Annotated in this window: 110 protein-coding genes, 4 tRNA genes and 2 pseudogenes; 65 read left to right on the top strand and 51 right to left on the bottom strand. The window is 56.1% G+C overall.

The features are described from left to right. Positions 1 to 26: 26 nt before the first annotated feature. Positions 27 to 103: transfer RNA gene (locus ACR0JB_RS12800), tRNA-Met, on the top strand. Between the two features lie 177 nt (positions 104 to 280). Here ACR0JB_RS12800 and ACR0JB_RS12805 read toward each other — a convergent pair. The 4 genes from ACR0JB_RS12805 to pdxR all read right to left on the bottom strand — a co-directional run bounded on the left by ACR0JB_RS12805 (position 281) and on the right by pdxR (position 5723). After that, the gene (locus ACR0JB_RS12805) at positions 281 to 1282 is read right to left on the bottom strand and encodes a HupE/UreJ family protein (protein ID WP_480789965.1); all 1002 of its coding nucleotides are present in this window, start codon (positions 1280 to 1282) and stop codon (positions 281 to 283) included. Beyond that, positions 1279 to 2100, bottom strand: coding sequence for a peptidyl-prolyl cis-trans isomerase (locus tag ACR0JB_RS12810; protein WP_170400032.1), 822 nt, complete (start codon positions 2098 to 2100; stop codon positions 1279 to 1281). Before ACR0JB_RS12810 ends, ACR0JB_RS12805 begins: the two co-directional genes overlap by 4 nt. 126 nt (positions 2101 to 2226) lie before the next feature. Then, positions 2227 to 4146 carry a DUF3604 domain-containing protein gene (locus ACR0JB_RS12815; protein WP_170400030.1) on the bottom strand — a complete coding sequence of 640 codons (1920 nt, stop codon included), beginning with the start codon at positions 4144 to 4146 and terminating at the stop codon, positions 2227 to 2229. Between the two features lie 140 nt (positions 4147 to 4286). Beyond that, positions 4287 to 5723 (bottom strand): MocR-like pyridoxine biosynthesis transcription factor PdxR, encoded by a 1437-nt coding sequence (gene pdxR / locus ACR0JB_RS12820; protein ID WP_170400028.1) that lies wholly within the window; start codon positions 5721 to 5723, stop codon positions 4287 to 4289. Between the two features lie 60 nt (positions 5724 to 5783). On the opposite strand from pdxR, the gene ACR0JB_RS12825 reads away from it, so the two are divergent. From ACR0JB_RS12825 to ACR0JB_RS12835, 3 genes are all read left to right on the top strand, one after another. Continuing rightward, positions 5784 to 6434, top strand: coding sequence for a pyridoxamine 5'-phosphate oxidase family protein (locus ACR0JB_RS12825; RefSeq protein WP_170400026.1), 651 nt, complete (start codon positions 5784 to 5786; stop codon positions 6432 to 6434). Positions 6435 to 6443: 9 nt separating this feature from the next. Next, positions 6444 to 7214, top strand: coding sequence for a pyridoxine 5'-phosphate synthase (locus ACR0JB_RS12830; RefSeq protein ID WP_174821563.1), 771 nt, complete (start codon positions 6444 to 6446; stop codon positions 7212 to 7214). A gap of 136 nt (positions 7215 to 7350) precedes the next feature. Beyond that, positions 7351 to 10536 carry an ATP-binding protein gene (locus tag ACR0JB_RS12835; protein WP_480789966.1) on the top strand — a complete coding sequence of 1062 codons (3186 nt, stop codon included), beginning with the start codon at positions 7351 to 7353 and terminating at the stop codon, positions 10534 to 10536. Positions 10537 to 10554: 18 nt separating this feature from the next. On the opposite strand, the gene ACR0JB_RS12840 is transcribed toward ACR0JB_RS12835, so the two are convergent. Together ACR0JB_RS12840 and ACR0JB_RS12845 are read right to left on the bottom strand one after the other, a co-directional pair. After that, positions 10555 to 12789, bottom strand: coding sequence for a CHASE2 domain-containing protein (locus ACR0JB_RS12840; protein WP_170400020.1), 2235 nt, complete (start codon positions 12787 to 12789; stop codon positions 10555 to 10557). A 106-nt stretch (positions 12790 to 12895) separates the two neighbouring features. Beyond that, entirely contained in the window at positions 12896 to 13765 is an 870-nt protein-coding gene (locus tag ACR0JB_RS12845; RefSeq protein WP_170400018.1) for a FecR family protein, read from the bottom strand. 474 nt (positions 13766 to 14239) lie between these two features. Here ACR0JB_RS12845 and ACR0JB_RS12850 point away from each other — a divergent pair. Next, positions 14240 to 14329: transfer RNA gene (locus ACR0JB_RS12850), tRNA-Ser, on the top strand. A gap of 121 nt (positions 14330 to 14450) precedes the next feature. Here the strand turns inward: ACR0JB_RS12850 and ACR0JB_RS12855 are convergent. The 20 genes from ACR0JB_RS12855 to ACR0JB_RS12950 all read right to left on the bottom strand — a co-directional run bounded on the left by ACR0JB_RS12855 (position 14451) and on the right by ACR0JB_RS12950 (position 34842). Continuing rightward, a complete protein-coding gene (locus tag ACR0JB_RS12855; RefSeq protein ID WP_170400016.1) occupies positions 14451 to 15353 on the bottom strand; it encodes an FAD:protein FMN transferase in 903 nt (300 codons plus the stop codon). Then, the gene (locus ACR0JB_RS12860) at positions 15350 to 15865 is read right to left on the bottom strand and encodes a nitrous oxide reductase accessory protein NosL (RefSeq protein WP_480789967.1); all 516 of its coding nucleotides are present in this window, start codon (positions 15863 to 15865) and stop codon (positions 15350 to 15352) included. Before ACR0JB_RS12860 ends, ACR0JB_RS12855 begins: the two co-directional genes overlap by 4 nt. Next, positions 15862 to 16683, bottom strand: coding sequence for an ABC transporter permease (locus ACR0JB_RS12865; RefSeq protein WP_480789968.1), 822 nt, complete (start codon positions 16681 to 16683; stop codon positions 15862 to 15864). Before ACR0JB_RS12865 ends, ACR0JB_RS12860 begins: the two co-directional genes overlap by 4 nt. Then, positions 16680 to 17573: an ABC transporter ATP-binding protein gene (locus ACR0JB_RS12870; RefSeq protein ID WP_480789969.1), complete on the bottom strand. Its 894-nt coding sequence runs from the start codon at positions 17571 to 17573 to the stop codon at positions 16680 to 16682. Before ACR0JB_RS12870 ends, ACR0JB_RS12865 begins: the two co-directional genes overlap by 4 nt. Next, the gene (locus tag ACR0JB_RS12875; RefSeq protein WP_480789970.1) at positions 17563 to 18819 is read right to left on the bottom strand and encodes a nitrous oxide reductase family maturation protein NosD; all 1257 of its coding nucleotides are present in this window, start codon (positions 18817 to 18819) and stop codon (positions 17563 to 17565) included. Before ACR0JB_RS12875 ends, ACR0JB_RS12870 begins: the two co-directional genes overlap by 11 nt. Before the next feature lie 3 nt (positions 18820 to 18822). Then, positions 18823 to 20730, bottom strand: a complete 1908-nt coding sequence (gene nosZ / locus ACR0JB_RS12880; protein WP_170359395.1) for a TAT-dependent nitrous-oxide reductase — start codon at positions 20728 to 20730, stop codon at positions 18823 to 18825. 16 nt (positions 20731 to 20746) lie between these two features. Then, positions 20747 to 22870, bottom strand: a complete 2124-nt coding sequence (locus ACR0JB_RS12885; protein WP_174821517.1) for a NosR/NirI family protein — start codon at positions 22868 to 22870, stop codon at positions 20747 to 20749. Positions 22871 to 22914: 44 nt separating this feature from the next. After that, entirely contained in the window at positions 22915 to 23319 is a 405-nt protein-coding gene (locus tag ACR0JB_RS12890; protein WP_480789971.1) for a DUF2946 family protein, read from the bottom strand. Between the two features lie 148 nt (positions 23320 to 23467). After that, a complete protein-coding gene (locus ACR0JB_RS12895) occupies positions 23468 to 23731 on the bottom strand; it encodes a hypothetical protein (protein WP_170350160.1) in 264 nt (87 codons plus the stop codon). Beyond that, positions 23688 to 25241, bottom strand: coding sequence for a nitrite reductase (locus ACR0JB_RS12900; RefSeq protein WP_170400008.1), 1554 nt, complete (start codon positions 25239 to 25241; stop codon positions 23688 to 23690). The genes ACR0JB_RS12895 and ACR0JB_RS12900 overlap by 44 nt, the downstream gene beginning before the upstream one ends. Beyond that, positions 25216 to 26430 carry a heme d1 biosynthesis radical SAM protein NirJ gene (gene nirJ / locus ACR0JB_RS12905; RefSeq protein ID WP_170359403.1) on the bottom strand — a complete coding sequence of 405 codons (1215 nt, stop codon included), beginning with the start codon at positions 26428 to 26430 and terminating at the stop codon, positions 25216 to 25218. Before nirJ ends, ACR0JB_RS12900 begins: the two co-directional genes overlap by 26 nt. Positions 26431 to 26433: 3 nt before the next feature. Further along, entirely contained in the window at positions 26434 to 26916 is a 483-nt protein-coding gene (gene ahbB, locus ACR0JB_RS12910) for a siroheme decarboxylase subunit beta (protein WP_170400006.1), read from the bottom strand. Continuing rightward, the gene (locus ACR0JB_RS12915) at positions 26913 to 27362 is read right to left on the bottom strand and encodes an Lrp/AsnC family transcriptional regulator (RefSeq protein WP_170377198.1); all 450 of its coding nucleotides are present in this window, start codon (positions 27360 to 27362) and stop codon (positions 26913 to 26915) included. The genes ahbB (ACR0JB_RS12910) and ACR0JB_RS12915 overlap by 4 nt, the downstream gene beginning before the upstream one ends. Continuing rightward, entirely contained in the window at positions 27359 to 28348 is a 990-nt protein-coding gene (ahbB, locus tag ACR0JB_RS12920) for a siroheme decarboxylase subunit beta (RefSeq protein ID WP_170400004.1), read from the bottom strand. Before ahbB (ACR0JB_RS12920) ends, ACR0JB_RS12915 begins: the two co-directional genes overlap by 4 nt. 4 nt (positions 28349 to 28352) lie before the next feature. Further along, positions 28353 to 29498, bottom strand: coding sequence for a cytochrome D1 domain-containing protein (locus tag ACR0JB_RS12925; RefSeq protein ID WP_170400002.1), 1146 nt, complete (start codon positions 29496 to 29498; stop codon positions 28353 to 28355). After that, positions 29495 to 29803 carry a c-type cytochrome gene (locus ACR0JB_RS12930; RefSeq protein WP_254440561.1) on the bottom strand — a complete coding sequence of 103 codons (309 nt, stop codon included), beginning with the start codon at positions 29801 to 29803 and terminating at the stop codon, positions 29495 to 29497. Before ACR0JB_RS12930 ends, ACR0JB_RS12925 begins: the two co-directional genes overlap by 4 nt. Before the next feature lie 46 nt (positions 29804 to 29849). Beyond that, positions 29850 to 30611, bottom strand: a complete 762-nt coding sequence (gene cobA, locus ACR0JB_RS12935) for a uroporphyrinogen-III C-methyltransferase (protein ID WP_170399998.1) — start codon at positions 30609 to 30611, stop codon at positions 29850 to 29852. Positions 30612 to 30799: 188 nt separating this feature from the next. Continuing rightward, positions 30800 to 31201, bottom strand: a complete 402-nt coding sequence (locus ACR0JB_RS12940) for a cupredoxin domain-containing protein (RefSeq protein ID WP_170350168.1) — start codon at positions 31199 to 31201, stop codon at positions 30800 to 30802. A gap of 56 nt (positions 31202 to 31257) precedes the next feature. Continuing rightward, a complete protein-coding gene (locus ACR0JB_RS12945; RefSeq protein WP_170399996.1) occupies positions 31258 to 33042 on the bottom strand; it encodes a NapC/NirT family cytochrome c in 1785 nt (594 codons plus the stop codon). Between the two features lie 123 nt (positions 33043 to 33165). Next, positions 33166 to 34842 carry a cytochrome D1 domain-containing protein gene (locus ACR0JB_RS12950; protein ID WP_170399993.1) on the bottom strand — a complete coding sequence of 559 codons (1677 nt, stop codon included), beginning with the start codon at positions 34840 to 34842 and terminating at the stop codon, positions 33166 to 33168. Between the two features lie 237 nt (positions 34843 to 35079). On the opposite strand from ACR0JB_RS12950, the gene ACR0JB_RS12955 reads away from it, so the two are divergent. From ACR0JB_RS12955 to ACR0JB_RS12985, 7 genes are all read left to right on the top strand, one after another. Continuing rightward, positions 35080 to 36261, top strand: coding sequence for an NnrS family protein (locus ACR0JB_RS12955; protein ID WP_170399991.1), 1182 nt, complete (start codon positions 35080 to 35082; stop codon positions 36259 to 36261). A 99-nt stretch (positions 36262 to 36360) separates the two neighbouring features. After that, complete coding sequence (locus tag ACR0JB_RS12960) at positions 36361 to 36810, top strand: c-type cytochrome (RefSeq protein ID WP_170350172.1); 450 nt, start codon at positions 36361 to 36363, stop codon at positions 36808 to 36810. 16 nt (positions 36811 to 36826) lie between these two features. After that, a complete protein-coding gene (locus ACR0JB_RS12965) occupies positions 36827 to 38194 on the top strand; it encodes a cbb3-type cytochrome c oxidase subunit I (RefSeq protein WP_170350173.1) in 1368 nt (455 codons plus the stop codon). A gap of 5 nt (positions 38195 to 38199) precedes the next feature. Then, positions 38200 to 39009, top strand: coding sequence for a CbbQ/NirQ/NorQ/GpvN family protein (locus ACR0JB_RS12970; RefSeq protein ID WP_170377217.1), 810 nt, complete (start codon positions 38200 to 38202; stop codon positions 39007 to 39009). A gap of 9 nt (positions 39010 to 39018) precedes the next feature. Beyond that, positions 39019 to 40941, top strand: coding sequence for a nitric oxide reductase activation protein NorD (locus ACR0JB_RS12975; RefSeq protein ID WP_480789972.1), 1923 nt, complete (start codon positions 39019 to 39021; stop codon positions 40939 to 40941). After that, complete coding sequence (locus ACR0JB_RS12980) at positions 40938 to 41486, top strand: cytochrome c oxidase subunit 3 (protein WP_170399987.1); 549 nt, start codon at positions 40938 to 40940, stop codon at positions 41484 to 41486. The genes ACR0JB_RS12975 and ACR0JB_RS12980 overlap by 4 nt, the downstream gene beginning before the upstream one ends. Positions 41487 to 41491: 5 nt before the next feature. Continuing rightward, complete coding sequence (locus ACR0JB_RS12985) at positions 41492 to 41740, top strand: cytochrome C oxidase subunit IV family protein (RefSeq protein ID WP_480789973.1); 249 nt, start codon at positions 41492 to 41494, stop codon at positions 41738 to 41740. A gap of 56 nt (positions 41741 to 41796) precedes the next feature. On the opposite strand, the gene hemA is transcribed toward ACR0JB_RS12985, so the two are convergent. Continuing rightward, the gene (hemA, locus tag ACR0JB_RS12990; RefSeq protein ID WP_170399985.1) at positions 41797 to 43020 is read right to left on the bottom strand and encodes a 5-aminolevulinate synthase; all 1224 of its coding nucleotides are present in this window, start codon (positions 43018 to 43020) and stop codon (positions 41797 to 41799) included. A gap of 178 nt (positions 43021 to 43198) precedes the next feature. Between hemA and ACR0JB_RS12995 the strand changes: the two genes are divergently transcribed. From ACR0JB_RS12995 to ACR0JB_RS13005, 3 genes and pseudogenes are all read left to right on the top strand, one after another. Next, on the top strand, positions 43199 to 43891 hold the full coding sequence (locus ACR0JB_RS12995; RefSeq protein WP_170350179.1) for a Crp/Fnr family transcriptional regulator: 693 nt from the start codon (positions 43199 to 43201) through the stop codon (positions 43889 to 43891). 460 nt (positions 43892 to 44351) lie between these two features. Continuing rightward, entirely contained in the window at positions 44352 to 44513 is a 162-nt protein-coding gene (locus tag ACR0JB_RS13000) for an Arm DNA-binding domain-containing protein (protein ID WP_367648229.1), read from the top strand. Between the two features lie 31 nt (positions 44514 to 44544). Further along, positions 44545 to 45252 (top strand): annotated as a pseudogene (locus ACR0JB_RS13005) (IS6 family transposase). Positions 45253 to 45406: 154 nt separating this feature from the next. On the opposite strand, the gene ACR0JB_RS13010 reads toward ACR0JB_RS13005, so the two are convergent. After that, positions 45407 to 46939 carry a phospholipase D family protein gene (locus ACR0JB_RS13010; RefSeq protein WP_480789974.1) on the bottom strand — a complete coding sequence of 511 codons (1533 nt, stop codon included), beginning with the start codon at positions 46937 to 46939 and terminating at the stop codon, positions 45407 to 45409. A gap of 194 nt (positions 46940 to 47133) precedes the next feature. On the opposite strand from ACR0JB_RS13010, the gene ACR0JB_RS13015 reads away from it, so the two are divergent. Next, positions 47134 to 48315 carry an adenylate/guanylate cyclase domain-containing protein gene (locus tag ACR0JB_RS13015; protein ID WP_170395820.1) on the top strand — a complete coding sequence of 394 codons (1182 nt, stop codon included), beginning with the start codon at positions 47134 to 47136 and terminating at the stop codon, positions 48313 to 48315. A gap of 164 nt (positions 48316 to 48479) precedes the next feature. Here ACR0JB_RS13015 and ACR0JB_RS13020 read toward each other — a convergent pair whose 3' ends face one another. Continuing rightward, a complete protein-coding gene (locus tag ACR0JB_RS13020; RefSeq protein WP_170395821.1) occupies positions 48480 to 49379 on the bottom strand; it encodes a LysR family transcriptional regulator in 900 nt (299 codons plus the stop codon). Positions 49380 to 49475: 96 nt separating this feature from the next. On the opposite strand from ACR0JB_RS13020, the gene ACR0JB_RS13025 reads away from it, so the two are divergent. Next, positions 49476 to 50123 carry a class I SAM-dependent methyltransferase gene (locus ACR0JB_RS13025; protein ID WP_170395822.1) on the top strand — a complete coding sequence of 216 codons (648 nt, stop codon included), beginning with the start codon at positions 49476 to 49478 and terminating at the stop codon, positions 50121 to 50123. A gap of 54 nt (positions 50124 to 50177) precedes the next feature. Further along, the gene (locus ACR0JB_RS13030; protein ID WP_254437377.1) at positions 50178 to 50663 is read left to right on the top strand and encodes a GNAT family N-acetyltransferase; all 486 of its coding nucleotides are present in this window, start codon (positions 50178 to 50180) and stop codon (positions 50661 to 50663) included. Here the strand turns inward: ACR0JB_RS13030 and ACR0JB_RS13035 are convergent. After that, positions 50630 to 50788 carry a helix-turn-helix domain-containing protein gene (locus ACR0JB_RS13035; protein ID WP_217354375.1) on the bottom strand — a complete coding sequence of 53 codons (159 nt, stop codon included), beginning with the start codon at positions 50786 to 50788 and terminating at the stop codon, positions 50630 to 50632. The genes ACR0JB_RS13030 and ACR0JB_RS13035 overlap by 34 nt on opposite strands. Before the next feature lie 5 nt (positions 50789 to 50793). Here ACR0JB_RS13035 and ACR0JB_RS13040 point away from each other — a divergent pair, with 5 nt between their 5' ends. Next, positions 50794 to 50982 (top strand): DUF4345 family protein, encoded by a 189-nt coding sequence (locus ACR0JB_RS13040; RefSeq protein ID WP_170395823.1) that lies wholly within the window; start codon positions 50794 to 50796, stop codon positions 50980 to 50982. Positions 50983 to 51370: 388 nt separating this feature from the next. Here ACR0JB_RS13040 and ACR0JB_RS13045 read toward each other — a convergent pair whose 3' ends face one another. The 4 genes from ACR0JB_RS13045 to ACR0JB_RS13060 all read right to left on the bottom strand — a co-directional run bounded on the left by ACR0JB_RS13045 (position 51371) and on the right by ACR0JB_RS13060 (position 56787). After that, positions 51371 to 52786: an FAD-binding oxidoreductase gene (locus ACR0JB_RS13045; protein ID WP_170397579.1), complete on the bottom strand. Its 1416-nt coding sequence runs from the start codon at positions 52784 to 52786 to the stop codon at positions 51371 to 51373. A gap of 117 nt (positions 52787 to 52903) precedes the next feature. Next, entirely contained in the window at positions 52904 to 53161 is a 258-nt protein-coding gene (locus tag ACR0JB_RS13050; protein ID WP_010443373.1) for a DUF4242 domain-containing protein, read from the bottom strand. A gap of 26 nt (positions 53162 to 53187) precedes the next feature. After that, a complete protein-coding gene (locus ACR0JB_RS13055; RefSeq protein WP_480789975.1) occupies positions 53188 to 54882 on the bottom strand; it encodes a hypothetical protein in 1695 nt (564 codons plus the stop codon). Positions 54883 to 54948: 66 nt separating this feature from the next. Then, positions 54949 to 56787: an adenylate/guanylate cyclase domain-containing protein gene (locus ACR0JB_RS13060; protein WP_480789976.1), complete on the bottom strand. Its 1839-nt coding sequence runs from the start codon at positions 56785 to 56787 to the stop codon at positions 54949 to 54951. A 482-nt stretch (positions 56788 to 57269) separates the two neighbouring features. Between ACR0JB_RS13060 and ACR0JB_RS13065 the strand changes: the two genes are divergently transcribed. The 7 genes from ACR0JB_RS13065 (at position 57270) to ACR0JB_RS13095 (ending at position 65515) form a co-directional block, all read left to right on the top strand. After that, positions 57270 to 59000 carry a sensor histidine kinase gene (locus ACR0JB_RS13065; RefSeq protein ID WP_170395827.1) on the top strand — a complete coding sequence of 577 codons (1731 nt, stop codon included), beginning with the start codon at positions 57270 to 57272 and terminating at the stop codon, positions 58998 to 59000. Continuing rightward, complete coding sequence (locus tag ACR0JB_RS13070) at positions 58997 to 60337, top strand: sigma-54-dependent transcriptional regulator (RefSeq protein ID WP_170395829.1); 1341 nt, start codon at positions 58997 to 58999, stop codon at positions 60335 to 60337. Before ACR0JB_RS13065 ends, ACR0JB_RS13070 begins: the two co-directional genes overlap by 4 nt. 125 nt (positions 60338 to 60462) lie before the next feature. Next, a complete protein-coding gene (gene dctP, locus ACR0JB_RS13075; protein WP_170350191.1) occupies positions 60463 to 61473 on the top strand; it encodes a TRAP transporter substrate-binding protein DctP in 1011 nt (336 codons plus the stop codon). A 68-nt stretch (positions 61474 to 61541) separates the two neighbouring features. Further along, a complete protein-coding gene (locus ACR0JB_RS13080) occupies positions 61542 to 62174 on the top strand; it encodes a TRAP transporter small permease subunit (RefSeq protein WP_170395831.1) in 633 nt (210 codons plus the stop codon). 11 nt (positions 62175 to 62185) lie between these two features. Then, entirely contained in the window at positions 62186 to 63586 is a 1401-nt protein-coding gene (locus tag ACR0JB_RS13085) for a TRAP transporter large permease (RefSeq protein ID WP_170377243.1), read from the top strand. Between the two features lie 360 nt (positions 63587 to 63946). Continuing rightward, positions 63947 to 64300 carry a hypothetical protein gene (locus ACR0JB_RS13090; RefSeq protein ID WP_170395833.1) on the top strand — a complete coding sequence of 118 codons (354 nt, stop codon included), beginning with the start codon at positions 63947 to 63949 and terminating at the stop codon, positions 64298 to 64300. Between the two features lie 168 nt (positions 64301 to 64468). After that, positions 64469 to 65515: a linear amide C-N hydrolase gene (locus tag ACR0JB_RS13095; RefSeq protein ID WP_170395836.1), complete on the top strand. Its 1047-nt coding sequence runs from the start codon at positions 64469 to 64471 to the stop codon at positions 65513 to 65515. A gap of 350 nt (positions 65516 to 65865) precedes the next feature. Here the strand turns inward: ACR0JB_RS13095 and ACR0JB_RS13100 are convergent, their stop codons facing one another. Beyond that, entirely contained in the window at positions 65866 to 66819 is a 954-nt protein-coding gene (locus ACR0JB_RS13100; RefSeq protein ID WP_480644779.1) for an SDR family oxidoreductase, read from the bottom strand. Positions 66820 to 66979: 160 nt separating this feature from the next. Between ACR0JB_RS13100 and ACR0JB_RS13105 the strand changes: the two genes are divergently transcribed. Together ACR0JB_RS13105 and ACR0JB_RS13110 are read left to right on the top strand one after the other, a co-directional pair. After that, on the top strand, positions 66980 to 67870 hold the full coding sequence (locus ACR0JB_RS13105) for an AraC family transcriptional regulator (protein ID WP_480789977.1): 891 nt from the start codon (positions 66980 to 66982) through the stop codon (positions 67868 to 67870). Positions 67871 to 67932: 62 nt separating this feature from the next. After that, entirely contained in the window at positions 67933 to 68373 is a 441-nt protein-coding gene (locus ACR0JB_RS13110) for a hypothetical protein (RefSeq protein WP_480644775.1), read from the top strand. Between the two features lie 270 nt (positions 68374 to 68643). On the opposite strand, the gene ACR0JB_RS13115 is transcribed toward ACR0JB_RS13110, so the two are convergent. Continuing rightward, positions 68644 to 69765 (bottom strand): aminotransferase class V-fold PLP-dependent enzyme, encoded by a 1122-nt coding sequence (locus ACR0JB_RS13115; RefSeq protein ID WP_480789978.1) that lies wholly within the window; start codon positions 69763 to 69765, stop codon positions 68644 to 68646. A gap of 596 nt (positions 69766 to 70361) precedes the next feature. Between ACR0JB_RS13115 and ACR0JB_RS13120 the strand changes: the two genes are divergently transcribed. The 6 genes from ACR0JB_RS13120 to ACR0JB_RS13145 all read left to right on the top strand — a co-directional run bounded on the left by ACR0JB_RS13120 (position 70362) and on the right by ACR0JB_RS13145 (position 73911). Continuing rightward, positions 70362 to 71549, top strand: coding sequence for a tyrosine-type recombinase/integrase (locus ACR0JB_RS13120; protein WP_480644772.1), 1188 nt, complete (start codon positions 70362 to 70364; stop codon positions 71547 to 71549). Beyond that, entirely contained in the window at positions 71546 to 72193 is a 648-nt protein-coding gene (locus tag ACR0JB_RS13125; protein WP_480789979.1) for a hypothetical protein, read from the top strand. The genes ACR0JB_RS13120 and ACR0JB_RS13125 overlap by 4 nt, the downstream gene beginning before the upstream one ends. Positions 72194 to 72291: 98 nt before the next feature. After that, positions 72292 to 72501, top strand: coding sequence for a helix-turn-helix transcriptional regulator (locus ACR0JB_RS13130; RefSeq protein ID WP_170411714.1), 210 nt, complete (start codon positions 72292 to 72294; stop codon positions 72499 to 72501). Positions 72502 to 72626: 125 nt separating this feature from the next. Continuing rightward, positions 72627 to 73058, top strand: a complete 432-nt coding sequence (locus tag ACR0JB_RS13135) for a hypothetical protein (RefSeq protein ID WP_170395838.1) — start codon at positions 72627 to 72629, stop codon at positions 73056 to 73058. Beyond that, positions 73043 to 73357 (top strand): hypothetical protein, encoded by a 315-nt coding sequence (locus ACR0JB_RS13140; RefSeq protein ID WP_170395840.1) that lies wholly within the window; start codon positions 73043 to 73045, stop codon positions 73355 to 73357. Before ACR0JB_RS13135 ends, ACR0JB_RS13140 begins: the two co-directional genes overlap by 16 nt. Before the next feature lie 179 nt (positions 73358 to 73536). Next, complete coding sequence (locus tag ACR0JB_RS13145; protein ID WP_302478769.1) at positions 73537 to 73911, top strand: HGGxSTG domain-containing protein; 375 nt, start codon at positions 73537 to 73539, stop codon at positions 73909 to 73911. A 459-nt stretch (positions 73912 to 74370) separates the two neighbouring features. Here the strand turns inward: ACR0JB_RS13145 and ACR0JB_RS13150 are convergent, their stop codons facing one another. From ACR0JB_RS13150 to ACR0JB_RS13175, 6 genes are all read right to left on the bottom strand, one after another. Further along, entirely contained in the window at positions 74371 to 75180 is an 810-nt protein-coding gene (locus ACR0JB_RS13150; RefSeq protein WP_480789980.1) for an NAD-dependent epimerase/dehydratase family protein, read from the bottom strand. Next, entirely contained in the window at positions 75168 to 76070 is a 903-nt protein-coding gene (locus ACR0JB_RS13155) for a hypothetical protein (protein ID WP_170507744.1), read from the bottom strand. Before ACR0JB_RS13155 ends, ACR0JB_RS13150 begins: the two co-directional genes overlap by 13 nt. A 52-nt stretch (positions 76071 to 76122) precedes the next feature. After that, positions 76123 to 77118, bottom strand: coding sequence for a substrate-binding domain-containing protein (locus ACR0JB_RS13160; RefSeq protein ID WP_170395846.1), 996 nt, complete (start codon positions 77116 to 77118; stop codon positions 76123 to 76125). Between the two features lie 56 nt (positions 77119 to 77174). Then, complete coding sequence (locus ACR0JB_RS13165; RefSeq protein WP_174818509.1) at positions 77175 to 78161, bottom strand: ABC transporter permease; 987 nt, start codon at positions 78159 to 78161, stop codon at positions 77175 to 77177. 2 nt (positions 78162 to 78163) lie between these two features. Then, positions 78164 to 79717, bottom strand: coding sequence for a sugar ABC transporter ATP-binding protein (locus tag ACR0JB_RS13170; RefSeq protein WP_254437378.1), 1554 nt, complete (start codon positions 79715 to 79717; stop codon positions 78164 to 78166). A gap of 147 nt (positions 79718 to 79864) precedes the next feature. Beyond that, positions 79865 to 80536 (bottom strand): GntR family transcriptional regulator, encoded by a 672-nt coding sequence (locus ACR0JB_RS13175; RefSeq protein ID WP_010437239.1) that lies wholly within the window; start codon positions 80534 to 80536, stop codon positions 79865 to 79867. Positions 80537 to 80642: 106 nt separating this feature from the next. Between ACR0JB_RS13175 and ACR0JB_RS13180 the strand changes: the two genes are divergently transcribed. The 13 genes from ACR0JB_RS13180 (at position 80643) to ACR0JB_RS13240 (ending at position 91356) form a co-directional block, all read left to right on the top strand. Further along, positions 80643 to 81512, top strand: coding sequence for an SMP-30/gluconolactonase/LRE family protein (locus tag ACR0JB_RS13180; protein WP_170395850.1), 870 nt, complete (start codon positions 80643 to 80645; stop codon positions 81510 to 81512). Between the two features lie 26 nt (positions 81513 to 81538). Further along, positions 81539 to 82573, top strand: coding sequence for a sugar ABC transporter substrate-binding protein (locus ACR0JB_RS13185; protein ID WP_170395852.1), 1035 nt, complete (start codon positions 81539 to 81541; stop codon positions 82571 to 82573). Positions 82574 to 82657: 84 nt separating this feature from the next. Further along, positions 82658 to 84181 (top strand): sugar ABC transporter ATP-binding protein, encoded by a 1524-nt coding sequence (locus ACR0JB_RS13190; protein ID WP_170395854.1) that lies wholly within the window; start codon positions 82658 to 82660, stop codon positions 84179 to 84181. Continuing rightward, a complete protein-coding gene (locus ACR0JB_RS13195) occupies positions 84178 to 85179 on the top strand; it encodes an ABC transporter permease (RefSeq protein ID WP_170395856.1) in 1002 nt (333 codons plus the stop codon). Before ACR0JB_RS13190 ends, ACR0JB_RS13195 begins: the two co-directional genes overlap by 4 nt. A gap of 1 nt (position 85180) precedes the next feature. Further along, positions 85181 to 85969 (top strand): SDR family NAD(P)-dependent oxidoreductase, encoded by a 789-nt coding sequence (locus ACR0JB_RS13200; RefSeq protein ID WP_170378463.1) that lies wholly within the window; start codon positions 85181 to 85183, stop codon positions 85967 to 85969. A 22-nt stretch (positions 85970 to 85991) separates the two neighbouring features. Continuing rightward, a complete protein-coding gene (locus ACR0JB_RS13205; protein WP_108861949.1) occupies positions 85992 to 86486 on the top strand; it encodes a lactoylglutathione lyase family protein in 495 nt (164 codons plus the stop codon). Further along, positions 86479 to 87510: a C-terminal binding protein gene (locus ACR0JB_RS13210; RefSeq protein ID WP_170395858.1), complete on the top strand. Its 1032-nt coding sequence runs from the start codon at positions 86479 to 86481 to the stop codon at positions 87508 to 87510. The genes ACR0JB_RS13205 and ACR0JB_RS13210 overlap by 8 nt, the downstream gene beginning before the upstream one ends. A 12-nt stretch (positions 87511 to 87522) precedes the next feature. Further along, a complete protein-coding gene (locus tag ACR0JB_RS13215) occupies positions 87523 to 88212 on the top strand; it encodes an RraA family protein (protein WP_480789981.1) in 690 nt (229 codons plus the stop codon). Further along, positions 88193 to 89113, top strand: a complete 921-nt coding sequence (locus ACR0JB_RS13220) for a 2-dehydro-3-deoxygalactonokinase (RefSeq protein ID WP_170411675.1) — start codon at positions 88193 to 88195, stop codon at positions 89111 to 89113. Before ACR0JB_RS13215 ends, ACR0JB_RS13220 begins: the two co-directional genes overlap by 20 nt. Then, positions 89110 to 89736 carry a 2-dehydro-3-deoxy-6-phosphogalactonate aldolase gene (locus ACR0JB_RS13225; RefSeq protein WP_170411673.1) on the top strand — a complete coding sequence of 209 codons (627 nt, stop codon included), beginning with the start codon at positions 89110 to 89112 and terminating at the stop codon, positions 89734 to 89736. The genes ACR0JB_RS13220 and ACR0JB_RS13225 overlap by 4 nt, the downstream gene beginning before the upstream one ends. After that, positions 89733 to 90434: an SDR family NAD(P)-dependent oxidoreductase gene (locus ACR0JB_RS13230; RefSeq protein WP_480789982.1), complete on the top strand. Its 702-nt coding sequence runs from the start codon at positions 89733 to 89735 to the stop codon at positions 90432 to 90434. Before ACR0JB_RS13225 ends, ACR0JB_RS13230 begins: the two co-directional genes overlap by 4 nt. A 9-nt stretch (positions 90435 to 90443) precedes the next feature. Beyond that, positions 90444 to 90962 carry a 2,4'-dihydroxyacetophenone dioxygenase family protein gene (locus tag ACR0JB_RS13235; protein WP_480789983.1) on the top strand — a complete coding sequence of 173 codons (519 nt, stop codon included), beginning with the start codon at positions 90444 to 90446 and terminating at the stop codon, positions 90960 to 90962. After that, positions 90943 to 91356, top strand: a complete 414-nt coding sequence (locus tag ACR0JB_RS13240; protein ID WP_480789984.1) for a methylglyoxal synthase — start codon at positions 90943 to 90945, stop codon at positions 91354 to 91356. The genes ACR0JB_RS13235 and ACR0JB_RS13240 overlap by 20 nt, the downstream gene beginning before the upstream one ends. Positions 91357 to 91380: 24 nt before the next feature. Here ACR0JB_RS13240 and ACR0JB_RS13245 read toward each other — a convergent pair whose 3' ends face one another. From ACR0JB_RS13245 to ACR0JB_RS13260, 4 genes are all read right to left on the bottom strand, one after another. Further along, positions 91381 to 92526: an alpha-hydroxy acid oxidase gene (locus ACR0JB_RS13245; protein ID WP_480789985.1), complete on the bottom strand. Its 1146-nt coding sequence runs from the start codon at positions 92524 to 92526 to the stop codon at positions 91381 to 91383. Positions 92527 to 92571: 45 nt separating this feature from the next. Further along, the gene (locus ACR0JB_RS13250) at positions 92572 to 93855 is read right to left on the bottom strand and encodes a TRAP transporter large permease (RefSeq protein WP_170395870.1); all 1284 of its coding nucleotides are present in this window, start codon (positions 93853 to 93855) and stop codon (positions 92572 to 92574) included. Positions 93856 to 93865: 10 nt separating this feature from the next. After that, complete coding sequence (locus tag ACR0JB_RS13255; RefSeq protein ID WP_170395873.1) at positions 93866 to 94351, bottom strand: TRAP transporter small permease; 486 nt, start codon at positions 94349 to 94351, stop codon at positions 93866 to 93868. 77 nt (positions 94352 to 94428) lie between these two features. Next, positions 94429 to 95427, bottom strand: a complete 999-nt coding sequence (locus ACR0JB_RS13260) for a TRAP transporter substrate-binding protein (RefSeq protein ID WP_480789986.1) — start codon at positions 95425 to 95427, stop codon at positions 94429 to 94431. Between the two features lie 117 nt (positions 95428 to 95544). Between ACR0JB_RS13260 and ACR0JB_RS13265 the strand changes: the two genes are divergently transcribed. The 3 genes and pseudogenes from ACR0JB_RS13265 to ACR0JB_RS13275 all read left to right on the top strand — a co-directional run bounded on the left by ACR0JB_RS13265 (position 95545) and on the right by ACR0JB_RS13275 (position 98465). Continuing rightward, the gene (locus ACR0JB_RS13265; protein ID WP_170395877.1) at positions 95545 to 96216 is read left to right on the top strand and encodes a GntR family transcriptional regulator; all 672 of its coding nucleotides are present in this window, start codon (positions 95545 to 95547) and stop codon (positions 96214 to 96216) included. Positions 96217 to 96288: 72 nt separating this feature from the next. Beyond that, positions 96289 to 96399: pseudogene (locus ACR0JB_RS13270) on the top strand (IS6 family transposase); the annotation flags it as partial. A gap of 497 nt (positions 96400 to 96896) precedes the next feature. Beyond that, on the top strand, positions 96897 to 98465 hold the full coding sequence (locus ACR0JB_RS13275) for an acetolactate synthase large subunit (RefSeq protein WP_254440564.1): 1569 nt from the start codon (positions 96897 to 96899) through the stop codon (positions 98463 to 98465). A 1366-nt stretch (positions 98466 to 99831) separates the two neighbouring features. Here ACR0JB_RS13275 and ACR0JB_RS13280 read toward each other — a convergent pair. Continuing rightward, positions 99832 to 99906, bottom strand: a tRNA-Thr gene (locus ACR0JB_RS13280). 83 nt (positions 99907 to 99989) lie between these two features. Here ACR0JB_RS13280 and ACR0JB_RS13285 point away from each other — a divergent pair. The 9 genes from ACR0JB_RS13285 (at position 99990) to ACR0JB_RS13325 (ending at position 105786) form a co-directional block, all read left to right on the top strand. Continuing rightward, a complete protein-coding gene (locus tag ACR0JB_RS13285) occupies positions 99990 to 100145 on the top strand; it encodes a hypothetical protein (RefSeq protein ID WP_170350212.1) in 156 nt (51 codons plus the stop codon). A 6-nt stretch (positions 100146 to 100151) separates the two neighbouring features. Continuing rightward, positions 100152 to 101420 carry a UDP-N-acetylglucosamine 1-carboxyvinyltransferase gene (gene murA, locus ACR0JB_RS13290; protein ID WP_170350213.1) on the top strand — a complete coding sequence of 423 codons (1269 nt, stop codon included), beginning with the start codon at positions 100152 to 100154 and terminating at the stop codon, positions 101418 to 101420. Further along, a complete protein-coding gene (locus tag ACR0JB_RS13295; RefSeq protein WP_170395879.1) occupies positions 101417 to 101893 on the top strand; it encodes a DUF2948 family protein in 477 nt (158 codons plus the stop codon). The genes murA and ACR0JB_RS13295 overlap by 4 nt, the downstream gene beginning before the upstream one ends. Further along, complete coding sequence (locus ACR0JB_RS13300; RefSeq protein ID WP_170395881.1) at positions 101894 to 102412, top strand: GNAT family N-acetyltransferase; 519 nt, start codon at positions 101894 to 101896, stop codon at positions 102410 to 102412. Between the two features lie 60 nt (positions 102413 to 102472). After that, positions 102473 to 103771, top strand: coding sequence for a histidinol dehydrogenase (gene hisD / locus ACR0JB_RS13305; protein WP_170395883.1), 1299 nt, complete (start codon positions 102473 to 102475; stop codon positions 103769 to 103771). Between the two features lie 92 nt (positions 103772 to 103863). Next, positions 103864 to 104343, top strand: a complete 480-nt coding sequence (locus ACR0JB_RS13310; RefSeq protein ID WP_170350217.1) for a UPF0262 family protein — start codon at positions 103864 to 103866, stop codon at positions 104341 to 104343. A gap of 3 nt (positions 104344 to 104346) precedes the next feature. Next, positions 104347 to 104799 (top strand): arsenate-mycothiol transferase ArsC, encoded by a 453-nt coding sequence (locus tag ACR0JB_RS13315; protein ID WP_170350218.1) that lies wholly within the window; start codon positions 104347 to 104349, stop codon positions 104797 to 104799. 2 nt (positions 104800 to 104801) lie between these two features. Beyond that, on the top strand, positions 104802 to 105200 hold the full coding sequence (locus ACR0JB_RS13320) for a ketosteroid isomerase-related protein (protein WP_170395885.1): 399 nt from the start codon (positions 104802 to 104804) through the stop codon (positions 105198 to 105200). Continuing rightward, positions 105193 to 105786 carry a GNAT family N-acetyltransferase gene (locus ACR0JB_RS13325; RefSeq protein ID WP_367647926.1) on the top strand — a complete coding sequence of 198 codons (594 nt, stop codon included), beginning with the start codon at positions 105193 to 105195 and terminating at the stop codon, positions 105784 to 105786. The genes ACR0JB_RS13320 and ACR0JB_RS13325 overlap by 8 nt, the downstream gene beginning before the upstream one ends. Before the next feature lie 93 nt (positions 105787 to 105879). Here the strand turns inward: ACR0JB_RS13325 and ACR0JB_RS13330 are convergent, their stop codons facing one another. After that, a complete protein-coding gene (locus ACR0JB_RS13330; RefSeq protein WP_170350221.1) occupies positions 105880 to 106200 on the bottom strand; it encodes a hypothetical protein in 321 nt (106 codons plus the stop codon). A 306-nt stretch (positions 106201 to 106506) separates the two neighbouring features. On the opposite strand from ACR0JB_RS13330, the gene ACR0JB_RS13335 reads away from it, so the two are divergent. The 6 genes from ACR0JB_RS13335 (at position 106507) to ACR0JB_RS13360 (ending at position 109634) form a co-directional block, all read left to right on the top strand. Further along, entirely contained in the window at positions 106507 to 107382 is an 876-nt protein-coding gene (locus ACR0JB_RS13335) for a carbon-nitrogen hydrolase family protein (protein ID WP_170411636.1), read from the top strand. 91 nt (positions 107383 to 107473) lie between these two features. Then, positions 107474 to 107692, top strand: coding sequence for a translation initiation factor IF-1 (gene infA, locus ACR0JB_RS13340; protein ID WP_005978431.1), 219 nt, complete (start codon positions 107474 to 107476; stop codon positions 107690 to 107692). Between the two features lie 11 nt (positions 107693 to 107703). Further along, positions 107704 to 108282 carry a Maf family protein gene (locus ACR0JB_RS13345; protein ID WP_170507762.1) on the top strand — a complete coding sequence of 193 codons (579 nt, stop codon included), beginning with the start codon at positions 107704 to 107706 and terminating at the stop codon, positions 108280 to 108282. Next, complete coding sequence (locus tag ACR0JB_RS13350; protein ID WP_170359528.1) at positions 108279 to 109301, top strand: ribonuclease E/G; 1023 nt, start codon at positions 108279 to 108281, stop codon at positions 109299 to 109301. The genes ACR0JB_RS13345 and ACR0JB_RS13350 overlap by 4 nt, the downstream gene beginning before the upstream one ends. After that, on the top strand, positions 109298 to 109480 hold the full coding sequence (locus ACR0JB_RS13355; protein WP_170350225.1) for a DNA gyrase inhibitor YacG: 183 nt from the start codon (positions 109298 to 109300) through the stop codon (positions 109478 to 109480). The genes ACR0JB_RS13350 and ACR0JB_RS13355 overlap by 4 nt, the downstream gene beginning before the upstream one ends. 79 nt (positions 109481 to 109559) lie before the next feature. Continuing rightward, positions 109560 to 109634: transfer RNA gene (locus tag ACR0JB_RS13360), tRNA-Phe, on the top strand. Between the two features lie 253 nt (positions 109635 to 109887). Here ACR0JB_RS13360 and ACR0JB_RS13365 read toward each other — a convergent pair. From ACR0JB_RS13365 to ACR0JB_RS13375, 3 genes are all read right to left on the bottom strand, one after another. Beyond that, a complete protein-coding gene (locus ACR0JB_RS13365) occupies positions 109888 to 110352 on the bottom strand; it encodes an SRPBCC domain-containing protein (RefSeq protein ID WP_421597053.1) in 465 nt (154 codons plus the stop codon). Positions 110353 to 110355: 3 nt separating this feature from the next. After that, positions 110356 to 110679, bottom strand: a complete 324-nt coding sequence (locus ACR0JB_RS13370) for an ArsR/SmtB family transcription factor (protein WP_421597052.1) — start codon at positions 110677 to 110679, stop codon at positions 110356 to 110358. 340 nt (positions 110680 to 111019) lie between these two features. After that, entirely contained in the window at positions 111020 to 112543 is a 1524-nt protein-coding gene (locus tag ACR0JB_RS13375; RefSeq protein WP_171676758.1) for a winged helix-turn-helix domain-containing tetratricopeptide repeat protein, read from the bottom strand. Positions 112544 to 112657 lie beyond the last annotated feature (114 nt).

Consider the following 112657-nt stretch of genomic DNA (forward strand, 5'->3'; position numbering starts at 1 on the left):
TAACGATGATACAAATCTGACACTGACGCGGGATGGAGCAGCCCGGTAGCTCGTCAGGCTCATAACCTGAAGGTCGTAGGTTCAAATCCTACTCCCGCAACCAGCGTCAGAAAATCTCAGAACAGCCCGGTCACACTACAATTGATCCCCAAGATCAATCGCTTAACACCCTCAACCCGTCAGAACCATAAAACAATGGGGTGAGAGGCAATAACCCCATCCAAAACAAAGCTTCAATGCCGGAAAACCAAATTGACCTCAGCGATGCGAGGCCAATAACCTAAAACCCACTGACACGCTCGACCAGCCAATAGACCGACACGCTGCCGATGACATAGCCAGTGATTGGTCGGGTAACCCCGCTCAGCCGTGATAGATTAAAGCGCGCCACCTGACGCCACAGAAACATTCCTACTGACAGGCCCACAATAAAGGTAAGTTGTCCGGCCTCAACCCCAAGGTTAAAGGCCAGAAGAGCAGCTGGGATATCCTGAGAGGGCAGGCCGATCTCGGACAGGGCACCGGCGAAACCCAGCCCGTGTAGCAGGCCAAAACAAAAGCAAACAATCCATGGGTATTGCTCGGACAGTCTGATCTGCCCTTCTTTGTGTTTGAGAATTTCCAGGGCCAGGAAAACGATCGAAAGGGCAATCACCGCTTCGACCGGGGCGGCAGGAACGCGCAGCACCCCCAGCGTTGCCAATGCCAGCGTGATCGAATGCGCGACTGTAAAGGCTGTCACTGCGCCGACCAGCCGCCAAGGATCACGCACCAGAATGAACAAGGCGAAAACAAACAGAAGGTGGTCCCACCCTTCCAGGATATGCTCGAAGCCAAGCCAGAAATAGCTGATGAAAACGGACCATGTGGTCGGATCTATTGGCAAAGTCAGGGCGGGCTCTTCAGGTGTGAACCGGAGGGTGGCAATCGCAGATCCCAGTGGCTGAACGCGCAGAAGGACATCGTTGTTTTGTCGTTCGAGGCCCCGGATTGTGACTGTGTGTCCTTCGATCTCAGCCCCGCATTCTGCAACCCAAGAGGACACCCAAGCAACCGAGTCGAAGATCGGCGGTGGACCGTGCGATGGGGCGCAAGCTTCGGGCAGGATCGCGTCAATCCTCATGGGTTGGCCGTTCACATCCGGTATGCGCCACATCACTTGCCAGGTGCCTGGCGTCAATTGGCGAAGGTCCAGATATCCGGGGTCAAGCGCGTGTGCATTGCCGGTCTTTGGGGTGCAGGCCAACCAGATCGCTATTATCAAGCAAAACAGGGCCCTCATTCACCGGACTCCGGTGTTTCAACCCGGTACTGCGCGGCAAGGGTTTCGTATTGCGCCTGCGCCAGTTCCTCGGCCGTGTCCCGACGCCATGCTATCAGAACCGCATCGCGAATGTCCGTAAGTGGCGGCAGATATTCAGGGCGCGTTTCGGTGATACGGACCAGATGCATCCCATATCCCGATTGAATCGGCCCAGCCCAGACGCCCGGTTCTAAAGGGGCCAGCGCAGCCGAAAACCCCAGGCCAAATGCGGCATCGACGGCGCCGGGGGGCGACAGCGGCATTGATCGAGGCATCAGGGATCGTACACCAAACTCTGACCATTCCCTGCCCGCTGTTAGTGCGGTAAGCGCGGTGTCCACATCCTCGGGCACCGGCTGATCGCCCAGATACACCTGATCGAATGCCTTCTGCCAAGGTTTAGTGAAACGTGCCGGGTTTGCTGCGACATAAGCTTCAAGCACAGCATCTTCGGGGTCTACCGAGGCGGCGATTGCATCCGACAGGAATTCCATCTTTTGTGCCAACCGTGCCCGGATTACCTGATCCCCGCGATCCAACCCCAGGTTGCGCGCCTCGCGCACCAGGATTTCCTCGCGCACTAGGGCGTCGATCAGCACCTGCAACTCTACGTCATTGGGCGGGCGTTTCCAGGTTGTTTCAAAGCGGGTGACCAAAAGCGTGACATCAGCGTCGTCGATAACAATTGCATCACCCCGTTCAGCGTTTTCGTCCTTTGGGCCCACTATGGCAAACCAGCCAAAGATGGCGACTCCGATCAGAATAAAGTGGAGCAGGGGTTCTTTCAAAATATGCATGCTTAGTTCCGAAGACGCTTTCAGACCCGCCTTAATAGTAGTGGCGGGTCCTTTGATAAGTCAAACAGACTGCAGAATAATTACGCTTATATTCCAACACAGTGGTGGTTCTTCGAAAAAGGCCATTCACCCCGGAGTGTACCAAATCGGTGAGGAATAGGCGCGTTCCTGATGTATCAGTTGTGCGTCTTCCGGCAGATCAATGCCAAACCGCAACTTGTCGTATAGCAACCAACGCGGGGTGGGGATTTCCAGAACCCTGACGTAATAAAAGGCCCGTTCATTCGGGTCGAAATCCGGGTCGGACCAAACAGTGATCAACTCGGACGCGCCGATGGTATTGCTCCAGCTCGCGGTTTCCACATCCACAGTATTACCAACCTCGGGTAGGTTGCCATCTGCATCCTGTGACCGATCATCAGACCAGGCGACATTATAAACCTTTTCCTGCATCGCCCCGTCTGCATCCAGCCATCCTTTGACGACCTGAACCCGATCCAGATTTGCACCGATCGGGTCGCGCAAGGCACCAATCAGGAAGTTCGGTGCGCCATCCCCTTCGCGCGGGCGCAGGTCACCACCCATGGGTACGCCTTTCGTGTAACCGACATCCGCCAGAAAGCGCGTCTCAAGGTCGCCCTCGTCAAACGCCCAGCCTCCAAAGAAACGCAAACCGATCCGAGGGCCGGTGGTCGCATAGGTTTCGCGGCGCTTGAACGCATCGAAAATGGCTGAGCGTGTGTTGTCGGTGGCCCAAACGGCAGTGTAGCCCGAAGCGACCAGCAGATCGCCCGGTATCTCGCCCAGCTCATTGGCAATAAAGGGATGTTGTATCCGGGTAGGCGACGGTTCCACACTTACAGATTTGCCAAAAAAGTTGTCTTCTTCGGCGGTTGCCAGCGAAGTATGGCTGTCAGTCGCGCCGCCCATGCCGAATTTATAGGGGTTCACGCCGAACTTTTCTTCAAGCATCAGGCCGCGCTTGAGGGCTTCGCGCGCATACTCGCCCGCCAGCATGTCCTCGGTTTTCAATTCGGTGATATCGAGGTTGCCAATATCCCAGTTCTCATAGTCGGCAAAGGGATCATCCGGGCTGAGATACGGGTGGGCCTCGCCGTCTCCTTTGATTTGCGTGACCTCGTAGTGAGGCTCCCACCTTGCGCGGTTCTGGACGTATTCTTCGTCAACCTTGCCACCGTGATACGTGTCTTCGGTTGGGAACATCCAGCCGTTCGACAGGTTGCCGTTGTGGGCGAAAGCCACCGCCCGGCCGCCGGTTTTGGCTTCGTAATCCTCCAGCCAAGAGTAAAGCGCCTTGGGATCGGTGTTGCCGTAGGGTGGCTGTGTTACCGGAGGAACAACCTGCAACGCGCGGATTGGTCCGTCGCGCAACATAACATTCCGGTGCAGGTTGAAGCCCTTGGGCACCGAGGTCCATTCGAAACCGATAAACGCGGTGAATTGACCGGGATCGTTGTGCCGTTCCGCGGCCAGGACGATATGTTCCCAGGTGAACGCAAAAGCATCGGCCCCCGGGCTGTAGGACTCCAGCAAAATCTCCGGCAACGTCATCTGAGAAAAATTTGTGATGATATCGAAGGCTGCTTTACCAGCTTCTTCGCCACCGGCCTTGTATCCTTCGTACCATTCCAACCCCTTCGGGTCTGAGATCACACCGGGTTTGCCCGCCTGCAGATCGGGCGCGAAACCCATCAGGTCAGTATGATCGGTCAGCACCATCCAATCCAGCGGTCTGGCCAATCTGACTGGTTGCCCGGTGGAGGAAATCACCTGCTCGCCTTTGGCAAATCGCCATGCGTCGTCAGGCAGCAGCGTGTTGCCGAATGCGCCCGCATCTAGTGACAGCCCCGTATGCAGATGCGTGTCGCCCCAAAGCGGGCGCTCTGGGAAAGTGCGGTTGGCGTAGGGTGAAAAGGGACGCTCGGCAAAGGTTCCCTCGGCGGCTTCCTTGGTGGGAACGGCGTCGGCAATAGCGCTTGCCGGGACAGAGACCAAAGTAAGTAAGCAGACAGACAGTCGAAGCATGTGAACCTCCCCATTCACAGAGTTCGCGGATTCAGCTTGTGAAATACTGAGAATATATATTCTTATTTGACGATATCATGTTGTGTGCTTCACGTGTGAAAAACTTTTTGACCATTATCCAGTAGGCAGCATGGCTTGCTTCAAAGTGGCAGCTGTATAAGAGAAACCAACTGATCCGCCGCGTCCGAAAGTGTATCTTCGTCAAACGCCGCGTACCCCAGCAGTAAGCCCTGCATCTTTTGCGGCAACACACATTGGTCAGACAGTGCGCTGATGCGCAGTCCGTTTTCCCCGGCCCGCTGGCTGATTTCAATGTCGGACATTCTGTCTGCAAGTGCCGCTCGAAGTGCAACGCAAAGATGCATGCCCGACGAGTCCGGCTGAAGCTCCAGTAGGTCACAGGCGGGGGCGAGCGCGGTGAGCAGATGGCTCTGACGTCGCGCATAAACGCGTCGCATGCGTCGTAAATGCATAGCGAATTCACCGCTGTTCATGAATGTCGCCAAGGCGGGTTGCGGGATCAGCGAGGCGCGTGGTCCCACACGATCAAGATAGGTCCGCGTGCTTTGCAGCATGCGTTTGGGCACAACCAGATACCCGATCCTCAGTGCCGGGCTGACGAGTTTTGAAAAGCTGCCAAGGTAGATCGTGTTATTGAGGCCATCCAACCCCGAAAGCGATGGCAGAGGTTGCCCCCGATAGCGGAATTCGCTGTCGTAGTCGTCCTCGATCACCACCGCACCGGTCTGTCTGGCCCAATCCAGCAAGGCGACCCGGCGGGGCAAGGGCAGGCTGACCCCTGTTGGATAATGCCGCGAAGGCGTGACGATAGTGGCATGGGCCTTGTCTGGAAGGCGTGTCACATCCAGCCCGTCCTGATCGATACGTACTGGGCAGGCTAAGTTTCCTGTATCCCTCAGAATCGTGTGAAGTTTCGGCCAGCATGGGTCTTCGATCGCCACCTGTTTGCCCGCACCAAGCAGCCCGTGGAATATAACCTCGAAGGCTTCGCGCGCGCCCGAGGTGATCACAATCTGCCCCGGGTCACAGGACAAGTGTCGCCACGCGGCAACGTGGTCCGAGATGGCCGCGCGCAGCGGATACCAACCCAAAGGGTCCGCTCGCGCCAAAAGCTCGGGTGTTGGGTTGCGCCATGCGCGTTCAAGGTGGCGTGCCCATTGTTTGTGCGGCAGCAGGGATTGATCCGGCAGACCGGTTTGAAAGGGCAGCCATTTCTGGGTCTTTGGACCTGCCGGGCGGGGGATGGGCTGCGGTTGCGACAGGTGGGTGATCTCGCTGGCCACAAATGTGCCGCTGCCTTGCCGGGTGACCAGATACCCTTCGCTGATCATCTGGTCATAAACCGCCTGAACCGTTGTTCTGGATATCGACAACTCGGATGCCAGTGCGCGGCTGGCTGGCAGCCGCGTCCCGACCAGGTCAGGGGACGTAGATATGAGACCGCGCAGCGCCTCAAGCAGTTGCGCCTGAAGCGAGGTCTTCAGCGATGCATCCACCGAGATCGCAAAAAGATCTCGATTCAAATTGGCCTTAGGAAAAGTTTTAAAATTGGACATTTGAAAACATCCAATATCCGGGCACTACAGTCATAGCAAGATCAAACCCGAGCTATGACCATGAACGAGACTTTGAACATCACCGACAGATCCCGCCTGCGTCGATCCCATGAGCGGGGGCATTTCGACCGTGCCACCATCAACAGTATCCTGGACGCGCAACCCATGTGCAGCGTGGGTTATGTGATTGATGGCAAGCCCTTTGTCACTCCGACGTTGCAATGGCGAGAGGGCAATCGCATCTATTGGCACGGGTCCTCGGCCAGTCGTGCGCTGCGCAATTCTCGCGATGCGCAGGTTTGTCTGTCGGTCGCAATTCTTGACGGGTTTGTCCTGGCTCGGTCCGGTATGCATCATTCCGTTAACTCGCGGTCGGTCACGTTGTTTGGCACCGCGGTCAAGGTTGAAGACCCGGCAGAAAAGCTGGACAAGCTAGGCAGGTTCGTGAACGGCCTGTTCCCGGGGCGATATGAAAGCCTGCGGCCCGATCACGCGCAGGATCTGAAGGCAACAATGGTGCTGGGCATGGATATATCGGAAGGTAGCGCCAAGGTCCGCACGGGCGGTCCAAATGACGAGGAAGAGGATTATGATCTGCCCATCTGGGCCGGGGTCATTCCCGTTCGCACGTCGGTTGGTGATCCTATTCCTGATCCCCGAAACATCGATGGCGTGCCGACGCCCGAACATGTGCAATCCTTTCGGCTGTAGGGCAGGGTGATGACGGACCTTTCGGTAAATCTGAATGTTGCCGCCCTGCTGCGCAACAGGCGTGAGCACCCCTGGCCGGATTTGATAGGTCTAGCAAGGATCGCCTTGAACGCGGGCGCGGCGGGCGTGACGGTGCACCCCCGCCCGGATGAGCGCCACACCCGGCCCGATGATGTGCGCGGGCTACGCTCCATGCTTGACGCGGAGTTTCCAGACTGGGAATTGAATGTCAAAGGCTATCCAGATGAACGGTTTCTGTCGCTGGTTCAGCAGGTGCGCGCGGACCAGGTGACGTTGGTTCCCGATGATCCGGGTCAGGCGACAAGTGATCATGGTTGGGATTTCCCGGCGCAGGGCGCGATGCTAGCGGATGTGGTTGCCGGGTTACAGGCGAACGGTCATCGCGTATCCCTGTTCTGCGACCCCGAGGCAGCGCACATGCCGCATGCGGCGATGACCGGAACAGATCGGGTTGAACTTTACACCGGCCCGTTCGGCGGATCTTATGACGACCCAGTGGCCGAGACGCAGGAACTTGACCGTCTGGCCGCTGCAGCGACCGCGGCTGCGGCGCAAGGGCTCAAGGTCAATGCGGGCCACGATCTGACGGTCAGTGGCACGCGCAAACTGATCGCTCGGATCCCGTCGATTGCCGAAGTGTCCATCGGGCACGCGTTGTTTTGCGATGCTCTGAACTTTGGAATGACTGAGACGGTTCGTCGGTATCTTGAGGTCTGCAGCATCCCTCAGGCAGATGATCTGTGGGCGGAAACTGTCTGAAACAGACAGGTGTCGCCGACTATGATCGCACCCGGCTTTGGGCGTGACATTTTCACTGCTATTTAAATAAGCCTTTGCGGCAATTCATCTGCAAATACTGGCGAGCCTGGATTGGCTGTAGTACACCTTTGCAGGTATGGGGAAGATTGCGGATAAACCTAAGCGGGAACAAACAGATAGCGAGCAACGGCGTCAGGTCACGGTGCTGTTTGCCGATATGGTCGGCTATACTGCGATTGTTACATCGCTTGGGGAAGAACAGGCGTTGGGCTTTGTTCGGCTGACCTACGATACGCTGGTTCGGGCGGTCGAGGCCCACGGTGGAACGGTGCGCGATTTTGCTGGCGACAGCATAATGGCGCTGTTCGGCATTCCCGAAGCGACCGAAGATACGGCACTGCGGGCCTGCCGGGCCGCTATGGCGATCCATGCGGCATTCGAAGCGTCCGCCGCGGATATCGAAGCGCGTTTCGGCGTGCGCCCGAAGGTGCGTGTGGGGATCAGTTCCGGTACGGTTCTGATGGCGGCTGTTCAGGGCGAGAGCGGCCCGACGACTGCTGTGGGCAGCACAGTGAATCTGGCCGCGCGGCTTGAAAATCTTGCCCCGTCGGGTGGAAGCCTGATCTGCGACACCACACGGGGGCTGGTCGAATGGGTGACCGAGCTTGGCTTTTTCGGCGAACATCAGATCAAGGGTTTGTCCGCGCCGCAAAAGCTGTGGCAGTTGCAGGCCGTTCACCCCGACGCAACCCGGTTCGACGCATCAGTGGCGCAAGGGTTGAGCGGCTATGTTGGCCGAACAGATGAACTAAGCATGATCTCCACCGCGCTGGAGCGGGCGAAAGACACCCGGTCCGTGATTGACCTGGTTGCCGAGCCGGGGTTGGGCAAAACGCGACTGGTTTTCGAGTTTCTTCATCGCCTACCTGCGGACGAGGTGTCGGTCCTGACGGGGAACTGCTTTGCCGATGGCCAGCAGGTTCCGTTTCTGCCGTTTCTGGAAATCACGCGAAATTCATTTCTCATCACCGATGCCGACAACCCGCTGCGGGTTCGGGCCAAGCTTGAGGCCGGGTTAAAAAAATCTGGGCTGTTCACGCAGCAGAACCTTGGGTTAATGATGAATTTTCTGGGGCTCACACCGCCCGAGGGGGCTCTGGACGGTCTCGACGGTGTTCTGATCGGTCTGCGTATTCGCGAGTTGCTGACCGAGCTGCTGCGCCTGAAATGCGCGCGGGGTCAGGTTGTTTTGCTGATCGAAGATGGCCATTGGATCGACAGCGCGTCAAAGGATTTGCTGGCAAATATGATCGAGGCTCCGAACTTGTCGAACCTGCTGATCATCCAGACACGTCGGCCCGAATATACGCCGGATTGGCAAAACATTGCCGGGGTGACAACCGTGGCGCTTCGCCCGCTGAGAGTCGAGGACCTTGCCACCCTGACGCAAAACCGTCTTGGGGTGGATGCTCTGCCCGATGGGTTGGCCGAACAGCTGGCAGACCGTGCTGGGGGCAATCCACTGTTTGGCGAAGAAATCTTGGGCTTTCTGCTGGATCAGGGAGTTTTGCGCGTCGAGAATGGCCGCGCCCATATCGAAGCGGATATCAGCGACAGCGGGTTGCCCGTCACCATGCGCAGCCTTTTGACAGCCAGAATTGAACGGCTTGATCCCGAAGATCGCGCCTTGCTGCAGGCTGCAGCCGTGATTGGTCGGCGTTTTGATCCCGGTCTGTTGTCCCAGATCACCGAGACGACCAAGTCAACCGGCGCCACCCTACAACGGCTGCAAGCGCAGGATGTGCTGTACCGCGAGCCGAACTCGTCGGATTACATCTTCAAACATGTGCTGCTGCGGGATTCGGTTTATCAAAGCCTGGTTCTGTCCCGCCGGTCCGACCTGCATCTTGCCATTGCCGAGGCGTTGGTGATGCGCAACGCCAACCGGTTGCACGAGGCCGCCGAGGTGCTGGCCTTTCACTATGGACAGACGGATCGGGCAGATCAGGCGTTTCACTACAGTGCCATGGCTGGTGATAAATGCCTCGGCGTTTATTCACTGGACGAAGCCAACCGGTACTTTGTGGACGCTCTTGAGCTGTACCAAAACGACCCAAGTTGCGCCACAGATGCAGAATTTGCCGGATTCATGGCCAGTTTCGCGCTGTGTTCCAATATCTCACTGCGGGTCGAAAAGATTATCGAACTGGCCGGGACAGTTCGTCCGATCCTGCAAAAGGCTGGTGACAGTCAGGATCACGCGTTGTTCCTGCACCACTATGTCTCTTGTCTGGTTTGCAACGGCAAGTATCACGAGGCGCATTGGGTTCAGCAGGAGCTGACAGACATGGCCGGTCGTCTGAATGATCCGGCCTCTAAGGCGTATGCCATGGTGAATGAGCTTTCGGTCTCAATCTATCACACGCCGATCGACAATGACCGTTTCGAGGCGCGAAAACGCGATGTCGAGGCTGTGCTGGAACAGATCGACGACGCCTATATCCACATTTTTTATCAGGCCACTGTTGGTTGGAACGAACTGACGCGGGGGCGGGTGGCGCGGGCGCATGCCGCATCAGATCGGATGATCGCCTTGGGAAAAGCCAAAAACGACCCGCGTGCGCTGGGCTATGGAACCGCCATGAAGGCGCTGATCGCGATGGTCACCGATGATCACGAACTGGCGCTTGAAATGGCTGAGAAGGCGCGCAAAGCATCAAAGGTCGAATTTGAGTTGGCCATAGCCGAAGCAGCCAGAGTAGGAGCCATGGTGCCGCTGGAAATGCCAGGGGCGACTGAGGTGGTTCAAAACCACATCAAGGCCTGCAACGAAAAGGGGTGGACGCTGTTCACCTTCGGGCCCGCGGCGATGCTGGGGGTGGCCTACGCGCTGAACGGTCGGATCACAGACGGGTTGCGCCAGATCGAATGCGCCATTCAGAAGCGTACCGACGAGGGCACTCAGATATCCGCTGACTGGGCCCGTCTGTTCCTGTGCGAGATGTATCTGGCCATCCTAACAGGTGAAGGCGGCGGTTCGCTGGGGGTTCTGTTTCGAAATTTCCGTTCGATTTTTTGGGTTATGCTGTTTGGAAAAAACCGTCTGATCGCGATGGTTGAGCAGGTGCGCAAGAACCCTCAGTTCGACCAAAAGGGCCACTATATCGCGCGCTGTGATATGATCATGGGGCTGCTGTACAAGGCGAAAAAAAACAAGGCGCAGGCTATCGAGCATCTAAGCCGGGCCCGCGTCATCGTCGAGTCTGCAGGGCGATCTCCGATGCTGACACGCATTGATACGGCGCTGGCGGAAATGGCATAGCCCATCCATTCGAACTGCTCAGGCTGATGGTTTTCGGGCGCGCCTTTGGTGGCTGAAGATCAACTGATTGGATTGGAAATCCGACCGGAAATCGGCGGCCCTGCCGGACAGCGCGCAATAGAACTTCATCAATCCGGGTTCGATATGGTGGGCTTGTTCGATGCAATCCTCGCATATTCGTTCAATCCGGTCCTGAGGGTGCCGGTCCCGAATAGCCGCGATCAGCCTTTGGTGGGTTGTTTCCAATTTCTGAAATTCAGGGGTTTCCAGTACGTCTTGATTGCCAACCAGCACGAAAACGGGTTCCAGGTCAGTTCGTCCCTTAAGGTCGACATACCCGGCCTCAAGCATCGCCATTTCGTGCCGCGTTTTCTCATACACCGAACTTGAGACAACGATGTCATAGTCCACATGGCGGCAGCTTTGTTCGATCCGTGCGGCGACGTTCACCACATCCCCGATGACGGTATAGTTGAACCTGCGCTTTGACCCGATATTACCGACGCAGGCCCGACCCGTGGCGCAACCGGTCGCCAGCGCAATCGGCGGCCGCCCCTGCATGACGTCCGAGGCGTTGAACTCTACCAGCGCCCGTCGCATCAACAGCGCCGCCTTTGCGGCACGGCATGGGTGATCTTCGACCGGCAGGGGGGCGTTCCAAAACGCCATTACCGCATCGCCGATGAATTTGTCTATGGTGCCCCGTTCCAGCAATATCTGGTCGCCGATCTGAGAAAAAAGTTGATTCAGCAAGGTGACGAGATCGGTGGCCGAAACTGACTCGGACAAAGGCGTAAAGCCTCGTATATCCGAGAACATGACGGTGATCTCTTGTGTTTCACCGCCCAGTTGAAGCTGATGCCCCGACACCTCAATTTCGTCCAGAATCTCGGGCGCGACATAGTGGGAAAAGATCTGTCGGATCACACGTTTTTCGCGCTCGGTCGAGATGAACAGATAGCCCGCCAGCAGGCCGAAATTAGCCATGCCCCCCATCAGTGGAAAGGTAACGTCGAATAGAACCAACTGGTGCTGGAATGCCAGCCAACTGATGCCAAGGACTACCGCCGCAGCAACGCCACCTGCAACAAATGACGCAACCGCCCCGAACCGCGCCATGACGGCCGTGACCACTACGCCAAGAATGACGAAAGACAGCAGTTCAAGTGCCGACGTCACATCCGAGCGGCTTAGCATTTCGTCGGTCAGGACCTGTTCAAGAATTTGCGCATGGATCGACACGCCCGGAACGGATTCGCCCAAAGGTGTCTGGTGCATATCGAACAATCCTGCGGCCGATGTGCCGACCAAAATGATCCGTCCTTCGATTTCGGCGCGCAGATCGGGATTGTCCTGTGGCTGCATGATATCATCAGCTGACAGATACAGGTCCGGGTTATCGCGCCTGTACCTGACCCAGACCTCGCCGTTTTCGGTGGTTGGCAGGCGGAATTGACCAATCTCGACCGCCAGCATGATACCGGCCTCATCCGGCATGCCTTCGGCAATGATGACGGGTTCGTCTATGGCAACCCTTAGCGCCTCAATCCCCAGCCCCGGCAGCGCACCATCCGGCCCGCCCCACAAGATAGGCACGCGGCGCACGATGCCCATACCGCCAAGGGGCGAGACATTGACCCCTCCGATGCCTGCTGCCGTTCGATCCAGCGGTGAGGCTGGTGGGGTCCAATAAGGAACAGTAACCAGCCCTGAGGTCGGCGATTCCCCTATTTCGATGATCCCGGCCATCGGCGTGACGTGTCTGCCGTCGCTGGATTGCCGGGCAGCTGCGCCCAATACAACCGGCCAATTGGCGATCTCCATTCCGAAAAGCACGTCATGGTCCAGCTTCTCGGCGTGGCGCTCAACTGACAGCACCCCAGAGAGCGAGGGTTCTTCCAGCAACCGCGCAGGCGAGAACCTGTCAGGTTCGACGAACAAAATGTCAAAGGCGATAGCGGCGGCCCCATATTCGCCCAGGTTCTGGACCATCTGTGCCAAAAGGGTTCGGGGCCAGGGCCATTGCCCCCAGTTTGCCAGCGACTGTTCGTCGATATCCACCACGCGGACAGGCAGATCAGGGTTGTATTCGCGTGGTGAGATGCGTTGCAGAATGTCGAAATAGATTAGCCGCGTCATCCGCACCGGATATGGATCGAGAACACGGATAAAGCACCCGAAAAGGATCAGGCCCAGCCCGACCAGCTGGAAGGCCCGCCGCCGCCCTGTTCGTTCTTTGGGCTTCCCGGTCACGTTTGCCTCCGAATATCGTGGTCAGCCCGGACGGACCTGAACGGGATGTGCGCATTTTTCTGCGACAACGACTGATCTGATGTCATGCAGCGGGGCCTGTGTTTGCTCAACCGCCGCTATTGCCGCCGTTACCGCCAGTGGTGCCACTGCCGCTGCCGCCGCCAAATCCCCCTGTTCCGCCACCACCAATCGTGCCACCGCTGCCTGGCCCGCCGCTGCCGGAACCGCCGCCGATCGAGCCGCCACTGCCATCGCCACTGCCGCTACCGTTTCCGACATTGCCGCCACTGCCGTTGCTGCTGCCGGTGCCGCTGCCAACGCTGCCACCATTGCCGCTGCCGACGCTGTTTGACGGGGACGACCCGGAGGCCGCAGCGCTTTGCACTGCACCCTGTTCACCCCGTTCCGGGGTGGAGGGATCAGCCTCTGACCGTTGCGGCAGAGGAGGCAGGGCGTCCCTTCCGCAGCCCGTCACATCCGTTTGCAATGGAATCAGCAATTGCTCTTGTGACTGAACAAAGGGGAACCCTTCTTTCACCGCTTTTTCGTAACTTTCCTGATCGACAGAGCGCCCGATACGTCCACTCTGTGTAGTGGCGAGAAGGTTGCATTTGCGCCCGGTCTCTTGGCAAATGCCGTTCTGACCACACATTTCTACCCGGCCCTGTAAAATCAGCATGGCGCTTTGCGCGCCGGGCGCGACCCATATGTCAAAAGTCGTTCCGCGTACGGCCATGGTCGCGGTGGGCGTTTGAATCGAGTAGGCACGTTTTTTGCTTTTGCCAGAGATAAAGCGAAAACTGCCGCCAAGGGCCTGAACCGCGAAGTTCTTGGCCTTTTTGTTGCCGCGCAGCATTGTCACATCCAGTGTCATCCGAGCATTCGGGCCAATCGCGATCTTGGTTTCATCGACGAAAACCAACTGAACTAGACCGCTGCCGTCGGTGGATATGGAATCGCCAGATGCAACTTCCATCCCTGTGCGCAACGGCTGCGATTTCCCTGCGCGCGTTAATTCAGCGCCTTGTTCGACGCCGATGACTTTTCCTATGTTGGCTAAGGCCTGCGACGGCAGAAGCAAAACACAACAAACAATAAGTAACGATTTCAACCAAGCCAACCTAACGTCCTTCCCCCACAGATAGGTACTGAGCGCATCGCGCCCACCGCTCGGTTTGCCCCTCAATAAATTCGTATTTTTGAATTATACGCTAATAAATCTATACAAATATGCCTTATAGCCCGTGTATTTGGCAAGTTTTCAGTTCAGAGCGCGTCATATTGAGTAGTTTGAAGAATTCCTTCGCGCTATTACGAGTGCTTATATCCGTCCTCAAGAGCGCCGAAATTTCGCTGATTGCGTGTGCGTTTGCGACGAATTTGAGAAAAGTGAGGAAGGCATAGAAAATCGCCTTGTATCCGGGTGACAGGCAAGGATATACCCGCCAGCGGAGACGTGGCCGAGTGGTCGAAGGCGCTCCCCTGCTAAGGGAGTAGGCCCGGAAGGGTCTCGAGGGTTCGAATCCCTTCGTCTCCGCCACCTACCATTTTTAGATGCGGTCGGAACAACGGCTTATGTTGTAAGCCGTTGTGGGCACTTGATGGTTTGGCTTATTGGAAAGCCAATGGCCTCGCTTACTAAGATGACCACCGAAGTTTTTTCAGATGTACATTTCTTTGCGCGCCTCGGGGAATGACCTGATCGCGGCGTCAACGCGCGTTTCAGGCAACGCGCACAAGGCCGTGGACAGCCCGTCGGCGATGGCTGCGCTGGGGGCTGAGACCGATACTATGTGGTTCGTTGCTACCTCGTCTTGCGGGTTCAGGATGTGGCCTTGATCATCGGTCAGCATGAGGTTGCCTGCGTCCGAGGTTGCAACGGCACGATCGCTTAATTCGATGGATTTGAGAACTTCTCTGCCGGGTCCGGCCAGTCCGACTTGCCAGGCTTGCCCGTCTTGGCGATGGCCAAGGGCGGCGATTTCCCCCATATTTACCAATAAATCGCGTAGACCGTACGAGGCCAGAAAAGCCGCGATGCGGTCGGTAATGGCGCCTTGTGCGATACCGTTCAGCGTCAGTGCTGAAACACCGGGTTGGGGCAGGCGGATCATGTCGGACCCGATTAAAACGCGAGACCATCCAATGGATTTTCGGGCGGAATGGACCTCTTGCGCGGTGGCCCCGTTGGCCAGCGCGGACCAGAGCGGTTGAATTGAAGGATCAAAAACGCCGTCTGTGGCCTCGTGCAAGGCCGAACACAGGCTGAGGACGTTCAGCAGTTCGGGGGCTGGGGCTGGCAGTTGCCCGTCGCGGTTCAGGCGGCTGAGTTCGGATTGCGGTCGGTACAGGCTGAAGATGTTCTCAAGCCGGTTCACTTCGGCTTCGACCGCGGTGATGATTGGCGCGGCCTGTGTGTCTGTCAGCCCCTCAAGTCGCAAGCTGGCCGAGGCCCCCAGCGCGACCCCGTGCCAGTGGGCCGTAGGGGCAGACTTGGCACCCGCGGGAAAGGCGGCACAGGCGGCGGACATGGTCAGAAACCGGCGGCGGGAGAGGGCAGTCATGAGGGGGTCTCCAGTTTCAGGTCCAGATCAACGGGGCCCAGAACCTCGGTGTCGGGGATGCCGGACAGAGGCAGCAGATTGCCACCGTACTGGCCAATAAAGGTTTCGGCGGCAGCGGGGTCTGCAAAGGGTACCACCTCGCGCGCGCCCATGCCGCCCGCAACATTGGCTCCGACCACAAAGGTCGCACCCTCGGCGGCGATCCAGTTGGAAACACCCGGCTGTTGCCAGTTGGGCGCGGCGCCCATATCGCTGACATAGGCGGCTGCAATGGGTGCATCACGCTCGGGGCTTTTAAGGTAAGCCACCATGTCGCGCACTTGGGCGAAGAACAGAGGTGCAGGGTAGCCTTCCAGATGGATCTGACCTTTGGGGCCGCCATGTTCGGCGATGTTCATCTGGCAGAAAAAGCTGAGCGCATCGGGGGTCAGGTCCACTGGGTCCGGGGCCTCGGCGACTTCTTCCTTGCAGGCCGCCAGCGCGACAAACGCGATCAAAGCAAGACGTTTCATGGCTCGACCTTCCGGAAAGCGAGGCGGGCGAGAGCAAAGCCCAAAACCGGCCAGATTAACAGGGAGGCAGGAGCGGCCCAGACGGGCAGTGCCTGCGCGGCCCCGGTCATGCCGGACGCCATCGCAACGCCTTCGGTCGCGGCGATGTTCCACAAACGGAATGCGTCGGCCGGGTTGGCTACCATCACCCACGGAAAGACGGATTGGGTGAAGGTGCCGCCCTTGTCCATGACGACGGCTCCCAACAAGCCCAGATCATAAAGGACGACAAAGACCAGCCAGAGCCCGGCCGACAAACCTGCTGCTGCCGTGGCGCCCCTAGCCAGGGCAGACAGCAGGTAACCCAGCGCCAGAAACACGGCGCCCAGCAGGATGGATGTGAGGATTAGGCGTAGCAATGCCATCAGGCTTTCTGGCCCCGCGCCGCCGAACCATGCGGCCACTGCACCAGCGGTGCCAAAGCCGACGGTCATGGCAAAGGCAAGTGCGGCCAGATGGGCGGTGAATTTCCCCAACAGGATTTCTCCACGCCCCGCCGGATAGGATAGCAGCAGCGATAAGCTGCCCCGGTCCACGTCACCTGCGATGGCATCAAAAGCGATCATCAACGCCAGTAAGGGGGCAAGATATACTGACAAGGTAGTCATCGAGGCAACCGAGACGGTCAGCATATCGACGCCCAGCGTACCGGTAGGCGCGCTGCCTGCAAAGGTTAGCGCCAAGGCGAACAGCACCATGATCAGGGTGGCCACCAGCAGCCAGCGGTTGCGGCGCAGGATCAGCATCTCCGTGCGGGTAATGGCGAGGAAGCGGGTCATTGCATCTCCTCCTGAGCGTAGTGGCGATAAAGGTCTTCCAGCTTGGGTGGGGTCATTTCCACATCCGCCACGGCATCGCCCATTCCGGCGATCCGGCGCAGGGCTTCCATTTTGTCATCTGGGGAACACAGCAACTCAACGGATGCGCCATTGATCCGGTCGCCACCCAATGCCGCGGCCAGCGCTTCGGGGTTGGTGCTGGCGCGCACGCGCAGGCGGATCGGCAGACCAGCTAGGGCCGACAGGTTAGTCAACGTATCATCAGCCACCATCCGGCCTTTGCGCATGATGGCGATGCGGTCGGTGCGGGCTTCAACCTCGGTCAGCGCGTGGGATGCGATCAGGACGGCGGTACCTTTCGCTGCCAACTCGTCAATGATGGCGTAAAGGTCTTGCCGCGAAATGGGGTCTAGCCCCGAGGTGGGCTCATCCAGCAGCGCCACTTTCGGCTGACCCAACAGAACTTGAGCCAAGCCCAGACGTTGCCGCATCCCTTTAGAATACGTTCCGATCCGGCGATCCAGCGCATCGCTGAGACCGACACGGTTCAGCAGGCCGGACACATCAGATTTGGTTCCCGACAATTTCGCAAACAGTGTTAGCTGTTCCCGTCCGGTTAAAGCGGGATGAAACGACACCGCCTCGGGCAGATACGCCGTTTCGCGCCGCGCCTGCGCGCTGCCAGGGGCGGCGTCTCCGATCCGAATGGCTCCGCCATGGATCGGCGTCAGGCCGAGGATGGATTTGATCAGGGTCGACTTGCCCGCGCCGTTATGGCCCAGCAGCGCCACGCGCTGTCCGGGGGCAAGAGACAGGTTGATATCGTCAAGAACGCGGGTTTTTCCGCGGTCCTTGCTGACATGGTCGATAACTAGGGCCTTATCCGTCATGAGGCACCTTTTTCATAGCTGGGGGTTCAGGGGCTTGCATCAATGGGTTGCTGTCCATCACCCCCCCCGGCAACAGCGCCGGGAAGGCCGATTGCGACCAGCGCACCAACTGCACGGCTGGGGAGCCGAGCAGCAGTTTGGCTGAGGGTTGGGTCCACAGCACATGGTCCATCGAGTCGTTGGGGCGATAGGGGGCATCGGCGATGCCGTTGCCATCCACATCATATGCGGCGAAATCGGACCAGTAGTTGCCGCGCCCGTCTTCGGACCACTCGACCCATTTGGTCGAGACATATTTCACCTGCGTCCGGTTCCCGATGAATGAATTGCCAACGATGCGGTTGCGTTCGCTGCCAGCGGTAAAGTGGATGCCGATGCCGCATCCCTGGAACCAGTTGTCGGTGAATTCGTTCTTGTTGGAATTATACAGGAAGGTGCATTTTTCCTTGGCACCTTTCACCACATTGCCGGTGATGGTGCTTTTATTGGCGTAGTTCAGCATCACGCCATGTTCGCGGTCACCGATGGACACGTTGTTGGCCACGGTCACGTTTGTGGTGAACATAACCGCGTAGCCGAGATCATTACCGATCGAGACATTGTCGCTGACGACCGAATTGTCCGCATACATGTAATGCACGGCGAACCGCAGGTCGCGGAACAGGTTGCCTGTAAAGGTGTTCTTTTTCGACGAGTTCACAAAGATCCCGTCGCGCCCGTACCGGATGTCGTTGTCTTCAACCCGCGCGCCCGGCGCGTTCCAGACATAGACACCATTGCCACGGTCATTCATCCGCCGGTCTTGCCGACCTTCGATCCGGTTGCCACGCACGATGCTGTCCTGGGCACCGTGAATGTCGACGCCATAAAGGTTGCCCAACAACACATTGTCTTCGACCACCGGCGCTTTGGCCGTTTTGGTCAGTTGGATGCCGCTGTCGATCCCGTCATGGCTTGAGCCCGAGCCGATCACCGTCAGACCGCGTACGGTCACGCCCGGTCCGGTCACGGTGATGACGCTTCCCGTGCTCTGGCCGTCAATGGTGGCTTGTCCCAGCCCATCGATGGTGACGGGCCGGTCCAGCACAAGCGTTTCGGTGTAAACACCGGGGCTCAGGCGGAGGGTGTCCCCATCCGCCGCCTGCGCCAGTGTTTCATTAATGGCCCCCGCCCGGTTGGGCACATCCCAGTCCGCCGCCCATAGGGGCGAGCCAAGCAGGAGCGGTATGAGCAGAGGCCAACGCATGGGTTATGCTCCCTGCGGTTCGACCAACATCCGACCGCGCATTTCCATGTGCAGTGCGTGGCAGAACCACTGGCAATAGAACCAGTGTACGCCCGGACGGTCGGCTGTGAAGGTGACCGAGGCAGTTGCCAGCGGTGCAACTTCCATTGCGATGCCGTAGTTACCTAGGCAGAAGCCGTGGGTCACGTCGTCCACGTCATCGAGGTTGGTGATGTAAACCGTCACCTCGTCACCCTGTTTGACGGTGAACTTTTCCAGGCTGAAGGTCGGAGCTTGCGATGTCATGTAGACCCGCACCTTGTTGCCGTCCCGGATGGGTTCTTCGGCGCCTTCTTCCAGATCGATGCCATCAGCTTCGGCCTGTTTGCGGGCGTCTTCCCATGTAACATCGGCGCGGTCCCAGACGTTTACCGGGTTGACGATGTCGCTGCGAACGATGATCGAGTCATGCGGCTCGGCAAAGGTCGGACCGTCGTGAACCACTTTCATCTCGTTGGACGAGATGTCGATCAACTGCTCGTTCTCGGGCTTCAGCGGACCCACGTTCAGGAAGCGGTCTTTCGAGAACTTGTTCATCGAAATCAGCCACTTTCCGTCGGCATCCTTGGTTTCACCCATGGAGGTCGAGTTGTGGCCCGGCTGATAGTGCACGTCGACCTTCGAGATGATCGGATCCACATCGGCACCGCCGTAAGCCTCGATTGCCTTTTCGATGTTCCACTTCACGATCTGGCTGTCCAGGAACAGCGTGGTGAACGCGTTGCCCTGGCCGTCGTAGGCGGTGTGAAGCGGGCCAAGACCCAGTTGCGGCTCACCCACGATGCACGACCGCGGATCGGCATCACTTTCGAACAGGGCGTCCAGCTTTGTAACGTCCATGATCGAAACGGTCGGCGACAGCTTACCGTTGATGCAGACGTGCTTGCCGTCGGGCGCTGTGTTGATGCCGTGCGGCGAGTTCGGGATCGGAATGTAACGGGTGTACTTCTTGTTCTGACCCTTACGGCCGTCCAGAACCTTGACGCCTTTCAGTTCCTGATAGTCACCGGCCTCGATACCCGCCTCGATTTCTGCGATGTTGAAAACAACCACGTGGTCCAGCTCGTTCTCGGTCATCTCGGCCAGGTTCATACCCATTTCCGAGTTGTAGGAGGTCGAATAGGCGTATTTGCCCTGATAGTCACAATCGGTGTTGTCGAGGTTGCCCGACACCATCACCTGCCACGCCACTTCCATAGTGTCGCCGTCAAGCGCGGTGAAGATGTTCACGTATTGCGACGGATCGTCCAGCACTGTGCCGTCGTTGACCAGCGGGGTTTCATCCTCACCATTGGCAAAGACATAGCCGGTGCGCGGGAATTTCTGCGGACGCAGACCGTGGATCGCCTTGGCGTTCGGGATCTCGGTGATCTTGTCGCATTTCATCACGTCGCAGCGCACGCGGGCAACGCGGGTGTTGGCCTTGTCATTCATGAACAGGTAGCGGCCATCGTAGGTGCCATCGGTGAACGACATATGCGGGTGGTGCAGGTCGCCGTTGTCATAGGTTTTCATGCCACGCTTGGCGAGAAACTCTTTGGTTTCAGGCAGCAGGCCGTCGGTCATGATTTTCAACGACTCATTGGTCTGACCCCAGCCGGTGGCCGAGCAGCGGTTGAACACTGGCACGCGCATCAGTTCGCGCATGGACGGGAAGCCCAGGATGCGCAGCTCGCCAGTCTGACCTGAGGACCAAAAACCGTAATATTCGTCCAACTCACCAGGCTGCAGGTTGGCGTTGGCTGCAGCGCTGGCTTGTTTCGCGGTCATCAGGGTCGAGCCCAGACCGGTCCCGGCCAGCACCGCGCCAGTTGCGGTTGCACCTAGCATCCCTCGGCGTGTGATGTTCAGCTTGTTGTCATGTTCCGACATGTTCGTTCCTCCTTTTTTAGGAAACGGATTGCGGTTTGGCGTTCGGATGGTTCGCCGGTGGCTGTCCGAGGGGGGTCTTGAGGTCGACCGACCCTGTCTTGGCCCGCCGTTTCAGTTGGCGGATAACGACGGGACATTTGTCCTCGGACTGGTAGAGCACCTGACAATGCAGGCAGGTGACGCACTCGTTCGGATTGATCTCACCGGTGGGGTGGATGGCCTGAACGGGGCATTCGTTGGCGCAGGTCTGACAGGGGGTGCCGCATTCCTTGTAGCGGCGCAGCCAGTCGAACATGCGGATACGGGCGGGGATCGCCAGCGCTCCGCCCAGCGGGCACAGATAGCGACAGTAGAACCGTTCGATGAACAGCCCGATCCCCAGCAGGGTCAGCGCAAAGACCACAAACGGCCAGTCGCGCATGAATTTCAGAATGATGGCAGTCTTGAAGGGCTCAATCTCGGCATATGTTTCGGCCAGCGGGATCGAGACGAAGCTGAGGCCGAAAAGACCCAGGAAGATCATGTATTTCGCGGGCCAAAGCCGTTCGTTCAGACCCCAGGGAAGGGTCCATTGCGGCACTTTCAGCGCACGAGCGATCTTGTTGGTCAACTCCTGCAGCGCGCCAAACGGGCACAGCCAGCCGCAATAGGCCCCACGCCCCCAGAACAGCAGCGCGGCGGCGACCGCGAACCATTGGATGAAGACCAGCGGATCCAGCAGGAAGGCGTCCCAGCTGAACCCGGTCCGCAGGCTGCCAGCCAGTGCCATCAGGTTCACCACACTCAGCTGCGCATTGGCGTACCAGCCGATGAAGAACAGGGTCATGGTCAGGTAGCCGATGCGGAACCAATAGAAGACCCTCGCGTTCATCGTCACGTGGAACTGGAAGAAGAACGTCGCCGTCAGGACCAGCAGCATGACGCCAAGGACGCCAATTTCGACTGTGCGGTCCTTCCAGATGCGCTTCCACAGGGCGGCTTTGGCGGCGGCCTCGCCGGTGGCGTCGTCAACAACGGTTGGGGCGGTAACGGGCAGTAGGTACTGCTCGGGTAGTTTGTAGCCCAGATCGAAAGTCAGGAAGGTTTTCTCAACTGCGCCCACGGCCCGCTGTACCAGCAGTTGCAGGCGGAACGGCTCGGCGGGATCAAATTCCGCCTCGGCTGGGATTTTAAAGATATCCAGTTCGGTGAAGCTGGGCGCATCAGCGGCCGCAACCTTGCCTAGGCGCTCTTGTTGCTTGTCAAAGAACCGGACCGAATTGTCGCCTTGGATCAGCTGAATCCGGTCGAAGATCCCACCGCGCACATAGCCTGAGCCTTTGAAGCTGTAAGCCCCGCGCCCCAGTACCAGAATGGCCTGTTCGCCGTCGTCCAGCCACTCGACCAGGTTTTGATACTCGGCTTCACCCAGCAGGGATTTCCCGATCGAGGGAACCGAGACCAACGCCATATGCATATCGATAAACGTGTCATCCGGTTCGCCCGGTTCCGGGCGTTTGATGGCGCGCTGATCTCCGGTAGCTTCAAAAGCGGCATTGACCTGACCGACATCCAGCGTCAGCCGCCGGATCGAGCCGTCACCCGACAGGGTGGTCCAGTCATAGATGGCGTTCTTAGCCATATCGACTTCGCGTTTCGGCCCGTCGGCCTGTAATGGCGACAGCCCACCTAAACCCAGCGCGCGGGCCACTTTGATACCGCCGCGCACAAGGCTGTCGTCGATCACCATGATGGTCACAGTGGCACCCGAGATGATGTCGAGGTCATGCCCCTCACCACCCGTTGCGGCCTCGTGTTTCAGGTCCAGACCGGTGTAGCCTTCGGTCAGCTCGACCATGCGCGAATTGGGAATGCCGATCAGTACGATGGGTTCCGAGTGTTTGACCAGTTGCACACCGGTCAGCACGGCATCAGCGTTTATTGCGGCAACCACATGGATGGGTTTGCCCGAATAGCCGGTCGTGCCCACGAAATCCGAAGTCAGGAAAGCCCAGGCGACGGTTTCGCCCCCCTTCAGAACCGGGGCAACAGGCACGTCATCGCGCACCGGGCCAAAGGCATCGGCACCGGGGGCAAGGTCAGAGGGCTCAATCTCGGGCAGGAAGCTGGCAAGGCTGTCGGCATGGGCGCTGATCGCCATCAGGCAGGACAGGACAAAGGCCAGCAGGATATGGGTTGCGCGACTTACGACCACGGCGCACCTCCGGTTACTTGGATTGACGCCATGGACGCGCGCGGGGCGCGTTCGGATGTTTCTTGGGGCGCGTGCGGGGGGCCTCTGGTTTCGGGCCACAACCGCCTAACTTGGTAGCAATTGACCAGATTGCGGTCATCGCAGCGAGCGACCTGAACAATCCCGTCCGACTTCAGTTCCGGCAGGTTTGGCAGGGGTGCCGCAGCGGTGACGGCGCACAAGGCACAGTCGGCGCATTTCGGGCAGGGCGCGGTTGGGTCTTCGGTCCCTTCTTCGAGGTCCACTTGAACCCAGACCGCGCCTGCCTCCGAGCAGATCTCAACCCACATGCTTTGTTCGGGACTCGCCAGCGCCGGACTAAGCAGTTGCAACAGCAAAAGAAGGGTGCCTGCCATGGCGCACGCCGCGCGTGAAGCGCGGACAGACAGTGTGTGCAGTGGGACTGGGGCAGACATGGAGAATCCAACTCGGCGTTCTTTCCTTTGTCCTACGGGATTCTCTCAGACGGATACTTGACTTAGGTCAGGTATCCGAAATTTGTGACTAATCGTCGGCTTCATCCATCAACCCGCGCAACCAGCGCCCGGCCAGCCAGGATGCGGGCAAGCCCAGCGGGATCGACCACAGGATTGCGCTTACAGGTGCGATCACGCCAAGCCCCATGCCATTGGCAACCAGACCCGCCAGAAACAGGTTGATGGCCACGGTTAGTGCCGTGGCGGGGTAGAGCAGGATGGCCAGTTTCCAGACCGGCCATTTGCCCTCAGTGGCTGGTACCTTCCGAGAAGGTGATTTTGTTCCAGACATTATATTTCCCCGAAGGTTTGCGCATGGGCAAGCGGCGAACCTCTTCCAGAGTTTGCGCGTCATAGACGATCACGGCACCATCATCTTCCCAGATCGATACCAGTGCATGGCGCCCATCCTTGGTGAACTCGACATGGGCTACGGTTTTGCCCGGCGCTGGGCGTAAAGTCTGCACGATTTCAAGGCTTTGCTTATCGATTACGTGCATCGCATCCTTGTTGGGCCCAAAGAACACATCGGCCCAGACGTAAGGAGAATTCTCATGACTGCGCATGAAGAAACCCGGCCCTTCGGTCTTGATCCGTTTGACCGTTTCCCATGTCTGCATGTCGATCACAGACACGGTGCCGTCGGTCAGGTGCGGCGTGGCCATCACGGTTGTATCGCCGTACTGCCACGTGATGCCTGATCCCAGATGCGGCATACCTGGCAGGTCTAGATCAGCCACTTTCTGACCGATGACCAGATCAATAACCTGCCCGCCCTTGCCGTCGCGCGAGGCACCCATGACGTATTCATAGCTTTGGTCGAAAAAGAAATCGTCCAGATAGTCAGGCGTGGTGATCTTGCGGACCGGGAAGGGATTTGGGTTCTTGAACTGCCCTTCGATACGGAAGTCATGACCCAGTCCGAACTGAGGCGGGTTGTCGCCGTAAAAAACTTCCCAAATCTCGGGAACATCTTTCAGGGCTAGCACAAAGCTTTCGCGTGGCGGGGCCTGATAAACGGCAGAAACGCGGCTGGGATTGCCCTTTTTGCTTTTGATCTCGATGACCTTGGCGACCGAAAGGTCGCTGGTCGACAGCAGGGTCAGGCTGTTGGGCAGGTAATTGGCGACGGCCACCCATTTTCCATCACCTGACATGGCGATGTTGCGGCTGTTCAGCCCCGCGCGCACGCGGCCCACCTGTTTCAGCGCCCAGATATCGTATTTCTGAACCCAACCATCGCGCGACATGATGAAAACATAGCGCCCGTCGGGGCTGAACTTCGGGCCTCCGTGGACGGCGAACGGGGTTTCGAACCGATCCAATACTTCAAACGTATCACCGTCCAACACGCTGACGTGGTGATCGCCGGTTTCGACGGCCAGCGTAATGTTCATCGGGTCGCTGTCCCAGACGGGAGCATCGACCGGGCTGTATTCTGCGTCCAGCGTACGGCTGGCTATGATCTCGGCCTCGCCCCATTCGGGGTTGGTTTCCAGCGGGGATTTCAGCCAACCCGCCAGTTCTTCGATCTGCAAGGCGTCAAGTTCATGCGAAAAGGCGGGCATCTGGGTGGCTGTACGCCCCTCGGCAATCACGGCGGCCACACGCGGGCCGCGCATGCGTTTCAGCGTCTCGGGGATCAGGGCCGGGCCAACACCGCCCAAACGGTTCTCGCCATGGCACGAGGCGCAGTGTTCGGCATAGTCCGACGGGGCGTCGGCCCATGCTGAACCAGCCAGCAGCAGCGAGCAGAGCGTGCCTATTTTCAACGTGTCAAAAGAACTGATGTGCCGGATCATGACGTTTCCCCCGGAACGGCGTGACCTTAAGGCGTTCGCCTGCGTCATCCACGCCGATTTCTTGATTGGAAAGATAGCAGGCCGGATCTTCGGCCCAGGGATCGCCGGTCACCTGCAAAGCCCGGATACGAGTGTTGCCGCCACAGACGTCCTTTAATTGGCAGGCCCCGCAGCGCCCTTTCAGCGGACGTGGTCGGGTGCGCAGCATAGAGAGCATCTGGTCCTCGCTGGCCCACAGCTCTGAGAACGGTTTGGTCTTCACGTTGCCGACCGTGTAGTCGGACCAATACGTATCGGGATGCACGCGCCCCAGATTGTCGATATTGGCCACGCCCAACCCGCTGGAATTCCCGCCCCACGCGGCGAGATGTTCGCGCACATGAGCGGCCTTGTCGGCATCGAAATGCGTGCGCACCCAGTTCAGGAAGTACCCCGCATCTGCATCATTATTGCCGGTCACAATGTCCAGCGGGCGCCCGCCCGAGGCGGCCTCCCACGCGCGCTCCAGCAGCAGGTCCAGCCCGTTACGGGTGCGCAGGTGTTCAGCATCTTCGCCCCGGTTCTTGTCGCCGCGCCCAGCATAGACCAGATGCGACAGGTAGAACTTGTCGACCCCTTCGTCATCGCACAGTTGCAGCAGGTCGGGCAGGTGATGCTGAGTGCCCTCGGTCAGGCAAAATCGCAGGCCCACTTTGATCCCGCGTTTCTTACATTCGCGCACACCGCGCAATGCGTCGGCAAAGGCGCCTTCAACGCCGCGGAACCAGTCATTTGTGGCCCCGATCCCGTCCAGCGAAATGCCGACATAGTTGAATCCCACATCGGCAATCATATCAGCGGTTTCATCGTAAATCCGCGTGCCGTTGGTCGACAGCGCCAGCATCGGCACCAGATCGCGGGCGCGTTTGGCAATGTCGAAGAAATCAAACCGGTCCAGCGGTTCCCCACCCGAGAGGATCAGGGCCGGGACGCGAAATTGGCCCAGATCCTCAAGGGTTACCATGGCTTGCTCGTGGCTGAGCTCACCGGGGAACGCAACATCCGCCGAGACGGTGTAGCAATGGCGGCATTTCAGATTGCAGCGCCGCGTCAGGTTCCAGATCACCACCGGTTTCACCGGTCCGGGGCGGCGTTTGCGCACCGGGGTCGGGGTGACGAGTTGGTGCATGTATTCGGTCAGGCGGAACATGTTTCAGCCTTTCGCTTTCAGGCGCAGCCCGGTCTTTTTCAGAATGCGCGTGGAATAGAGGATGTCTTTGGCCCGACAGGCATCGCCGAGAATGGCGGTGATCTCGGCGCGCTTTTCTTCGACCTCGTCACGGTCCGCGCCGTGAACCATGGCAAACAAATTGTAAGGCCAGTCGGGCAGGGCGCGGGGGCGTTCATAGCAGTGGGTGACAAAGGGCAGCGCGCCGATCTGGGTGCCCAGTTCAGTCACACGGTCGTTTTGCACATCCCACACGGTCATGCCGTTCGAGGTCATGCCCAGTTTGTAGTGATTAGGAGCAGCGGCAATGCGACGGATAACGCCGCGCGATTTCAGTTCGGCCAGGCGGAACAGCAACGCGTCTTCGTCGATGCCAAGACGCTCGGCCACCCGCGCATAGGGCGCGGGCACTAGGGGCAGGCCGCCTTGCAGCGCCTCGATAATCTCTCTGTCTTTTGCGTCGATCATGCCGCTACCCGGAAGCCGATGAAGAATTCCTGCAATTTGGGGAAACGGAGAACCTCGATCCCCGTTTCCCGTTCGATCGCATCAGCGGTGGCCTCGATCCCCTCGGGCGTTTCGGTGGCCAGTACGAACCACATGTTCAGCCGGTGCGTACGTTCATAATTATGGGCAACCTCCGCATGCGCATTGACTTTGGTCAGGACGGTTTCGAAATTTTCGACCGGCACCGCCATGGCGCACAGACAGAACGCACCCCCCATGGCGGCCGCGTCGAAAAACGGACCGAAGCGGGTGATGATGCGTTCCTCTTTCATGCGGCTGAGGCGGTGTAGCAATTCGCTTTCCGGAATGCCAAGTTCGGTGGCAATCGCGGCATAGGGATGAGGGATCAACGGCAGGTCGTCCTGCATTCGGTTCAGGATTGCACGGTCGGTTTCGTCCAGTCTCATGCGGCGGCCTCTTTCGGTTGGATCAATGCGCCGGTCTGTTTGAAACAGCGGGTCGAAAACAAAACTTTGTGGCGCGCACCGGCAAGTTCCGGCAGGGCAACGGCGCCGGACAGAACTTCTTGCGCCTCGCTGCGCGAGCGGGCGTGAATCATGGAATACAGGCGGTAAGGCCAGACGTCCTCGACCGGGTTACGTTCATAGCACAGGGTCACGCCGGGATGTGCGGCCAGCGCCGGGCCGGCAGTATCGATCTGACTGGCGGGCATGTCCCAAACCACCATCGCATTGGCCGACCAACCCAGCGCCCGGTGACGTACGATGACACCGAGGCGCGAGATGATGCCGGCATCGTGCAGCGCCTTGATCCGCGCCAGAACCTCGGGCGTGGATCGGTTCATTGATCGGGCCAGCGCGGTATAGGGTTCCGCGACCAGTTCTAGGCCGGAACTGAGCGCCTGTAGCAGGGCGCGGTCGCCGTCCCGCATGGCCGAGCGATCCACCTTGCGGGGGCCGGGCACATTGCGGGAATCGCCCGACATTCGAAAACCAAGATCGACATTGAATGGGCGTACCAGCCGCAGGTCCAGTACGCGCAGCCCGGTACGTCGGGCGATCCGGGCAAGGGTATCGTTCACATGCACCCGGTCCGGCCCGGTGGCAACGAACCAAAGGTTCCACGTATCCTCGCGCTGGTAATTGTGGTTCACTCCGGGTTCTGCGTCGATCAGGGCGGCGATTTCTTCCAACTGTTCCTCGGGGGCGGCAACGGCGGCCAGGGTGCTGGCCGATACTGTCCCCGGTGCAATCGTCGCACCCACCCGCGTGATCCGACCGGTTGCGCGCATCCGGGTCAGGCGATCGATGACCTCGGCCTCGTCCAGACCCAACGCTGCGCCAAGTACCTCAAACGGATGGTCGGTTATGGGAAAATCGCGCTGAAACTCGTCCAGCAAGCGACAGTCGATCGGGTCAGTGATGTGATCCATCGTCTCAAAGCCCCGTTCTGTGCGCACGTGCGGTGAAGAAGATGCCTGATGGGCTGTCCGCTTCAATCTCGCGCAGCTTTTCAAAGGTTTGCGTGTCATAAACCATGACCTTGTTGGCATCGCGCACGCTGATCCAGACCTCGTGCCCACGCGGGGTGAATTCCATATGCAGTACGGCTGGACCGGGTTTGAATTCGTGGATGATGTCCTTGGTGACGCTGTCGATCACTTGAATCGTATCGTTCAGCGGATGGGCGAAATTCACCCAAACTTGCCGTCCGTCGGGCCGGGCCATGGCAAAGACCGGCTGACCGTGGGTCTGTGTGCGTCCGGTTTCGATCAAAGTGTCGGCATCGATCCAAAGAACCTCGTGATGGCCCACGGCGGGTAGAACGAATTCGCGGCCAGTCAGCGCCCAACCTTCCAGGTGGGGCATCTTGTAGACAGGCATTTCTTCCTGCCCGCGCCCGTAATCCGGTAGGACGCGGATCGGTTCCGGGGCCTCGGCCCAGAGATCCAGCGCGGTCAGCCCGTCCTCGCCGAACAGGCCAGTGATATAGGTGCGGCCATTGGCGGTGATCAGCGCGTCATAGGGGTTTTTGCCCATATCGGGAATCTTGGTGATCTCGGGCGTGCCTGTCGCGAAATCGGCAAACCAGGTTTCGCCAGAGTCCCACATGGTGAAGACGAACCTGCGGCCCGGCGCGTCGACCAGACCGATTGTTTTGCTACCCGTTGGGATATCTGCGACCAACTCAAGCGTATTGGCGTCGAACACACGGACGCCGCCGGGTTCATAGTTCGACACGGCGACTAGCTGTCCGTCGTCTGAAATTGCGCCACCAATTGCGTTACCGGCCTGTACGACGCGGTTCACGATCTGTCGGGTGACGATATCGACTTTGGTCAGCCCGCCATCGCGCCCGAACACATAAGCAAAGCGTTCGTCGGGCGAATAGACCAGCGAGGCATGGGACAGATCGCCCAGCCCTTCGATCCGCGCCAGCGCGGCCCGGTCGGATTGATCTACCAACAGGACCGAACCCTTGGCGCGTTCGATCACAAGACCCAGATCACCGGTGGCGGTTGGTTCAGCATGCGCCGAGGTCATCATCAGGGTGGCGGCAAGGCCAAGAATAAGCTGTTTCATTGTGCCTCCTGTTGCAGCAGGTAACGGGCGATCCATTCGGCCTCTTCCTCGGTAATAAGGGGGCGCCAGGGGGGCATTGCCGTGTCGGGAATCCCGTCGAGTATGACGCCGGTCAGCACGTCCGGATCATAGTATTGCAACGTTTGGGACCGAAGATCGGGACCAAGGCCACCCTTCAGCGACAGCCCGTGGCACGACCCGCAATCCTGATGGACAAGCCGTTTCAGGGCGTCGGGGTTCAAGGTGTCGGCGGCAAATGCCGAGGTGGCGATCACAACCGCGCCGGCCAGCAGAACCGAAGTCAACGGTTGGCTGCTCTGCCTGCCAGGCGCAACAGTCCGGTGACCTAGCCTAGCCATGCGCTTGTTCCATCAATTCGGCCACCGAACGTTCGGCATACAGCGAAACCACCTGTCCGATGATGAACAAAGTGGGTGCCTCAAGTGCAGCGCTGCGCACGTCGGTGGCCAGCCTGTCCAACCGGGACACGATGCGACGTTCGGCCCGTGTGGTGGCTTTGCTGACAGCCAGCACGGGGGTCGATCCGGGCAGGTTCTCGGTCATCAACCCCATGGCGATTTGGCCAATGTTGGCTACGCCCATGTAGACCACCAACGTCGAGTCGGGATCGGCCAACCGCTTCCAATCCAGGTCCAGCACCTTGTCTTCCTGCCGGTGGCCAGTGACATATTGGACCGAGGTTGCCAGCCCGCGATGGGTCAGCGGCACGCCGGTCGAACAGGATGCCCCCTGCGCGGCCGTGATGCCGGGTGCGTACTCGACCGTGACGCCATGGGCCACAAGATACGCCGCTTCTTCCGAGCCACGGCCAAAGATCATCGGGTCGCCGCCTTTCAGCCGTGCAACGGTGTGACCGGCGCGGGCCTCTTCCAACAGAATCTCATTGATGCGACCTTGCGGTACGGTATGGCATTTGGGGGCCTTGCCAACCGGAATCAGCCGCGCCTTTTCGGCATGCAGGGCTAGGATGTCGTCCGAAACCAGCCGGTCATAGACGACCACGTCGGCCTCTTGCAGCATGCGCAAGGCACGCAGGGTCATGAGTTCGGGGTCGCCGGGGCCGGCGCCAATTAGAAAAACCTTACCGCTCATGTGCAAACTCGCTTGGTCTGAATGTCTTCCGAGCCCGGGTTTGCCTGCGAAAAGGGACGTTGCTGGGCGAACCGGGCGTGTCATGAGAACAGGTTGGCGGATTCTGCGCGCAGCTTCCTTGACTAAAGTTAAGGAGCGCGGGATTTGCGCCCGCGCTCCTTTGACTTGCCTGTATTTTTTGCCTCGGCTCAGGGTTCTACGGTGATCATTCCGATCATGTTCTGCGTTTCCCAATGCGGCCCGCACAGGTATTCCTGCGGGCCTGGAGTAAGGAATGTCAGATCAACGGATTCCTCAGGGAACAAACGGTCGCTTTCGGGTTCGCTGCCGCCTTTCAGCAGCACACTGTGACTGGTGCGTTTGTCCACGTTCATCCAGCGCACTGTCGTTCCTGCTTTCACGGTCAACTGACCGGGGCAGAAATTGTATTTGTACATCAGCACCACTTCGGCGTCTTCGACGGCTGACGAAGGTTGCCCGAACAAGTCGACATAGCGTTGCTCGGCCTCGGCGCAAATCTCGGCGGTTTCATCCGCCAAGACGGGTGGGGCGAGAAGTAGAAGTGCAGGAAGAAGGCAGTGGGGTTTCATGATCCATCTTTCCTTTCCAAAAAAGGGCGGGGGCCGGGTTTTCCGGCCCCTATCCGTTATTGTTTGACCACGTTGATGTTCGCGCTGTCGTCGTCCAGCGCCAGGCTGGTGTTCAGCGTAACGTGGTGGAACCGCGCGGCGGCAAAGTCATCATGAATGGCAAAGCCCACCGTATAGGTCTGACCCGGTTCCAGCGGCACGTCGCCGGGCGCACCCGAGTTCAGTGGCCGCGAGAAGACGACGGTCCACACGCCACCGGACAGATTGGCCGAGGCGGCAATTTCCCCGTCATTGACCACGCGCTGTTCCAACAGATAACCGTTGGAGGCGCTGCCATCAGCATAGACACGCATCAGGTCCAGATAAGTGCCATCGGCCAGGTATTGCTGGATCTGCGCCTCGGCCTCCAACTTGTCCCAGCCACCCAATGCCTTGCCGCGGCGACCTTTAACTTCGACCTCGGTCCGGCTTTCGCTGATGTATTTGGTCACTGTGTCCTGAGTGCTAAGGCGGCCTGCGATATCCCCATTGGCGGCAATCGCGTCAGCGCCCGGATCAAATGGCATATAGCTGTTGTCTGCGTGGCACGAGGCCCAGCAGCCTACCTGATCGCCTAACTCGATCCCGGTACCGGTGATCATCATTGCAACCTTGATCTGGTTGTCGGGGTCCATCTTGCCGCCATCGACGAAGGGGGCAGGGTTATGGCCTGCATCCGGCCATTGCATGCGGATATAAAGGTTCTCGTCATCATGCGCGGCCTGCACGGTCGCATCGATCACACCACGTTTGCCGGGGATCGGGGTTGGTTCCAAATCACCGCCCGCAACGATCTTGTTGCCGATCGTATCCAGTTCTTTGGCGTGACAGGTCGAGCATTGATCGCCGCCCTTGGTCAGGGGACGGGCCCCGCCGTGGAACTTGCCGTTCTGCACCCACTCAAACGAGGCTTGACCGGGGTAGAACAGTTTCAGATCGGCGCTTGCAATGGCATTCCAGTCGACGCTGCTGCCAACATCACTACCGCCGCCTGCCGGTGCTGCGGCTTCTTCGCCATTTGCCTTGGCGCGTTCTTCGGCGACGGCTGCGTCTACGGCGGCCGCGATCTGTGCCTGAACGGCCTCTTGCTGGGCGGCTTTGGCTGCTTTTTCAGCCTCGGCTTCGGCAGCTTCCTTGGCTTCGATCTTCGCAAGGCTGGTCAGGTATTCCTGCGGGATTTCACGAATGAAGGCCGGGTTGGGTGCCTCAAGCTTTTCCAGATAGTCCTCATCGGCCCGATCACGGGCGTCCGAGTGGGCGATCCCCTTGTGGCAGTCGATACAGGTCTGGCCGATCTCCATCGCATTCAGGTGCTGCTGACGTGCGCGCGGTTTCTGGAACTCGGGCATCATCGATTCAAAATCGTGGCAGTTGCGGCATTCACGTGAGTCCGTGGATTTCATCCGCTCCCATTCATTCATCGCCAGATGTACGCGCTTGGCTTCAAACTTTTCGCGGGTGTTGATGGTGCCGACCAGCTTGCCATACAGCTCTTTGGACGCCTTGATCTTGCGGATCATCTTGTGGGTCCAGTCCTTGGGAACGTGGCAGTCGGAACAGACCGCGCCCACGCCAGACCGGTTCACGTCATGGATCGTGCCGGTGTATTCCTCATAGACGAAATCACGCATCTCGTGGCACGAGACACAGAATTCCTTTGTGTTGGTGGCTTCCATGGCGGTGTTGAACCCGCCCCAAAAGACGATGCCCGCGACAAAGGCCACGGCTATTCCGGCCACGGGCATTCCCCACAGGAAATACCGGCGCCAAATTGGTTTCTTTTTTTCCGGTTCGGAAGTCATATCCGGGCTCCGTTTGGCTGTCTTATCTGGCCCTGGGTGGCAGGCCGGTGGATTTGGCTGTTTGGTCAAACAAGGAAAGGGCGGGCGAGGGGCCCGCCCTTTCCGGTTTTGGTTGCGAACTCGTCAGGTGACGTGGTTCGAACGGTTGTAGACGTTGAATTTGCCGGTCGGAGCATAAAGCCCTTCGATGCGGCCGATTTCTTCCAGCGTCTTGGCGTCGTAGATCACGATCTGACCGTTAGGTTCTTTCGAGTCCGACAGGTTCCACTTGGAAACCCAGACCTCGGTACCATCCGCGTTGAATTCAAAGTGAACAGCGGCGCTGCCTTCGTCTTCGGTGATCTGGATGGTTTTCACGATCTCGCCGGTCTCTTTCGAGATGACCTGCACCGATTGCTGAACTTCAGGTTCCGGGTGTTTGGTCTGGTCAGCCCAGATGTAGTCCGAATTCGGGTGCGTACGGACAAACAGGCCGGGGCCGTCGGTTTCCACTTCGTAACAGATTTTCCAGGCATCATCCGGGCGGTTTTCGGGATCGTTACCCCAGACGGTCACGGTACCCACACCAAGGTGTGTCGTACCAGCAACCGGGCCGCAATTTGGGTCGACCCAGTTGGCACCCGGACCTGGGTGCGGCAACGCGGCTGTGTCGATCATCGCTTCCAGCTTGTGGGTTTCGGTATCGACAACCACCATCTTGTTCGACGCGTTCGCGGCGATCTGGAAGTATCGGCCTGTCGGGTCAAAGAACCCGTCATGCAAGAACTTGGCGCTGTCGATCTTGTCGATCCGTAGGTTGTCCAGATCGGTATAATCGACCTGCCACAACTGCCCCAATTCCTTCACGGCAACGATCCAGGTGGGTTCGTTCGGAGTTGTGTAGATTGCGGCCACACGGGCCTCTTCCACGTAATCCCCGTCCACGTTCACACCGCGGGTTGATACGACCTTGACCGGTTCCATGGTCTGGGCGTCGACGATTGCGAAATGCGGCGGCCAATAGCCCCCACCGATGACGTATTTGCCGTCACCAGAAACGGCAACGTCGCGGGCGTCATAGGCAATCTTGACCTCGGAAACCAACATCTTGTCTGGCGTCTGCCAGAGGTCGATCTTAGTCATCTTGCCGTCACGGCCCATGGTGTACCAGAAACGCCCGGGCTGTTCTGGCTCTTCCAGTGCGTGGTGTTCAGATGCTTTCAGAACGTGAACGGCATAGCCGGTCGGGATGTGTGTCAGAACCTCTTTCGTGTCGCCGTCGATCACGGCCACCTTGCCCACATCGCGTTCGATGACAACAAAGAAGTTTTCCCAGTTACGGCCATGCAGCGGCTCGGTTGGATAATCGGCTTCTTCGACATAGACCTTGCGGGTCGCCATCATCTGTTCAAGTGACATTTCAGGCGGCTTTGGCGGCTCCATCATGATGTAGGTCGCCATGTCCTTTATTTCCTGCTCGGTCATGATGTCCGAGAAGTTGTTCATCCCGCCTTCGGTTCCCCAGGCGATGATCTTTTCAAGCCGTTCCTGACCTAGTTTTAGGGTGCCGGATTCGGTTACGGTGCCATCGTCGTTTTTGGTTTTGACCATCGGTTCAAGACTTTTACCGGTGGCACCTTTACGTAGAACGCCGTGACAGCCTGCGCATTGCTCGAAATAAAGTTGTTTGGAGGATTCAAAGGCTTCCTCGCTAAGGGTTGGCTCTTCGGCGAAGGTTGGCGCAGCGACGCTGCCCAGCAGCATCGCCAAACCGACCCCAAAGGCGCGGCCAGTTTTGTTGTAGCTGATTCCAAGTGACATGATCACTCTCCATTTGCGTGGTGAGGCAGGTCCAAGGGTGAAACATCGCGTCCGACGGCTCCTTGACGAAAGTCAACGCCAGGGGCCCATTTCAAGGGTTCGGCAGGAAAAAATGGCGAAAAAAACCGTCATAAAATCTGTGTTTTAGAGGCATGTTTTTCGTGAGGATTGATTTTTGTTAAGTCCGTTGCGCGGGTTGGCTGCTAGGGCTGAAAAAAACGGTTGAGGAGAGCAGCCATGCCCACAATCATCGCCCGCATTCTTGGTGAAGGATTTCGTGTTTTCTTTCTGTCTGCCGGTCTCTACGGCCTGTTTGTCGGCGTGGTCTGGGGGCTGTGGCTGACAGTGCCTTACATGGCGCCGGATTACGGTATGACGCCGCCGATGTGGCACGCGCATGAGATGATTTTCGGCTATGCGACGGCCGCGCTGGGCGGGTTCTTTCTGACCGCAGTACCGAACTGGACCGGCGCCCCCGAGGCGCGGGCGCACTTTATCACTCTGGCTGCCGGGCTGTGGTTGGCCGGTCGGATGGCCATGTGGTTTTCAGGTGTATTGCCGCCAGTTCTGGTTGCGGTGGTCGACCTGGCCTTTGTGCCGGTTCTGGGGGCCAAAATAGCTACGCAGCTGATCCGCCGTCCCAAGCCGCAGAACATGATTTTCCTGCTGTTGCTGAGCTTGATCTGGGTCGCGGACATGATGACACATCTGCAATGGATTGGGACCACTGAAGGCACCCTGCAAACTGGGCTGCGCGCGGGATTGTTGGCGTTGTGTGCGATGATCGCCATTTTGGGTGGTCGGATTACTCCGGCCTTTACCCGCAATGCCATGAAACGCGCTGGGGTCCCAGAGGCGGACTGGCCGGTTTCGGTCGCCTTGTTCGACAAGGCAGGCATGGTTCTGGCCCTGATCTTGCCGCTGGGTGTTCTGGTGCTGGGTGCAGGGCCGTTGGCCGGGGTTTTGGCGCTTGCCCTTGGGGTGGTTCAGATACTGCGCATGGCTAATTGGCGCAGCCGCTGGGCCGCCCGGCAGCCAATTCTGCTGGCGCTGCATTTGGGTCTAGGCATGTTGGCGATGGGGTTGATCTTGTGGGGGCTGGCAGTGCTGGGTCTGGGCAATGAAATCGCCGCCCTGCACGTATTGGGCATAGGGTGTGTGGGCGGTATGACCCTGGCAGTCATGAGCCGCGCCGCGCTGGGTCACAGCGGCCGTGCACTAATCGCGCCCGCCCCGATGGTCGTGGCCTATGGTCTGATGGCGGTTGCTGCACTGTCACGCTGGATCGGGGCCGAGCTGAACGCAGGCTATATGGTGGCGATGCTGTTGTCGGACGGCCTGTGGGTCTGTGCCTTTGCGCTTTACCTGATCGCCATGTGGCCTGCGCTGACGGGCCCTCGTACGGGCCGGGAGGGATGATTTTCATTTACTTCCGCCAGCCTTGACTTTCGTTAAGGCCCTCCTTCGGCCCAGCCGCCATTCTGGCTAGACAAGCTAAACTGCGCAAAGGAGAGCGCAATGCGAGAAGTCATGACCAAGAGCATGGCTCGCAACATATTCTATGGCGGGTCCCTGTTCTTTATCCTAATATTTCTGGCCCTGTCGGCCCATTCCCACTGGTACATCGTGAATTCCGAGAATTCGGCAAAACTCGATGAAAGTGTGGTTCGGGGCAAGCACGTCTGGGAAAAACACGCGTGCATCAACTGTCACACGATCTTGGGTGAAGGGGCCTATTTCGCCCCCGAAGTCGGCAACGTGATGACACGTTGGGGTGTGCTGGACGACCCGGAATCAGCCTTTGAATCCCTCAAGGGCTGGATGGAGGCACAACCGACCGGCATTCCCGGTCGTCGGCAGATGCCCAATTTCAACCTCAGCGACGAAGAAATTCGCGACCTGACCAACTTCCTGATCTGGACGGACAATATCGACGCTCAGGACTGGCCGCCCAACGAGGCTGGCTGAGAAAGGGAACGGAGCAATGAAATACGAATCCCAAAAAATCGCCTACGCCTACTTTGCGGTGGCCATGGCCCTGTTCGTGATACAGGTTCTGGGTGGCCTTCTGGCTGGCCTGATCTATGTATCACCAAATTTCCTGAGCGAGCTTTTGCCGTTCAACATCGTGCGGATGCTGCACACCAATGCGCTGATCGTCTGGCTGATCCTGGGCTTCTTCGGCGCGGCCTACTTCCTGATCCCGGAAGAGGCTGAACGTGAAATCCATTCACCCAAGCTGGCCTATCTACAACTGATCATTCTGGTTGTGGGGACGTTGGGCGTGGTGCTGACCTATACCTTCAACCTGTTCGAAGGAAACTGGCTGCTGGGCAAAGAGGGGCGCGAGTTCCTTGAGCAACCCAAATGGGTCAAGGCCGGCATTGTCGTGGCCGCGCTGATCTTCCTTTACAACGTGTCGATGACCGTTCTGAAGGGCAAAAAGACCGCGATCACCAACATCCTCTTGTTGGGTTTGTGGGGTCTGGCGCTGTTGTTCCTGTTTGCCTTCTACAACCCCGGCAACCTGGCCTTGGACAAGCAATACTGGTGGTATGTTGTTCACTTGTGGGTCGAAGGTGTGTGGGAACTGATCATGGCCTCGATCCTGGCCTACCTGATGCTGAAGCTGACCGGTGTTGACCGCGAGGTGGTTGAGAAATGGCTGTATGTCATCGTCGCTGCAGCGCTGTTCTCGGGCATCCTTGGGACTGGTCACCACTACTACTGGATCGGTACGCCAGCGTATTGGCAGTGGATCGGTTCGATCTTCTCGAGCCTTGAGGTGATCCCGTTCTTTGCGATGATGGCCTTTGCCTTCGTCATGGTCTGGAAGGGTCGCCGGGACCACCCTAACAAGGCCGCGTTGCTGTGGTCGCTGGGCTGTGCCACGCTGGCCTTCTTTGGTGCTGGTGTCTGGGGCTTCCTGCATACGCTGCACGGGGTGAACTATTACACCCACGGCACGCAGATTACCGCGGCCCACGGTCACCTGGCCTTTTACGGCGCCTATGTCTGCCTCAACCTGGCGATCTTCACCTATGCCATGCCGATCCTGAAAAACCGTGATCCGTATAATCAGGTGCTGAACATGGGTTCGTTCTGGCTGATGACCAGCGGTATGGTCTTCATGACCTTCGTGCTGACCTTCGGCGGAACCGTGCAGACGCACATGCAACGTGTGATCGGTGACTACTTCATGGACGTGCAGGATCAGATCGCGATCTTCTACTGGATGCGCTTTGGGTCTGGTGTAGTCGTGGTCCTTGGTGCGCTGCTGTTCGTCTACTCGATCTGGGTGCCCCGGAAAGAGGTCATCGAACCCGGCGCAGCCGAAACCCCTGCGGAGTAATGCAAATGGATGGCTCCATACAAATGGGAACGGGGGCGGCAAACGCCCCCTTCTACCTGCCCCAGGGCGATGAATGCGATGTGTTCACCGCCGCCTATAACAACGATCTGCCGGTTCTGCTGAAAGGGCCGACAGGTTGCGGCAAGACCCGCTTTGTGGCCCATATGGCCGCGCAGCTTGGCCGCCCGCTTTATACTGTCGCCTGCCATGATGATCTGGCCGCTGCCGACCTGATTGGCCGCTATTTGCTGAAAGGCGGAGAAACCGTCTGGGTCGATGGCCCGCTGACCCGCGCAGTGCGCGAAGGCGCAATCTGTTACCTGGATGAGGTGGTCGAGGCCCGCAAGGACGTGACCGTCGTGCTGCACCCTTTGACTGACGACCGGCGCATCCTGCCGATTGATCGCACCGGCGAAGAACTCGAAGCCGCGCCCGGCTTCATGCTGGTGGCATCCTACAATCCCGGCTACCAGAATATCCTGAAAACCCTGAAACCTTCGACCCGGCAAAGGTTTATCTCGCTGGAATTCGACTTTCCGTCGCCTGTGATGGAGGCCGAGGTTGTCGCCCAGGAAAGTGGCCTGGCGCTTGAGCGCTGCAAACCGCTGATCCGGTTGGCGAACAAACTGCGGGGGCTCAAGGGTCAGGATCTTGAGGAAGGCGTTTCTACCCGACTGGTTGTTTATGCTGCGACGCTGATCGCACAGGGTATGTCGACGGACCGCGCCATTCTTGCCGCAATGATCGAACCTCTGACTGATGACGAGGATATCAAACGCGGGCTCCTCGATCTTGTCACGGCTGTCTTTGGGTGAGGCCGGCCAATGGTCAAGATCGATTTTGAGCCATGGGAACCCGAAGAAACGATCGGGAAACTGTGGCACACCCTTGCCAGCCGCCTCGATGCACCTGAGGTGCATGTTGGAGCCGCGGTCGACCTTTCTGAGGTCGCGGGGCGGCTGGCAGTCCTCTTCCGAGGGCTTGGGGGTAGTCCGGGCGTTGAATTACGCCCGGTCTCACCCGAAATTTCACGCCACCGGTTAAGCTGGCGTCGCCGCTTGGGAACCGAGGCCGAGTTGATGCCGCGTGCTTCGTTCGATGGCGAGGTATTGCGCCTGCCGGACCGTCTGGCCGTTTTCCCGGCGCGCGAAGCCAACGGCGCGCTATATGTCTGGCTGGCAGCCGTTGCAGCCCATGCCGACACCCGAATTGATGAGGATGACCCCCTGCGGGCCGACCTGCATGCGCTGATCGCTGCGCGACAGATGGTCGAGGCCACGCTGGAAAACGCCCCCGGCTTGCGCCCCCTTTATACCGAACTGTGCAAGGGTCTGCTGCACCAACGTGATATCCCTAACCTGTCGCCGGTCGAAGCCGCGCTGGAAGAACTGGTTCGCCATATGCTGGGTGATCCGGTATCGCTGTCTGCCAAGGCGGAACAGCTGCTGGAGCTGGATGACAGCCTGTCTGCCCCGCGCGGGTATCAGCGTTTTCGCCCGGTCCCCCTGTGGCCCGAACTGCGCGCCGTTGGCTTTTCAGAACATAATGAGGTGGAAAACCCCGATACCGAAGGCCCGCCCGAGGAATCGGGAGAGAAAACCCACCGCGCCCGCCGCCGTAAATCTGATCAGGCTGAGCGGAAAGACAGCCTGATCCTGCACAAATTCGAGGCGATCCTCAGTTGGGCTGAATTTCTGAACCTGAACCGCCGGGTCGATGATGACGATCCCGACAATGCCAAAAAGGCGGCCGACGATCAGGAAGAGATCGGGCTGGGCCAAATCTCGAAGGCACCGCCCACCAAGCTGAAGCTGCACTTGGATCTGGCGCCCGAGGATGTGAATCGCGAGCGTCTGTCGGGCCGTATCCTTTATCCCGAATGGGACGTGCGCACCGGGCAGTATCTGCCAGACCACGTGAATGTCCTGTTGTCGGATGCCGATATCCGCGAAGACGCAGCCGAGTTTGGCAAGGACCCGGCCACTGCCCGCCGCATCCGCGCGGTGAAGCGCCAGTTCGAGGCGCTGCGCCCCGGTCGGGTTATGACACGCGGCCATCTGGACGGCGACCAGTTGGATATCGAAGCCGCCGTGCGTGCCGAGACTGAACGTCTGGCTTGTGGCGAAGGCAACGAGCGCATCTGGCAGCAATCCCGTCCCGAAGCTCGTGATCTGGCGGTCTCGATCTTGCTGGATGTCAGCCGATCCACCGAAAGCGCAGTCACAGGCCGCGCCGTGATCGATATTGAACGCGAGGCGCTGGCTGCGTTGGCGTGGGGGTTAAATGCTTGTGGGGATGACTTTGCGATCCACGCCTTCAGTTCTCTGAAACGTCAGCGTGTCTATGTGCAGCGCTGCAAGCGGTTTGATGAGCCAATGGGCGGAACTGTCGAACAGCGCATCGCGTCACTGCGCCCGGGGCATTACACACGGCTTGGGGCGGCAATCCGGCATTGCTCGGCCGATTTGGCGGATCAATCGCGCAAGCGCCGGCTGCTGCTGGTGATCACCGATGGCAAGCCGAACGACCTGGATCACTATGAGGGTCGCCATGGTATCGAAGATACGTGCATGGCCGTCCGCGAAGCGCGTCGCGCTGGGCAATCGGTCTTTGGTGTCACCATCGACAAAACCGGTAAAAGCTGGTTCCCGCGTATGTTCGGGCAGGGCGGTTTTGCGGTGATCCCTGACCCGCACCGCCTGACGATGGCTTTGCCGCAAATCTATCGCCAACTGGTCGGCGCATGAGCGATGCTTCTGTGATCGACGAGCTTCCGGGCGAGTTGCTGATGTGGGTTCTGATCGTCTCGGAACTGCTGGTGTTCGGCGCTGGGATGATCGCCTTTATGGGCGTGCGTCTGACCGACCCGGCAGGTTTTGCCGAGGCGCAGTCACATCTGCATCGCACTGGAGCGGCGTTTAACACAGCGGTTCTGGTCACATCGGGGTATCTGGCCGCACAGGCGCTGCACTGGCGACAGGTCGCGCGGCGCGCAGCGGCGCGCATGGCCTTGATCGGCGCGGCCCTTCTGGGCGTTGTTTTCCTGATCATCAAAGGCACGGAATACGCGGATAAAATGGCGCAGGGGATCAATTATGAAACGCATCCCTTCTTCCTGTTCTACTACCTTCTGACTGGTTTTCACGCGGCCCATGTTCTGGCCGGGGTCGGCATTCTGTTACTGGTGTCCTGGCGGGATGACGCACGCAATATCGAGGCGGGCGCGCAGTTCTGGCACATGGTCGACCTGGTCTGGATCATGCTTTTTCCGGTGATCTATCTGTTGGGATGAGGGCGATGGGGGACAACACTCTGACACGGGCCTGGCTTGCCCTTTTGGGGCTAAGTGTCGGCTCAGCGTTACTGACCTTGTTGCCGGTGCCGGCTGCGGTCATGGGGGGTGGCATTCTGTTGCTTGCGCTGATCAAGACGCGCGTAATCCTTGCGCAGTATCTGGACCTTGCTAGAAGCCCAGCCTGGTTGCGCGGATTCACCATGGTTCTAACCGGGTTTTCGGTGCTGATCTTTGCCCTCTACCTCGTTTGAAGCAGAAAAAAGCCGCCCGATCTGGGCGGCAGTTTTTCAAGCAAGGAGCGCTTTGTTTACTGGGCAGCCATCGGCATCCGCGCGATCTGGCAGCGTTGCCATAGGGCCGACAGCGCGCCGACCAGATGTTCGATATCTTCGTCCGTATGCACCGGAGAAGGGGTGATCCGCAGACGCTCGGTTCCTTTGGGGACAGTGGGGTAGTTGATCGGCTGGATGTAGATACCGAATTCTTCAAGCAGCGTGTCCGAGATGAATTTGCATTTCACCGGATCACCCACCATCACCGGGATGATGTGGCTGGGGTTGGGCAGATGCGGAATGCCTTCTGCATCCAACCGGGCACGCACCTGCGCCACGCGGGACTTTTGCAGATCGCGTTCGGTATTCGACTGTTTCAGATGCCTGATTGAGGCCGCAGCGCCCGCCGCAATCGACGGAGGGAGAGCGGTGGTGAAGATAAACCCGCTGGCAAAGCTGCGCACAAAATCACAAAGTGCGGCTGAGGCCGCGATGTATCCACCAACTACGCCAAAGGCTTTGCCCAACGTGCCCTCGATCACGGTCAGTCGATCCATCAGACCTTCGCGTTCGGCAATGCCGCCACCGCGCGGGCCGTAAAGACCGACGGCATGAACCTCATCCAGATAAGTCATCGCGCCGTATTTGTCGGCCAGATCGCAAATCTCTTGGATCGGCGCGATATCTCCGTCCATCGAATAGACGGATTCAAAGGCGATCATCTTGGGGGCGTCAGGATCGGCAGCAGCCAGCTTCGCCTCAAGGTCTTCAAGGTCGTTGTGCTTCCAGATCACCTTTTGCGCGCGCGAATGACGGATTCCTTCGATCATCGAGGCGTGGTTCAGCGCGTCCGAGAAAACGATAAGGCCGGGGATTTTCGCAGCAAGGGTGCCAAGGGCCGCCCAGTTCGAAACATAGCCAGAGGTGAACAGAAGCGCGGCTTCTTTGCCGTGCAGATCGGCCAGTTCGGCCTCAAGCAGGACGTGATCGTGTGTGGTGCCCGAGATGTTCCGGGTGCCGCCAGCACCAGCGCCGCACCGGTCCAGCGCGTGATGCATCGCCCCGGTCACCGCCGGATGCTGCCCCATGCCCAGATAGTCGTTCGAACACCAGATACGTACGTCGCGCTGTACCGCCCCGTCGGTTTGACGTGCGTTTGGGAATGATCCGCAGCGGCGTTGCAGGTCGATAAAAACACGATAGTTTCCTTCGTCCCGCAGATCGTCCAGGCTCTGGGTGAAAAATCGCTCGTAGTCCATTATACTGGCTCCCCGGATTGCTGGCTTTGGGCCGAATTTATGCGCATGGTGACGCCTAAGACATGACAATAGTCAAGTTGAAGCAGGAAAAGGCTGGCGCGCCGGGCAGAGCTTTGGCATAGCCTTGCGAAAAAGGACGTACCGGTCGGACGATCGACCAGGGAAAAGGGGAAACTCCGTGGCACACGAAGCACAAAAAGCGATCGCGCGGCAATCGCTTTTGCTCAAGAGTTTGCCGGACCAGCATGTCGATACACTGCTGAGCCACGCAATTTGGCGTAGCTATGATCGGGGCGAAACGATCTTTCTACAGGAAGAAGAGGCCAAGGCCGTCCACGTGGTTCTTGCCGGTTGGGTCAAGTTGTTCCGCATGTCCCCGACCGGGGCCGAGGCAGTAGTCAGCGTCTTTACCCGCGGCGAAAGTTTTGGCGAGGCCGTCGCGCTACGAAACGTCCCTTACCCCGTTTCTGCCGAGGCCGTGTCGGCCTGCGACGTGATGCATATCCCAAGCCCTTTGCTGTTGTCGTTGATGAAAGAAGACCCCGAGATCGGTGTTTCCATTCTGGCGTCCACGTTCACGCATCTGCATTCGCTGGTGGCACAGCTGGAGCAGCTCAAGGCGCAGACGGGTGCGCAGCGGGTAGCAGAGTTTCTTCTGAACCTGTGTGACGCCAAACCCGATGGCTGCGACGTAGAGCTACCTTATGACAAAATGCTGATCGCCGGGCGACTAGGGATGAAGCCGGAAAGCCTTAGCCGGGCGTTTTCGCGGTTAAAAACGGTTGGTGTGCAAATTAATCGCAACCACGCCGTAATCTCTGATATCGAGCGCCTGCGGGATTATGCTGAAAGTGATCCGTCGGACAAATGATCAGCCCGACGGGCGTTACGGGTTTTCCACGGGGGGCTGAGGATGCTGGTCATTGTCTGACTGAGGTTTTGTACCCCCGTGTTGCCGCGCATAGGTTGCGACAACCCGGCCCGTGATCCTGTATTTCCAACAGATAAAAGAAGACAGGGCTGCGTCGCGCCCCTTGATACCGGGACAATCAAAAAGCAAAGGATGTTTGGATGGTGCTGCCGGAGGGCACTGAAACCCTATATGTAGAAGTCTCAAACAATCTCAGATAGAGATTAAGTATCTAAAAAAATTTAACTTATCTCCTTAAACTCGTCTCAATTAATCTCGACTACCGGCAGCACATACCATACCTAGGGGTGGACCAATGGGTGGATTGGTAGAGAACTATATGGCTAAGAACAAATTGAGCGTGCGCGGCGTTATCGCGTTAGAGGCTGGAAAGCACTGCGATGGCGCTGGGCTCTGACTTGTGAAAGCAGATTCTAAAAGCGGCAAGTGGGTTCGTAGACTGACGGTTTTCGGTAAGCGACGGGAAATGGGCCTGGGGCGGTGGCCGGATGTTGGCTTGGCGGAGGCGCGGGAAACAGCTGACGCAGCCCGACGCGGGCCTTGTCAGAAGAACTTTGCTTGAGCGGGGCAGGGTGGTTGCGTAGCTTTTGCCCATGACCCGACCGGCCTCTTTCAAATACTTTAAAACCAGCCCCGAGATCATCCGCCTTGCTGTGATGCTGTACATCCGTTTTCCTCTCTCGCTTCGAAATGTGGAAGATCTGCTGCACGAGCGAGGCATCGATGTGAGCCACGAAGCCGTTCGATATTGGTGGAACAGGTTTGGCCCGATGTTTGCTTCTGAAATCAGGCGGAAGCGGGTGCAGCAATTGAGAGCATACTCCAAATGGAAGTGGCACGTGGACGAGGTTTTCGTGAAGGTGAATGGCAAGAGACACTACCTCTGACGGGCCGTCGATCATGAGGGCGAGGTGCTGGAAGCCGTTGTCACCAAATGCCGAAACAAGCAGGCCGCGTTGAAATTCCTCAGGAAATTGATGAAGCGACACGATAAAGCGGAAAACGTCGTCACGGATCGCTTCGCCTCATTCAGAGCCGCGCTCAGAGAGCTTGGTGCTGCCGATAAACAACAGACGGGCAGGTGGCTCAACAACCGCGTTGAGAATTCGCACCTGGCTTTCAGACGAAGAGAACGCGCCATGCAACGTTTCAGGCGTATGCGAAGTTTGCAGAAATTCGCCGCCGTCCATTCCTCCGTCTACAACCACATCAACCAGGAAAGATCGCTAACCAGCCGAGACACCTTCAAGCTGACGCGCACCGCCGCTCTTACCGAGTGGCGTCAACTTTTTTCCGGATAAGTTCGCGGATTTGACGGCAAACTGAGACTGTTTCGAATTCGTCTGACAGCACCTCCAAAAGACCGGCGGAAAACGATCAACAGACGTTTTCGGCCCAAGGCTGCCGTTTTACAGACCGGAGTTCTCTGGCTGCTTCGGCCATCTGCCAAGAAACCTACAGCTGGGACCCAATTGGTAAAATACTTAGAAATCCAGCAACTATATGATCCCAAGCTGATCCTGTCGGTTCGGATTCATACTCAAGGACGTTGCCATCATCGCCTCTTGTTGTCCATTTAAGCTGACCGGCGTGCTCTAGCGTCACGTTATATGTGTATGCGGGTAGCGCGTCGTCCAAGGCACCCATAGTCCGTGCGGTCAATGCTGGTGAGTCAATCAGAATTCCCATTTCGGTGTTGATGTTGACAGACCGCGGGTCCCAGTTGAACGACCCTACGAACAAGTATCGGTCATCAACTGCAAATGCCTTGGAGTGTAGGCCTGATCGAGATTGAGCCCAGTTAATACCCCGACGTTGGACCTGATAGGCGTCGGGGCGCAGTTCGTAGAGTTCTACTCCACCGCGTAGAAGTGCACGGCGTTTCTTGGCGTAGTGCGCGTAGACGGGTGCGACGTCGTTAGATGCAAGTGAATTGGTCACAACCTTTACGTCGACCCCGCGGTTTTCGAGTTCGGTCAGCCATTTCACACCGTTGTTGCGCGGCACGAAATAGGCGGAGACGATGTTCACCTCACTGTTGGCATTCTCAAAGTACGGAAGCAATTGAGATGCCAGAACGGGGCCTGAGTTCTCGAGACCCGCGGCTTTTGAGGGCGGATCAGCATAAAGTTTCGCAGGCAGCCAATCCAGTGACAGGGCTCCATCCGCGAAGTTCTCTTGCGCTGATTTTCTGAGGGCAGCGCCGTATTGCGTTTGCCTCGCTTCCTCGACCAGTTCATTCAACCGGACTCGTGCATCAGCAAGGTCAAATTCCTGGGGTTCTCCAACGACCACACGAGCCGGAACGGCGAATTCGCTGTTCCAGTATGCGTCAAAGCTTTGCGACACCTCGCGTACAACTGGGCCTGCGGCCAGCACATCCAGATCGGCATAGTTCATTTCTTTCCGCGCCAGAAAATACTCGGCACCGATGTTTCTGCCACCCACTATCGTGAACACGTTGTCCGCCGTCATGGACTTGTTGTGCATTCTGCGGTTGATGCGTTTGAAGTCCGTCAGACCCGCGAACAAAAGGCTCTGATCGCGCCAAAACGGATTGAACAGCCTGATTTCAATATTCTCGTGATTATCCAATGCGGCTGTCATCGCGTCATAGCTGGACGTATCCATGTCATCCAGCAACAATCGGACACGAACACCCCGATCTGCCGCCTGCAAAAGACTGGCTGCAAAAAGGTGGCCCGTTGGGTCGTTGTGCAGAAGGTAGTATTGCGCGTCTATCGTTTGCTCAGCCGCAGCCGCTAACAGCAAACGTGAAACAAGCGCTTCTTCGCCGTCACTGATCAGTTTGACCCCCGACCGACCGTCTTTGGGATCGCCAAGCCGGTTGGCTGCCTGACTAAGAGCTGTGCGCGAGTTTGCCGGAAGCGAGGCCGATACCGTCTTTTCATAGGTGCGAGTTTTTGGAGCGCAAGCAACAAGAGTCAGCGCACACCAAACACAAACCACAAACTTCCATCGCGTCATCAGCTTCCTCCATCCCCGTATCCTAGGTGACTACGCCGAGACGGGTGATTGCAAGTTTGTTCTGTGAAGCATGAGGTTGTTTTACTTGTCGTTGTTGATTTGGTGAAACCCTCAACTGCCCCATGCAGGTATGTGATTTTGACGCAACTTCAATTCAAACGTACTCTACCAGCAACTAAGCGCAAACGAGGACCATGCCTGATCCCGAACACAGAAAAAACTCCGCCGCGGACCCTTCGCCGCGTGTTGTAGCCGACGGTATCGGCGTGGCAAAAGAGGAATTCAAAATTTCGATGCCAATCGGGATCGGAGCTGTCTTGGCTGCTCTGGCGTCGTTGGCCACGTGTTACTCCGGGATTTTGCTGACCTATTTGGTTGGCTACGAAGCGCTTTCCATAAACCCACATGCGCAAGCGGTGCTCATGTGGGTGTTTGCATTGTTGGCAGTTAGTTTCTTATGGAGAGATCGGAAACGACATGCCAAGGAGCTTCCACTCGCCCTCGGTGGGATAGCAGCCATCATCCTGATTGTCACATTGTACTTCGGTTATGATGAACGCGTCGAAGCGCTTGCCTATGTGCTTTTGGTGATCGCGGCTTTGCTAAACCAGAACTTTATACTTGATGCTTTGAACCACACGGTTCGCAATCAGACACATGAAATAGAAGCATTGAACGAAAGACTGACCGAGAAAGTAAAGCGCCAGGAAGGTGAGATTGACAGGCTGGGGCGCCTCAAACAGTTTCTTGCTCCTCAAGTTGCGGAGCTTGTCGTCGAAGAAAACTCTGACGAGCTTCTTAATACTCATCGTCAATACATCGCTTGCCTATTCTGTGACATCCGGAATTTCACAGCGATTTCCGAGGCGATTGAGCCGGAAGATGTCATTACTCTTCTCCAGCATTTCCACGATGCAGTCGGTCATTTAGTTGCCCAACACAAGGGTACAATCGGATACCGAGCCGGAGACGGATTGATGGTGTTCTTCAATGATCCGGTTCCCTGCGATCAGCCCGTTCTGCAAGCTGTGCGGCTGGCTAAGGCAATAAGCGAAGCCTTCGAAGGAATACGAGCACCCTGGCAGAAACTCGGACACGTAATGGGTTTGGGTATTGGGATCAGTAGTGGTTACGCGACGCTTGGGCTTATCGGGTTTCATGGTCGCGCCGACTACACCGCAATTGGTGGAGTAGTGAATACCGCATCCAGGCTTTGCGACTTTGCCAGCGACGGGCAGATCCTTATTAACCAACGGGCGTTTCTAGACATAGAAGAACATGTGGAGACCGAAGAGCTGGGAGAACGGGAACTGCAGGGCATCGGTAACCCAGTGCAGATTTTTCGCGTTCTCAGCCTCTCCCATCAGGCAAAGTAATGCTCTCTCTTATTAGGAGTTCAATCCATCTTCGTATTTTGAAGGTCTGCTTTGGGCTGTGCGTGATCAGCTGGCAGCGGGGCAGGGGCTTTTGCTGCAACAGCACCGAGCTCCGAAATGAGCCTGAAGCGGACTCCAGTTCGTGACATCAGACGACCTCAGGGTCAGAGAATTGTTCGCGTGCCGAGATGGTCTGCAAGCTGATCGAATACCAACCTGATCCTTCGCGCTGTTTGTAACTCAGAGTGCGTGGCCAACCAGATAGGAAACTTGAATGGCGCGCGTTCGGGCAGAACGCGCTCCACACCAGGTGTCAGGGCCGCCACATCGTCTGACATAACACTAATGCCGAAGCCTTGGCGCACAAGCTCCCATGACACTATCCCGCTCTGCGACCCAATCCGGAAATTCTTGCGGGTTACTTCGATGCCAGCCGGATTGAGAAATCCAATCATCGTGTCAATGTCTCCAAAACCGACGAAATCCAACTTGGCAATTTCTTCTTCATTTCTTGGTCGTCCAACCTGTTCGAGGTACGAAGGGGCGGCGTAAAAATGTGCCGTCGCTTCTGCCACCAGTTTTGCAATCAGGTCCGGCTGTGTTGGGCGAACATGCCGAATTGCAATATCTGCCTCACGCCGCTGTATGTCTCGTATATCGTTTGCCGCAACGACGTCGATCTCAAGCCGCGGTGCCGCGAGCCTGATCTGCTTAAGAATCGGTGGAAGCTGATAGGCTGACATCACGTCGGACGCAGTGATCCTGACTTGCCCTTCAATGGCTTGTGACTGGCTTGTTGCAGTCAGAGAAATCCTATTCGCAACATTTGCCATTTCACTGACATGTGCCAACAGCTCAGCACCAGCGGTTGTCAGATTAAGCGACTTGCCGACCCTTTCAAACAATGTGACGCCGAGCGCCTGTTCCAGCGCGGCGACTTGCCGACCGACGGTTGGCTGGGTCTGCCCAAGCACGCGCGCCGCGGCGGAAAACGAACCTTCTTCTGCCGTTGCAAGAAAGGACCGTGCCTGGTTCCAATCGAAATTGATAGCGTTCCAATTCATGCATTAATGCATAACAGTTCTGCAAAATCTGGCAATTCCATAAAATCGTGTTTTAATTTACTGGCTGCTGTGAAAAGTTTGAAAGAGAGATAAAAGATGGCTGCATTGTCCAAAGATGCCGAGTTCTGGAGCAAGATTTCGCGCAAATATGCGGCTGATCCTATCCGAAATATGGAAGGGTATCTGAACACGCTCGAACGTACAAAGTCCTACCTGCAAGCCGAAGACAGCGTGCTGGAAATCGGGTGTGGGACGGGGTCAACCGCGTTGCTACTGGCACCACATGTGGCTCAAGTCACTGCCTCCGATCTCGCACCGGGGATGATCGAAATCGCCAACGAGAAACTCGCTGAAGAAGAGCTGGAGAATGTAACGTTCAAAGTGGCCGAGGTTCTGCAGCACGATCCTGACGACGGTTCTTACGACGCTGTCCTCGCGCATAATCTACTGCACCTTGTACCCGATATGGGCCATGCACTCGAACACATTGCGACCCTTACAAAACCCGGTGCGGTATTCATTTCCAAGACCGTCTGCGCTCCAGAGAGTGGAGGGTTCAAATATGGCATAATCAGCCGAATAGCGATCCCGATTATGCAGGTGCTCGGGAAAGCTCCGTTCGTAAATTTTGTATCCGTAGCTGAACTCCAGCACGCTATTGAACGTGCGGGCTTCGATATCGTTGAGACAGCGGATCAAGCCGGGTTATTGCCGAGCCGGTACATTGTCGCGAGAAAGCTGTGAAACAGTATTCGCGCCATAATTACTTTGCATGCAAGCGACAGCTTGGGTCATCAAATGAGTACAATGATGAAAGATGGGATTTCATTTGCACGCCTTTCGGAAATCGATCCGAATGACATTGCGGTTCATATGTCCGACCCCCGGGTAGCAGAGCATATGCCACTTTTGACGTTCAAATGGAATGTTGAGGTCGCAAGAGATTTTATCGCCAAAAAGGAAGACTACTGGGCGCGGGACGGTCTTGGACACTGGGCGTTTTTATCAGGCGGTCGGTATGTTGGTTGGGGGGGCTTTCAAAAAGAAGGGGACGAATGGGATTTTGGGTTGGTTTTGCGGCCCGACGCCTTTGGACTTGGGAACCGGATTTCCAAAATGGCAATCGACTTTGCGATCGCTGACAAACGTATCCCCTTTGTCACGTTTCTGCTGCCACCAAGTAGAAAAAATCTGGGTGCACTCCGGAAACTCGGAGCCAAGCACATAGGCGAGATCGAATACGAAGATGCTCAGTTTCTCAAGTTTCGTCTGGATACGGAGTGAACTCCGTTCTTCCTGATTTTTCCCGGTGGTGCGCCAAATACCCATTTGAAGGTTTTGTTGAAAGCAGGCTCTGACAAGTATCCGATGTCAGCGGCAATCTGCGAGATTGGTTGATCGGTGGACACCAAAGTTGGTCCAGACCTCAGTCTTGCTTGGAGTCACGGTATTTTCTTCTTTTGCCCTCGGTAGGACAATTAGTTTCGTCCTCGATGGCTTGCCATCTGACAGCATTCTTGCCGCATTTGCGATAGCGGTTTTTCTTGCTTTACTTTGCCTGTGGGTTGTCGGTGGAAATGCGAAATCTGCAGCGCCAGCCTGAGGCGGTTTTTTTTCCGCATTTCGCGAATTCTGGTAGCCTTTGGATTTTCCGCTCGCAGCGAACGGCAGGTTCGACGGGCCGCACCGCAGCATGGAGACTATGGGGTGAAGGTCCGGAACGGGCCGTCCGCGTGGTTAGTTGTTAGCGGGGCAGGGGTTTTGCTACGGCTGCCCCAAGGTCTTCAACGAGCCCAAAGCGGACACATACGCATATTGCATTTCTTGGCCGTATCTACGGAAACCACAACCCATTGGGTGCATGATCACCAGCGCGATCGTCGCTTGGATGCTCCACTTGGCCTGAAAACTAGCCAACGAGGAATGCGGCGTGACGCCAAAGCAAAACAATCAGCATCAATCTGGATCAATTTATGCAGTTCTGAATTTCATCACGCAGGCAAGATATTGTGGTTTACCCTGAACAAGTTGGTGGGGTCGTATGTGCCCTTGATCCTAGAAAGCTTCTCACCGTTGTCCCCATATGCTCCTGCCATGTGGTCTGCTTCGTCCTCGGGCATAAAGTTGACATACGCACTTCCAGTCGCATGCGGTTGCATCTGGTCGTAAAGATCTCGCGCCCAAGCAATGCACTCGGCATCCTTGCTGGGATCCTCCCAACGCGTGTGAACATTCATGATGAAGTGAGCAGACCTTTGGGGATAAGCGGTAGAACCGGCCTCGACGCGCGCCATTGCTCCGCCCACATGGGCAATAAAAACTTCACACGCCGGGTCAGGAAGGCTGGAAATCGCTTCCAAGAGTCCTGAGATTGCATCCGAAGAAAGTGCATCGAAATCATGACTCTTCCAGTAGTTCCTGGCGCCTGGCGTCAACAAAGGATCAAAGGCGGCCTGCCAGTCTACGAACTTGTGGGGAGATATCACATCGGCGATTGGTTCACCTAGCGCGCGCAATGCCGCCATAGCTTTTTCACCTTCCTCCATCGACCCGCTATAGCAGGCTGCAAAGATCAACACCTCTCGCCCATGCCACTCAACTGGCAGGAACGGTAGAGGAGGCGCTTTTCGCATCACGCTCCAGACGGTCAGCTCATCCGGGGAATTGTCAGCAATCGTAGCAAATTCAGCGAGGAGCTCTGGCGCATTTTCTATCGGATGAACAATGAGGCCAGACAGGACATCGGGTCCTAGCTCATGCAGTTGGAATTCAAATGAGGTTACGACACCAAAGTTTCCACCCCCACCGCGGATAGCCCAGAAAAGTTCCGGGTGGCTTGTAGGGGATGCGGTTACAATGGCTCCGTCCGCAGTCACGACTTCCGCTGAGAGCAGGTTGTCGATCGTCATGCCAAATTTCCGGGTGGTCCATCCAAAACCGCCGCCAAGGGTAAGGCCCGCAATACCCGTGGTCGAGTTGATGCCAACAGGAACGGTAAGCCCATGCGCCTGGGTTTCACGATCCACATCTCCTAGCAGTGCACCCGGTCCAACCCGAGCAGTCTTGTTGACAGGATCTACGTGAACCGACCGCATTTGGGACAGATCGAGCATGACTGTTTCATCTGCGACAGCGTGCCCTGCAATCTGATGCCCACCCGACCGAACCGACATTACGAGGCCAGTGTCTCGTACGAAATTCACGGCCTTCTGCACATCGCTTGCTCCTAGAGCGCGGATCACGAACCCCGGGTAACGTTCGAACATGCTGTTCCACGTTGTTCTCGCGTCTTCGTATTCCGAGGTGCCTTTCTGGTAGACCCCGCCGCGAAGCGATGCACCAAGAGCGTCCAAAGTGTCTTGATTCACAATAGCTGTACTTCCGTCGAGTGTTTTCAGGTCAAACATGCGTAAGCCTCCCAATAGTCTGGTCGGGCTTCTTGCAGAGCTGCCTCAGCTAATTGCTATTTCCGTCGCGTTGTCTCGCGAAGTCGTTTCATTGAGGTGGGTAAAAATGGCTGCTGATCAGGCAAATATTGCCGGATCAATCCGATCCACAGGTGTTATGACATCGGCAGGAATATTCAGTCGCTCAGCCGCCTTTCTGAGGCTCTCCTCATCAGGGGCTTCGTACAAGCAGTATGTTTTGCGCTTATCTGCGCTGAGGAACGAAAAAATCCATTCGACGCCGACTTCGTCATTGATTTCTTTGATGTGAATTTTGTCATCTTCACTGACGTTTAGCTGCTCGGCAAAATTTCTTTCAATTATGTATCTAGGCATTAAGTCCCCCAAACAGTTTAAGTACCTTAACTCGCTACTCCTTCGAGCTTTGACCTTAGGGAAACCATACCCAATTTCTGCGAAATTGCCAACGCTTCCCCTTCCAGTTGAAACGCCTGTTCCACATCATTCGGGCGTCCCCGTCGCCTCAATGCGCATGCATAAGCCGCCTTGCTGTGAGCAATCCAGGGTGGGCATTTCATGCGCGTGTCAATTTCTATAGCCTTCTGGAACATCATATCTGTAGCATTCCAGTCTTTTAATACCGTGCCCAGACTGCCGAGGCGTCGCGCAGCTGCACCTGCGCATACTGTCGTTGCCCCTGCGGTGATCGTCAGCTCTTCGTACGGAGCCAGTATTTCATAGAGTTTCTTGGCATGTTCCTGATGCTCAATGGCGACACATATGTCGGCTAAATAGGATAGTGTCGTTGAATACATGGCGTCGAGTGGGAGATCGAAGCCATTGTCGGCCATTTCATTCAGTATACGTTCAGCACGTTCCTTGTACCCGAGCTCAGCTGCGATAAGGCCAAATCCTGGTTTCCACGAAATATCTTCGGGACTGTCCGTCATCAATTTCTTGATCACAGGTGCGACCTCGTGCAGCCGGTTTTGCTCGCGGCGGATAGTGAACATCTGAACCCCGTAGACGCCCTCAACATGCTCCCCATGGGTCTTTCGACCGATCTTCACGGCCTCGGTGGCGTGTTTTTCCGCTTGGCCAAAATCGCCGTCCATAATTGCAACCATGGCCTGTGCGTGTTTCTGAACCCAGTAGAGTTGCAAATGATTGTCCTTTTCCGAAATCTCGGTGAGCAAGCCCAGAGAATGGTCCATCAACTCACGGTCTGCCATCTCGGCACCTACAAACAAGCTGAGAGTCCGGTCTCGACCCTGATCGATACTGCCAAGATGCTCGGCCACACCATGCATAGCCTCCAGATTTTCGCGCCAATGGCGGGTTTCTCTTCCCTTACGCGCAACAAAGGGTGCCCCAAAATGCATCATCATTACTGAGAACTGGGATTTATAGTCGCCCAATTTTGCGGCCAGTTCCATGGATTGCTGGCCGAAGCGGGCACCTTCGGAAAACTGACCTACGAACATATGGGCCCGCGCAAGTTGGCTCATCAATCTGCACCGACGGACATCATCATCATCGGGCAAATCTTTCAGCGCATTATCGCAGAGTTCGATCGCCTCGCTGTGCCTTTCGCTGGACATCATGCATGAGTCAGCGAAGTGGTTGGCCGCGTCAGCGGCTAGTTCCACGTTGTGCACCGCCCGGGCCGCGTTGGAAGCGTCTTTAAGAACTGCTATGCCTTTAGGCAATTGGCCCAGGCTGTCATGGCTGCGGCCGACCAGGATTTTGCCTTTAATCAATTCTGTATTGGGGTCTGAGCCAAGTTTTTCGGCAGCTCTTAAAGTTTCCTTGGCGTTCGTCATCGCTTCTTGGCTGGCAGATCGCGCCAACGCCATTTCTGTCGCGGTCTGCCATTTTTCGAACGCGGCACTCCAGTCCTCAGCCTCTGAAAGGTGGCGCGCGACGAGTTCGGGGCGACGCTCGATCTCAGATGACCTTATCCCCATCAAGGCACGCGCTACGTCTGCGTGCTGTTGTTTCCGGGTTGAATTCAGCATGGATTGATAGGCGGTATCGCGAATAAGGGCGTGGCGGAAAACGAAATGCCCGCGATTGTGCCCACTTTCAAAGATCAAGCCTGTTCGAGAAAGTTCTTCGAGCCATTTGTTGATATCAGTTTCTTCAAGGCCCTTCGCGGCACATTATATGCTCGGCTCAAACTCCCGGCCAATAACCGATCCAGTAAGGGCGACCTGTTTAGCCTCTGGTGAAACTGCGTCGAGCCGCGCCATCAACGCGCCTTTCAATGACGATGGTATGTGGCCGTGCCCATGCTCGCCGGATTCGACAATGGCTCGGGTCACTTCTTCCACGAACAATGGAACCCCATCGGTTTTTTCAATTATTGTAGAGATCAGAGCGTCGTCCGGTCTCTTGCCTGTAATATTTTCGACAAGGTTTGAGACATGCGCAGAATCGAAACGGCGCAAAACCAGAGACTGAACGTGTGTGTCCCCATCATCACGGGCCAATTCCCACCCGGGTCTGTGGGTTATCAAGATCATCAGAGGAAGATCGGTGCATATCGACTTAAACCGCTCCAACAATGCCTGTGTGGAAGGATCGATCCAATGAGCATCTTCTACGCACAGCATAACCGGACGTACGCTTGACCGCACCTGCACCGTGTGGATCAATGTTTGGATTGTTATGTCGCGCTGCTCCTGCGGTGACATCTCGAGCACCTTTTGGGCAAGCGCACTACGAGGTGCGACCAACGCTGCAAAAACAGGCAGAACTTGTTCCCAGTCCAACCCTGGTCGTCCTTCAAGCATTTTTCTGACATGCTCAAGGATCAGATTGTCATCAAAGTCGGGTTCAACACCCGCATCCTGGGATATTCGTTGGGCTACCGGATGAAAGGGGCTGCTGCTGAGATAGGGGGAACAGTTCAGCCTTATGACATCGACTTCGTCGTTTTGAGTGATTTCTGCAAGGAATTCCTCTGTAAGCCGCGACTTTCCTATTCCGGCTTCACCGGAGAGCAGAACAACGTCTCCGTGGCCATTCTGAGCACGTTGCCATGATTGCAGTAAAATTCCCTTTTCGTAGTCCCGCCCAACCATGACGCTGTCGACATCGTCTCGATGTGAGGCCCGAAACCGGCTTTCCGCACTGCGTTCTGACATCACTTTCTGCAGAATACGTGGTTTAGCAAACCCCTTGAGCTCTGCCTGCCCAAGAGATTTAAACTCGAATATCCGATGTAAAGCTGTCTCGGTTTCCTCAACTGACAAAACGACTGAGTTTGGCTCAGCATGTTCTTGAATCCGAGCCGCAAGGTTGACGACCGGACCAGTCATGGCCCCCTCCTCATATGTGTTTTCGCCAACGGTATCGCCGACCACAACATCACCGCTCGCAACTCCCAGTCTGACTGACAAAGGCTCTCCGTCAGGCGTTTTGAGTTCTTTGACACGGTGAACAGACTCAAGACTGGCTTTTACCGCCCGAATCGCGTGATCTTCGTAAGCCCGCGGCCATCCGAAAAACACGAGAAGACCATCGCCCAAGTACTTTGCAACGTAGCCACCATATCGGCTTACGGCTCCTGCAACGGCATCTTGGTAGTTCTGTAGCAAGTCCCGCATGTCTTCGGGATCAAAGCGATTCGTAAGTTCAGTCGAACCTACAAGTTCGGCAAACACAACAGTTACATGACGCCTCTCTGCAGTAGGTGGTTCAACATGCTTTTGTTTGCGCAGATCATCACTTTGTGAATTGTCTGAGGTGGACGCTTGTTCGCCTTCGGGCGTTTTTTCACGAGCTGCTTGTGACGGGGAGGTTGCGTTCTGTTGGTCGACTAGCTCGTGAATTGCGGCAAGAATGATTTTGCGATGACCAAGGCTTACTCCGAGCTCTTTTAAGTCGTCGCCAGATAGTAGTGGCAGAACACGCGCATCGATATCGTTTTCCGCAAAAACATCTGCGTACTGACTCAGGTCGAGATCGTTTAACCATTTGTCTATTCCAGCCGACATCTTTGGATCATGCTGAGATACGCGACACTAATCAAGAAAACGCTTTCAAAATGAACTGACTATTCAATGAATGGCGTCTGTTTCATTTTTTCTTCAGGTCACTCTACAATTCCGGCTCTTGCCACCTCGTTCTAGATTTACACGACTGGCTGATTGGCTGCACTCGTTTGATGTTTTGCCTTTAAAGGCGACTTTGTCCGCGATCTGTTAGTTCGAGCTGCGCCGAATTTTGCAAATGCAGCGAATGACCGGCATGCGGGCTGCGAAGGCAGAATGTCAGCAGGATGCCGAATGTCTCTTATGGGCCGAATCTGCTTGCGGAATGCAAATAGTTGTTTCGGCATGTTCGTTCATTTCTTCGCGTTCTCTAATTACTCGGTCACTCTTGTTTGGCCTAAACATCCAAATGTTAGTTTAGTACTCTTGGGATGGACGGCTAATACCTACTGTGATCCTATGCCGTCGCAGTTCATGGGCATTCGATGCGAGCAGCTTCGTATATTGTAGGTATTTTGATAGCCATTGCCGCCAGCATTGGCCTTTATTTGGTTTCTTACCAGTACTTCGTTTCGGAGGAGCTTTCGAAAGCTCAGGGCCGGCTCTCTCTTTACCAAAGCTCGGTAAACAGCGAACTCGAACGATTTTCCCACCTCACATATGTGCTGTCACAGGATTCCTTTGTAATTGGAACAGCTGAAGGAGACGGCACCGGAACTTTGAACCGACGCCTCGAGGATTTTGCGGAGCAGGCGGGGCTGGATGCGATCTACTTGATGGACGAAGACGGGATCACGATTTCCGCATCGAACTACCGCGACACTGGGAGCTTTGTTGGCCAGAACTACGCTTTCCGCCCGTATTTTCAAACTGCCATTTCTGGTGAACAGGGCCGCTTCTATGCCATCGGGGCAACGACTGGTCTGCCAGGATACTTCATCGCCAACGCAGTGCTTGACGACCAGGGCGCTTCAACTGGCGTCATAGCGATTAAGATCGATTTCTCCAATCTTCAGGATAGTTGGAAAAACTCGGGCGAACAGGTTCTTTTGGCCAATGAAGACGGCGTCGTTCTGCTTTCTTCGAACTCGAACTGGCAATATCGCGCGTTGACGCCATTGTCGGAACCACAGCAAGAACGGATTCGAGATGCCAGGCAGTTCCCGGGGCAAGACTTAGATGCGTTGGACTGGATTGAGTTGCCGGGAGATCAGGCCAGAATTGCGGGGACGAAGCGTCTGCATCTTGCAGCTACGGATTTACCCCATGGCTGGTCGCTTCACTATTTTGCAAGTGACGATCAGGCCGTAGCGCGCAGTTGGCTTGTAACTGCAGTTTTTGTCCTTTTGGCGGGGCTTACATTTATCTTTTTCCAGATACAACGCGCAAGGCGCGTAAGCGCAGCCTTGGTGCGGTCCGAAGAGGAAGAAGCAAAGCTACGCGAGGCAAATGAAAGGCTCGCCATCGAAATCGACGACCGCAAGACAGCCGAGCGCAGCCTCCAACGCACTCAGGGCGAGTTGGAGCGCGCAAGCCGACTGGCGGCTCTGGGGCAACTCTCCGCGTCGGTCACACATGAACTGGGCCAGCCTATCGCTGCGATGCGCAATCACCTGGTGGCAGAAGAAATCTCATCTTCTGGTGAGGCCAAGCTTTCGCAAAATATCGGAAGCCTGGTCGACAGGATGGAAGGAATTACACGCCAATTGCGGTTTTTTGCACGGTCAGAGAGTGAGGTGTTCGACGACGTAGACTTATGCGCTTCGGTCAATGCCGCATTGGCTCTGGTTGCGCCAAACATCGAGCAGGGCAAGGTGAAAATCTCAGTTGATGCGCCGACCGGTCCGATTTTTATCCGGGGCAGTGCACTGCGGATCGAACAAGTCATCACTAATCTTTTGCGCAATGCGATTGACGCGATGGACGAAGTGGATGCACCTGAAATCCATATCGCTGTCATAGCTACTGATGATGAAGCGGTGTTGGAAATTCAGGACAACGGTCACGGGTTGGGTGAGGCAACGCTGGCTGAGTTGCAAGAGCCATTTGTAACCACAAGAGAGAGCGGGAGAGGCATGGGCTTGGGATTGGCCATTTCCACCAGCATTGTCAAAGATCACGATGGCAAGATGACGGCCCGAAATCGTGATGGCGGCGGAACAGTTTTTCGTGTCACCTTCCCGATGGCCTCAACTACTAAAGAAACGAACGAATGACCCAGCGGCAACCCTTTAAAGTTCTGGTCGTCGATGATGACAAATCAATGAGACAGTCTCTTGTCGAGTTGCTCGAAGCCGCCGGCTGGACTGTTAGCGCTCTGTCGCGCGCGACCCACGTGATGGAGTATCTGGTCAGCGCGTCGCCCGATGTCATTCTTTCCGATGTGCGTATGCCGGGTATGTCGGGGCTTGAATTGCTGGCCAGTCTGGACAGACAGGTGGCGCCTCCGGTGGTATTGATTTCGGCACATGGTGACATCCCGATGGCGGTTCAGGCCATACAGGACGGGGCGTACGGGTTCATCGAAAAGCCATATGAACCACGGCGATTGCTTACGGTCCTGAGGCACGCAGCTGAACAAAACAGAATGCGAAGAAGCAATGCCCGCCTCAAAGACCGGCTGTTCAAACTGTCAGGCCTTGACCGCATCCTGCTGGGCCAAACAGACGCCATTACAGACTTGCGACAAGAAGTACTTGATCTTGCTGATACATCGGTTGCGGTTTTGTTGCAGGGAGATACGGGCACCGGGAAAGAGCTGGTTGCTCATGCTTTACATGATTTGGGCCGCTCGCCGGAGGCACCGTTTCTGGCGCTGAATTGCGCTGCATTGTCGGCCGATACGTTTGAAGCGGAAATGTTCGGCATCGCGGGTGAATCCGACGGAAGGCTTGCGGCGGCGTCGGGAGGGACCTTGTTTCTGGACGAAATCTGCTCGTGCCCACCAGCGGCGCAGGCCAAGCTACTAAGGGTCATTGAAGATCAGCAGGTGCTGCCGGTGGGGGCTGTGTCACCGGTGCCGGTAAGCTTCAGAGTCGTGTCAGCAACCAACGAAGACGTTGTACTGGCAGCAGACGAAGGCCGCTTGCGTCAGGACCTTTTGTTTCGATTGAATACTGTCGTCCTGTCTCTACCTCCGCTACGTCAAAGACGGGATGATCTGGTTCTGTTGGCAACGCATTTCTTGAACGAATACGCAAAGGTTTATGAGATAGACGCGCCAGAACTCGATCAGGACGATTTGGCCGCTCTGCTTTCACATAGCTGGCCCGGCAATGTGCGTGAATTGCGCCATGTCTGCGAACGGCGCATTTTGGCGGCCCGACGCGGAGGAGGGTCGGTGGCGCAGGCCATCCAAAGCGATCAGCACTTCGACGAAGTGCCGGATACCCTACGCGAAGCGGTTGCTGCTTTTGAACGCGAGCTCATCGGCAAAGCCATCAAGGCGCATAAAGGCCGCATGGATGCCGCCGCCGAAGCGCTTGGGATCGGCCGACGGACGCTCAACGAAAAGATCGTCAAACTCGGTCTCGATAAAGAGGCGCTGTTGTAAGCGAAACCACTCTGCGGATATCCGCAGGGAAACAGAAATTCCTCGCGCATTTTCCTTCATAGGCAGGCTGCTGCGCATCCTGAATACTCTGCCCAAACACATTGCGTGATCTGGGAGGAGCCACTATGCGCAAACATCTTAACCGGGCGGCCATTGCAGCTTTGTCGCTGACCGTTGCATCCGAAGCACTGGCTGTCGAATGGAACGTTTCCCTGTGGGGCAAGCGTCGTGCCTTTACCGAACACGTCGAGAAACTTGCGGAGCTGGTGAACGAAAAGACGGGCGGTGAGTTCACGCTCAATATCAGCTATGGTGGCCTGTCGAAGAACAAAGAAAACCTCGATGGGATTTCGATTGGTGCGTTTGAAATGGCCCAGTTCTGCGCTGGCTATCACCGCGATAAGAACCCTTCGATCACTGTCTTGGAACTGCCGTTTTTGGGCGTGACATCCCTTGAGCAGGAAGTCGACCTGTCGATGGCCGTCTATCAACATCCGGCCGTTGTCGAAGATCTGGCCCGCTGGGACGCGACTCTGCTGATGCCGTCTCCGCTGCCACAGTACAACCTTGTTGGTGTCGGTGAAGCACCCAAATCCCTAACCGATTTTGAAGGTCTGAGCGTTCGGGCGACAGGTGGCATCGGCAAGGCGATGGAGACGGTTGGAGCAGTTCCGACCTCGATGTCTGCATCCGAAGTGCGTCAGGCAATGGACAGCGGCATCGTCAAAGCGGTCAGCTTTGCGCCACACGCGCATATGTCCTTCGGCACCATTGAGAATGGCACATGGTGGACGACGAACCTCAATCCCGGCACCGTCAACTGCCCTGTCGTGGTGAACACGCTGGCACTGGAAGATCTGTCTGACGAACACCGCGAAGTTCTGCTGGGGTCGGTGGATGAGGCACTGGATCACTACGTGAGCCACTACCAGACCAAAACGATGGAAGCGTGGGGCCCTGAGCTGGATCAACGCGGCATCGAACGGGTCACTTTCAGTGATGAAGAAATCGCAGCGTTCAAAGAAGCCGCTGCCGCCCCCGCGGCCGAGGCCTGGATTGCAGAAAACACCGAGCGTGGCCTACCAGCACAAGAACTCTATGATCTTGTGACTGGGAAGATCGCAAACGGCAGCTAATCCACTCACAACCCGGCGTCGGTCAGGCTGGCGTCGGGTGCCTTTTTCCCTGACAGCGGAGCAAAACGATGGCCGGGTCATCCCTGGTGCTGTCCAACGACAGCCGTCTCAGCATTCTCGATCAACATCTCTACAAACTGGAAAGCTTTCTGGCCCTGATCAGCGGTCTTGCGGTTTTCTCGCTGATGGTCATGGCCGTAGTCTCCGTTGGTGGTCGGAATTTCGCCAATGCGCCACTTCCCGGTTACGTGGACTGGATCGAGCAGGCCATGCCGTTAATCGCCTTCATGGGGATTTCCTATGCGCAGCGTGATGGCGGTCATATCCGAATGGACATGGTTGTTGGAGCGCTTAGAGGCCGGACGCTCTATATCGTTGAGTTCGTCACAACCGCTGTCATTCTGGCGCTGATCGTCTTGCTGATCTGGGGGAGCTGGGCGCATTTCGCACGCAGCTTTGACTTTGGTGCTCCACTCTGGAGCCGCGACAGCTCCATCGACATAGGTATCCCGCTGTGGCCCGCAAAGCTGTTGGCCCCCGTTGCCTTTAGCGTGCTTTGCCTAAGGCTTTCTTTGCAGCTCTGGGCCTACGGGCGCGCGATCCGGCACCCCGATCAAGCACCTATTGCCGTCCCGCTGATAGCTGACGCAGCCACTCAAGCTGCAATGGAAGCCGAGCACGTCTCGGGCCACGATAACTGAGGTTAAATCTGATGGAACCCATTGATATTGGTCTGATCGTCTCGGGCGGTATGCTTGTTCTTGTGGTGCTGGGGATGCGCGTGGCCTTCGCCGCCGCGACAGCTGGCATGGTTGGTCTAATCTGGATCTTCTGGGCCAAGTTTGGTTATGACCCGGCGCGGTTCGGCAAGGCTGTGACTGTGGCCGTCAAAACAGCGGGGCAGGTGCCGCACTCCAAGATTTCAAGCCAAGCGTTGAGCCTTATCCCGACTTTCATCCTGATTGGTTACCTCGCCTATTACGCGGGCCTGACCAAAGCACTGTTCGAAGCCGCAAAGCGTTGGCTGGCGTGGGTCCCCGGTGGGCTGGCGGTTTCGACCGTTTTCGCAACCGCTGGGTTTGCCGCGGTATCCGGAGCCTCGGTCGCCACTTCCGCTGTGTTCGCCCGTATCGCCATCCCCGAGATGCTGAAGATCGGATACGACAAGCGTTTTGCTGCAGGTGTCGTCGCTGCAGGCGGTACACTCGCTTCGCTCATCCCGCCTTCGGCCATTCTGGTCATCTACGCGATTATTGTCGAGCAGGACGTGGGCAAACTGCTGTTGGCCGGATTCATCCCGGGCATGTTCTCGGCGGTAATTTATGGCTTGCTGATCATTGGCATGGCCGTCGTGATCAAAGGATTTGGTCCCGCAGTCACCGGATTTACATGGAAAGAACGATTCCTCTCGTTGCCGCCCGCATTGCCCATCGTGATTGTCGTCGTCACCATCATCTTCTTTGTCTACAACCCGTTCGGCGGCGATGCCTGGGGTACGCCAACCGAAGGCGGCGCAATTGGAGCATTTGTGGTGTTCCTGATGGCGCTGTATCAAGGCATGCGCTGGTCCGAGCTCAAAGACGCGCTTTTGGAAACTGCCAAGCTGAGCGTCATGATTTTCACGATCATCTGGGGCGTTTTGGTCTACGTTCGTTTTCTTGGGTTCGCCGAACTGCCAAGTGCGTTCTCCGACTGGATTACCTCGCTTGAGATGTCTCCGATGCTGATCCTGATCTGTATTCTTCTGGCTTACGCTGTACTGGGTATGTTCATGGACGCGATAGGTATGCTGCTGCTGACGTTGCCGGTTGTTTACCCCGCCGTCATGGCGTTGAACGGTGGCGAAACCGTAAGCGCAGCCGAAAGTACCTTCGGTATGTCTGGGCCTATGTGCGCCATCTGGTTTGGCATTCTGGTTGTCAAAATGGCTGAGTTTTGCCTGATCACCCCACCTATTGGGCTGAATTGCTTTGTCGTGGCCGGCGTTCGTGATGACCTAAGCGTTCAGGATGTTTTTAAAGGTGTAACGCCTTTCTTTCTGGCGGATGCTGCAACCATCGCGATGCTCGTAGCGTTCCCTGCTATCGTTTTATGGCTTCCTGGTCAGGTTTGAATCACATGGAATGATTTTGGAGTGCGGTATGCCGGTGCAGCTAAGGTCTGCATCAATCAGCTGCACTGCAGAATACATGAGACTTGTTCAATGGCCGGTTTGGGCCGTCGACGCGTACCGCACTACTTTCATCTGCTGTCACACGTCAGTGCGCTAGTGGCCAGAAATTCCCTTTTTGAGACTTGGATAAGTGAACACATGTCAGCAATGGCCGAGAGAAATCGAAATTTACGCAACGTCCAAATATCGAAATCAATCTTATAACAAACCCGTGATTGCTTATGTGGGCAGTGTTCAGAGAGTGGCCAGTCTGAACATTCATTGCTCGGGCCAATGTCCTTTATTTGAAGGGAAGCGATCATGAAAAAATTCGTTCTCGTTGCTGCGCTTGGCTTAACTGCGTGCACTCAGTACCCGATGCAGAAATCTCTTGCAGTGGATGGCACAAGAAATGCGAGCTTTGCTTCGGACGAGGCACATTGCACAGCTCTGGCTGTAAATTATCAATCCGGCAAAAGAGGAATGGACACTACATTCGGCGCAATCGACGGTGCACTCACCGGCGCCATGATCGGAGATGGGTATGATGCTCTTGGCGGGGCAGTCGCCGGCGGAATACTTGGCTCGGTCAAAGGTCAATACAATGACGAATTGGTCAAACGCCAGGTTCTGGTGAACTGTATGCAGGCCCGAGGGCACAGCGTTATTGGATAATGGGTTGCGATGTCAGATTGTCGCTGCAATCCGCAAATGTCAGGCTATTTTTGTGAGCCTTGAAAGCGTGCCGCAGGGCATTTGATCTGGTTCTGTGCGACACTTGAACATCTGAATCTTCTTATCTTCCAATCGGTCGTCATTCGAAACACATCACGGAGTTTCAAAATGAAAAACACTGCTCGAAATTTATTGGCCGGGATCAGCGGTATCTGCGCTGTGTCAGCAATCACAGTATCTGCCGATGCTTGCACTCGGTTACTCTACAAGACCGGAACCGACAGTTTCATCACAGCCAGAAGTATGGACTGGTTCGAGGATGTCGGATCGGATTTCTGGGCTTTTCCCAAGGGCATGGAGCGGGACGGAGGTCTGGGCGAAGGATCGATTGAGTGGGTTTCTAAGTATGGATCGATCACCTTGTCCGGCTATGACATTGGCTCCGTCGACGGCATGAACGAAGCCGGGCTTGTTGCTAACCTGCTTTATCTGGCCGAAGCCGACTATGGTGTAGCAGATGGTAAGCCAACGCTGTCCGTTGGTGCCTGGGCGCAATATGCACTCGACAATTATGCTACGGTCGCGGAGGCGGTTGAAGGTTTGTCAGCACAGCCTTTTACCATGGTGGCTCCACGTCTTCCGAACGGTCACGAAGCCGGGCTACATCTTTCGCTGTCTGACAAAACCGGGGATTCTGCGATCTTCGAATATGTAAATGGCGAACTCATCGTGCATCATGGTGAGGAGTATCGCGTCATGACAAACTCTCCAACCTACGATGAGCAGCTCGCTTTGACCGCTTATTGGGATCAGGTCGGTGGCCTGTCTATGTTGCCGGGCACAAACCGAGCGGCGGACCGGTTTACGCGAGCAGATTTTTATCTTGATACGGTGCCCGAGTTCGAGGATCCGCGAATGGCAACCGCAGCCGTTTTCTCGATCATTCGTAACGTCTCGGTTCCACTCGGAATTGCTGACCCAGATGCGCCAAACCTCGCAACGACAGTTTGGCGCTCCGTCGCAGATCACGAAAGTGGAAGGTACTATTTTGAGTCCGCCATCAGCCCCAATGTGTATTGGGTCGACATCAACCAGCTTGATTTGTCAGAGGGTAGTGAGCCTCAAAAGCTGGAGCTAAAGGGACATCCGATTCTGGCGGGCGATGTATCTGACGAATTCGTGCCCGCGGAACCGTTCAATTGGCTTGCACCGTAAGTGCACGCTTTCTGGTGCCAAGGGGGATTCTTCCGCCTTGGCTCTATGACCAAGACTGAGAATTGAGTCGGCGGGTGGAATAGAAATGCAGCAGAATAGATGTTGGATCTGAGGGTAGCTATTCGCACCGTTAGTATTTTTGGCCGTTGGTTACGCAATTCGACAGTCTGAAGCGTCCCAGAATTCGCGTTGGCAGCGAACGGCTGCAATGCGGGTTGCGACGGCAGCATTGCGGCTAGCCGCTGGATGTCTCCTTTGGGCCGCGATGAGCCCAAACCTCCCGGATGCTGCACAGCGCACCAAGGTCCGCTCTCCGGACGTTGCGTTATCAGCTGGCTTCTATCAACTGGTCAGAGTTTCCACCCGAACCCAACGGCCTTTTCGGACACTTCCCAAAGACGCGACATGACAGCCCTGTCATGGGCGTGGGCATTCAGTGTCCCTTTGCCGACCGGGCCCACTGCTTCCAGACGGCCGGTCGGACCATAAAGGGCGCGTTGCTCGGTCAGCGCCTCTTCGGTCGCGCACATGACCTCAGGATATGAGCCTTGTTCCGCAGTCTGGACCATTGGTGTCTTGGTCATCAGCCACCAGATGAAACGCATTGTACGGCTACCGCTGGTGGTGATCAGCGATGTGGCTGACGAGCCCGGATGACAGACGAAAACCTCGATATCCGTGCGCCCGGCAGCAGTCAGTCGGTCTTGCAATTCGTAGGCAAACATCATCTGCGCCAGTTTGCTCTGGGAATATGCAGTGTTTGCGCCGTAGCCCTCATCCCAGTTCATGTCGCTAAACTTGATGGTCTTGAGACCCATGTTGTAGCCGAGGCTGGCGACGACCACGATCCGGCCTTTGCTTTCGGCGATGCGATCAAAAAGCAGACCATTGAGCAGAAAGTGCCCGTAGTGATTGGTGCCAAGCTGGCTTTCGAACCCGTCGACGGTCAGCTTGCGGGTCGGCACCTGCGCGATAGCCGCGTTATTGATCAGTGCGTCGATGCGGGGCACGGTCTTCAAGACTTCTTCTGCCGCTTCGCGCACACTGTCCAGGATTGACAGGTCCATGCGTATGAAGCTCACGTCGGCTTTCGCGCCGAATTCCTGTTTCAAGCCCGTGATGGCCGCCTCGGATTTCTCGGCTGAGCGGTTCAGCATCACCACCTTAGCGTTCTTCTTGAGAAGAATGCGCGCTGCTTGAAAGCCTGCGCCAGCGTTGGCGCCAGTAATGATGTAGGTCTTGCCTGTCTGGTCGCCGAGGCGCTCGGGTGTCCAGCCTTTGGGTCCGAATGTCGTATCTACCATTTGTGTCTCCTGCCAGCCCAAACTGGCGGTTTGAGGTGTTATTGCTTGAAGGCACAAATAGAACTTGGCCGGGCCCAGAAACAGGCGGTATTCTCTCGATTACTTGCCCAATCGTCTCAACCCCATTGCAAAGATGAAAGCCCTCTGCCAGCTAGAGTGCATGAGCAAAGAACAGATCAAAGACCTTATCGAGCGCCATCTGCCAGAGGCAGGCCTTGTCGATACCGCGTTGAAAGGCGTCCAGCTTTTCCGGGTGACCGATGCCGTACCTTGCGTCCCAGCTGTCTACGAGCCCACGGTGGTGGCTATTCTCAGTGGCACCAAGGAAGCTGTGCTGGACGGTGAGCACCACATGTATGACAGCGACAAATACCTGCTCTGCCCAATGACCTTGCCGGTAGAGGCAGGTACTCCACGGGCGTCTAAAGCGGACCCACTGCTCGGCGTCGTGATCACCTTGAATCCACGAATGATGCGCGAGCTCACATTGGAAATTGAGACCGCGGCTGGTGTCATCAGACAAGCGCGGGCTGGCGCGCAATCGGCTTTGGCATTGGCGGCTTGGGATGATGGTTTCACGCAAGCACTGCTGCGTCTTCTTGAGCTGCTCGATCATCCGGTTGATCTGGAAGTGCTCGGACAGGGGCGACTACGCGAGTTATGTTACGCGGTGCTCACGGGTGAGGCCGGGGCCGCCGCAAGACGAGCTTTTGGCGTCGGCAACGAAATCGCGCGCACCATCGAGTACCTCTCAACCCACCTGAACGAGCAAGTCACCATCGACGATATGGCTGAACACGTCGGTATGAGTCGCGCGGTATTCCATCGGCGGTTCAAGGAAGCCACGACACTGTCCCCGATCCAGTTCGTGAAATCGATGCGGCTGAACAACGCCGCGATGAAGATTGCCGAAGGAAAGACCGTATCGGAGGCGGCCTGGGACGTCGGCTATCAAAGCTCCTCTCAATTCAGTCGCGAGTTTAGGCGGATGTACGGCCAGTCGCCCCGGCAATGGAGCAACACAACGCAGGTATCAGAACGACTGAACTAGGCACACCTCCGCACTAAAGATACAGCGATTCAGCAAGGAGCGCCGCGCAAGGAAGCTATACAATGGATATCCTCAAGACATCGACCGACTGGGCAAAGGCAGAAATGTGGTCAAACGGCTTTTTCGCTCTGTTCGGGGTGGTGTTTCTCGTGGCCAGCCTTCTTTTCTGGTCGAGGGGAGAGACCGACATGGCCAGGGCGTTCGTGCTTCCGATGTTCGTGGCCGGAGTGCTGATGCTGATCCTCGGCGGTGGGCTGTTCTACGGAACGTGGAAAAGCTTAACAGGCTTCGTGCCTGCCATCGCTGAGGACGGGGCGGGTTTTGTTGCTTCCGAGATCGAGCGCGTTGACAGGACAATGGCGCAATATGGCACTGCGGTTTTCAAGGTTATGCCACTAATGATCGCTGCTGCCGCTATGCTATTCGTTTTCGTGCACAGCCCCGGCTTGCGGGGGGGGCTTTGTCACGTCAATCGTCTTTCTAGGCCTCATCATGCTGATTGACAGCAACGCCAATGCTCGGTTGGAGGTCTATAAGACAACCTTGGTTTCGGCAGTGCCTGGCCGCTAGCTCTACTAGAATGCAACCAAAGGCCGGACGCGCTCGCCAACTCGCGTTCCTGATCGATGTCTGGTTTGAGGGGTGTTGCTGGCATTGCGTGCGAAGATCCAAACGTCCGTTTTCGTCCGCAAGGCAGACAACCACTGAATTCTGCCTAACGTCTGCTACGAGCCCAATTTGACCAATGCCGCAGGTTGCGTAAATGTCAGCTTTTAGGATTTTTGATATTGGGACACTACTTCTCTTATTCGATCCAGAACTGTGTCGATTTCTTCTTGCGTAAGTTGGACTAGCTCCAACACTATCTCCGACTGGTGGGTTAAATGGTCCATGATCCAGATCGAAGGTTCACCGGCTTTCAAAGCTGCTGCCATTTGTGCCGCATCAGGAAATTCTGACGATTTGGCAATGCAGAGATGCGCTCGATCAAATGGCAGATTTGTAGGATCAGGATTCGCTTTGGCCGTGATACCTTCAATCGTGTTCGCTACTGAGGCAAATCGGGCAACCTTTTCCTTTTGTTCTGACGACCAAGCCTCTTTGTTAAGCTGTTGGCGAAGCTTCAAAGCAGTAAGGACACCGAGGAGAGCTTCCTTTGATGCCTTCATGCCGCGCCCTATTCCTTTTTCCTGTGCTCTGACTGCTGAAACCAGATCGGGCTTTCCGAGAACCAAGCCTGATGTTGGGCCAGCTAAGTATTTTTGGCCGCTAATGAGAACCACGTCAGCTCCGGTATCCAGCAAGTCTTCAATTCGAAAATCCTGGGCCGCGCCATCAATAACCACTGGCAGATCATGTTCATGGGCCGCAGAGACTGCTTTTCGAAAATCCAGCATTTCGCCTCCAGTAAGTCTGGAGGAAACAAGCACTAAACAACACGCATCCAGTTTTGAACAAGCGTGAGCAAGGTCCTCAATGCCGCAAGCCGAATTGTCGCCCACAAGCTCCGGTTTCGCACCTGCAAGTCGGATAGCTTGCTCAATGGGATGACCGTAATTTACTGCGTGGTTTGCAGGCAAAATGACTCGGCTCTTGAGACCGCTTGCATCGGGAAGCTGTTTAATCGCGCCTGGGGAACTACCGGTCATAGAGGCCGCTACAGCCAATGTAACCGCAGCCGCACTGCAATGTACGACAGTGGCCGCGCTCGCATTGGTCATTTCGGCAATTTCTCGACCCACTGCGTCATGGAGATCATCCATAATGAAGTGACGCCCTAAAGCATCGGAAACAGCTTCACAGACTTCTTTTGAGGATCGAGAAACACCAAGAGGTGTAAAAACACCTCTAGCATTGATCACTTCTGAGAGCGTGTTTTGCGTTCCAATCAGCATATGGCAATTCTAGACTAAGTATCTGCCAATGCATAGGAAGCTGACCTTAAAATCGCCGGCAGTAAAGTCCGGATTGGTCCGCAATGCGGACATAAAATCAAATTTCCTGAACGTCCGCAATTGGTGCGAAGGGATACTCGAACCCAGAACTCTAGTTCGACGGGCACCAACCAACAGCTAGTGGACCTACCCCAATAAAAGTAGCCTTGGAAAAACACGTCACAGAAAGTGTGAGAGGCTCACAGGCTTGCGTTCGATCAGCTGAAGGGGTGCCAAGGGGCGGGGGGGAGTTCGTCTATGAAGGCAAGGCCCCGACCATGCGACGTTAACAACGGATGTATTTTGCTAAGGCGTGGTCGCCATGTGGTCGCCATTTATGTGGCGCCAGCAGAGTACATCTCGTAAATTATTGATTTTATGGTGCTGCTGGAGGGCATTGAAACTCCATATGTAGATGTCTCAAAATATCTCAGATAGAGATTAAGTATATGAAAAGGCTTAACTTACCTCCTTCATTCGATCTCAATTAATCTCGACTAACGGCAGCACATACCATACCTAGGGGTGGACCAACAGGTGGACTGGTAGAGAGCTGTATGGCGAAAAGCAAATTGAGCGCGCGCGGCGTTCTTGCATTAGAGAGCGGAAAGCACTGCGATGGCGCTGGGCTCTGGCTTGTGAAGGCAGATTCCAATAGCGGTAAGTGGGTTCTTAGACTGACGGTTTTCGGCAAACGACGGGAAATGGGCCTCGGGCGGTGGCCGGATGTTGGCTTGGCGGAGGCCCGGGAATCTGCCGATGCTGCACGGCGCGAACTGCGAGAAGGCCTGGATCCGATTAGAGAGCGGCAGAAGCGGCGGGTGGAAGCCCAGCGCAATTTGCACCTGTTCAGAGACATCGCTCGGGATGCGTTTGAAGCGCGGAAGTCGGAATTGCGAGGTGGCGGAAAGGCGGGGCGTTGGTTTAGTCCGCTGGAGCTACACGTCATACCCAAACTCGGTCATGTGCCGGTTGCTAAAATTACTCAGATAGATCTGCGGGATTGCCTTGCGCCTATCTGGCATGAGAAAGCCGAGACTGCTCGGAAGGCGTTGACACGGACATCTATTTGTCTGGAGCATGCAGCCGCGCTGGGCATTGATGTTGACTTGCAGGCCCCCAGGAAGGCACGTGCATTGCTTGGCAAACCGCGTAAGGCCACCACCAACATTCCGTCGCTTGCCTGGAGTGAAGTGCCTGAGTTCTACAAAAGCTTGGACGAAGGTACAGTCACCCACCTTGCTCTGAAGCTTCTAATTTTGACCGGGGTACGGTCACGGCCAATACGGTACTTGAGGGAAGAGCAGATCGACGGTGATGTCTGGACCATTCCGGCAGAGCAGATGAAAGGACGTGAGGGCGCTACTGCTGAGTTCCGTGTACCCCTTTCGAATGAAGCGCTTCATGTTCTTGGAGACGCGCGGCGACATGCTCGCGATGGCTATCTGTTTCCGAGTATTCGAAAAGGGGTGATCTCGGACGCCACGATGTCGAGATTGATGGAGCGTCGTGGCATGAGTGCCCGTCCGCATGGATTTCGTTCAAGTCTCCGCGTGTGGTTGGCGGAGGCAACCGATGCGCGTCACGAAGTTGCAGAAACCATGCTTGGTCACGTTGTGGGCAGCTCTGTCGAACGAGCCTATCGTCGAACCGACTTTCTCGACCAACGTCGTGTGCTGCTGGAGCGCTGGGCGTCCCACCTCACCGACAATACAGATACAATCATAAAATTGGCCACAGCATGAATCAGGATCGTCGTTATCTTCCCTTGTACAACGAAGAGGGAAAATGGATCTCTCGACCAGACCTCTATGTATTAATCAGAATGTCCGTGACAGACTCTCAAGGAGAAAGCGTGGTTTCAAAGGCCTATCGATACGTGTCTGAAATTTCGGACAATACCACAAACGAATTGGACGATTTGGATGCCACGATAGAGAGGAAATTCATCAGAGCGAAATGGAATGAGCGAGGATTTTCGGCCATGGTTGTCACCGAGCTTTTACGCCTTGAACAGAGTGGGATAAAACCAACTGTGGGAAAGGCGTTACGACTCGTCACACGCTACTCGCTTGGAGAAAAACTTAGAGAGGCAGGCTCAGTCTCCGACCAAGCCGAAAGAGCTTTCCGAAAGTGGCGAAATACCTGCCATCTGGAAACCGCATTTCGAATGCATGGTTCAAAGCACGTCATATTTGAAAACGACGTGGGAAAATTTGACGACTTTCTTGCAAATGCCAAAGCTCTTGAGCGGTTCATGGACGAGGTTTCTGCTCACGGCCATATTAAATGGAATCCTTGGCGAATACCGGACGACATTAAACCGGGCGCTAAGCCAATCATGGAGCCGTTGAGTTCAGAAGAGCGAGAACTCGTTGTCGGCGTTTGACAGCATGACTGGGGGGAGAAATTTTTTCTCCCCTCCCAATACCAATTTAGATCGCCTCTAGATGACTCAACACTCATCAAAACGAGGCATCTACTCACATGGCCACTGAAACAAACTCATTTGCGACCGAAATCGACCCACTGCTTAAAGTGGCGGAGGCTGCAGAGCTGCTTGCAATCAGTGTGCCGAGTTTCTGGCGCCGCATCGCGGATGGATCTGTCCCTAAGCCAATCAAACTCGGTGGATCTTCTCGGTGGCCTCGCTCTGAAATCCTTGCTGTCATCGCTGAAGCCAAAGCCAACCGGTAACAAACCGGCCACCAACGCTTGCGAGCGGCTATATGTCTTCCGCCGCTTTTCTTCTATCAACTGACCAGTATCCTCACGGTGGACGCTCCTGAGCACACGGTCAGCCAACCTTGTATGGAGCCTCCATGGCTGGACAAATGATTTTCGCCCAACTTTCAATTCTAGATATGCGTCGAACAATACAGGATTTGACGCTTGAAGAGCGCGGATTGCTATTCTCGTTTCTTGTCGAGAATTGTGAGGCGCAGGATTCATTGGAGCGTGACGAGGAAAGACTTGCGTATCGTGTCGGTCTTGGCAAATCTAAAAAGTCGCTGGCGCGTCTGCTATCGTCGCTCATCAAGACTGGAAAAGTGAAAGCGACCGATGACGGAATAATGGTCGCTCTGGCGGAAAACGCGATCAATCATTTCCAAGCGAAATCCGTAACGGCAAGTTTGCGAACTCCTGCCGAAACGACCGAGCAAAACCGAAAGCAATCTTGGAGCAAGCAAACGATGTGCAATGTGATCTATCTAATCAGGCTACGAGCGCGCTCAGCGTGGCGGATTTGCTGAGTTACGCTGAAAAAAATGAACTCACCTTTAAATTTGATCGTCTGATCGCAGCTCTCAGAAATCTCGTGCAGAGCAAGGGCGCGTATACACTCGCTGATGCGCTTGATAGCGACGCGGCAAAACGAAAGGTCGAGCGGTGGTGTGCGCTCGAACTCAGCCCTGAAAAAATCGTTTCAAACGTAGACAATGTGATAGCCAGAAAAGGCGATGGAGCGATAATGTCTTGGCAGTATTTTGACCGAGTGTTCCTGAACTTGGCTGAACGAAAAGCTACTGTGCACGGAATTGCCGGTCGATAGTCAATACAGGCTTAGGCAACGACGAGTGCAACTGACCTATTCCTTTCTGCCAACAGGCCCCTAGGCAGCTCGTCCAATTTGATGCCGTCTTCTTTTGTGGGCGTATTCAAAGTCCATGGGGTCTTAGGCCGATGCTTAGAATTGCTTACATTTGGAGGTGTTTTTTGAGTTTGAATCTAATGCTTCGCGAGGTGTTGTTATCACTCCAGGAAGAGTTCGCTAGGGATGAGACACCGAGCTGTCAAATTTGCCCCTTTCGGACAGTTACTGGGCGCGGCAGAGAAAAAACGTGCTCCGAATGTACTGGTGGCCAGTGTCAGGATCTGCAGAACATTGGCTTGGACAATGAGGGGCAACCGCTTCCAACGCATCTACGAACTCGCTGTGGCGCAAAAACGCGCAAAGGATCGAGTTGTCAGCTACCCGTGGCACCAGGAAAACGCCGTTGTCGATACCATGGCGGCTTGTCAACCGGCCCGACATCCAAGCAAGGTCGAGCGCGGATCGCTGAAGCACAACGCAAAAGATGGGCAAAACAGAGAACCAATACTTGACCAAGTGTTTATAGTTGTATGGCAATGTCCACCGACACTATGCGCCGATAGCAGTCGTCGCAGAGTCATAAGCACCAAACATATTCCGAACACGCTTGTTTATGCTCGTGACAGAAACCGATAGCCGTCATCTGAGCAAAACACTAGGATGACCGCGTATGTTTTCTTTTTCCGTGCACAGTATCAACGGCTGCTATCCGGCGGATTGAAGTGCTGGTTTGTCTCGTCCGCAGGGCAGTTGACCACTCAACCAGAGATCGCTTCTCATTATACCCATACAGCGACGTTCGCGGTTCGTTACCGTGCTATCAATCATCCAATGGCTGCGATATCTGGCGCTCGTTCTGTCGCTCTCCGTCGACTGCGAAGCGGACAACGCTGACCTTTTCAGCGCTTACTTCGATGCGAGGTTTCGGAAAATGATTGCGCAACGCAACAACAATGCCCGGACCTTGTACTTTACCAATCTGGAAAACGTGTCGTGACGTAGCTGGGGAGTCGGACTGTAAACAGCCGTTTCAGCATGGATCTTAAGACAATGCCCACTGTTGTTTTCGCGGGGCTTCCGTCCTTTGGAGAGTAGCCAATCGCTTGCCGTGTTTCGGTGATATCCCAGCGCATCCCCGGGTTATCTGACATTAGGTTCAGGGCTGCGAAGGAAATATCCTTGGCATCTATTGCGGCGCGCATTCCGCTTAGAAAGTCCCGATCACTCAACCACATTTCCTGACCCCACCGGCCCATCGCCATGTGTGTGCCGGGTTGGTTGCCGTGAGTCCATTGCGTCCAGCCGATGCGCAAGCAGATGACCGACAGTCCGTGATGCTCGGCGAAATAGGCCCCTGTCCGTTCACAGAACAGCTTTGACATGCCGTAGGCGTTTACTGGCCCTGGTGGTGCCGCGCTGTTGAGCACCTCATGCGTGAACCTTTTGTCGCCGTGAACCCAGTTGGAGCTGGCAAGAACCACGCGGCTGACGCCCATGGCTACCGCATGGTGATAGAGAGAAAGCGTTGCATCCATATTGTGTTTGATCGCGGAGGCCCAAGTGGCGGAGGGCTCTCGGTCTCCGGCAAGATGCACGATAACGTCCACTCCCTTTAGCAAACTGACCCAACTGCTGTCGTCGGACAGGTCTGCTGTGTGAATGTCGGGATGATCAACGGGACGGATGTCGATGCCAGAGACGGTGTAATCGGGGTCGTTTTCTAGCGCGTTGAAGAGTTTGCGGCCGAGATGCCCGCCTGCGCCTGTAATCAAGACATGCATGACAGGAACTCCTTGTTGTTTGTGAGCCCTAATGGCATTTGGGTTGCATCTTCATCCGTCAAGACGCGGAACGTCTGCCGAAAACTCAGCGTTTCATTCGGTGCGAGCTTGCGTGCCGGGGAGTGCCACTCCGCTTCGCAATAGGCGTAATCGACTGAATTAAAGACCTCAAACGGATAGTCGTGTGCAAATTTATCGCCCTTTTGAGGTTCTGGTACCGAGCACATTAGCAACGGGGTATCAGCGCCGCACCGTATCAATGTACGACCGTTGGGGTTCGGTAGCCCGACCTTGAATTCCTGCTGTCTGTTGCAATCCACGACAATGCCGTTGCCGTGCGTAGCTATCATCCCTTCGGCAGAGCCAAAAACAGGATAGAACGCAGGGTCTTCCAATTCGACGCCGATCTTGGTGGGGGTGTTAAGCATCATGACTGACCAAATGCCAGTCAGGCGCAACGAGGTCCCATGGTTGACCACGATGTGTTCTATTTCCCAGCTCTCCGCCGAGGTCAGCGTGATGCGGCGCGACACCGACAAGTGCGAGGTCGGGCATAATGCGCTGGTCATGTCGATACGAGTGCTGCTTCTTGAAGTGATCTGGTAAGAGCCGCTGTCCAACACGGGAAACGGAGCGCCGTTTACCCAGGATGCATCTGGGGCGATCCAAGTCTTCTCGCCGCCCCAGAGTGGAAAACCAAATTGTGGAGAGCGTGTGGGCAGATCAGTAAGCCGCGTGTCATCGACCTCCAACCCGTCGAGATCTGTGTTTTGAAATAGGAGGGAGCGCCCCTGGAAATTCACATCCCATAAGCGGCCCCCGATGCCGGGCAGGAGTGTCAGCTGCAGATCGTTTTGCTGCAGGTGAAGAACGCTCCATCTGTCCGACATGTACCCCCTCCTATCGGTTTCCCGGCGCGATAGAATGCACTGGGACAATCCCTTAGGTGTGCTTGAACTGAACGACGTTTTCGGCCGTAATCGGCATAACCCCGGTTTCAACACGCTCTGGCAAAGGATTGATGCCAGCCGCCTTCCAATCGGGCAAGACCTTCAGCGCGTCAGTGTTCTGCCAATGCATCATGTGGAAGGCGAGAAAGATCTCAAGATAGGATTTCTGAGCCACTGCGCCGTAAATTGTGCCGTCTTCGATATAGGGAAGCATATCATCATTTCGGTCCATCGCGACGATCTTGATGTCCTTGCGTCCCGCCTCATTGACGGCAATTGCAGCGCCTTTCCCGCTGTCGCCGTCCGTGCCGCCAATGCCAACAATATCCGGGTTCGCCTGAATGGCCTGAAGATAGGCTGTCGGCGCATAGGACGGGTCGGCCTTGTCATTGACTACGTCGACCACTTCGATATCCGGGTATTTCTCGGCAAAGATCTGTTTGTACCCCTCGACCCGCTCCAATGTGGAGGGGGCTGGGAAAGTGCCGAGGATAACCTTGCCTTTACCGCCAATCGCTTGCGCCAGCATTTCGCCGCCGACACGTCCTGCCTGAACGCCGTTGATACCAAGGAATGTGGACCGGGGACTGTCGGGAATATCGCCAATACAGCATGTTACTGGAATGCCAGCCTCGACCGCACGTTCGACGCCGGGGGCCAGAGTGGCTGGATCACCGGGGAAGATAAGGATGCCAGCGGGACGTCTTGCGATCAGTTCATCCAATTGGCGTGCTTGTGCGGCCGTGTCGAAATCCAACGGGCCCGTGAATGTGGCCTTGATGCCCATCAATTCTTCAAGGTCTTCCATCGCATTGCGATAATCCACCCAGAACGGTACCTGCGTGACAATGGACAGGAAAACATACTCCTTGCCGGCCGCTTGCGCCATGGCTTCTTTGGACAGCATGGGCAGTCCAAACGCTGCGGCCAATCCTGCGGTGGTGCCCGCTGTCAGCAGCCTGCGCCGATTCACATTCAATTCAGTCATCGTAGTCTCCCTGTTTTGGATCTTTGGTTGTTGTTAAGTTTTGGAAAGCTTCGGGATTAGCCCCGTTTGCTTCGGATCAGCATGTCCAAGGCGACCGCTGTAACGAGTACACCGCCGATGACGATCATCTGCCAGTAGATCGATACAGCCAGCATCGTCATAGTGTTGTTGATCAACGCAACGAAAACGACGCCGAGGAAAGCACCAAGAATAGTACCTTCGCCGCCGCGTAGAGATGCGCCACCGATGACAGCCGCTGCCAGAACCTGAAGTTCGATACCGTTTCCTGCCGTGGGCGTGCCGCTCATCAGGCGCGAGGCCAGCAAAACTCCGGCCAAAGCAGCCAGAATACCGGTCAGTGCGTACAGGATGATACGCACGCGTGTGACATGGATGCCTGACAACATCGCGGCCTTTTCATTGGCGCCGATGAAATAGACCTGACGGAAAAAGCGCGTATGGCGGACGGCCAGGTCAAACAGAACGACGAGCAGAATGGTGAACAAGACGATGACCGGAAAGCCGCCTATGTCAGCTTTGCCGATCCAGGCAAATGATGCCGGCAGGCTTGAGACAGAAAAACCTTCGGTCAGGACAAGAGCGATGCCTCGCGCGATCGACATCGTGCCGAGGGTCGCGATAAGCGGATTGATCCCGAGACCGGTCACCAGCAAACCGTTCACTACACCGACAATTCCACCCAGCACTAATCCGCATACCACCGCGAGCGGAATTGGCATGCCAGTCAAAAGTAGCATGGCTACGACGGTGGAAGACAAAGCCATTACCGACCCAACGGAAAGATCGAACCCGCCGGATGCAAGTAGGATCGCCATACCGATCACGATGATCGCGGTGGGGGCCATGCCCACGGCCACGGCTCGAAAGTTCGAGAAGCTGAGGAAATAGGGATTAACGTTGGACATCACGATGATGATGGCGGCGATCAGAACGATCAGCGTCAGTTCACGAATATCGACAAAAGCTTGCAAAACACGGCGCAGCAGCGGACGCTTCATGGGCAAGTTGGCTTGAGCGGTCATGGTCACGTCGCGACTCCTGATTGATTGGCTTGGGGCGCATCAACAATTGGGGCGGAATTTCCGGCGGCCATTTGAAGAAGCGTGGTTTCGGTTGCCTCAGCGGCTGCGATGTCCCCCATGAGGCGACCCTCGTGGACGACAAGGATGCGGGTTGAGAGAGATACAAGTTCGGGAAAATCGGATGACACGACGAGGATGGCCATTCCCTCGGCTGCTCGACGCAAAAGTTCCGTGTGGATTTGGAATTTGGCTCCGACATCGACCCCTTTTGTGGGTTCCTCAATGATCAGAAGAGCTGGCGCGCGTTTGAGCCACTTGGCCAACATTATCTTTTGCTGATTGCCCCCTGAGAGATCACCAACAAGTTCGTTAATCCCGCTGGTTTTGACGCTGAAGGCGTCAATGGCTGCTTGGCTAGCTGCTTTGATCGAGCCCGAACGCATGAACCCAGCAGACGCATGATCGGAAAGACTGGCCGCGATCAGGTTGTCGCTGAGTGATTGTTCCAGAAAGAGGCCTTCAGTCTTGCGTTCTTCGGGAACAAACCCGACCCCAGCACGCATCGCCTGCCGCAAGGACGCAAAGTTAACAGGCTTGCCGTGAAGTCTGATCTCCCCGGTCGCGCCATGCATCAACCCGACAATCGATCGAACAATCTCGCTGCGGCGAGCGCCCATCAACCCTGCCATCCCTACAATCTCTCCGGCTTTAATGGAGAAAGAAATGTCTTCGAATTCATCTGGATGGGTTAATTCTTGGACATGCAAAACCTCTTCGTCGTTAACCTTACCTGACCGCGTGACATCACCGGGGTGAGCGCCGCCGATCATCTCGGCGACGACTTGTTCCTGAGAAGTTTTCGAAACCGGTAAAGTGCTGATGTGGCGCCCATCTCGCAAAACGGTAATGCGATCCGAGATCTGGAAAATCTCGGCCATATGGTGGCTGACATAGACGATGCCAATCCCTTTTTTTGTCAGGGACTTTAGGACTTCAAATAGTGCGTCTACTTCGTCGGGTGCCAATGCCGATGTCGGTTCATCCAGCAAAAGGACGCGGGAATTCAACGACAGAGCCTTGGCGATTTCAACAATCTGGCGGGAGCTGATAGGCAAGTTTTCCACGGGTGTTGAGACGTCGATATCCAGACCGAATTCCGCCAGCAACGCCTCCGCACGGCGGCGCAGTTCAGGCCAGTCAACTACGCCAAATCGGGTGGGTACGCGCCCCGCGTAGATGTTTTCCGCAACAGAGAGTGCGCCAGCGAGGCTGAGCTCTTGGAAAACACAGCCGATGCCCAGGGATTGCGCATGCGACGGGCTTTCGACCCGCTGTTCCTTGCCGTCGCACAGGATACGCCCAGCAGAAGGTTGGTGAAGTCCAAAAAACAGGCCGAGACAGGTGGATTTTCCGGCGCCGTTTTCCCCGCATAGCGCGTGAACTTCGCCGGGTCTCAATTCAAAGTCGACGCCATCCAAAACAATGTTCGTGCCGAAGCTTTTGCCAACCCGATCCAGTTGGATCAGTGGCTGTAGCCCCGGTGAGTCAGGTTTCATTGCTGGCGTCATATAAGCTTCCTCCCGTCTTCTGATTGGCATCTGATATCTCAGATGTCAACGGAAAAAGAAAAGACAGTGAGGTGCTCAAAAGAAAGGGGCGGCGCCGTTCTGGCCCGCCCCCGTCACAACGAAGCTACGTTTTTGCTAGGATGCGGTCGCTCCTTCGAGGACGATGGCGGCGCTTTTGTAGGCTTGTCTGGTGCGGTCAATATGCGCTGTGAGAAGAGATTTGATTTTGGCCATGTCACCTTCGCGAACGGCAATAGCGATTTTCGAATGCTCATCGAAGGAGAGCTCAGTATGCTGTGGCAGCTTCGCCAAATGGGTTCGCAATGCGGCAATCTTACCGATGTAGCGTGTATAGCTGGCCGTCAGATAATCGTTACCGGCATGTTCAAAAATCAACTGATGAAATGTGGTATCCAGTGAAAGGTAGCCCTTTTCATTACCTCGCCTGCGTTCCTTCTCCATGTCCTTCACGACACGCTGCATGTCGTCGGCAAGACCTTCCGGGTTCCGCAACAACGCAAGTTCAAAGGCGGCAGTTTCGATAGCCTGTCTGAAATCGCAGATCTGAGTCACTTCCGGCTCAGACAGCGAAAAAACACGTGCGCCTTTTTGAGGCTCGATACTGACCAACCCTTCGTCACGTAGTTGAGCGAGTGCTTCGCGGACTGGCGATTTCGATACGCCCAGCTCTTCGGAGATTTTTCGCTCCGACAAAACCTGACCCATTTTCAGGGAGCCATCGATAATACTATTCCGCAAATGTTCCAGTGCGAGTTCACGCAAAGACTTGGGTCTCTCAAGCGCCATCTGAGGATATCTCCAAAAAAAGGTGTTGCCAGATGCAAGATATCTGATACACCAGATTAGGCAAGCTGGTATATCAGATATCAGAATGTATTTAGGAGATCAAAAAGTGCGCGCAGAGTTGGTCGTCGATTGTAAGAACCAGCACGGGGAGGGGATTTTCTGGAATCCCGCCGATGGCCTTATCTGGTGGACCGACATTGAGGGCTGCGCGCTTTGGTCATTTGATCCTGCAACGTCAGACACCGCTTCTCATGAGATGCCGGAGCGCGTGTGTTGCTTCGCGCCGCGCGCGTCTGGCGGTCTGATAGTTGCTTATGCTGATCGAGTTGTCTTGTTCGAGTCGCCCAATAGCGAGGAAACCCTCGTGACGCGATTCGAGCCGAACAATCCGGAGACACGGCTGAACGATGGGCGAACCGATCGCCAGGGGCGATTGATTGTTGGAGGCATGAATGAAGTTTCTGGAAAGGCCGATTCGTCGGTCATCTGCGTCGACAAGGATTTGAGTGTACGGGCGATTATCGAAGGAGTGTCTTGCGCCAATTCGACTTGCTTTACGTCCGACGGTGAGACGATGTACTTCGCGGATACCCCGGATCGGGAAATCGTCGCATTTGATTACGACACCCGCAGTGGAACCGTTTCGAACCGTCGGCGGCACGCTTCTTTCAATGATGAGCCTGGCTTGCCTGATGGGTCCTGTGTCGATGCCGAAGGGGGCGTCTGGAACGCCGAATGGGAAGGCCATCGCGTTGTTCGCGTCGCACCTGACGGCACGATAGATCACGTGATCGAGGTGCCGGTTTGGAAGCCCACCTGTTGCGCTTTCGGTGGCCCTGATCTCGACACGCTGTTCATCACGACCTCAAGGCTGATGAGTGACGACGCAGCTTTAACAAAAGAACCGGAATCCGGCGGCCTCTTTGCTGTGAAACCCGGCGTTCGTGGCGTGATCGACGCGCCATTCAAAGGATAACCGACGAATTTCTGGAGGAGAAAACTATGTTGAAAACGCTTATGACCACTACGCTTGTCGCGGGGTTCGCCACGCTGGCAACGGTCGCTCTGGCGGAAAATTATCCAACACCGGTTCCACTTGAGGACGGGGCACAAGCGCCAATCGATGCGATAGAACCCAAGAACGATACGTTCCGGATCGCGTATATGCCGCCGGCGACCGAGTTCAACTATTACATCGCCATCGGTGAAGGCATCAAAGCGGTTGCTGCTGAGGCTGGGGTCGAAGTCTTCATGCTTGCGCCCCAGTCCGGTGCGGACATCAACGGCCAAATGGGAATGATCCAGGATGTGCTGACGCAGGATGTGGATGCAATCATCTTTGGTACCCACGATGAATTTGCTGCCGCACCACTGCTGAAGCAGGCCGTCGACAAGGGCATGGCAGTTTTGATGATCAACTCAGACATCCCGAACTTCCCGACGCCAATTCATGGCGTTGTCGGGTACTCCCAGCGCAACGGCACACATGCCATCGCTGACTGGGCCATTGAAACTTATGGCGATCAACCGTTGAAGGTCGGAATCATCGAAGGGCAGCCTGGCTATCACTCGACCGAGCGTGTGGGAGGCTTTCTCGACGGTATCGAGGGCAACGAAAACTTCGACGTTGTGGTCTCAATTGACGGTAAATGGAACGTTGAAGGCGGCAACACTGCTGGTATGGATATCCTGCAGTCGAACCCCGATCTCGACATGATCTTTGCGGCGAACGACTACATGATCATCGGGGCATCTTTTGCGGCGAAAGCGCTTGGCCGCAGTGACATCGTCCTCTTGGGCAATGATGGCGACACGTCCGGCCTTGAAGAAATTGCGGCTGGCAACATCACGGCAACCGTCAACACCTCACCATTCCTGATGGGTAAGGCGGCCATGCACGCAACCATTGATGCGCTCAACGGGTCCTATCCCGGCGGTTGGATCGAAACGCCCACATCGATTGAAGACAAAGACGGAGCGATAAGCGTGCTGCAAGAGCCAGAAAAGCTCTTCCCGCAGCCGTCCAAAGAGTACTGAGCTTTCTCCCCGCTTCCCGGTGGCGCGTGCGCGTGCTGCCGGGTCGCAACTCAACCGAGTTTCACTTTCGTCGAGGCAATCGCAATGACACCCACAACGCCACTTTGGGAGTTTGTCGATATCACCAAGGCCTATCCCGGGGTTTTGGCGAATGACAAGGTTTGCATCCGGCTTATGCCCGGTTCCATTCATGGGCTGCTAGGTGAAAATGGCTGTGGCAAGTCGACCATGATCAAGACTCTGTCCGGCGTACAGCAACCCGATAGCGGTCGAATCCTGCACAATAGCAAGCCGGTCACGATCAGCGACCCGCAGGCGGCACGTGGATTGGGCGTCGCAACAGTTTTTCAGGAATTCTCGATCGTGCCCACCTTGTCGGTTGGCGAGAACATCTTCCTTGGCAATATGCCTCGGTCCCGCTTTGGCGTGATCGATTGGGCCAAGGTCCACAACGAAGCCGCTCGCGTTTTGGCGGAAATGGATGTCGATGTTTCACCCGAGACCATAACCGGCTCACTATCGGTAGGCGAGCAACAACTGGTCGAGATCGCGAAAGCCGTCGCGATGGACGCTCGCATGATCATCCTGGATGAACCGACGGCGGCATTGGGTGAAGACGAAATTGAGCGCCTGCACCAGCTACTGCGCAATATGCGTGAGCGCGGTACCGCTATTCTCTATGTGTCGCACAGGCTGGATGAGGTTGAACGGATCGTTGATGAAGTGACGATCTTGCGCAACGGCTGTGTTGTGCGAGCAAGTGGCGAGACCAAGATCAGCGTCTCTGAGATTGTCAGCGCAATGGTCGGTGAGGACATTGGTGAGCATTATCCGAAGGAGCAGAACGCGACCAAGGATATTGTGCTGGAGGCGGCGGGTCTGGCCACCAATTCGGGCGTGAAAGATGTATCGTTTTCCTTGCATCGGGGCGAAGTTCTGGGCTTGGGTGGCGTATTGGGCAGTGGCCGCACAGAGATCGCTCGCGCCCTGTTTGGGACAGACGAGCTGACGGGCGGACAGATAACACTGCATGGCAAACCAGTACGCTTCCGCCGGGAAATCGATGCGATCCGTGCTGGATTGGCCCTTGTTCCGGAGAACCGTAAGTTTGACGGGTTGTTCTTCAATTTCCGCGCAAGCGGGAATGTCACCGCAGCGTCCCTTGGCGGGTTAAGCCGGTTCGGCGTGTTGAATCTTAAGGCGGAAGAGCAAGCTACCCATGACCTGATCCGCGATCTGGAAATCTCGACCCAGGCTGAGGAAAAGACGGTCAACTTCTTGTCTGGTGGTAATCAGCAGAAGATCGTGATTGCACGTTGGCTGTTCTCAGCCTCTGACATCCTGATCCTTGATGAACCGACGCAAGGGATCGATATCGGCGCCAAGATCGCTGTTTACAAGCTGATTAACAGGCTCACTCGGGCGGGAAAATCGATCATTCTGATCAGTTCAGACCATGATGAGTTGCTTGCGATGAGCGATCGGATTGCCGTCGTGCAGCACGGAACGATTGTGCGCACGGTCGATGCATCCGACCTCACTCATGACGACCTTGTGCGCGCGTCCGCCGACACCCCCCAATCCAAGCCTAAGGAGGCTTTCGCATGAAGCGGATTTTTGACACCCAGTTGATCGGGCCATTCGCAGCAATGGTGATTGTCGCACTGATCGTTGCCTTTACGACCGAACGCTTCCTGAACCCGGGTAACCTTTCAAACCTGTCCCTACAGGTAAGCATCGTGGCCTTGATCGCAATCGGGTCTACTATCGTGATTTTCGCTGCGGGCATCGATCTGAGTTCCGGGTCTATGGTGGCATTGCTGACCATGATCCTTGCGCAAATGTTGAAATTTGTCGGCATTCCACTGGTTCTGGCGTTGCCACTCATTCTCCTCATGGGCGGATTGCTTGGTCTATTCATTGGGCTGATAACAGCCTATGGGCGTATCCCATCTTTCATCACAACATTGGCGGCGTTGATTGCCTTCAGGGGCCTTGCGCTGACCTTCAACAATGGATCGCCGATTTTTTCGCTGGATCCGGCGCTGGAGCCAATCTTTTACGGCAAGCTGTTCGGCGTTCCGATGCCTTTCTTCTACCTCGTGTTCTTCTACGTCCTTGCCGCGTTCACCATGAACTTCACGAAACTCGGCCGTGAGATCTATGCCGTGGGTGGTAACCCAGCCGCTGCCGTTCTGACAGGTATCAACGTACGAAAAGTTCAGACGACGACATTTGTCATCGCGGGTTTCATGACTGCGGTTGGTGCGATCCTGATGTCAGCGCGCCTCAACTCTGGTTCGCCCAACTATGGCCAGACGCTGGAACTTCAGGCCATTGCCGCCGCTGTTGTCGGCGGAGCCAGCCTTGCAGGTGGCCGCGGCAACATCCTCGCCACGCTGATGGGGGCGATGACAATCGTTATCGTCCAGAATGGTTTGAACCTAAACGCTGCGCCATCTTCGGTTCAGAATATCGTGCTGGGCCTGATCATTCTGTTGGCCGTCGGCATAGACATGTGGCGCGCGGAGATTTCGGCCTTGATGGGTCGAATGTTCGGCCGCCCTTCCTCGCAGCAGTCATCTAACGTTAAGAAGGAGGCCTGAGATGGATCTGGGGCTCAAAAATAAACTGGTCCTGGTGACTGGTTCAGGTTCCGGCATCGGCAAAGCCACTGCCCGGATCTACCTGGAAGAGGGCGCGCGGGTCATCGTGCATGGTCTGACCGCAGCGGAAGTGTCCGACTGCGTCGACGACCTGTCATCTCTGGGCGACGTCGAAGGCATTGCGGCCGACCTAACCAAGACGTCTGATGCGGAAACTCTGGCGGAGTTTGCCCGCGCACGCGGTGCGGTGGATGTTCTTGTGAATAATGTCGGCATCTTTTCGGTTAAGCCGTTCGAGGATCTCACGGATGACGACTGGATGCACTATTTCAACATCAATGTCCTGTCTGCCGTTCGGATGAGCCGAATTTTCCTGCCAGACATGCTTGGCCGGGATAAGGGATCTATCATCAACATGGCCAGCGAAGCGGCAGTGAAACCACTACCTCAGATGGTGCATTATTCCGTCACTAAAACTGCCATGTTAGGTCTGACACGTGGCATGGCAGAATTGACAAAGGGGACAAAGGTCCGGGTTAACTCGATCCTGCCTGGTCCAACCTGGACCGAAGGTGTCGAAGCCTATTTTGATGGCCTCGCCGATCAAAAGGGTGAGCCGCTCGACACGATCGTCGACAATTACTTCAAATCAGATGAGCCCACATCGCTCATACAACGCTTTGTCCAACCAGACGAAGTCGCCCGCATGATCGTCACGATCTCTGCAAGCACAGCCTCCAATGGTTCTGCGCATCGGATCGAAGGCGGCATCGTTCGCAATATTCTTTAACTGCTAACTGGAGGAGCCCTACATGGCCGCTCTCACTTTCTCTCACATCGGCATCACAGTTCCCGACCTGGAAAAAGCCGTGGAGTTCTATTCCAAGGCATTCGGCCTTTACGTGCTGATGGAACCAACTGAAATCCTGCATGACGAAAGCGCCATCGGTCAGATGTGCGACGATGTATTTGGGGAAGGCTGGGGAAGTTTCCGCATCGCACATTTGTCGATGGGCGACGGTGTTGGCATCGAATTGTTTGAGTTCCCGAAGACCGTCGAAGAAGAACGCCCGTTTGAATATTGGCGGCGTGGCTTGTTTCATTTCTGCGTACAGGACGAGGATCTGGAAGGCCGCATCAAGGTTATCGAAGACCTGGGCGGACGCCAGCGCATGAGCCAAGTGCGCAAGTATTACCCAGGTGAAAAGCCTTATCGCATGGTTTATATGGAAGACCCGTTTGGCAATATCTTCGAGCTCTACAGCCACTCGTACGAATTGACCTATTCGGCGGGTGCTTATGACTGATCGCGCCGACTTTTCCCCCAGAACGGACAAACCCAAGGTCGTGATAACCGATTACGACTTTGGTGATGTTGCCGTTGAGACGGAAATCCTGGAAGCCGCAGGAGCCGAGGTGATTGCGCTTCAGGCCAAGCGCCAGGAAGACCTGTTCGATGTCGCGCCGCATTGCGCAGCGATGATGAACCAATATGCCCGGATCGGGAAAGAAACGATTACGCGGATGCGGAACTGCGAGGTCATCGCGCGTTATGGCGTAGGCGTAGATATCGTGGATGTCGGCACGGCAACGGAAAAAGGCATCCTCGTTACCAACGTGCAAAACTATTGCACCGAGGAAGTCGCCGATCACGCGATTGCCCTTTGGCTGACCCTGGCGCGCAAGTTGCCTGACTATGATCGGGCCACTCACGCAGGGGTCTGGCAATGGCAAAGCGGGCAGCCGGTCTACCGGTTGCGCGGGCGGACGATGGGTGTCGTTTCGCTGGGTAAAATTGGGCAAGCCATCGTTGCGCGGGCGCAATCTTTCGGAGTTACGGTCATCGCTTACGACCCGTATTTGCCAAGAGACGTCGCCGCGAAGATTGGGGTCGAGCTGGTGAGCAAGCCCGAATTGCTAGCAAGGTCCGACTATATCCTGATGCAGGCGCCGATGACGCCGAACACGCATCACTTTTTGTCGGATGCCGAATTCTCGGTCATGAAACCCGGTGCGATACTCGTGAACACTGGACGCGGACCAACGGTCGACAACAAAGCCCTGTTCCGGGCGCTGACCGAAGGCCATTTGGCCGCTGCAGGGCTCGACGACCCCGAAGAAGAGCCGGCAAAGCGCGCCAACTGGACGCCTGATGACAACCCGTTGTTCACACTGCCCAACGTCCTCGTAACACCACATGCCGCCTACTATTCCGAGGAATCAATACACGCAGCGCGGGTTACCGCGGCTTCGCAAGTGGCCAAGGTCCTGACAGGACAAAAACCCGACTACACAGTCAATGCCGACGCATTGGCCGTATCTACTGCATAATAGGAGACAAGAATGCCAGACGTCAGCACAGACCTTAGGGTTTTTAATGATTTTGAAAGAAACCCGGAACTTCTCAGAAAATTCGACAAGGTGTTGGAGGCGTACTCTGCTGCTGCCATTTTTGCGGATGTGCAGTACCGAACAGGCGTGATGGACAGCGCCATCAAGCCCGCTTTCCGCGCCAAGGTGACAGGCCAGGCCGTGACGGTCCAGCTTTCAAAAGGTGATCTGGTCGACCCATTGCGAGCGCTTGAAATGGGACAACCCGGGGACGTGATCGTTGTGGACGCGGGTGGTGATCGTCAAACGTCAGTCTGCGGCGGTTTAATGGGTGGCCTGGCCAAGAACCGTGGCATTCGGGGTATGATCGTAGATGGCACTGGGCGTGACACAGATGAGTTGGAAGACATTAACTGGCCAATCTGGACGCGCGCGATCACGCCGCGCGGAACGCACACGATGTTCTCGGAACGTAAAGAAGAACTTTCGATCAATGTGCCAATCGCCTGTGGGGGCGTCGTGGTAAACCCCGGAGATTTCATTGTAGCTGATCTTATGGGCGTCGTTGTGATTCCACAGGAAATTGCCGAAGAAACCGTGCGCCTTGCTCAAGAGCAAGCTGACCGTGAGGAGGAAACCCGAAAATGGGTGGCCCAAGGCAAAACTGTTGAGGATCTGCTGAATGAATTCGGTCGCATCTGAGCCAGCGCTGATCGGCGTAGATTGGGGCACTTCATCGTTCCGTGCATTTCTAATTGGTGCGGAGGGCGACGTGATCGATGGGGTCTCGTCGCCTGAAGGTATCATGCAGGTTGCGGGACAAACCTTTGAGGCGGTCCTTGATCGTCTAATCGGCCCTTGGGTCGCCAAGGCTAACCTGCCGATCCTGGCATCTGGCATGATCACCAGCCGCAATGGTTGGGTAGAAACGCAATATGCTGAAATGCCGCTGGGTGCTGGCGGTCTTGCGCGAGCGTTGGTCCCCCACGAAGCGGCCAACGGAGCGCGTATTCATTTTGTGACAGGTGCCTCGACAGAACATGCCGGAGGACCGGACGTAATGCGCGGCGAGGAGACCCAGATCATCGGGGCATCTTCGCTAGGTTTGAGCGAAGGTATGTTCGTGATGCCGGGAACGCACAGTAAATGGGTTCAGGTTGCCGACGGGAAGATCGTGGATTTCTCGACCTACATGACAGGTGAAATCTTTTCGGCGCTGAAAGAACACACAATTCTTGGCACCTTGATGAAGGAGGACACCTTCAGCGAAGACGCATTCGTGATGGGCGTCAAGGCGGGCCTCAGTGGTGAGTCGAACCTGCTGCACAGCCTGTTTCATGTTCGGACGCTTCCTCTCATGGGCAAAATCCCAAAGGTTGCCACGGCCGACTACTTGTCGGGCTTGTTGATCGGGACCGAGGTTGCTGCCGCGACCGGCGAAGTAAAAGACGTCGGCACGATCACTGTTGTTGGACGTAGCGATTTGTCCGTCCGATACGAAATAGCGCTTCGAACTGCTGGTTTCGACAGCCGTCGCGCGCCAGATGATATCGTTGCGAAAGGGCATTTTCTGATTGCTCGCGCTGCGGGGTTGGTTGGATGATTGACCTCACCGCAGCTCTTGCTGAGAACCCGCTGATTGCGATTTTGCGGGGGCTAGCACCAGAAAATGCGCGCCCGGTGTCTGATGTACTCTTCGATGCCGGGTTTCGGATAATCGAAGTGCCACTCAACTCACCGGACCCGCTGGAATCGATAGGGCAGATCGCCGTGAAACATGGCGCTCAAACCATCGTCGGCGCTGGCACAGTGTTGACTGTGGATCAGGTCGCGGCGGTTGCTGATGCAGGCGGGCGGATCATCGTGTCGCCCAATATGAACCCGGACGTCGGGCGCGCAGCTGTCGCTCGGGATCTTTATTGGTGTCCAGGAGTCATGACGCCCTCCGAGGCCTTTACGGCGTTGGATATCGGAGCATCGGTCCTCAAATTCTTTCCGGCGGAAATGGTGCCGCCAGCTGCCATTGCTGCCATGCGCGCCGTATTGCCTACAGACGCAGTCGTCGCTGCGGTAGGCGGCATAACGCCGGACACGATGGCGTCGTATCATGCCGCGGGGGTAGATGGATATGGGCTGGGGTCCGCGCTGTTCAAACCGAGCTATACATTGGATGAAATCGGCAGGCGCGCGCGCGCCTTCATCAGTGTATTGGAGGAACTTGGATGAAACAGGCCCTTGTTACGGGCGGTACGCGAGGGATTGGTGCGGGTGTTGCACGTACGTTGGCAGACGCAGGTTGGTCCGTTATTGCCGCATCCGCCTCCCAATCCGAATTGGATGCATTCGAGCCTCAGGACGGGATAAAGTTGCAGATCTTGGATGTCACCGACCAGACATCCATCGATGATGTATTCGGCGAGCTCACGGGTCTCAATGCCTTGGTGAACTGCGCAGGTATTCTTCTGCGTGGCGAAGAATACGACATTGACGTTTTCGCCAAGGTGCTTGATGTGAACCTGACTGGTACTATGCGCTGCTGTCTCGCCGCGCATCCTTTCTTAGCGGAAACAGGTGGGGCTATCGTCAATACAGCCTCTATGCTCAGCACTTTTGGTGGACCTTTGGTGCCGGCCTATTCCGCTTCCAAGGGTGGCGTGGCACAGTTGACGAAGGCGCTGGCAGGTCGCTGGGCCGAAGACGGCATCCGGGTCAATGCCATCGCGCCGGGTTGGATCGAGACAGAGATGACCCAGGGCCTTCGGGAAGACCCTGAACGAACAGCGGGGATCATGGCGCGTACGCCAATGAAACGCTGGGGGAAACCCGAAGAAGTCGGTGCGCTTGTGCAATGGCTTTTGAGTGAAAACGCCAGTTTTGTGACTGGATCGATCTATCCGGTCGATGGCGGCTATCTCGCTATGTGAGGAAAATCTATGAATGACGATGACACCGCCCGAATGCCATATCAATTGCCATTCCCCAAGGATGCGCAAGACGAGATCGTGATCCCGAATGCCATGAGTGAGGACGATAGACTATGGGTTCCGCAGGCAGAGAACGTCTGGTTTCGACCGCTCTGCCTGAACCGCTCGCAAGGTTATTGGATGAACCTTCTCAAAGTGCGCAAAGCTGGTGTTCTTTCGCGGCACCGCCATCCACAGCCAGTCCACGGCTTCGTCCTGAAAGGGCGCTGGCATTATCTGGAACATGATTGGGTTGCGGAAGAAGGGGGATATGTCTTTGAGCCGCCGGGTGAGACTCATACCTTGGTCGTTCCCGACGATGTCGAAGAGATGATTACCTATTTCCAGGTCAATGGCGTGATGTGCTATGTTGATCCGTGGGGCAAGGTCACTGGCTACGAAGATGTCTTTACCAAGATTGATCTGTGCCGGAAACATTTCGCGGAAGTCGGTCTTGGAGAAGATTACGTTGAACAATTCATCCGGTAATGCGCCGCGATTCGCCCTCGTAGCCCATGATGCGCGAAAGGACGAAATCGTTGAATGGGTGGGTCTGCAATTGGCCCGCCTGTCCAGAGTACAAATCATTTCGACAGGGACCACCGGCAGTCGCATTAAGCAAGCTTATCCACAACTGGATGTGACCTGCCTGAAAAGCGGACCACTCGGAGGCGACCAACAGATTGGCGCCATGATCTGCGAAGAGAAACTGGATGCATTGATTTTCTTTGTCGACCCTCTGTCGCCCATGCCACATGATGTCGACGTTAAGGCTCTGACCCGTCTCGCAACAGTGTATGATCTGCCAATGGCATGTTCGCGCTCAACCGCGGATCTGATCGTCAAGGGGCTGATTGACGAGGGTGACAACGCGCCTGCGTGATACGCCACGCGCCGCAAGCGCCGATCAGCCAGTTCTCAGAAGGTGCTCTGCCAGACTGCCGAGGTTTTCGCTGCCAAGCTGGCTCATGTTGGCCTCAATGTCAGCCTTCAGGATGTGAACGAGATGGTCGACCCCTCGTGCTCCGAACGCTGCAACGGCATATTGAAAGGCGCGTCCGACCATGACGAAATCTGCACCTTTCGCCAAGGCACGCATGATGTCCAATCCCCATGCAACGCCAGAGTCATAGATCAGTGGCACATCTGTTCCGACCGCCTCGCGGATGTTCGGGAGTTGGTCAATCACGGCGGGCCCGGCTTCGAATTGACGCCCAGAGTGGTTTGAGACCCAGATGCAATCCACACCCTCGGCCACCATTTTTTGTGCATCCTCCGGCCGCAGGACACCCTTGACGATCAGGTGACCCTCCCATTCCTGCCGTAGTTCGCGCAGGTAGTCCCAATCTGGAATCCCACGGATCAGAGCGCCTGCATGGGTAAAACTCTCTCGTCCACGTGTCGGGACGTAATCGTCAAAGAACCGCATACGTGGCATGATGCCCTCGCGCAGATGTGCAAGGCACCAGGCGGGTCGTGACGCCATTTCTTTCAGCGTGCGCAGGTCGGCTTTTGGAGGCACGGTCAGGTTGGCGCGGCGTTGTCGTTCGCGCCGGCTCTCTTCTGGTACGTCCACCGTGATAATCAGCGTATGAAATCCCGCTGCCTTAATCCTCGGCAGCATAGCGCGGCGCAGATCGCCGGAGTTCACCGGGTAATGCTGAAACCATCCGTTTTTGCCAATGTAAGGTGCCACATCTTCCGGTGAAGCAACCGCCACGCTGGACAACGAGAACGGAATGTTGTGAGCAACCGCTGCCTTGGCAAGCATCCGCTCTGCTCCTGCCCACATCAGGCCGGACATGCCTACCGGTGCTATCCCGAAAGGCAGGTCGTATTTTCGACCCATCAATGTAGTCTGCAGTTCGGCCTTTGTTCGGCCACATAGCACACGCGGCATGAATCCGATGGCATCAAGTGCGTCACGGTTGACCTTCAATCCCAGCTCCCGGCCGGTCGCGCTGTCGAGGTATTCGAAGGCAAACTTCGGAATGCGCTTTTGTGCGGTTTTCCGAAGGTCTTCTATCGACGGGTGGGATAGGTCCAGATCCATCCGGGTCCTCTGTTCGTTGTCTAACGGTTGAAGCTCCTCAGTCGGTCACCAAAGGGATGGCAAGGCCAAGGAAATTGCGGGCACATAGGTGATGAACATCAACAAGATGAGCATGCCGACAAAGAATGGCAGGATCGCCCGGCTGAGGCTTTCGATGGAAACCTTCGAAATGCTGCTGGCCACGAACAGGTTTACTCCCAAAGGTGGTGTGCAAAACCCAATGGCCAGGTTGACTGTCAAGATGACACCAAAAACAATCGGATCGACACCCAGCGCGGTTGCAACCGGCAGAAGGATCGGCGTCATGATGATGATCGACGAAATCGTCTCCATGAACATGCCAATCACCAGCAACAGCAGATTGATCAGCAACAGGATGATGATGGGATTGTCGGATAGGCTGGTGATCGTTGTTGCGAGTTCTGTCGGAATTCTTGCGAGCGTGATCAGTCTGCCAAAGGCGGTCGCCATGATCACTAATATCAGAATAGTCCCGCTGGTTTTTGCACTGCCCGCCAATACCTCTGGCAGGTCCTTGAGGGAGATGTCTCCATAAACGAAGATGCCAATGAAGGCGGCATAAACCACGGCAACTGCACCGGCTTCGGTTGGGGTGAAGATACCGCTGTAGATGCCCCCAAGGATAATTACCGGCACCAATAGCGCCCAGATGGAAGACTGGAAGCTCTGCCAGACGCCTGGGCCTGAGAACGTAGTCGTCGATTGCTGAACAACCTCGTCCTTTCGCAGCAGAACACGAGCGACCAACATGAACATGAGGGCAAAAAGGATGCCAGGAACAACACCTGCAAGAAACAGTTTGCCGATCGAAACCTCGGCAGTAACTCCATAGATTATGAAAGGGATACTTGGCGGTATCATAACACCGATCATTCCTGAGGATGCCGTCAATGCGCCGCTGAATTTGCGCGTATAGCCGACCTTTTCCATCTCTGGGATCATGTTCGATCCGATGGCGGCTACGGTCGCGGGAGACGAGCCGGATATGGCGGCAAAGAACACACAGGCGAGCACGTTCACATAAGCCAGCCCACCCCGGATATGACCGATCAGTGCATTGGCGAACCCAACCAGTCGACGAGACATTCCGCCGTGCTGCATCAGGTCGCCCGCGAGGATGAACAAGGGAACGGCGATCAGCGGAAAAGAGTCCGCGCCTGTTACCACTGAGCGCGCCAGAAGAACCATCGGTGGCGTGCCATCCACGAATACCATCACGATCATGGTCGCAAGACCCAGACAGATGCCAATCGGCACGCTGAAGAGCAGAAGGGCGAAAAGTGTCAGGAAAAGCGTTGTTGCAAGCATGCCGGGCTCCTCACGCTTTGGTCCCTGCGATCAGGCGCAGGGTTCGGATCAGATGTTGAGTGACGCGGATCGCGGACAGGCCCGCACCAACCGGCGCTGAGGCATAAAGGATCGGGATTGGCAGCCCCAGAACAACCGAGGTCTGGCTGGCCACAAAGGGCTGCCGGATCAACTTGATGCATTCAATTGTCAGAACGATCAGAAACCCAAGAACCAGAAGCGCGATCGCAACATCCGCATAAAGCCTCGCCCGCTCGCTGAGGACATCACGCAGGACTGTAATGCGCACATGATCGCCGGTGTGGAAGGCATAGCTGACACCAAGCCAGACAAACCATACAAACAGCCAAAGCGTTAGCTCTTCGCCCCATGAAAGAGAGGCATTCAGAATGTAGCGCATGAACACATTGCCAAAGATCAACAAGACAATCGCGGCCAGAAGTGCGCTGGCTAAGACCTTTTCGGCATTCATATCGATCCATTTGATAACCGACACCGTTCACCTCCCCTGAACGAAAGGGGCACCCGAACCTTCATGGCACGGGTGCCCGTATTGGCTGAGTAGTCCGAGGGTCAGCTTCCGCTCGCTGCGGAAACCGCTGCTACCCAGTCGTCATAGGCTTCGGCGCCAACCTCGTCGCGATACTGCAGACGGACGCTTTCGGTTTTGTCGGCAAAGGCCTGTCGCTGTTCTGCAGTCAGTTCCAGAACCTCGACACCGGCAGCACGGATCTGTTCCAGCTGTTCCGCATCTTCGCTTGCGACCAGTTCCGCCTGATAGTCACGTGCGGCGGCCATCGACTCCCGCACCAGTTGCTGATGCTCTGCGGACAGCGAGTCAAAGAACGGTTTGGAGATGACGGGCATATAGACCGCAAAGACATGGCCCGTGGTCGAAAGGTATTTCTGCACCTCGTAGAAACGTTGTGAGGTAATGATCGCCAGTGGGTTTTCCTGGCCGTCGATCACGCCTTGCTGGAGAGCAGAATAGACCTCACCAAAGTTCATTGGCGTCGGGTTGGCCCCGAGCGTTTCGAATGTCGCTACATGCGCCGGAACCTTCATGGTGCGCAGCTTGACACCCTCGAGATCTGCGGGGGTTGCAACCGGACGGACATTGTTGGTCACGTTGCGTACACCCAACTCCAACCAGCCAAGACCGACCAGCCCCTGGTTTTCGACCCGTGCAAGCATGTCATCACCGGCATCGCCATCAAGAACATCAAAGGCGATGTCTTTGGAGGAATACATGTAGGGCAGTTCAATTACTGCAAAAGCCGGATCCCAGCCCGCGAAGAAAGAAGAAGGAGGAATGGCCATTTCGAGAACGCCGGTTTGAACACCTTCGATCATCTCGCGATCAGGGCCCATCTGCGACGAAGGGAATATCTGTACGTCGATCTCACCATTCGAGCCAGCTTCGACCAGTTCTTCAAATTTCAGTAGCGCGCGATGCATATGAAACGCTTCTGCTGCGCCATGCCCAACCTTAATGACTGTTTCAGCGGATGCTGCAAAAGCAAGCCCGGCTGACATGACGACGCCAAGCGCCAATGTTGATTTCTTGAACAAGGTATCCTCCCACGGATTCAGTTGTTTTCGATCTATTATCTGAGATATCAGATATAATATAGAAATCAAGCTTACATGTGCTATTGTGTTAGAGAGACGAAATAGGACGAAGTGAAAATGACCGAGATTTTGCAGATTAAGCGACCGGATTCGTTGAGTAAAACTGCTGAAGAGCACATACGAAAAGGCATTATCAATGGCACGTTTCAATTGGGTGAATCGTTACCGGAAGTGAAGCTGTCAAATGCCATGGGCATCAGTAAAACTCCGATTCGCGAAGCGCTATCAGCTTTGAATCTTCAGGGGCTCGTTCAGATCTTTCCTCATCGAGGAGCCTTTGTATTCTCTCTTTCTCAAGAGGACGTGGTGCAGCTTTGCCAGTATCGGCTCATCCTAGAATCTGCAGCTTTGGAGCAAGCGCTTGAAAAGAACTCGTCGGTTCTGATCAATGAGCTGGCTACAATTGTTTCTAAGATGTCAGAAGCGCAGGAAGCGGATGAATTCGAGCAGTACTTGGAACTTGACGCCAAGTTTCACGACGCGTTTTTCAGGTCCTGCGGAAACAGTTACCTGCGGAATGGATATCAAAAAGTCAGTGATATCGTCCAAACTATGCGGACACATCTGTCAATGCGTTCCAATCGAACGAAGAAATCTTACAAGGAACATCAAGCGATCACATCGCTATTGGGCGAGGGTAAAGTAAAAGCAGCAACGAACACCCTCAAACGTCAAATCACTCGCGGTGAGCGTTCTTATTCCGATTTGGTTGGTCTGAAGCAAGATTAGTTGTTCTGCCATCTGGGTCTTGTCATAAGAACTTTGCTTGAGCGGGGCAGGGCGGTTGCGTAGCCTTTGCCCATGATCAGGCCTGCCTCTTTTAAGTACTTCAAAACCAGTCCCGAGATCATCCGCGTTGCGGTGATGCTGAACATCCGGTTCCCGCTCTCGCTTCGGAATGTGAATGCTCTAAAAGATGACTAGGTGGATGCCCTTACCCAGTTCGCTGAATATTTGCGTCGAAGCCAAGGAACATATCTCGATACAGATCCTTACTCCGACCGCCGCCAAGGCAACTATCGACCCGAACGACCAAGAAGGGAAGATCGCATGCGGTTCTGACGCTGCGCGAGGGCGCTTTCGACCGAGCTGTGCGTGGGTATCAAATCTTCGACCTCAAACGTCTACGATGAAGCGCAAAGCTGCCATTTGGGCTAATTGCAGCTAATGTCTGCGCAGAGCCCGAAGCGGACGTGCTCGCGCCGTGCCTATCTCACCTCAAGTACGAAAACTTCCGCTCCAAATTCTGGCTCCGCCAAAAGGAATAGCCTAAAGTCCGGAGACTGCTCCACGTCGCGAACGGCTGTGGTACCTTTCGTGGCGGAGTGTCGTGCCGAGAGGAAAATATGTCTAGAAAGAAAGCCTTTTCGTACGAGCATTATATGCAAATGACCGCTTGAAATCAGGCTATGGAACAAATGAACGGCGCTCAGTCACTGGTGAAAACTCTTTTGAACAATGGCGTGGATACGGTCTTCGCAAATCCCGGCACCTCGGAAATGCACTTTGTGGCTGCCTTGGATGAGCACCCGGAGATGAATTGCTGTCTTTGCCTGTTCGAAGGCGGCACGACCGGTGCTGCAGACGGGTATTTTCGCATGAAACGAGATGTTGCGGGCACGCTCCTGCATCTTGCGCCTGGCTTTGGCAACGCATTTGCCAATCTGCACAATGCCAGGAAAGCGGGGTCCGGGATCGTGAACATCGTGGGTGATCACGCAACGCATCACCTCCGGTACGAAAGCCCTTTGAAGGGAGACATCCTCGGTATCAGCCAAGCGGTCAGTCATTGGACGCGAGTGTCATCCAATTCAACCGACGTGGCTATGGATGGAGCGGCTGCGGTTCAGGCTGCCCGGTCGCAAAACGGCCGGGTCGCGACGCTTGTCTTGCCTGCCGACACAGCTTGGAACGAAGCGAACGCAGCGGCAAACCTTTTGGACATCGGAGAAAGCCTCCATCGACCGTCAAAAGGCGACATAGAGGCCGCAGCAGCCCGTCTTATGACACCGAAAGCCGCGCTGATGATTGGCGGATCAGCTCTGTTTGGACCAAAGCGTGCACTGGCTGGAAAAATTGCCGCCGCTACGGGGTGCCGGTTGTTGGCCGATACTCTGATACCTCGTATTTCCAAAGGCGCAGGAACAGCAAAGCTAGACCAACTGGTCTATCCGATATCGCCCAAGACCGTTCAGCTTGAAGCAACGTCTTCGATCACTCTGCTTGGCGCAGATAGGCCAGTCGCCTTTTTTGCCTATCCTGGGAAACCGAGCGTGCCTGAACCACCGCATTGCCCCATTACGGACTTGTGCACACCCACAGATGATATCGAGTGGACGCTGCAAGCGCTCGCCGATGCGGTCGGGGTCACTAGTAAAACGGCGGCAGCAACCTTTCCACTCAATCTACCGGATATACCCGCCGGTCAGCTGACCCTCGAAAAAGTTGGTTTGGCGCTATCCGCGCTGATCCCGGAAAACGCTATAATTTGCAACGAGTCCGTTACGTCAGGGTTTCATGTCATACCGCCGACTGCCACCGCTCGCTCGCATGATCTGCTGGCCGGTACCGGCGGCGCAATTGGGCTGTGTCTGCCTTGCGCAACGGGTGCGGCCATCGCCTGCCCGGACCGACAAGTTATTGCCCTGACTGGGGATGGGTCGGCCATGTACACGCTACAGTCTCTGTGGACTATGGCGCGAGAAAACCTCGACGTGACCGTTATTGTGTTTGCAAACCGAGGCTATCAAATTCTGCGCGATGAACTCACAAATGTCGGTGTAGCGAGCTATGGTCAGAATGCTCAGGCTATGTTTGACGTGGAGAACCCGACACTGGACTGGGTATCTCTGGCGAAAGGCCATGGTGTTCCTGGGGCACGCGCAGATGACATGGACAGATTTGCGAAGGCGCTCTGTGCCGGTCTCTCCAGCGACGGGCCATCTCTGATCGAAGTTGTGTGTCCCCCGCCAGCATGAGTATTGTGACACGGAACCTGAAGAGCAGATGAGACTTGGGGTGCAAACTGCGGATCGGTATAAGTTGATGCTGTGAAAAGACTTTGCGATGGTTCAATCGGCGGTGAAGTTGCCGTTTTGTCCCGCATTGTGTGAGTTCAGCCAGCCGATGAATTTGCGCTTGCAGCGAACGGCAGGTTCGGCGGGCCGCGTCGCAGCACCAGTTGACGACGGTCAATGGCCGGTTAGGGCCATTGGAATTCCCGGATGAATACAAGGTTGGAAAAAACGCACCGGTTTCAGTAGCAATCAGTGATCGTTAAAACCGAAAGGATTTGAGTTTTTTGTAATGAAATCAATGTGCGGTTACTACGAACGCGACGCGAACGTACTTCCATCAAGACATAGACAAATAACAAGAAAAAGAAATTGATAAAGAGCATTCCATCTGCTTGTGTTACGCAATTCACGGTCGCTGTGTTTGCTGCACAATGCCGAAAAACGAAGGCGCGGGTTAGCGAACCTGACGATGGTCGGGGCAGATCTAGTGCTGACGCACGAAGGACGCTTAATCAGAAAGCGGCAACCAGATTGTTTTGCCGGTCCTTCTGTCTCGCCCAGCTTCGCGTTCCTTTTGTCCGTCACGGATCCGGGTGCGGGGATTTTCAATCGGGTCTAGGCTGTTCAGATAGGGTGTCAGGCAATAGAAATCTTGCGGATGCTTACGCGATGGTTTCCAGGTGATCATCGCCCACATCCGCTTTAACATTTTAGCACCTGAACGTTTGTATTAGCTGGGTTTTTCACCTGAATAGCATTGCATGGATTGGGTTGTAGCGACCAGCGATTTCTCTGGGAATTGGGTATTCACCGAAAAACCTCATCTCCTTATTGTGACCTTTGGCTGTAATGTGCCAGCTGCTTACTTTTTTGCTGCAGCCAACGCTCCTTGTGTTCGCAACCCGACCCCTTTGTTGTGCAACTCGATCACTGTAGCGACTCAAGTGACTAATCGGTGTGGGAGAAATTGTAGCGGTTAAAGTGAAGCTCTGATTTTGGATGCTCAATAAAGCACCACCTACATTTTTTCGGAGTGCTTAGGTTTCGGACGAAAGTGAGAATTAAAGAAAAGTCCTTTAGCTTGAGGTATAGAACCCCGAGAATCAGCTTACTTTTCTGTCAGTTAAGGCCCGCTAATTCTGAGGTGGAAGTGTCGCAAGGCTTCGAGAAAACCAATTTCGTATACCACAGTTGGCACTCGCGCCGATTTTTCGGATAGCAAACAAGGAAGTTGAGAATGGTATATTCAAAAGGTGGGCCAAGGGGTGGGCTGTAAATAGAATCAAAAACACAACGCATTGATAATTAGTTGAATTTTTTGGGGATATGGTGCTGCTGGAGAGAATTGAACTCTCGACCTCTCCCTTACCAAGGGAGTGCTCTACCTCTGAGCTACAGCAGCGCTGTGGGCGGGTGATTAGACGCAAACGAAACAGGGCGCAAGGGTCTCTGGACGGTTTTTTTCACCTCCTGTAGAGAAAGATTATGGCAGATAGAAATACACCCAAAAAACATGGCAAATCCGCGGACGCTCGGGAAGAGCGGCTGAAGGCGGCGCTGAAGGCGAATATGGCGCGGCGCAAGGCGCAGGCCAAGGCGCGCGCAAGCTCGGATAACGATGCCGAAAAGGACGAGGGATAAGAGCAGATGGATTCGATTCTGGTGACGGGCAATGGGCCGCTGAACGGTCAGATACCGATTGCGGGGGCCAAGAACGCGTGTTTGACGCTGATGCCCGCAACCTTGCTGAGCGAAGAACCGCTGACGCTGACCAATGCGCCGCGGCTGAGCGACATCAAGACCATGACACAATTGCTGCAGTCTTTGGGGGCTGAGGTGTCGTCGCTGCAGGACGGGCAGGTAATCGCGATGTCGAGTCATGATCTGACCAGCCACACTGCGGATTATGAAATCGTGCGCAAGATGCGTGCGTCCAATTTGGTGTTGGGTCCGATGCTGGCGCGGTTGGGGCAGGCGGTGGTTTCGCTGCCTGGCGGTTGTGCGATTGGCGCGCGACCCATGGACCTGCACGTTGAGGGGCTTGAGGCGCTGGGCGCTGAGATCGAGCTGAAGGACGGCTATCTGCACGCCAAAGCATCCGGCGGGTTGAAAGGCGCAGTCCACGAGATGCGTTTTGCATCCGTGGGCGCGACCGAAAACATCGTCATGGCGGCCACCTTGGCCAAGGGCACCACGGTTCTGAAGAATGCCGCGCGCGAGCCTGAGATCGTCGACCTGGTTGAGTGCCTGCGCAAGATGGGCGCACAAATCTCGGGCGAGGGGACCTCGACCATCGAGATTCAGGGCGTTGATCGCTTGCACGGTGCAACCCATCAGGTTGTGACCGATCGGATTGAGCTGGGCACCTATATGCTGGCCCCGGCCATTTGCGGTGGTGAAGTAGAGTTGCTGGGCGGTCGCATGTCGCTGGTTAACTCCTTTGCTGCCAAGCTTGACGCGGCGGGTGTCAGCGTCACGCAAACCGAAAAGGGTCTGAAAGTGGCGCGCAAGAACGGGCGCGTGACCTCGGTGGATGTGGTGACCGAGCCTTTTCCGGGGTTTCCGACTGACCTGCAGGCGCAGATGATGGCGTTGATGTGTACGGCCGAAGGCACCGCGGTATTGGAAGAACGCATCTTCGAGAATCGCTTTATGCACGCCCCTGAACTGGTGCGCATGGGCGCGAATATCGAAGTGCATGGCGGCACGGCCACTGTTACAGGTGTGGATCAGCTGAAAGGTGCGCCGGTGATGGCAACGGATCTGCGGGCCTCAGTCTCGTTGATTCTGGCGGGTCTGGCAGCTGAGGGCGAAACCACGGTCAGCCGGGTCTATCATCTGGACCGCGGATATGAGCATGTGGTGCGCAAGCTGGAAGGCGTGGGTGCAAAAATAGAACGGATCAAGGGCCAATGACAGACGCAAGTTTCCACGACGGGCGCGAGGCCCCTCTGAATCTGGGTGCCGAGGATGCAGAGGATCTGCAGGTGATCTCGACCCTGGCGCAGGATGCGGTATTTCCTGTAACCGAGATGACATGGCAGCCCTCGCAGCGCCGGTTCGGCCTGTTGCTGAACCGTTTTCGGTGGGAAGATAAGGATGCCGCGACACGCCGTGATCGTCCGTTTGAGCGGGTTCAGGCGGTTCTGGTATTCGATTCGGTGCTGTCGGTGGCCAGTCAGGGCATCGACCGCAGCGACAAGGACATGGTGATGTCCCTGCTGTCGATTGATTTTGAGGCAGGCGAGGACGGGGCGGGTCAGGTTTTGCTGACGCTGGCAGGGGATGGTGCCATCCGGTTGAAGGTCGAGGCACTGGACGCCACGCTCAAGGATGTGACGCGGCCGTACAAGGCCCCTTCGGGTCAGGTACCACATCACCCCGAATAAATGCAGAACAAGCGCGGCATTTCACAGGCATTCTCGCAGATTCCAGCTGGAGTATCCCTGCGCCGCGCAACCGTTTTTGATGTGTTCGATCTGAGTCGGGTGTTGATCCGATCGATCACCCAGCTTTGTGTCGCGGATCATCGGGGCGACCCACAGGCCATCACGCATTGGACCGCAAACAAGGACCCAGCATCCATCCGGGGTTGGATCGTAGCAGGAGCGCACATCTGGCTGGCCGAGCATGCAGGGCAGGTTGCCGCCGTGGGCGGTCTTCGCGACGACGAAATCACGCTGCTGTACATTGACCCGAATCACACTGGTCATGGCATCGGGACCGTCCTGCTGCACCGGCTTGAGAAAGACCTGATTGCCTCAGGTCAATTCGACGTCAGGCTTGAGGCGACAAAAACCGCGCAGGACTTTTACCGGCGGCACGGCTGGCAGGCCACGGGGCAATGTGGTGCGCGTGGCGACGTGTCCTGTTTCGCGATGCGCAAATCGCTGCACCCCAAGGACTAAGGGTTGAGGCCAACTCATCCCGGCGATATGTCCCCATCAAACGCCCCGGAGTGCCTGATCATGCCCGTTTTCCTTGATACCACGTCGTCTGAGTTCGAAACCGCCTTTCAGGCGCTGTTGTCGGCCAAGCGCGAGGACAGCCCGGATGTGGATGCCACCGTGGCGAAAATCATCGATGATGTGCGCAGCCGGGGCGACGCGGCTGTGATCGAATTGACCGCCAAGTTCGATCGGCTTGACTTGACGCCCGTTACGTTGGCCTTTTCCGCAGAAGAAATCGACACTGCGGTTGCGCAGGTTTCGGATACGGACCGCGCTGCGCTGGAACTGGCCGCCGAGCGCATCCGCGCCTATCACGAAAAACAGATGCCTGAGGATCATCAATGGACCGACGAAGCCGGGGCGACACTGGGCTGGCGCTGGTCGGCGGTGTCGGCAGCCGGGCTTTATGTGCCGGGCGGGTTGGCCTCGTACCCCTCGTCAGTTCTGATGAATGCAATTCCGGCCAAGGTGGCGGGGGTTCAGCGGTTGGCTATTACGGTGCCAACGCCAGACGGGCAGGTGAATCCACTGGTCCTATTGGCCGCGCGGCTTTCCGGAGTCGACGAAATCTATCGCATCGGTGGCGCGCAGGCGATTGCAGCGCTGGCCTATGGTACCGCATCCATCGCGCCAGTGGACAAGATCACTGGCCCGGGCAATGCCTTTGTCGCGGCGGCCAAGCGCCGAGTGTTCGGCAAGGTCGGGATCGACATGATTGCCGGTCCATCTGAAATCCTCGTGATCGCGGACAAGGACAATGACCCCGATTGGATCGCGTTGGATCTGCTTAGCCAGGCCGAACATGACGAAAGCGCCCAGTCGATCCTGATCACCGATGATGCGGCCTTTGGACAGGCAGTGGCGCAAGCGGTTGAGAAGCGACTTGAAACCTTGCAACGCCGCGCCATCGCAGGGGCCAGCTGGCGCGACTTTGGGGCAATAATCACCGTGCGCGATTTGGATGAGGCCGCCGCCCTGTCCAATCGCATCGCGCCGGAACACTTGGAGCTTTGCGTCGCCGATCCGGTCGCGCTGAGTGACAAAACCATCCATGCGGGTGCGATTTTCATGGGCCAGTACACGCCCGAGGCCATCGGCGATTATGTTGGTGGCCCAAATCACGTGCTGCCCACCGCGCGCTCGGCCAGGTTCTCATCCGGTCTCAGCGTGATGGATTTTCTAAAACGTACCACGCTCAGCCAGATGACGCCCGACGCGCTGCGCGCCATTGGCCCTGCGGCGGAACAACTGGCGCAATCCGAAAGCCTTGAGGCGCACGGTCTGTCGGTGACGGCCCGCCTCAATGGGCTGAATTGACGCAAAGACCTATGGCACATGGCGTTTCTGTGCGTTGCTCAATGAAAACCATTGCTATAGTTCTGTGCTGAACTGAACGGACCACACGCGACATGACCCGCATTTCACATATCGAACTGGATGATCGAAACCTGCCGCCGCCGACCCCCGAGATCGAGCAAGAGCGCAAGGTCGCCATCTATGATCTGCTGGAAGACAACAGTTTTACCCTTCCTCAACGGGATGGGCGCACGGCGCCGGACGGGCCGTATCACGTGCAACTGTCGATCCGTGAAAAACGTCTGGTCTTTGACATCGCCACCGAGGCCGAGGAAAAAGCCGCCGAGTTCCATCTTTCGCTAGGCCCGTTCAAGCAGGTGGTCAAAGACTATTTTCAGATCTGCGAAAGCTATTTCAACGCGGTCAAGAACCTGCCACCCAGCCAGATCGAAACCATCGATATGGCCCGGCGCGGAATTCACAACGAAGGCAGCCGCGTGTTGCAGGAGCGGCTGGAAGGAAAGGCGGATATTGACACAGACACCGCCCGCCGTCTGTTCACGCTGATTTGCGTGTTGCATTTTGGGGGCTGACGCGTGAAGCCTCTGCCGCAGTCGGTCCTATTTTGTTGCGACCACAACTCGGTCCGGTCTCCGATGGCCGAAGGTATCATGAAGAAATTCTATGGTACCGGCACCTATGTACAGTCTGCTGGCGTCCATAACGACCTTGAGATTGACGGGTTTTGCATTTCCGTTTGTCACGAGATCGGCGTCGAGCTGTCCCGGCATCGCTCGCGGTCCTTTGATGAGATGCAGGAATGGGGCGACGATCTTAGTTCCTTCGACCTGGTCGTGGCTCTGTCGCCCGCCAGTCAGCGTCAGGCGCTGGAATTGACACGGGTTTTTCATCTGGATGTCGATTATTGGCCAATAATGGACCCTACTGGACTGGGCGAGAATCGCGAACAAAAGCTACATCACTACCGACAGACCCGCGATCAGATCATCAAGCATCTGAAAGATCGCTGGGGCGAACCTACGGAGTGACCATGAACCAGACCGTCCAAACCTATTTCGATGCCTTTAACGCCGGCGATGTAGAGGGCATGTTGGCCTGCCTGTCCGAGGATGTGGCCCATCACGTGAACGAAGGTCAAATTCGTGTCGGGAAAGAGAAATTCGTGGCTTTTTGCGATCACATGAACCGCTGCTATCGCGAGAACCTGACTGATATCGTGGTTTTCGAGGCCAAGGGCGGCACACGTGCAGCGGCCGAATTCATCGTGAACGGCACCTATCTGGAAACTGACGAGGGCCTGCCCGAGGCCCACGGCCAGACCTACCGCCTGCCAGCGGGGTCGTTCTTTGACCTTAGGGATGGCAAGATCACCCGCGTCACCACCTTCTACAATCTTGCAGACTGGACCAAGCAGGTGTCCGGTGGCTGAGGTCACCGCCGTCCGCCCCCTGATCGGAGCGGCGCTAGAGGCCGCTCTGGACGATGTGGCGCGCTTGCGGATCGAAGTGTTTCGGGCGTGGCCCTACCTTTATGATGGCGATCTGACATATGAGCGGAAATATCTGCAATCCTATCGTGACAGCGACAAAGCAATTGTCGTCGGCGCCTTTGACAGCGATCGCCTGATTGGCGCGTCAACTGGGGCACCGCTGACTGACCACGCCGACGATTTCGCGGCGGCGTTTGAGGGCACCGGGCTGGATCTGTCGCAGATCTTCTACTGCGCGGAATCCGTTTTGTTGTCCGATTATCGAGGTCAGGGCGTTGGCCATAAGTTTTTCGATCTGCGTGAGGAGCATGCCCGCGCACTGGGTTTCAGCAAATGCGCCTTTTGCGGCGTACAGCGCCCGGCGGATCACCCGATGCGGCCCGAAAACTACCGGCCGCTGGACGCCTTCTGGCGGGCGCGGGGATATGAGCCGCTGTCAGGCGCCGTCGCCCAGTTCTCGTGGAAGGATATCGGGGAAAAAGGCGAGACGCTGAAGCCGCTGCAGTTCTGGATACGGGATATCTAACAGACGGTGCTGACCCGTTAGCATGTAGCAATCCCGCAAATTGGCCGGCCTTTCCGATCTTCAGGGGAAACTGATGGTCGCCAGAACGAAGTGCTATGCCTTCTTTTCCCACCCTCGCTTTACGCCAGCCAAAATTGCTGGTCCTGCTTCTGCAGTTGGCACAATTTCCATGATGTCATTGTGAAAAAGCGGCCAGAATTGCGCACAGATCCCAATTACTTCGGCTTTGGAGTCCGCCTCAAGGAGAACATAGCCCTCAGTATTGCTTATCCAACCTGTGAATTTGACTGGGCCTTCCCCTTCCACAAGTTCGCTGGCGTCGCCGACCATATCGGTCCACGCAGCGATCTCCCCCTCGCGGTCTTTTGGCCATGCCGCCGCCGAGCAAGTGAAGTGATTAATGTAATGAGGCATGTCAATTTCTCCCGTTATGAAAAACCCTAAGCATCGGTTGAGTGTTACACAGTCTAACACCGCCAGATTACGCTCCGGTAAGGTGCATTACAATTTTGCCGACAGCGTCCGATTTGACAGCTTGGTAACGTTGCCGAAATTGGTTAATGCAAATCTGGACAGTAATGCAGGTTTATTGGGTCGTCCAAACCAACTCTGTACTGGGTAATTTGCGGGCTGGCGCGCTTACTTTTGGTTCAATTGAGCTGTACAGGCTATCCATTTGCAATCTACTGTCGCGTGACCAAAAGATTTGGGTTTCAAAAAATGAAAGTCGCAACCGCTGCCTATAACCTCGATTGGCTCGACAGTTGGGCGCAGTATGAGGACAAGCTAGGCCGCTGGGTCTCAGACGCCGCCGGACAGGGGGCTGAGTTGCTGGTCTATCCTGAATACGGTGCGATGGAGTTGTCGACATTGGATGGGGTCGACGTCGCGGGCGATCTCGAGCGTTCGATCCGGGCAGTGTCTGATCGGATGGAGGCAGCGCGGGCCCTGCATCAGCGTCTTGCACAGGAATACAAGACCTACATTCTGGGCGCGTCGGCCCCGATTGTGGATGGGCCGGGCCGACCGGTAAACCGTGCGGTACTCTATGCGCCCGATGGTGGGCAGGATCATCAAGACAAACAGATCATGACCCGCTTTGAGCGCGAAGACTGGGATATCGCGCCGGGCGGACCGCTGAAACTATTCGATACCGCGTTGGGCAAGATCGGCGTGTTGATCTGCTATGACAGCGAATTTCCTCTGTTGGGCCATGCGCTGAGCGAGGCCGATCTGATCCTGGTCCCCTCATGTACCGAGGCTTTGGCAGGCTATTGGCGGGTTCGGATCGGCGCGATGTCACGGGCGCTGGAAAATCAATGCGTTACGGTGATGGCGTCTCTGGTCGGGGACAATGACTGGTCCGAGGCGGTGGACAAGAATACCGGCACCGGCGGCATTTTCGGCCCACCCGACAAGGGGTTTCCTGCGACTGGTGTGTTGGCCGAAGGCGCTTTGAACCAGCCGGGATGGACCTATGCGGATATCGACCTTTCAGCAATTGCCGAAGTTCGCACCGATGGGCATGTTCTGAACCGCACTCATTGGGAGGAGCAGTCGCCGCGAGTCGATTCCGTCACATTATCGCGCCTTTAGGTGATTCTGGCCTTGAAATAAGCCCAAAATGGGCTCATTTAAGCGCACATCCCCGTAGATTCTGCGGGTGCAACGTAATGATGGAGACAACATGGCCAAGGAAGATACGCTCGAATTTCCCGGTGTCGTGAAGGAACTCCTGCCTAATGCGACGTTTCGGGTCGAGCTGGAAAACGGCCATGAGATCATCGCACATACGGCAGGCAAGATGCGCAAGAACCGCATCCGTGTTCTGGCCGGCGACAAGGTTCAGGTCGAGATGACCCCCTATGATCTGACCAAGGGTCGGATCAACTACCGCTTCAAGTAACGCCTGCCGCAATGGCGTTTATCTTAGGATCGGGCAGCCCACGGCGGCTGGACCTGCTGGCCCAGCTTGGCGTGCAGCCCGATGCAATTCGCGCCCCCGACATTGACGAAACGCCTTTGAAAGGCGAATTGCCAGTGCCTTACTGTAATCGTATTACACGGGCAAAAGTGCAGGCTATTCAGGCGGATAGCGATGATGTCACCCTGTGTGCGGATACGACCGTCGCGCTTGGCCGTCGCATTCTGGGCAAGCCCGAAGATGCGGGGCAGGCGGCCGAATTCCTACATGCGCTGTCCGGTCGGCGGCATCGCGTGATCACTTCGGTCGCTGTGCGACGTGGCGATCGGGTGTTGCAACGTGATGTGGTCTCGCAGGTCAAGGTCAAGCGCCTGTCGGACGTTGAAATCAATGCCTATCTGGCAACCGGAGACTGGCAGGGCAAAGCAGGTGCTTACGCCATTCAAGGTCCGGCCGGGGCGTTCATTCCCTGGATTTTAGGTTCGTTCACCGGCATCGTAGGGCTACCCCTGTCTGAAACTGCCGCCCTTTTGCAGGGTATCGGCTATCCCTTGTATCGTGAGGTGTCATGAAGGGCCGCACCATCGTTCTGGATCATATCGACAACCGCGAAGCTGCTGCCTTAATGGTGGATGGCAAGCTGGATGATTTCCTGATCGCAGGGGGTGCCCCCGCACCGGGCACGATCTATCGCGCCCGTGCCGACCGCCCCGTCAAAGGGCAGGGTGGCATGTTCCTGACAACTCCCGACGGTCCGGCCTTCTTGCGGCAGGTGAAGGGATTGGCCCCGAGCACCCTGATGCTGGTGCAGATCACTGGCTATGCAGAGCCGGGTAAGGCGCTGCCAGTCACAGATCGCATCCTGTTCAAAAGCCGCTATGCGATTGTCACACCCGAAGCGCCAGGTCTGAATATTTCACGCTCAATCCGTGACGAGGACGAGCGCGACCGTCTGCTTGAGATTGCGCATGAATGCATGGACGGCAGCACTTATGGCCTGATTCTGCGCTCTTGTTGTCTGGGTGAAGATGCGGGCGAGATCGCCGAGGACATCAACGCCATGCTGGCCCATGCCGATCAGGTTTTGAATGATCCGGGAACCGAACCCGAGCTGTTGTTGGAGGGCGATGGCCCTCACGTTCTGGCCTGGCGCGACTGGACCGACCCGGCCGAAGTGGTGACGCAGGACGGAAGCTTTGAAACACAGGGCGTGTTAGATGCGTTGGACGAGGTGCGCGGTATTTCCGAGCCGCTTCCGGGCGGCGGGCACTTGTATATTCAGCCCACACGCGCCCTGGTCGCAGTGGATGTAAACACCGGATCCGACACCTCAATGGCCGCCGGAACGAAGGCGAACTTCGCCTGCGCCAAGGTGTTGGCACGTGCGTTGCGCGTGCGGGGTCTGGGCGGGCAAATCACCTTGGACCTTGCCCCAATGCCCAAGAAAGATCGGCGCGGTTTTGAATCAGCCCTGCGCGCCGCGTTCAAGGCAGATGGAATTGAAACCACCCTGGCGGGTTGGACACCATTGGGCCATTACGAACTGCAACGCAAACGCGGCCGTATTCCACTGACGGAGGTGTTGAAATGAGTTGCCCGATCTGTGGTGAAGACACGGTAACCAAGTTCCGCCCCTTCTGTTCAAAACGCTGTGCCGACCTCGATCTGGCCAAGTGGTTGAACGGCTCATATGCGGTTCCGTCGCAGCGGGAAGAGGACTTGGACACGGATGGATCCGAAGGTCAAACCGAGCAATCGCGTCCACACTGAAAAAATCTGAAAAAGCCTCTGGACACTGCCTGTGGCAAGTCATAGAAGGCCTCCACCCAACGATGAACATCGTTCCCGTGCCCGGGTAGCTCAGGGGTAGAGCAGTGGATTGAAAATCCTCGTGTCGGTGGTTCGATTCCGCCCCCGGGCACCACTTAAATTAAACAAAAACAGATGCTTATCCTATTTCACGCGTTCAGCGCGAAGCGCGTTTTCGCGTTTGGGTGACAATTTGGGTGACAGCTGACGAGTTTTGCACCTGATTTTCTTGTAAGCGGACATTGATGGACACCGCAGCGAAGGACTGCTCGGAGCCCACACCTACCAAATGCCGCACGCCGCTCGAATGGCCGCTCACAGCGCCGCCGTTTGGAGGAATGAGCGGCCATAGACTTTCTACTGCGCAATCAAGCGACCTTTTCAGTCAACATCGAAGCTAGATTATCAAGTGCCTTCGTATAGCCGTCGCGATGACCTTGGACGCCGCCCTTTCCCACAAACGATGTAACCTGATCTGTCAGGTGCAAAATGGTGGTTCCATCTGGCGCTTTGTTAAGATCGAACGTGATGAGCGCGATGGTCAGCATGTTATCGCCGTCCCAAAGCTCCTCCGTGAAGGTGATAAGCTTTCCTTCTTCAACGAGATGGTAAGCGACATCCATGCGCCAATTCAGTTCCTCACCGCGTGTGCCGCATATGCCTGTCTCCGAACCGCCTGTTCGGACGTTGCTTTCCAGAATGCGGATTTCGGTTGTGTCGTCAGGTGCAGACCACATCTCGCGGGCTTTCGGGTCCGTGTAGGCTCGGAATACGTCCTCTGGTGAAGCTGGTAGCGATTTTTCCAGCGTCACGGTCTCATGGTAAATATCCATGGGTCAGTCCTTTTTGTTGTGAGTGAGATGTTCGGAAAGCTTGTCGAGGCGCGCTTCCCAAAGTGCGCGGCGATCAGAAAACCATTTTTCAAGCTGGCTCATCGCTGCCGGGTTAATCGAGCAAGTTCGAACCCGACCGATTTTCTCGCTCGTGATGAGACCTGTTCTTTCTAAAACGCCGAGATGTTTAGTGAATGCCGGAAGAGCCATGTCATAAGGCTCTGCCAGTTCGCTTACGCTGGCAGGGGCTTTCAGCAGGCGCTCCACGACCGCTAATCGCGTGGGATCAGCAAGAGCGTGGAACTGTGTATGTAATTGGTTATCCATTTGGTTAAGTTACAGAGCAAACGACTTAGCGTCAATAACACTTTGCTATTTGGTTAAGTTTAGTAGCGGCTTCAGATTAGGCTGCTGTGAGCCCAAAGAGACCGCTTCTGCAGCGGGCATCAATGTCAGCTTCTCTGGTGGTGGCTAAAGCAACTGGTTCGAACTGTGGCCTGCATTGTCAACAATGGTCTTGGCGGCGCGAACTTATTGAGGTCAGCGGAATGAACTGACACCACTTTCTATCTGAGCTCCGAGGTAAAGACGAAGAGGTTTATTCTGCAAGTCATTAAGGTCGAGTGCGCCAACCGATCTTACGGACCTGTCCTGCGTCAACACCTGTCTAAAAACCCAGTTGTGTCAGAGCGGCCCGACCGGTGTTTCGGGCCAGGCCCTCAGGCAGCGGAAAGGCTGCAAAAAACTGGTCCTGATTGGCGTCTGGGCGGCGGGAACGGGCGCGGGACGCAAAATGCCTTGCCTCATTGCTGTTGCCGCAAGCCTCATGGGTCATCGCCGCCAACATGTCTATGAGGAAATGAGCACCGGGTGTGCGCGCGGACCTGTCCGCCCATTCGGCGGCACCGGCCCAGTCTTGTCGATTGACCCGGACCCACGCTTTCATGCCGTGCATCCCGTAAAGAAGCGGGTCTAGCGGGCTGAGACGCGTGGCAAGTTCGGATGTGCGATCAATACTGTCTGAACTGATCCCATTCAACGTTTGAACAAGACCAAACGAGTAATGGCCCTGGGCATAGTTTGGATTCAGTTGGACGGCCCGTTCCAAGTGATGCGTCGCTGACTCCAAATCATGCAACATCCAGTAACTTCTGCCGAAAACAAAATTGCAAAAGGGATCGTCGGGGGCAAGCTCCATAGCCCTTTCGGCGGCGCGCAGGGCTTCCTGTGCGGCGGCCCCGCGATCTTCGTCAAAACTTGTGAAGGCACGTTGAAAGGCGACAAATGACAGACCCGCATGCGCGCGGGCAAAATCGGGAGCCCTTGAGAGGGCCTCCTGAAAATACTGAGCCGACCTGGCGTTATCTTCGGAGGTGAAACGGTAAATTTGGTTGAGACCAAGGTGAAAGAAACTCCAGGCATCTAAAGCTTCGGTATCAAGCGCCTTGGCTTGAATGGCCTGATGGCGCGGCACATGCATTTCCGCAGCAGAGACAACGGAATTGGCAACAGTTGCTTTGATCGTAAAGATGTCATCCAGCTTGCCGTGAAACCTGTCGGCCCAGATAACCTCTCCTGTCTTGGACGATGTCATGACCGGAGACACGGTTACGCTTTTGGCGCGGATCTCTACGGACCCAGTAACAACGTAATCGACATCCAGCCGCTCTTGCGCTTCCCTCCCGTCGGCCACTTGAAAGCTAGAAGCCCGTGCAATGACCGTCAGCGACCGGGTCAAAGACAGAGTAACGATCAGCTCATGAGCCAAGGCAGGGGCAATGATCGTTGCGCGGTCCAAGTCGCCGAACGCACTGAACGGGAGCACAGCGATAGACGGAGCCGACCCCTCCGCTGATGAAAAGCCGGCCATGTCGGGGTTCATTCGCTTCACGACCGGAACTACCAACCTATAGCCCCGGCCCCTTACCGTGCGAATGACGCGCTGGTGTTCGCCGTCATCTCCTATTGCCGCGCGGGCCGATCGGACACGGCTGGCGATCGCCGCATCTGAGATCGCTGCCCCGTTCCAGATCGTATCAATTATGTCTGTCTGAGAGGTCAGACCTTCGCCGTTCTTGACCAGCAACTCCAGCAGCAGGAAGACTTGCCGCTCGACAGGAATTTCCTGTCCGCCGCATCGCAGTTCAGCCGAACCCGTATCCAGTTCAAAATCACCAAAACAATAAATCATCGCTTACAATAACATCTCTACAGGATTTCTACAGATGTTCTGCAAGCTCTGACGCCAAAGCTGGAATAGAGTTGATTCAAAACAAACAGCCAAAATGGCCGAAACGAGGGAAAA

It is taken from the genome of Ruegeria sp. BI7 (genome assembly GCF_056537925.1).

Bases quoted from the DNA above. Each gene is read 5' to 3' on its own strand.
- ACR0JB_RS13265 (WP_170395877.1), top strand. From the start codon at position 95,545: ATGACCGAGATTTTGCAGATTAAGCGACCGGATTCGTTGAGTAAAACT.
- ACR0JB_RS12975 (WP_480789972.1), top strand. From the start codon at position 39,019: ATGGTCAAGATCGATTTTGAGCCATGGGAACCCGAAGAAACGATCGGG.
- nosZ (WP_170359395.1), bottom strand. From the start codon at position 20,730: ATGTCGGAACATGACAACAAGCTGAACATCACACGCCGAGGGATGCTA.
- ACR0JB_RS12830 (WP_174821563.1), top strand. From the start codon at position 6,444: ATGACGGACCTTTCGGTAAATCTGAATGTTGCCGCCCTGCTGCGCAAC.
- ACR0JB_RS13285 (WP_170350212.1), top strand. From the start codon at position 99,990: ATGGCAGATAGAAATACACCCAAAAAACATGGCAAATCCGCGGACGCT.
- ACR0JB_RS13030 (WP_254437377.1), top strand. From the start codon at position 50,178: ATGAGTACAATGATGAAAGATGGGATTTCATTTGCACGCCTTTCGGAA.
- ACR0JB_RS13345 (WP_170507762.1), top strand. From the start codon at position 107,704: ATGGCGTTTATCTTAGGATCGGGCAGCCCACGGCGGCTGGACCTGCTG.
- ACR0JB_RS12870 (WP_480789969.1), bottom strand. From the start codon at position 17,573: ATGACGGATAAGGCCCTAGTTATCGACCATGTCAGCAAGGACCGCGGA.
- cobA (WP_170399998.1), bottom strand. From the start codon at position 30,611: ATGAGCGGTAAGGTTTTTCTAATTGGCGCCGGCCCCGGCGACCCCGAA.
- ACR0JB_RS13120 (WP_480644772.1), top strand. From the start codon at position 70,362: ATGGCGAAAAGCAAATTGAGCGCGCGCGGCGTTCTTGCATTAGAGAGC.
- ACR0JB_RS13170 (WP_254437378.1), bottom strand. From the start codon at position 79,717: ATGAAACCTGACTCACCGGGGCTACAGCCACTGATCCAACTGGATCGG.
- ACR0JB_RS13160 (WP_170395846.1), bottom strand. From the start codon at position 77,118: ATGACTGAATTGAATGTGAATCGGCGCAGGCTGCTGACAGCGGGCACC.
- hemA (WP_170399985.1), bottom strand. From the start codon at position 43,020: ATGGACTACGAGCGATTTTTCACCCAGAGCCTGGACGATCTGCGGGAC.
- ACR0JB_RS13095 (WP_170395836.1), top strand. From the start codon at position 64,469: ATGAAAAACACTGCTCGAAATTTATTGGCCGGGATCAGCGGTATCTGC.
- ACR0JB_RS13370 (WP_421597052.1), bottom strand. From the start codon at position 110,679: ATGGATAACCAATTACATACACAGTTCCACGCTCTTGCTGATCCCACG.
- ACR0JB_RS13110 (WP_480644775.1), top strand. From the start codon at position 67,933: ATGGATATCCTCAAGACATCGACCGACTGGGCAAAGGCAGAAATGTGG.
- ACR0JB_RS13375 (WP_171676758.1), bottom strand. From the start codon at position 112,543: ATGATTTATTGTTTTGGTGATTTTGAACTGGATACGGGTTCGGCTGAA.
- ACR0JB_RS13200 (WP_170378463.1), top strand. From the start codon at position 85,181: ATGGATCTGGGGCTCAAAAATAAACTGGTCCTGGTGACTGGTTCAGGT.
- ACR0JB_RS13220 (WP_170411675.1), top strand. From the start codon at position 88,193: ATGAATTCGGTCGCATCTGAGCCAGCGCTGATCGGCGTAGATTGGGGC.
- ACR0JB_RS12865 (WP_480789968.1), bottom strand. From the start codon at position 16,683: ATGACCCGCTTCCTCGCCATTACCCGCACGGAGATGCTGATCCTGCGC.
- ACR0JB_RS13010 (WP_480789974.1), bottom strand. From the start codon at position 46,939: ATGACGCGATGGAAGTTTGTGGTTTGTGTTTGGTGTGCGCTGACTCTT.
- ACR0JB_RS12885 (WP_174821517.1), bottom strand. From the start codon at position 22,870: ATGGCGATCAGCGCCCATGCCGACAGCCTTGCCAGCTTCCTGCCCGAG.
- ACR0JB_RS13070 (WP_170395829.1), top strand. From the start codon at position 58,997: ATGACCCAGCGGCAACCCTTTAAAGTTCTGGTCGTCGATGATGACAAA.
- ACR0JB_RS12960 (WP_170350172.1), top strand. From the start codon at position 36,361: ATGCGAGAAGTCATGACCAAGAGCATGGCTCGCAACATATTCTATGGC.
- ACR0JB_RS12965 (WP_170350173.1), top strand. From the start codon at position 36,827: ATGAAATACGAATCCCAAAAAATCGCCTACGCCTACTTTGCGGTGGCC.
- ACR0JB_RS12845 (WP_170400018.1), bottom strand. From the start codon at position 13,765: ATGGAAGTTGCATCTGGCGATTCCATATCCACCGACGGCAGCGGTCTA.
- ACR0JB_RS13150 (WP_480789980.1), bottom strand. From the start codon at position 75,180: ATGCATGTCTTGATTACAGGCGCAGGCGGGCATCTCGGCCGCAAACTC.
- ACR0JB_RS13175 (WP_010437239.1), bottom strand. From the start codon at position 80,536: ATGGCGCTTGAGAGACCCAAGTCTTTGCGTGAACTCGCACTGGAACAT.
- ACR0JB_RS13045 (WP_170397579.1), bottom strand. From the start codon at position 52,786: ATGTTTGACCTGAAAACACTCGACGGAAGTACAGCTATTGTGAATCAA.
- ACR0JB_RS13275 (WP_254440564.1), top strand. From the start codon at position 96,897: ATGGAACAAATGAACGGCGCTCAGTCACTGGTGAAAACTCTTTTGAAC.
- ACR0JB_RS13065 (WP_170395827.1), top strand. From the start codon at position 57,270: ATGCGAGCAGCTTCGTATATTGTAGGTATTTTGATAGCCATTGCCGCC.
- murA (WP_170350213.1), top strand. From the start codon at position 100,152: ATGGATTCGATTCTGGTGACGGGCAATGGGCCGCTGAACGGTCAGATA.
- ahbB (WP_170400004.1), bottom strand. From the start codon at position 28,348: ATGGATCACATCACTGACCCGATCGACTGTCGCTTGCTGGACGAGTTT.
- ACR0JB_RS13225 (WP_170411673.1), top strand. From the start codon at position 89,110: ATGATTGACCTCACCGCAGCTCTTGCTGAGAACCCGCTGATTGCGATT.
- ACR0JB_RS12895 (WP_170350160.1), bottom strand. From the start codon at position 23,731: ATGTCTGGAACAAAATCACCTTCTCGGAAGGTACCAGCCACTGAGGGC.
- ACR0JB_RS12815 (WP_170400030.1), bottom strand. From the start codon at position 4,146: ATGCTTCGACTGTCTGTCTGCTTACTTACTTTGGTCTCTGTCCCGGCA.
- ACR0JB_RS13335 (WP_170411636.1), top strand. From the start codon at position 106,507: ATGAAAGTCGCAACCGCTGCCTATAACCTCGATTGGCTCGACAGTTGG.
- infA (WP_005978431.1), top strand. From the start codon at position 107,474: ATGGCCAAGGAAGATACGCTCGAATTTCCCGGTGTCGTGAAGGAACTC.
- ACR0JB_RS13350 (WP_170359528.1), top strand. From the start codon at position 108,279: ATGAAGGGCCGCACCATCGTTCTGGATCATATCGACAACCGCGAAGCT.
- ACR0JB_RS13245 (WP_480789985.1), bottom strand. From the start codon at position 92,526: ATGGATCTGGACCTATCCCACCCGTCGATAGAAGACCTTCGGAAAACC.
- ACR0JB_RS12925 (WP_170400002.1), bottom strand. From the start codon at position 29,498: ATGAAACAGCTTATTCTTGGCCTTGCCGCCACCCTGATGATGACCTCG.
- ACR0JB_RS12970 (WP_170377217.1), top strand. From the start codon at position 38,200: ATGGATGGCTCCATACAAATGGGAACGGGGGCGGCAAACGCCCCCTTC.
- ACR0JB_RS12940 (WP_170350168.1), bottom strand. From the start codon at position 31,201: ATGAAACCCCACTGCCTTCTTCCTGCACTTCTACTTCTCGCCCCACCC.
- ACR0JB_RS13130 (WP_170411714.1), top strand. From the start codon at position 72,292: ATGGCCACTGAAACAAACTCATTTGCGACCGAAATCGACCCACTGCTT.
- ACR0JB_RS12890 (WP_480789971.1), bottom strand. From the start codon at position 23,319: ATGGCAGGCACCCTTCTTTTGCTGTTGCAACTGCTTAGTCCGGCGCTG.
- ACR0JB_RS13125 (WP_480789979.1), top strand. From the start codon at position 71,546: ATGAATCAGGATCGTCGTTATCTTCCCTTGTACAACGAAGAGGGAAAA.
- ACR0JB_RS12855 (WP_170400016.1), bottom strand. From the start codon at position 15,353: ATGACTGCCCTCTCCCGCCGCCGGTTTCTGACCATGTCCGCCGCCTGT.
- ACR0JB_RS13320 (WP_170395885.1), top strand. From the start codon at position 104,802: ATGAACCAGACCGTCCAAACCTATTTCGATGCCTTTAACGCCGGCGAT.
- nirJ (WP_170359403.1), bottom strand. From the start codon at position 26,430: ATGTTCCGCCTGACCGAATACATGCACCAACTCGTCACCCCGACCCCG.
- ACR0JB_RS13025 (WP_170395822.1), top strand. From the start codon at position 49,476: ATGGCTGCATTGTCCAAAGATGCCGAGTTCTGGAGCAAGATTTCGCGC.
- ACR0JB_RS13310 (WP_170350217.1), top strand. From the start codon at position 103,864: ATGACCCGCATTTCACATATCGAACTGGATGATCGAAACCTGCCGCCG.
- ACR0JB_RS13210 (WP_170395858.1), top strand. From the start codon at position 86,479: ATGACTGATCGCGCCGACTTTTCCCCCAGAACGGACAAACCCAAGGTC.
- ACR0JB_RS12900 (WP_170400008.1), bottom strand. From the start codon at position 25,241: ATGATCCGGCACATCAGTTCTTTTGACACGTTGAAAATAGGCACGCTC.
- ACR0JB_RS13020 (WP_170395821.1), bottom strand. From the start codon at position 49,379: ATGAATTGGAACGCTATCAATTTCGATTGGAACCAGGCACGGTCCTTT.
- ACR0JB_RS13300 (WP_170395881.1), top strand. From the start codon at position 101,894: ATGCAGAACAAGCGCGGCATTTCACAGGCATTCTCGCAGATTCCAGCT.
- ACR0JB_RS13250 (WP_170395870.1), bottom strand. From the start codon at position 93,855: ATGCTTGCAACAACGCTTTTCCTGACACTTTTCGCCCTTCTGCTCTTC.
- ACR0JB_RS12915 (WP_170377198.1), bottom strand. From the start codon at position 27,362: ATGAGACTGGACGAAACCGACCGTGCAATCCTGAACCGAATGCAGGAC.
- ACR0JB_RS13145 (WP_302478769.1), top strand. From the start codon at position 73,537: ATGCTTCGCGAGGTGTTGTTATCACTCCAGGAAGAGTTCGCTAGGGAT.
- ACR0JB_RS13165 (WP_174818509.1), bottom strand. From the start codon at position 78,161: ATGACCGCTCAAGCCAACTTGCCCATGAAGCGTCCGCTGCTGCGCCGT.
- ACR0JB_RS13215 (WP_480789981.1), top strand. From the start codon at position 87,523: ATGCCAGACGTCAGCACAGACCTTAGGGTTTTTAATGATTTTGAAAGA.
- pdxR (WP_170400028.1), bottom strand. From the start codon at position 5,723: ATGTCCAATTTTAAAACTTTTCCTAAGGCCAATTTGAATCGAGATCTT.
- ACR0JB_RS12980 (WP_170399987.1), top strand. From the start codon at position 40,938: ATGAGCGATGCTTCTGTGATCGACGAGCTTCCGGGCGAGTTGCTGATG.
- ACR0JB_RS13235 (WP_480789983.1), top strand. From the start codon at position 90,444: ATGAATGACGATGACACCGCCCGAATGCCATATCAATTGCCATTCCCC.
- ACR0JB_RS12985 (WP_480789973.1), top strand. From the start codon at position 41,492: ATGGGGGACAACACTCTGACACGGGCCTGGCTTGCCCTTTTGGGGCTA.
- ACR0JB_RS12825 (WP_170400026.1), top strand. From the start codon at position 5,784: ATGAACGAGACTTTGAACATCACCGACAGATCCCGCCTGCGTCGATCC.
- ACR0JB_RS13085 (WP_170377243.1), top strand. From the start codon at position 62,186: ATGGAACCCATTGATATTGGTCTGATCGTCTCGGGCGGTATGCTTGTT.
- ACR0JB_RS13015 (WP_170395820.1), top strand. From the start codon at position 47,134: ATGCCTGATCCCGAACACAGAAAAAACTCCGCCGCGGACCCTTCGCCG.
- ACR0JB_RS13230 (WP_480789982.1), top strand. From the start codon at position 89,733: ATGAAACAGGCCCTTGTTACGGGCGGTACGCGAGGGATTGGTGCGGGT.
- ACR0JB_RS13205 (WP_108861949.1), top strand. From the start codon at position 85,992: ATGGCCGCTCTCACTTTCTCTCACATCGGCATCACAGTTCCCGACCTG.
- ACR0JB_RS13195 (WP_170395856.1), top strand. From the start codon at position 84,178: ATGAAGCGGATTTTTGACACCCAGTTGATCGGGCCATTCGCAGCAATG.
- ACR0JB_RS13060 (WP_480789976.1), bottom strand. From the start codon at position 56,787: ATGTCGGCTGGAATAGACAAATGGTTAAACGATCTCGACCTGAGTCAG.
- ACR0JB_RS13050 (WP_010443373.1), bottom strand. From the start codon at position 53,161: ATGCCTAGATACATAATTGAAAGAAATTTTGCCGAGCAGCTAAACGTC.
- ACR0JB_RS12860 (WP_480789967.1), bottom strand. From the start codon at position 15,865: ATGAAACGTCTTGCTTTGATCGCGTTTGTCGCGCTGGCGGCCTGCAAG.
- ACR0JB_RS13295 (WP_170395879.1), top strand. From the start codon at position 101,417: ATGACAGACGCAAGTTTCCACGACGGGCGCGAGGCCCCTCTGAATCTG.
- ACR0JB_RS13105 (WP_480789977.1), top strand. From the start codon at position 66,980: ATGAGCAAAGAACAGATCAAAGACCTTATCGAGCGCCATCTGCCAGAG.
- ACR0JB_RS12875 (WP_480789970.1), bottom strand. From the start codon at position 18,819: ATGCGTTGGCCTCTGCTCATACCGCTCCTGCTTGGCTCGCCCCTATGG.
- hisD (WP_170395883.1), top strand. From the start codon at position 102,473: ATGCCCGTTTTCCTTGATACCACGTCGTCTGAGTTCGAAACCGCCTTT.
- ACR0JB_RS13365 (WP_421597053.1), bottom strand. From the start codon at position 110,352: ATGGATATTTACCATGAGACCGTGACGCTGGAAAAATCGCTACCAGCT.
- ACR0JB_RS13115 (WP_480789978.1), bottom strand. From the start codon at position 69,765: ATGCTGATTGGAACGCAAAACACGCTCTCAGAAGTGATCAATGCTAGA.
- ACR0JB_RS13190 (WP_170395854.1), top strand. From the start codon at position 82,658: ATGACACCCACAACGCCACTTTGGGAGTTTGTCGATATCACCAAGGCC.
- ahbB (WP_170400006.1), bottom strand. From the start codon at position 26,916: ATGATCGACGCAAAAGACAGAGAGATTATCGAGGCGCTGCAAGGCGGC.
- ACR0JB_RS12945 (WP_170399996.1), bottom strand. From the start codon at position 33,042: ATGACTTCCGAACCGGAAAAAAAGAAACCAATTTGGCGCCGGTATTTC.
- dctP (WP_170350191.1), top strand. From the start codon at position 60,463: ATGCGCAAACATCTTAACCGGGCGGCCATTGCAGCTTTGTCGCTGACC.
- ACR0JB_RS13135 (WP_170395838.1), top strand. From the start codon at position 72,627: ATGGCTGGACAAATGATTTTCGCCCAACTTTCAATTCTAGATATGCGT.
- ACR0JB_RS13330 (WP_170350221.1), bottom strand. From the start codon at position 106,200: ATGCCTCATTACATTAATCACTTCACTTGCTCGGCGGCGGCATGGCCA.
- ACR0JB_RS13100 (WP_480644779.1), bottom strand. From the start codon at position 66,819: ATGGTAGATACGACATTCGGACCCAAAGGCTGGACACCCGAGCGCCTC.
- ACR0JB_RS13090 (WP_170395833.1), top strand. From the start codon at position 63,947: ATGAAAAAATTCGTTCTCGTTGCTGCGCTTGGCTTAACTGCGTGCACT.
- ACR0JB_RS12810 (WP_170400032.1), bottom strand. From the start codon at position 2,100: ATGCATATTTTGAAAGAACCCCTGCTCCACTTTATTCTGATCGGAGTC.
- ACR0JB_RS12805 (WP_480789965.1), bottom strand. From the start codon at position 1,282: ATGAGGGCCCTGTTTTGCTTGATAATAGCGATCTGGTTGGCCTGCACC.
- ACR0JB_RS13355 (WP_170350225.1), top strand. From the start codon at position 109,298: ATGAGTTGCCCGATCTGTGGTGAAGACACGGTAACCAAGTTCCGCCCC.
- ACR0JB_RS13155 (WP_170507744.1), bottom strand. From the start codon at position 76,070: ATGTCGGACAGATGGAGCGTTCTTCACCTGCAGCAAAACGATCTGCAG.
- ACR0JB_RS13080 (WP_170395831.1), top strand. From the start codon at position 61,542: ATGGCCGGGTCATCCCTGGTGCTGTCCAACGACAGCCGTCTCAGCATT.
- ACR0JB_RS13185 (WP_170395852.1), top strand. From the start codon at position 81,539: ATGTTGAAAACGCTTATGACCACTACGCTTGTCGCGGGGTTCGCCACG.
- ACR0JB_RS12955 (WP_170399991.1), top strand. From the start codon at position 35,080: ATGCCCACAATCATCGCCCGCATTCTTGGTGAAGGATTTCGTGTTTTC.
- ACR0JB_RS12835 (WP_480789966.1), top strand. From the start codon at position 7,351: ATGGGGAAGATTGCGGATAAACCTAAGCGGGAACAAACAGATAGCGAG.
- ACR0JB_RS12950 (WP_170399993.1), bottom strand. From the start codon at position 34,842: ATGTCACTTGGAATCAGCTACAACAAAACTGGCCGCGCCTTTGGGGTC.